This is a genomic window from Soonwooa sp. (assembly GCF_030151385.1).
Taxonomy (GTDB): Bacteria; Bacteroidota; Bacteroidia; order Flavobacteriales; family Weeksellaceae; genus Soonwooa.
In genome coordinates, this window is sequence record NZ_JASLDS010000053.1 from 1 (window position 1) to 115,343 (window position 115,343).

At 34.7% G+C, this 115,343-nt stretch carries 113 protein-coding genes and 2 tRNA genes (1 of these 115 running past the window's edge); 54 read left to right on the forward strand and 61 right to left on the reverse strand.

The genetic code is table 11. The features are described 5' to 3' along the window. Positions 1-88 precede the first annotated feature (88 nt). The 3 genes from Q1V95_RS10005 to Q1V95_RS10015 form a co-directional block, all read right to left on the reverse strand. The gene (locus Q1V95_RS10005) at positions 89-958 is read right to left on the reverse strand and encodes an NAD kinase (RefSeq protein WP_300673288.1); all 870 of its coding nucleotides are present in this window, start codon (positions 956-958) and stop codon (positions 89-91) included. Between the two features lie 3 nt (positions 959-961). Beyond that, positions 962-1,615 (reverse strand): CBS domain-containing protein, encoded by a 654-nt coding sequence (locus Q1V95_RS10010; RefSeq protein ID WP_300673290.1) that lies wholly within the window; start codon positions 1,613-1,615, stop codon positions 962-964. Between the two features lie 417 nt (positions 1,616-2,032). Further along, positions 2,033-2,566 carry an RNA methyltransferase gene (locus Q1V95_RS10015; RefSeq protein WP_300673292.1) on the reverse strand — a complete coding sequence of 178 codons (534 nt, stop codon included), beginning with the start codon at positions 2,564-2,566 and terminating at the stop codon, positions 2,033-2,035. Between the two features lie 169 nt (positions 2,567-2,735). Here Q1V95_RS10015 and mutS point away from each other — a divergent pair, with 169 nt between their 5' ends. After that, complete coding sequence (gene mutS, locus Q1V95_RS10020) at positions 2,736-5,324, forward strand: DNA mismatch repair protein MutS (RefSeq protein WP_300673294.1); 2,589 nt, start codon at positions 2,736-2,738, stop codon at positions 5,322-5,324. Between the two features lie 2 nt (positions 5,325-5,326). On the opposite strand, the gene Q1V95_RS10025 is transcribed toward mutS, so the two are convergent. Genes Q1V95_RS10025 through Q1V95_RS10050 form a run of 6 tightly spaced genes read right to left on the reverse strand, consistent with a single transcriptional unit; the run spans position 5,327 to position 9,273 of the window. Next, positions 5,327-6,061, reverse strand: coding sequence for a hypothetical protein (locus Q1V95_RS10025; protein WP_300673295.1), 735 nt, complete (start codon positions 6,059-6,061; stop codon positions 5,327-5,329). A 3-nt stretch (positions 6,062-6,064) separates the two neighbouring features. After that, the gene (locus Q1V95_RS10030; RefSeq protein WP_300673297.1) at positions 6,065-6,562 is read right to left on the reverse strand and encodes a hypothetical protein; all 498 of its coding nucleotides are present in this window, start codon (positions 6,560-6,562) and stop codon (positions 6,065-6,067) included. 4 nt (positions 6,563-6,566) lie between these two features. After that, positions 6,567-7,088 (reverse strand): hypothetical protein, encoded by a 522-nt coding sequence (locus Q1V95_RS10035; protein WP_300673300.1) that lies wholly within the window; start codon positions 7,086-7,088, stop codon positions 6,567-6,569. A gap of 15 nt (positions 7,089-7,103) precedes the next feature. Then, the gene (locus Q1V95_RS10040) at positions 7,104-8,231 is read right to left on the reverse strand and encodes a hypothetical protein (protein ID WP_300673302.1); all 1,128 of its coding nucleotides are present in this window, start codon (positions 8,229-8,231) and stop codon (positions 7,104-7,106) included. Between the two features lie 10 nt (positions 8,232-8,241). Then, positions 8,242-8,784 carry a hypothetical protein gene (locus Q1V95_RS10045; protein WP_300673304.1) on the reverse strand — a complete coding sequence of 181 codons (543 nt, stop codon included), beginning with the start codon at positions 8,782-8,784 and terminating at the stop codon, positions 8,242-8,244. Between the two features lie 21 nt (positions 8,785-8,805). Further along, positions 8,806-9,273, reverse strand: a complete 468-nt coding sequence (locus Q1V95_RS10050; protein ID WP_300673307.1) for a hypothetical protein — start codon at positions 9,271-9,273, stop codon at positions 8,806-8,808. 159 nt (positions 9,274-9,432) lie between these two features. On the opposite strand from Q1V95_RS10050, the gene Q1V95_RS10055 reads away from it, so the two are divergent. Beyond that, positions 9,433-10,062, forward strand: coding sequence for a hypothetical protein (locus Q1V95_RS10055; protein ID WP_300673309.1), 630 nt, complete (start codon positions 9,433-9,435; stop codon positions 10,060-10,062). Position 10,063: 1 nt separating this feature from the next. On the opposite strand, the gene Q1V95_RS10060 is transcribed toward Q1V95_RS10055, so the two are convergent. From Q1V95_RS10060 to Q1V95_RS10100, 9 genes are all read right to left on the reverse strand, one after another. Then, positions 10,064-10,627, reverse strand: a complete 564-nt coding sequence (locus Q1V95_RS10060; RefSeq protein ID WP_300673311.1) for a YdcF family protein — start codon at positions 10,625-10,627, stop codon at positions 10,064-10,066. After that, positions 10,624-12,576, reverse strand: coding sequence for a hypothetical protein (locus Q1V95_RS10065; protein WP_300673314.1), 1,953 nt, complete (start codon positions 12,574-12,576; stop codon positions 10,624-10,626). Before Q1V95_RS10065 ends, Q1V95_RS10060 begins: the two co-directional genes overlap by 4 nt. A 137-nt stretch (positions 12,577-12,713) precedes the next feature. Next, positions 12,714-12,971 (reverse strand): carboxypeptidase-like regulatory domain-containing protein, encoded by a 258-nt coding sequence (locus tag Q1V95_RS10070; protein WP_300673316.1) that lies wholly within the window; start codon positions 12,969-12,971, stop codon positions 12,714-12,716. 3 nt (positions 12,972-12,974) lie between these two features. Beyond that, positions 12,975-14,378, reverse strand: a complete 1,404-nt coding sequence (locus Q1V95_RS10075; RefSeq protein WP_300673319.1) for a hypothetical protein — start codon at positions 14,376-14,378, stop codon at positions 12,975-12,977. A gap of 16 nt (positions 14,379-14,394) precedes the next feature. After that, positions 14,395-14,811, reverse strand: a complete 417-nt coding sequence (locus Q1V95_RS10080; RefSeq protein WP_300673320.1) for a hypothetical protein — start codon at positions 14,809-14,811, stop codon at positions 14,395-14,397. Between the two features lie 16 nt (positions 14,812-14,827). Further along, positions 14,828-15,211, reverse strand: coding sequence for a hypothetical protein (locus Q1V95_RS10085; protein WP_300673322.1), 384 nt, complete (start codon positions 15,209-15,211; stop codon positions 14,828-14,830). Positions 15,212-15,237: 26 nt separating this feature from the next. Beyond that, a complete protein-coding gene (locus Q1V95_RS10090; protein ID WP_300673325.1) occupies positions 15,238-15,861 on the reverse strand; it encodes a hypothetical protein in 624 nt (207 codons plus the stop codon). Between the two features lie 211 nt (positions 15,862-16,072). After that, entirely contained in the window at positions 16,073-16,480 is a 408-nt protein-coding gene (locus Q1V95_RS10095) for an immunity 70 family protein (protein WP_300673327.1), read from the reverse strand. Positions 16,481-16,491: 11 nt separating this feature from the next. After that, the gene (locus tag Q1V95_RS10100) at positions 16,492-17,370 is read right to left on the reverse strand and encodes a hypothetical protein (protein WP_300673329.1); all 879 of its coding nucleotides are present in this window, start codon (positions 17,368-17,370) and stop codon (positions 16,492-16,494) included. Positions 17,371-17,418: 48 nt separating this feature from the next. On the opposite strand from Q1V95_RS10100, the gene Q1V95_RS10105 reads away from it, so the two are divergent. Then, positions 17,419-18,141: a hypothetical protein gene (locus Q1V95_RS10105; RefSeq protein ID WP_300673331.1), complete on the forward strand. Its 723-nt coding sequence runs from the start codon at positions 17,419-17,421 to the stop codon at positions 18,139-18,141. 19 nt (positions 18,142-18,160) lie between these two features. After that, entirely contained in the window at positions 18,161-18,697 is a 537-nt protein-coding gene (locus Q1V95_RS10110) for a hypothetical protein (RefSeq protein WP_300673333.1), read from the forward strand. Between the two features lie 3 nt (positions 18,698-18,700). Here the strand turns inward: Q1V95_RS10110 and Q1V95_RS10115 are convergent, their stop codons facing one another. Next, complete coding sequence (locus tag Q1V95_RS10115) at positions 18,701-19,078, reverse strand: energy transducer TonB (protein ID WP_300673335.1); 378 nt, start codon at positions 19,076-19,078, stop codon at positions 18,701-18,703. A gap of 50 nt (positions 19,079-19,128) precedes the next feature. On the opposite strand from Q1V95_RS10115, the gene Q1V95_RS10120 reads away from it, so the two are divergent. The 9 genes from Q1V95_RS10120 to Q1V95_RS10160 all read left to right on the forward strand — a co-directional run bounded on the left by Q1V95_RS10120 (position 19,129) and on the right by Q1V95_RS10160 (position 27,312). Continuing rightward, entirely contained in the window at positions 19,129-19,707 is a 579-nt protein-coding gene (locus Q1V95_RS10120; protein WP_300673337.1) for a hypothetical protein, read from the forward strand. Continuing rightward, on the forward strand, positions 19,704-20,087 hold the full coding sequence (locus tag Q1V95_RS10125) for a DUF2809 domain-containing protein (protein WP_300673338.1): 384 nt from the start codon (positions 19,704-19,706) through the stop codon (positions 20,085-20,087). The genes Q1V95_RS10120 and Q1V95_RS10125 overlap by 4 nt, the downstream gene beginning before the upstream one ends. A gap of 1 nt (position 20,088) precedes the next feature. Then, positions 20,089-21,162: a DUF6688 family protein gene (locus Q1V95_RS10130; RefSeq protein WP_300673339.1), complete on the forward strand. Its 1,074-nt coding sequence runs from the start codon at positions 20,089-20,091 to the stop codon at positions 21,160-21,162. Further along, positions 21,159-21,509: a hypothetical protein gene (locus Q1V95_RS10135; RefSeq protein ID WP_300673340.1), complete on the forward strand. Its 351-nt coding sequence runs from the start codon at positions 21,159-21,161 to the stop codon at positions 21,507-21,509. Before Q1V95_RS10130 ends, Q1V95_RS10135 begins: the two co-directional genes overlap by 4 nt. Positions 21,510-21,518: 9 nt before the next feature. Further along, complete coding sequence (locus Q1V95_RS10140) at positions 21,519-22,241, forward strand: hypothetical protein (RefSeq protein ID WP_300673342.1); 723 nt, start codon at positions 21,519-21,521, stop codon at positions 22,239-22,241. 153 nt (positions 22,242-22,394) lie between these two features. Then, positions 22,395-23,831, forward strand: a complete 1,437-nt coding sequence (locus Q1V95_RS10145; protein WP_300673343.1) for a hypothetical protein — start codon at positions 22,395-22,397, stop codon at positions 23,829-23,831. A gap of 13 nt (positions 23,832-23,844) precedes the next feature. Beyond that, positions 23,845-25,410 (forward strand): hypothetical protein, encoded by a 1,566-nt coding sequence (locus tag Q1V95_RS10150; protein WP_300673344.1) that lies wholly within the window; start codon positions 23,845-23,847, stop codon positions 25,408-25,410. Between the two features lie 122 nt (positions 25,411-25,532). Continuing rightward, positions 25,533-26,354, forward strand: coding sequence for a hypothetical protein (locus Q1V95_RS10155; protein ID WP_300673346.1), 822 nt, complete (start codon positions 25,533-25,535; stop codon positions 26,352-26,354). Between the two features lie 457 nt (positions 26,355-26,811). Continuing rightward, complete coding sequence (locus Q1V95_RS10160; RefSeq protein WP_300673347.1) at positions 26,812-27,312, forward strand: hypothetical protein; 501 nt, start codon at positions 26,812-26,814, stop codon at positions 27,310-27,312. A 51-nt stretch (positions 27,313-27,363) separates the two neighbouring features. Here the strand turns inward: Q1V95_RS10160 and Q1V95_RS10165 are convergent, their stop codons facing one another. From Q1V95_RS10165 to Q1V95_RS10175, 3 genes are all read right to left on the reverse strand, one after another. Then, the gene (locus tag Q1V95_RS10165; protein ID WP_300673349.1) at positions 27,364-28,269 is read right to left on the reverse strand and encodes a YARHG domain-containing protein; all 906 of its coding nucleotides are present in this window, start codon (positions 28,267-28,269) and stop codon (positions 27,364-27,366) included. Next, positions 28,266-28,793 carry a DUF2306 domain-containing protein gene (locus tag Q1V95_RS10170; RefSeq protein ID WP_300673351.1) on the reverse strand — a complete coding sequence of 176 codons (528 nt, stop codon included), beginning with the start codon at positions 28,791-28,793 and terminating at the stop codon, positions 28,266-28,268. The genes Q1V95_RS10165 and Q1V95_RS10170 overlap by 4 nt, the downstream gene beginning before the upstream one ends. A 118-nt stretch (positions 28,794-28,911) precedes the next feature. Beyond that, positions 28,912-30,165 carry an NAD(P)/FAD-dependent oxidoreductase gene (locus Q1V95_RS10175; protein ID WP_300673353.1) on the reverse strand — a complete coding sequence of 418 codons (1,254 nt, stop codon included), beginning with the start codon at positions 30,163-30,165 and terminating at the stop codon, positions 28,912-28,914. Between the two features lie 186 nt (positions 30,166-30,351). On the opposite strand from Q1V95_RS10175, the gene Q1V95_RS10180 reads away from it, so the two are divergent. After that, positions 30,352-30,849, forward strand: a complete 498-nt coding sequence (locus tag Q1V95_RS10180; protein ID WP_300673356.1) for an acyl-CoA thioesterase — start codon at positions 30,352-30,354, stop codon at positions 30,847-30,849. 4 nt (positions 30,850-30,853) lie between these two features. Beyond that, positions 30,854-31,909: a thiamine-phosphate kinase gene (thiL, locus tag Q1V95_RS10185; RefSeq protein ID WP_300673358.1), complete on the forward strand. Its 1,056-nt coding sequence runs from the start codon at positions 30,854-30,856 to the stop codon at positions 31,907-31,909. A 41-nt stretch (positions 31,910-31,950) separates the two neighbouring features. Here thiL and Q1V95_RS10190 read toward each other — a convergent pair whose 3' ends face one another. Continuing rightward, positions 31,951-33,060, reverse strand: coding sequence for a glycosyltransferase (locus Q1V95_RS10190; protein WP_300673360.1), 1,110 nt, complete (start codon positions 33,058-33,060; stop codon positions 31,951-31,953). Positions 33,061-33,083: 23 nt separating this feature from the next. Between Q1V95_RS10190 and Q1V95_RS16295 the strand changes: the two genes are divergently transcribed. Both Q1V95_RS16295 and Q1V95_RS10200 read left to right on the forward strand, forming a co-directional pair. After that, positions 33,084-33,251: a hypothetical protein gene (locus tag Q1V95_RS16295; RefSeq protein ID WP_366143278.1), complete on the forward strand. Its 168-nt coding sequence runs from the start codon at positions 33,084-33,086 to the stop codon at positions 33,249-33,251. Between the two features lie 357 nt (positions 33,252-33,608). Then, complete coding sequence (locus Q1V95_RS10200; protein ID WP_300673363.1) at positions 33,609-36,137, forward strand: ATP-dependent Clp protease ATP-binding subunit; 2,529 nt, start codon at positions 33,609-33,611, stop codon at positions 36,135-36,137. Positions 36,138-36,210: 73 nt separating this feature from the next. On the opposite strand, the gene Q1V95_RS10205 is transcribed toward Q1V95_RS10200, so the two are convergent. Then, on the reverse strand, positions 36,211-37,014 hold the full coding sequence (locus Q1V95_RS10205; protein ID WP_300673365.1) for a M48 family metallopeptidase: 804 nt from the start codon (positions 37,012-37,014) through the stop codon (positions 36,211-36,213). 107 nt (positions 37,015-37,121) lie between these two features. On the opposite strand from Q1V95_RS10205, the gene Q1V95_RS10210 reads away from it, so the two are divergent. Beyond that, on the forward strand, positions 37,122-37,649 hold the full coding sequence (locus Q1V95_RS10210; protein WP_300673367.1) for a DUF4251 domain-containing protein: 528 nt from the start codon (positions 37,122-37,124) through the stop codon (positions 37,647-37,649). A 92-nt stretch (positions 37,650-37,741) separates the two neighbouring features. On the opposite strand, the gene meaB is transcribed toward Q1V95_RS10210, so the two are convergent. After that, on the reverse strand, positions 37,742-38,728 hold the full coding sequence (gene meaB, locus Q1V95_RS10215; RefSeq protein ID WP_300673369.1) for a methylmalonyl Co-A mutase-associated GTPase MeaB: 987 nt from the start codon (positions 38,726-38,728) through the stop codon (positions 37,742-37,744). Between the two features lie 92 nt (positions 38,729-38,820). Here meaB and Q1V95_RS10220 point away from each other — a divergent pair, with 92 nt between their 5' ends. After that, complete coding sequence (locus tag Q1V95_RS10220; protein ID WP_300673372.1) at positions 38,821-39,114, forward strand: hypothetical protein; 294 nt, start codon at positions 38,821-38,823, stop codon at positions 39,112-39,114. 85 nt (positions 39,115-39,199) lie between these two features. Next, a complete protein-coding gene (locus Q1V95_RS10225; protein ID WP_300673376.1) occupies positions 39,200-39,601 on the forward strand; it encodes a hypothetical protein in 402 nt (133 codons plus the stop codon). 56 nt (positions 39,602-39,657) lie between these two features. On the opposite strand, the gene scpA is transcribed toward Q1V95_RS10225, so the two are convergent. The 4 genes from scpA to Q1V95_RS10245 form a co-directional block, all read right to left on the reverse strand. After that, positions 39,658-41,778 (reverse strand): methylmalonyl-CoA mutase, encoded by a 2,121-nt coding sequence (scpA, locus tag Q1V95_RS10230; RefSeq protein WP_300673378.1) that lies wholly within the window; start codon positions 41,776-41,778, stop codon positions 39,658-39,660. A gap of 85 nt (positions 41,779-41,863) precedes the next feature. Further along, positions 41,864-42,094, reverse strand: coding sequence for a DUF2007 domain-containing protein (locus Q1V95_RS10235; RefSeq protein ID WP_300673380.1), 231 nt, complete (start codon positions 42,092-42,094; stop codon positions 41,864-41,866). Positions 42,095-42,105: 11 nt separating this feature from the next. After that, a complete protein-coding gene (locus Q1V95_RS10240; protein ID WP_300673382.1) occupies positions 42,106-43,149 on the reverse strand; it encodes a sulfite exporter TauE/SafE family protein in 1,044 nt (347 codons plus the stop codon). A 91-nt stretch (positions 43,150-43,240) separates the two neighbouring features. Next, positions 43,241-44,263 (reverse strand): quinone-dependent dihydroorotate dehydrogenase, encoded by a 1,023-nt coding sequence (locus Q1V95_RS10245; protein WP_300673384.1) that lies wholly within the window; start codon positions 44,261-44,263, stop codon positions 43,241-43,243. A gap of 330 nt (positions 44,264-44,593) precedes the next feature. On the opposite strand from Q1V95_RS10245, the gene Q1V95_RS10250 reads away from it, so the two are divergent. Continuing rightward, complete coding sequence (locus tag Q1V95_RS10250) at positions 44,594-47,338, forward strand: M4 family metallopeptidase (RefSeq protein ID WP_300673387.1); 2,745 nt, start codon at positions 44,594-44,596, stop codon at positions 47,336-47,338. A 65-nt stretch (positions 47,339-47,403) separates the two neighbouring features. Here Q1V95_RS10250 and Q1V95_RS10255 read toward each other — a convergent pair whose 3' ends face one another. From Q1V95_RS10255 to Q1V95_RS10280, 6 genes are all read right to left on the reverse strand, one after another. Further along, complete coding sequence (locus tag Q1V95_RS10255; RefSeq protein ID WP_300673389.1) at positions 47,404-47,817, reverse strand: hypothetical protein; 414 nt, start codon at positions 47,815-47,817, stop codon at positions 47,404-47,406. A 10-nt stretch (positions 47,818-47,827) separates the two neighbouring features. Further along, positions 47,828-48,238, reverse strand: a complete 411-nt coding sequence (locus Q1V95_RS10260) for a hypothetical protein (RefSeq protein WP_300673391.1) — start codon at positions 48,236-48,238, stop codon at positions 47,828-47,830. A gap of 54 nt (positions 48,239-48,292) precedes the next feature. Further along, on the reverse strand, positions 48,293-48,874 hold the full coding sequence (locus Q1V95_RS10265; RefSeq protein ID WP_300673393.1) for a Crp/Fnr family transcriptional regulator: 582 nt from the start codon (positions 48,872-48,874) through the stop codon (positions 48,293-48,295). A gap of 61 nt (positions 48,875-48,935) precedes the next feature. Beyond that, complete coding sequence (locus tag Q1V95_RS10270; protein ID WP_300673394.1) at positions 48,936-49,637, reverse strand: pseudouridine synthase; 702 nt, start codon at positions 49,635-49,637, stop codon at positions 48,936-48,938. Positions 49,638-49,762: 125 nt separating this feature from the next. Next, positions 49,763-50,452 (reverse strand): VIT family protein, encoded by a 690-nt coding sequence (locus Q1V95_RS10275; RefSeq protein WP_300673396.1) that lies wholly within the window; start codon positions 50,450-50,452, stop codon positions 49,763-49,765. Positions 50,453-50,543: 91 nt separating this feature from the next. Then, positions 50,544-50,738, reverse strand: a complete 195-nt coding sequence (locus tag Q1V95_RS10280) for a DUF4177 domain-containing protein (protein ID WP_300673398.1) — start codon at positions 50,736-50,738, stop codon at positions 50,544-50,546. Positions 50,739-50,941: 203 nt separating this feature from the next. Here Q1V95_RS10280 and Q1V95_RS10285 point away from each other — a divergent pair, with 203 nt between their 5' ends. The 4 genes from Q1V95_RS10285 (at position 50,942) to Q1V95_RS10300 (ending at position 56,340) form a co-directional block, all read left to right on the forward strand. Beyond that, positions 50,942-51,964 carry a hypothetical protein gene (locus Q1V95_RS10285; protein ID WP_300673401.1) on the forward strand — a complete coding sequence of 341 codons (1,023 nt, stop codon included), beginning with the start codon at positions 50,942-50,944 and terminating at the stop codon, positions 51,962-51,964. A 297-nt stretch (positions 51,965-52,261) separates the two neighbouring features. Beyond that, positions 52,262-53,803 carry a glycine--tRNA ligase gene (locus Q1V95_RS10290; protein WP_300673403.1) on the forward strand — a complete coding sequence of 514 codons (1,542 nt, stop codon included), beginning with the start codon at positions 52,262-52,264 and terminating at the stop codon, positions 53,801-53,803. Between the two features lie 89 nt (positions 53,804-53,892). Then, positions 53,893-54,666 (forward strand): hypothetical protein, encoded by a 774-nt coding sequence (locus Q1V95_RS10295; RefSeq protein ID WP_300673406.1) that lies wholly within the window; start codon positions 53,893-53,895, stop codon positions 54,664-54,666. A 90-nt stretch (positions 54,667-54,756) separates the two neighbouring features. Continuing rightward, positions 54,757-56,340: a DUF6770 family protein gene (locus Q1V95_RS10300; RefSeq protein ID WP_300673409.1), complete on the forward strand. Its 1,584-nt coding sequence runs from the start codon at positions 54,757-54,759 to the stop codon at positions 56,338-56,340. Between the two features lie 18 nt (positions 56,341-56,358). On the opposite strand, the gene Q1V95_RS10305 is transcribed toward Q1V95_RS10300, so the two are convergent. Next, a complete protein-coding gene (locus Q1V95_RS10305; RefSeq protein WP_300673411.1) occupies positions 56,359-57,651 on the reverse strand; it encodes a M48 family metalloprotease in 1,293 nt (430 codons plus the stop codon). Between the two features lie 81 nt (positions 57,652-57,732). On the opposite strand from Q1V95_RS10305, the gene Q1V95_RS10310 reads away from it, so the two are divergent. After that, the gene (locus Q1V95_RS10310; protein WP_300673413.1) at positions 57,733-58,206 is read left to right on the forward strand and encodes a YdeI/OmpD-associated family protein; all 474 of its coding nucleotides are present in this window, start codon (positions 57,733-57,735) and stop codon (positions 58,204-58,206) included. Positions 58,207-58,251: 45 nt separating this feature from the next. Here the strand turns inward: Q1V95_RS10310 and Q1V95_RS10315 are convergent, their stop codons facing one another. From Q1V95_RS10315 to Q1V95_RS10330, 4 genes are all read right to left on the reverse strand, one after another. After that, complete coding sequence (locus Q1V95_RS10315; protein ID WP_300673415.1) at positions 58,252-58,686, reverse strand: hypothetical protein; 435 nt, start codon at positions 58,684-58,686, stop codon at positions 58,252-58,254. Between the two features lie 94 nt (positions 58,687-58,780). Next, positions 58,781-60,901 carry a prolyl oligopeptidase family serine peptidase gene (locus tag Q1V95_RS10320; RefSeq protein ID WP_300673418.1) on the reverse strand — a complete coding sequence of 707 codons (2,121 nt, stop codon included), beginning with the start codon at positions 60,899-60,901 and terminating at the stop codon, positions 58,781-58,783. Between the two features lie 96 nt (positions 60,902-60,997). Continuing rightward, positions 60,998-61,645 carry a hypothetical protein gene (locus Q1V95_RS10325; RefSeq protein WP_300673421.1) on the reverse strand — a complete coding sequence of 216 codons (648 nt, stop codon included), beginning with the start codon at positions 61,643-61,645 and terminating at the stop codon, positions 60,998-61,000. 104 nt (positions 61,646-61,749) lie between these two features. Beyond that, positions 61,750-63,960 (reverse strand): carboxypeptidase-like regulatory domain-containing protein, encoded by a 2,211-nt coding sequence (locus tag Q1V95_RS10330; RefSeq protein ID WP_300673424.1) that lies wholly within the window; start codon positions 63,958-63,960, stop codon positions 61,750-61,752. Between the two features lie 201 nt (positions 63,961-64,161). On the opposite strand from Q1V95_RS10330, the gene Q1V95_RS10335 reads away from it, so the two are divergent. Further along, complete coding sequence (locus tag Q1V95_RS10335) at positions 64,162-64,665, forward strand: superoxide dismutase family protein (RefSeq protein WP_300673427.1); 504 nt, start codon at positions 64,162-64,164, stop codon at positions 64,663-64,665. A gap of 32 nt (positions 64,666-64,697) precedes the next feature. Here Q1V95_RS10335 and Q1V95_RS10340 read toward each other — a convergent pair whose 3' ends face one another. The 5 genes from Q1V95_RS10340 to rpiB all read right to left on the reverse strand — a co-directional run bounded on the left by Q1V95_RS10340 (position 64,698) and on the right by rpiB (position 69,411). After that, positions 64,698-65,066 carry a YraN family protein gene (locus Q1V95_RS10340; protein ID WP_300673429.1) on the reverse strand — a complete coding sequence of 123 codons (369 nt, stop codon included), beginning with the start codon at positions 65,064-65,066 and terminating at the stop codon, positions 64,698-64,700. 2 nt (positions 65,067-65,068) lie between these two features. Further along, complete coding sequence (locus tag Q1V95_RS10345) at positions 65,069-66,004, reverse strand: LD-carboxypeptidase (protein WP_300673431.1); 936 nt, start codon at positions 66,002-66,004, stop codon at positions 65,069-65,071. 1 nt (position 66,005) lies between these two features. After that, positions 66,006-66,692 (reverse strand): LysE family transporter, encoded by a 687-nt coding sequence (locus tag Q1V95_RS10350; RefSeq protein WP_300673434.1) that lies wholly within the window; start codon positions 66,690-66,692, stop codon positions 66,006-66,008. Between the two features lie 85 nt (positions 66,693-66,777). Further along, a complete protein-coding gene (rnr, locus tag Q1V95_RS10355; protein WP_300673436.1) occupies positions 66,778-68,925 on the reverse strand; it encodes a ribonuclease R in 2,148 nt (715 codons plus the stop codon). Between the two features lie 54 nt (positions 68,926-68,979). After that, positions 68,980-69,411 (reverse strand): ribose 5-phosphate isomerase B, encoded by a 432-nt coding sequence (gene rpiB / locus Q1V95_RS10360; RefSeq protein ID WP_300673438.1) that lies wholly within the window; start codon positions 69,409-69,411, stop codon positions 68,980-68,982. A 634-nt stretch (positions 69,412-70,045) separates the two neighbouring features. Between rpiB and Q1V95_RS10365 the strand changes: the two genes are divergently transcribed. Continuing rightward, on the forward strand, positions 70,046-71,239 hold the full coding sequence (locus Q1V95_RS10365; RefSeq protein ID WP_300673441.1) for a phosphoglycerate kinase: 1,194 nt from the start codon (positions 70,046-70,048) through the stop codon (positions 71,237-71,239). Between the two features lie 217 nt (positions 71,240-71,456). Here Q1V95_RS10365 and Q1V95_RS10370 read toward each other — a convergent pair whose 3' ends face one another. The 6 genes from Q1V95_RS10370 to Q1V95_RS10395 form a co-directional block, all read right to left on the reverse strand. Beyond that, on the reverse strand, positions 71,457-72,281 hold the full coding sequence (locus Q1V95_RS10370) for a class I SAM-dependent methyltransferase (RefSeq protein WP_300673601.1): 825 nt from the start codon (positions 72,279-72,281) through the stop codon (positions 71,457-71,459). A 142-nt stretch (positions 72,282-72,423) separates the two neighbouring features. Next, positions 72,424-74,286, reverse strand: coding sequence for a tRNA uridine-5-carboxymethylaminomethyl(34) synthesis enzyme MnmG (mnmG, locus tag Q1V95_RS10375; protein WP_300673443.1), 1,863 nt, complete (start codon positions 74,284-74,286; stop codon positions 72,424-72,426). Between the two features lie 57 nt (positions 74,287-74,343). Further along, on the reverse strand, positions 74,344-74,763 hold the full coding sequence (gene ybeY / locus Q1V95_RS10380) for an rRNA maturation RNase YbeY (RefSeq protein ID WP_300673446.1): 420 nt from the start codon (positions 74,761-74,763) through the stop codon (positions 74,344-74,346). Positions 74,764-74,767: 4 nt separating this feature from the next. Continuing rightward, positions 74,768-76,924: a patatin-like phospholipase family protein gene (locus tag Q1V95_RS10385; protein ID WP_300673448.1), complete on the reverse strand. Its 2,157-nt coding sequence runs from the start codon at positions 76,922-76,924 to the stop codon at positions 74,768-74,770. A gap of 2 nt (positions 76,925-76,926) precedes the next feature. Then, positions 76,927-79,374, reverse strand: a complete 2,448-nt coding sequence (locus tag Q1V95_RS10390) for a bifunctional UDP-N-acetylmuramoyl-tripeptide:D-alanyl-D-alanine ligase/alanine racemase (protein WP_300673450.1) — start codon at positions 79,372-79,374, stop codon at positions 76,927-76,929. A 15-nt stretch (positions 79,375-79,389) separates the two neighbouring features. After that, the gene (locus tag Q1V95_RS10395; RefSeq protein ID WP_300673452.1) at positions 79,390-79,989 is read right to left on the reverse strand and encodes a thymidine kinase; all 600 of its coding nucleotides are present in this window, start codon (positions 79,987-79,989) and stop codon (positions 79,390-79,392) included. Positions 79,990-80,117: 128 nt separating this feature from the next. On the opposite strand from Q1V95_RS10395, the gene Q1V95_RS10400 reads away from it, so the two are divergent. Genes Q1V95_RS10400 through Q1V95_RS10435 form a run of 8 tightly spaced genes read left to right on the forward strand, consistent with a single transcriptional unit; the run spans position 80,118 to position 87,102 of the window. Next, complete coding sequence (locus Q1V95_RS10400; protein ID WP_300673455.1) at positions 80,118-81,350, forward strand: hypothetical protein; 1,233 nt, start codon at positions 80,118-80,120, stop codon at positions 81,348-81,350. Next, entirely contained in the window at positions 81,350-82,024 is a 675-nt protein-coding gene (gene rsmI, locus Q1V95_RS10405; RefSeq protein WP_300673457.1) for a 16S rRNA (cytidine(1402)-2'-O)-methyltransferase, read from the forward strand. Before Q1V95_RS10400 ends, rsmI begins: the two co-directional genes overlap by 1 nt. 51 nt (positions 82,025-82,075) lie before the next feature. Continuing rightward, positions 82,076-83,488 (forward strand): T9SS type A sorting domain-containing protein, encoded by a 1,413-nt coding sequence (locus Q1V95_RS10410; protein WP_300673459.1) that lies wholly within the window; start codon positions 82,076-82,078, stop codon positions 83,486-83,488. 13 nt (positions 83,489-83,501) lie between these two features. Beyond that, a complete protein-coding gene (gene fabG / locus Q1V95_RS10415; protein ID WP_300673462.1) occupies positions 83,502-84,245 on the forward strand; it encodes a 3-oxoacyl-[acyl-carrier-protein] reductase in 744 nt (247 codons plus the stop codon). Between the two features lie 58 nt (positions 84,246-84,303). Continuing rightward, the gene (locus Q1V95_RS10420; RefSeq protein WP_300673464.1) at positions 84,304-85,071 is read left to right on the forward strand and encodes a prolipoprotein diacylglyceryl transferase family protein; all 768 of its coding nucleotides are present in this window, start codon (positions 84,304-84,306) and stop codon (positions 85,069-85,071) included. Next, positions 85,058-85,291 (forward strand): hypothetical protein, encoded by a 234-nt coding sequence (locus tag Q1V95_RS10425; RefSeq protein WP_300673466.1) that lies wholly within the window; start codon positions 85,058-85,060, stop codon positions 85,289-85,291. Before Q1V95_RS10420 ends, Q1V95_RS10425 begins: the two co-directional genes overlap by 14 nt. Positions 85,292-85,300: 9 nt before the next feature. After that, positions 85,301-86,704, forward strand: coding sequence for a radical SAM protein (locus Q1V95_RS10430; RefSeq protein WP_300673468.1), 1,404 nt, complete (start codon positions 85,301-85,303; stop codon positions 86,702-86,704). A 50-nt stretch (positions 86,705-86,754) separates the two neighbouring features. Continuing rightward, a complete protein-coding gene (locus Q1V95_RS10435) occupies positions 86,755-87,102 on the forward strand; it encodes a nuclear transport factor 2 family protein (RefSeq protein WP_300673470.1) in 348 nt (115 codons plus the stop codon). 183 nt (positions 87,103-87,285) lie between these two features. On the opposite strand, the gene Q1V95_RS10440 is transcribed toward Q1V95_RS10435, so the two are convergent. After that, on the reverse strand, positions 87,286-87,855 hold the full coding sequence (locus Q1V95_RS10440) for a Crp/Fnr family transcriptional regulator (protein ID WP_300673472.1): 570 nt from the start codon (positions 87,853-87,855) through the stop codon (positions 87,286-87,288). Positions 87,856-88,173: 318 nt separating this feature from the next. On the opposite strand from Q1V95_RS10440, the gene Q1V95_RS10445 reads away from it, so the two are divergent. Continuing rightward, a complete protein-coding gene (locus Q1V95_RS10445) occupies positions 88,174-88,728 on the forward strand; it encodes a nucleosidase (protein ID WP_300673475.1) in 555 nt (184 codons plus the stop codon). 34 nt (positions 88,729-88,762) lie between these two features. Here the strand turns inward: Q1V95_RS10445 and surE are convergent, their stop codons facing one another. Then, positions 88,763-89,530 (reverse strand): 5'/3'-nucleotidase SurE, encoded by a 768-nt coding sequence (gene surE / locus Q1V95_RS10450; protein ID WP_300673478.1) that lies wholly within the window; start codon positions 89,528-89,530, stop codon positions 88,763-88,765. Between the two features lie 210 nt (positions 89,531-89,740). Here surE and Q1V95_RS10455 point away from each other — a divergent pair, with 210 nt between their 5' ends. From Q1V95_RS10455 to Q1V95_RS10500, 10 genes are all read left to right on the forward strand, one after another. Then, positions 89,741-91,864, forward strand: coding sequence for a carboxy terminal-processing peptidase (locus Q1V95_RS10455; protein ID WP_300673480.1), 2,124 nt, complete (start codon positions 89,741-89,743; stop codon positions 91,862-91,864). 71 nt (positions 91,865-91,935) lie between these two features. Continuing rightward, positions 91,936-92,439, forward strand: a complete 504-nt coding sequence (locus Q1V95_RS10460; protein ID WP_300673482.1) for a hypothetical protein — start codon at positions 91,936-91,938, stop codon at positions 92,437-92,439. A gap of 331 nt (positions 92,440-92,770) precedes the next feature. After that, the gene (locus tag Q1V95_RS10465; RefSeq protein ID WP_079667500.1) at positions 92,771-93,382 is read left to right on the forward strand and encodes a hypothetical protein; all 612 of its coding nucleotides are present in this window, start codon (positions 92,771-92,773) and stop codon (positions 93,380-93,382) included. 63 nt (positions 93,383-93,445) lie between these two features. Beyond that, on the forward strand, positions 93,446-93,922 hold the full coding sequence (locus Q1V95_RS10470) for a DUF488 domain-containing protein (protein WP_300673486.1): 477 nt from the start codon (positions 93,446-93,448) through the stop codon (positions 93,920-93,922). Between the two features lie 70 nt (positions 93,923-93,992). Continuing rightward, positions 93,993-94,667 carry a recombinase family protein gene (locus Q1V95_RS10475; protein ID WP_079667502.1) on the forward strand — a complete coding sequence of 225 codons (675 nt, stop codon included), beginning with the start codon at positions 93,993-93,995 and terminating at the stop codon, positions 94,665-94,667. A 430-nt stretch (positions 94,668-95,097) separates the two neighbouring features. Then, the gene (locus Q1V95_RS10480) at positions 95,098-95,904 is read left to right on the forward strand and encodes a hypothetical protein (RefSeq protein ID WP_300673493.1); all 807 of its coding nucleotides are present in this window, start codon (positions 95,098-95,100) and stop codon (positions 95,902-95,904) included. A gap of 308 nt (positions 95,905-96,212) precedes the next feature. Beyond that, positions 96,213-97,121 carry a ParB/RepB/Spo0J family partition protein gene (locus tag Q1V95_RS10485; protein ID WP_300673496.1) on the forward strand — a complete coding sequence of 303 codons (909 nt, stop codon included), beginning with the start codon at positions 96,213-96,215 and terminating at the stop codon, positions 97,119-97,121. 3 nt (positions 97,122-97,124) lie between these two features. Continuing rightward, entirely contained in the window at positions 97,125-98,480 is a 1,356-nt protein-coding gene (locus Q1V95_RS10490; protein WP_300673498.1) for a recombinase family protein, read from the forward strand. Between the two features lie 58 nt (positions 98,481-98,538). Next, positions 98,539-99,372: a MerR family transcriptional regulator gene (locus Q1V95_RS10495; protein ID WP_079667506.1), complete on the forward strand. Its 834-nt coding sequence runs from the start codon at positions 98,539-98,541 to the stop codon at positions 99,370-99,372. Positions 99,373-99,555: 183 nt separating this feature from the next. Then, the gene (locus tag Q1V95_RS10500; protein ID WP_079667507.1) at positions 99,556-101,124 is read left to right on the forward strand and encodes a recombinase family protein; all 1,569 of its coding nucleotides are present in this window, start codon (positions 99,556-99,558) and stop codon (positions 101,122-101,124) included. Here Q1V95_RS10500 and Q1V95_RS10505 read toward each other — a convergent pair. The 5 genes from Q1V95_RS10505 to Q1V95_RS10525 all read right to left on the reverse strand — a co-directional run bounded on the left by Q1V95_RS10505 (position 101,087) and on the right by Q1V95_RS10525 (position 103,916). After that, positions 101,087-101,163, reverse strand: a tRNA-Asn gene (locus Q1V95_RS10505). The two genes, Q1V95_RS10500 and Q1V95_RS10505, sit on opposite strands and share 38 nt — an antisense overlap. Before the next feature lie 193 nt (positions 101,164-101,356). After that, positions 101,357-101,430 (reverse strand) — tRNA-Asn (locus tag Q1V95_RS10510). An 84-nt stretch (positions 101,431-101,514) separates the two neighbouring features. Then, positions 101,515-102,852: an RIP metalloprotease RseP gene (gene rseP, locus Q1V95_RS10515; RefSeq protein WP_300673503.1), complete on the reverse strand. Its 1,338-nt coding sequence runs from the start codon at positions 102,850-102,852 to the stop codon at positions 101,515-101,517. Positions 102,853-102,967: 115 nt separating this feature from the next. After that, positions 102,968-103,438, reverse strand: coding sequence for a hypothetical protein (locus Q1V95_RS10520; RefSeq protein ID WP_300673504.1), 471 nt, complete (start codon positions 103,436-103,438; stop codon positions 102,968-102,970). A gap of 43 nt (positions 103,439-103,481) precedes the next feature. Next, positions 103,482-103,916, reverse strand: a complete 435-nt coding sequence (locus Q1V95_RS10525) for a DUF6646 family protein (protein ID WP_300673507.1) — start codon at positions 103,914-103,916, stop codon at positions 103,482-103,484. A 314-nt stretch (positions 103,917-104,230) separates the two neighbouring features. Here Q1V95_RS10525 and menD point away from each other — a divergent pair, with 314 nt between their 5' ends. Beyond that, positions 104,231-105,895, forward strand: a complete 1,665-nt coding sequence (gene menD / locus Q1V95_RS10530) for a 2-succinyl-5-enolpyruvyl-6-hydroxy-3-cyclohexene-1-carboxylic-acid synthase (protein WP_300673509.1) — start codon at positions 104,231-104,233, stop codon at positions 105,893-105,895. Between the two features lie 3 nt (positions 105,896-105,898). On the opposite strand, the gene Q1V95_RS10535 is transcribed toward menD, so the two are convergent. Continuing rightward, the gene (locus Q1V95_RS10535; protein ID WP_300673511.1) at positions 105,899-106,528 is read right to left on the reverse strand and encodes an aminotransferase class IV; all 630 of its coding nucleotides are present in this window, start codon (positions 106,526-106,528) and stop codon (positions 105,899-105,901) included. Then, complete coding sequence (locus Q1V95_RS10540; protein WP_300673513.1) at positions 106,512-107,489, reverse strand: aminodeoxychorismate synthase component I; 978 nt, start codon at positions 107,487-107,489, stop codon at positions 106,512-106,514. Before Q1V95_RS10540 ends, Q1V95_RS10535 begins: the two co-directional genes overlap by 17 nt. Positions 107,490-107,540: 51 nt before the next feature. Here Q1V95_RS10540 and Q1V95_RS10545 point away from each other — a divergent pair, with 51 nt between their 5' ends. The 6 genes from Q1V95_RS10545 (at position 107,541) to Q1V95_RS10570 (ending at position 113,837) form a co-directional block, all read left to right on the forward strand. Next, positions 107,541-108,254: a hypothetical protein gene (locus Q1V95_RS10545; RefSeq protein WP_300673515.1), complete on the forward strand. Its 714-nt coding sequence runs from the start codon at positions 107,541-107,543 to the stop codon at positions 108,252-108,254. A 65-nt stretch (positions 108,255-108,319) separates the two neighbouring features. After that, positions 108,320-109,048, forward strand: coding sequence for a beta-carotene 15,15'-monooxygenase (locus Q1V95_RS10550; protein ID WP_300673517.1), 729 nt, complete (start codon positions 108,320-108,322; stop codon positions 109,046-109,048). A gap of 17 nt (positions 109,049-109,065) precedes the next feature. Continuing rightward, on the forward strand, positions 109,066-110,160 hold the full coding sequence (locus tag Q1V95_RS10555; protein WP_300673519.1) for an AI-2E family transporter: 1,095 nt from the start codon (positions 109,066-109,068) through the stop codon (positions 110,158-110,160). Continuing rightward, positions 110,160-110,414 (forward strand): DUF3820 family protein, encoded by a 255-nt coding sequence (locus Q1V95_RS10560; RefSeq protein WP_300673522.1) that lies wholly within the window; start codon positions 110,160-110,162, stop codon positions 110,412-110,414. Before Q1V95_RS10555 ends, Q1V95_RS10560 begins: the two co-directional genes overlap by 1 nt. A 57-nt stretch (positions 110,415-110,471) precedes the next feature. Further along, positions 110,472-112,073 carry a tetratricopeptide repeat protein gene (locus tag Q1V95_RS10565; protein WP_300673524.1) on the forward strand — a complete coding sequence of 534 codons (1,602 nt, stop codon included), beginning with the start codon at positions 110,472-110,474 and terminating at the stop codon, positions 112,071-112,073. A gap of 132 nt (positions 112,074-112,205) precedes the next feature. Continuing rightward, positions 112,206-113,837, forward strand: a complete 1,632-nt coding sequence (locus Q1V95_RS10570; protein ID WP_300673527.1) for a T9SS type A sorting domain-containing protein — start codon at positions 112,206-112,208, stop codon at positions 113,835-113,837. 37 nt (positions 113,838-113,874) lie between these two features. Here Q1V95_RS10570 and uvrB read toward each other — a convergent pair whose 3' ends face one another. Further along, positions 113,875-115,343, reverse strand: the 3' portion of a protein-coding gene (gene uvrB / locus Q1V95_RS10575; RefSeq protein ID WP_300673529.1) for an excinuclease ABC subunit UvrB. The gene runs 523 nt beyond the window's last position; the window shows 1,469 of its 1,992 coding nt (coding positions 524-1,992); its start codon lies off the right edge, out of view; the stop codon is at positions 113,875-113,877.

Below are 115,343 nucleotides of genomic sequence, written 5' to 3' on the forward strand. Positions count from 1 at the left end.
TATCTTCTCCCTCCGCTCGGTTGGCTCCGCTGCGCTCCGCCGCCTCACTCCGGTCAAAGGATGCCGCTGCCATCCCTATTGCGAAATATTAGTTTCTTTTATCAATCCCCCAAAGCAGTTTTTGACGAATGGTTTCGTAGAAGCTAAAATTATTCGGAATAATAAGATTTAGACAAAAATCCCCCTTTTCAAGATAGATTTCGTTACCGATGTCCATATAATACAATCGCGAATCCAATGACAAAGTAAACTGCGTTGATCGGCTTTCGACATTTAATGTGATTCTCGCATCATCATTAACAATCAAAGGACGAACGTTAAGATTGTGTGGCGCAATCGGCGTGATAACAAAATTATCATTGGTCGGCGAAATAATCGGACCACCACAACTCAAAGAATAAGCTGTAGAACCTGTCGGCGTCGAGATAATCAAACCATCGCCCCAAAAGACATTAAGGAAATCATTGTTAATATAAGAGTCAATCGTGATCATGGATGTTGTTTCTTGTCGCGACAAGGTCACATCATTCAACGCGTACGGAAAATCAATAGAATTAGGTTTCGAGGTCGTTACTTTTATAGTACTTCGCTTGCTGATTGTATAATCTCCTTTTAAGATAACATCAATTTCTTTAAAGATTTCCTCTTTTTTAAAATTCGCCAAAAAACCCAATCTTCCCATATTAATCCCTACAATCGGAATTTCCAACTCTTGGATAAAAGACATCGCGCTAAGGATTGTCCCATCGCCTCCAAAACTGAAAACATAGTCCACGCCTTTAGCTTTCAGATCTTCTTTAGTTCGAAATGTGTCGTAACTACTAGAGAATTTCATGTTTTTCGCCATGTCTGCATGCAACACAATTGGGATGTGTCTCAATTCCAACTCCGAGATAAACTTGTTGAGATACAAGAAGCTATCAAAATCTTTCTTCTGAGAATATATTGCTGCAACCATAGCCTAAAACTCCAAGTATTTTTGGAAAAACCCAAAACGATCTTTTAGCAGATCTTCCTTTTGGTCGTTATAAAATTTATTAATCACTGTATAACCAAAACGCTCAAAAGTCTCATCGATAGAGCTAAGATTGTCTTGACTAATTTTTAAAGTTAATTCGATGTGATCTTCTTTAACAGCTGTTATAAAACAACCATAAAGTTTAGAATTGTTACTTTCGATAATCTTTGCAACTTCCACCATCGAATAATGTAGACTATTGGTCTGCACCGTCAATATGGCGCCAGCTTCCGAAAAGATTGGATATTTCGAAAACTCGCTAAAGATATCATCACAGCAAATATAGCCGAGAAATTTTTCGTCGTTATTAATAACTGGGACAACATTGGTATTAAAAGTATGAAACAACTTTATAGAATCCCAAATGTTACTATCTTCCGAAATCGCAAATTTCTCAAAGTGCATCGCAAGACTTCCCAAATGTCCTTCCGGACTATCTTCCAAAAAAGATTGACTTAATGCACCAAGGTAGACGCCTTTCTTTTTTATAAAAACATGTGAGTAGCCAAATTCCTTCGCCAACTCCGACGCTTCTTCAATAGAATCCGAAACACTGAAAGCTGGAAAATCTTTGGACAAATAGTCTTTTATATACATATTGCTAAGTTAAAAAAAGCATTCGAATTCTTAGAGTCTGTTTTAATATTTTGACAAAATTTTTATCGTTGTCCATAATCGTTCCTCCGTCATTTTTATTAAACAAAGCTTGTCATTCCGACGGAGGAGGAATCTCTAATAATCAAAACATTCAAGATTCTTCGCTTCGCTCTGAATGACATTGTTTTACAAATTTAGGTGATCAGGTGGACGTTCAAAAATTATTTGCATCAAACCCTGTCTCAATTTTACCAGCAAAACCCAAATTTTCACTAATTTATTATTCTCCGAATAATATTTTTGTTAAAACATTTGGTTTTTAAAAAACAAAAAGCTTACCTTTGTCGCCTTTCATTTTTACTTTTTATTAGATTTATTTCGAACTGCACTGGCAATTGCTAATGCAGTTTTTTGTTTTTATAGACCTAGCGCTTTCGCAAACTCCCACATAACGATGCCTCCGCACACGCTTACATTAAGAGAATGCTTCGTCCCAAGCTGTGGAATCTCCAGCAAAACATCACAATCCGAAACAATCTCATCACTAATACCATCTACTTCGTTTCCGAGAACTAAGGCATATTTTTTATCCTTATTTATTTCGAAATCCGTTAAAAGCACACTGTCAGTTGTCTGTTCGATACCACAAACGATAAAATCGTCTTCTTGTAATTTCTTGATCGTTGACTTTACATCTTCCTCGTATTCCCACGTTACACTTTCGGTGGCGCCTAGAGCAGCCTTGTGAATTTCGCGATGCGGCGGTTGCGGCGTAATCCCACACAAGATAATTTTTTCAATCAAAAAAGCATCTGCTGTACGAAAAGCTGCGCCAACATTGTGCATACTTCTCACATTATCCAACACGACTATCAAAGGAATTTTCTCCGTTTCCTTAAAGGTTTCGATATCGATTCTTCCTAATTCTTCAAGTTTTAATTTTCTAGCCACAATATTATTTTTAAACTTTATGAATCTGCATTTCTTGAAACGACAAATCCAAAACGCAAAGATAAAAAACTAGATTTTGACAGTCACCAGAAACAATATTTCTTTTTAATCTAAATGAAACTTTCCAAGCCTAAACGAATTTCGTATTTTTGAAATCCAATTTTTGATTATGGCAAAGGCAAAGAAAGAAACTCCGTTGATGGGTCAATATAATACGATAAAAGCTAAATATCCAGACGCTTTGTTGTTATTCCGTGTTGGCGACTTCTACGAAACTTTTGGCCAAGACGCCATCAAAACCTCCCAGATTTTAGGAATTGTTTTAACCAAACGTGCTAACGGCGATGGTCACATCGAGTTGGCAGGCTTTCCGCACCACTCTGTAGATTCTTATCTTCCAAAGTTGGTAAGAGCTGGGATGCGCGTTGCAATTTGCGACCAATTGGAAGATCCGAAAATGGTGAAAGGTATTGTGAAACGTGGTGTTACAGAATTGGTGACGCCGGGAGTTACTTTTAACGACCAAGTTTTAACATCGAAGAAAAATAACTTCCTACTTTCACTTCACAAGGAAAAAGAAAAATTCGGAATGGCTTTGGTCGATGTTTCGACTGGAGAATTTTTAGTTAGCGAGGGACCATTAGAAAAACTTTTGCACATTGTTCATACCTTTGATCCGAGCGAAATTATTTATCAAAGAACAACTGAACTTCCTAGTCAGTTAAAAAATAAAAATTCCTTTAAACTAGAAGATTGGGCATATCAATATAATTATGCTTACGAAAAACTTAACTCACATTTTAAAACAAAATCGCTTAAAGGCTTCGGGATTGAAGAGCAAAAGTTAGGTGTGACAGCCGCAGGTGCCATTTTCGCCTATTTGGTGGAAGACACACATCACGCGCTTTTGCAACACATCACCAAAATCCAAAATATTCCGCAAGACGATTATTTGATGATGGATAATTTCACTTTAAGAAATTTAGAAATCGTTTATTCATCGAATTATCAAGGTAAATCTTTACTCGATATCATTGACAAAACCAGCACGCCAATGGGCGGACGTTTACTGAGAAGACGTTTGATTTTACCATTAAAAAATATCAGCGACATCAACAGAAGACTAAGCCTGATTGAATTTTTAAATAAAGAAGATCATTTAAAATACGAAATTGAAGAACTTCTAAAAGGCATTTCCGATTTGGATAGATTGGTTGGTAAACTAGCTGCGGAGAAGATTTCACCGAAAGAATTAGGTTATCTTCGCCAATCGATTATTAATATCCAAGAGATAAAAGCTAAACTTCACAATTTCCCAGATGTATTGGCGTGGATTGATCCTTTCAATAATATGGAAGACCTCATTCGATATTTGCAAACACATCTTAACGAAGATTTGCCTGTTAACATCAATAAAGGAAATGTTATTAAATCAGGGATTTCTGAAGAGTTAGACCACTTGCGCGGTTTGCAAAATAAAGGTCGTGGCTTTTTGGACGATATGTGCGCCCGAGAAATTGAACGCACAGGAATCTCGAGTTTAAAAATAGATTTTAATAATGTTTTCGGTTATTATATTGAAGTCCGAAATACGCATAAAGACAAAGTTCCTGAGGATTGGATTAGAAAACAAACCTTGGTAAATGCCGAGCGATACATCACCGAAGAACTTAAAGAATACGAAAGTCAAATTCTCGGTGCCGAAGAAAAAATCTCGCAACTGGAACTTCAACTCTACCGAAATTCTTGCGAAGAAGTTTTGATCTACATCGACCAAATCCAAGAAAACTCGCGTCTTGTTGGCGAATTAGATTGTGCAGTTGGATTGTCAAATCTTGCCATTGAAGACAATTATACAAAGCCTATTCTTAATGATAGTTTTGCAATTGACATCAAAGAGGGACGCCATCCAATTATCGAAAAATCGCTTCCACTCGGTGAAAAATACATTCCGAATGATATTTTTTTAGATAAAGATTCGCAGCAGATTATTATGGTAACAGGTCCCAACATGGCGGGTAAATCGGCGATTCTGAGACAAACTGCCATTATCGCCTTGTTAGCACAGATTGGAAGTTTTGTTCCCGCTAAACACGCAGAAATTGGGACTTTGGACAAGATATTTACCAGAGTTGGCGCCACCGACAATATTTCGGCGGGCGAGTCAACCTTTATGGTGGAAATGAATGAAGCCGCAAATATCCTAAATAACATTTCGGAGCGAAGCCTCATTTTGCTAGACGAAATCGGTCGCGGAACTTCAACTTATGATGGCGTTTCCATCGCTTGGGCAATCGCAGAATATCTGCATCAACACGCGTCACAAGCCAAAACCTTGTTTGCAACGCACTACCACGAACTCAACGAAATGACATTGAATTTTGAGCGTATCAAAAACTTCCATGTGTCAATTCAAGAGAATAAAGGCAACATTATCTTCCTTAGAAAATTAGTGTCTGGTGGTAGCGAACATAGCTTTGGTATTCACGTGGCGAAATTGGCAGGTATGCCTTCAAAAGTGGTTAATAGAGCTGGCGAAATTCTAAAAACTTTAGAGTCTAACAGAACTTCATCTGAGAATTCTGGCGAAAAAATAAAACGTGTCACCGAAGAAAATCTGCAATTGTCATTCTTCCAATTGGATGATCCCGTTTTAGAAAATATTCGTGAAGAGCTAACGAAAATCGACATCAATACATTAACGCCAATTGAAGCTTTGATGAAGTTAAACTCCATCAAAAAAATGATTGGTGGTTAGTTTTAAAATTGAGAAATCAACTGCTGAACTACTTTTCCGTCAACTATTTTCCAAACACTTTCGTAAGAGCCTGCGCCATCGCTGTTTTGCGAATAGAAAAAGTATGTATGATTGTCTAGTTTCGAAACACCGATATATTTGGGATTTAAAGTAAACTGAAACATATTTTTGATAGCTTCTTTGGGAAACGGAATTTTGACCTTGTTATACGTTACAATCACTTTGTCCAACTCATTCATGTCAGGAAGAATATTGCCGTCGATTCCCCAAGGTCTTGCGTCATCAATTTTCGCAACATAACGATATTCATTTTTCGTTATTTTATGTTTTTTAACATCAAAATCTTTTGTGCTTACTTCTAAACTAAAATTTTCGTCGAAGAATATATAGCCATTTTTAATTTCCTTAACCGATAGATTTTTTAGTTGGTCCAAGAACTTGACTTTACTTCTGTGGATATAACCTTCCTTAACTTTGTTGTAAAAACGTTCGAAAGCTTTCTTTTGTTCTTTCGGATCGGGATAAGAAATCTGATACCAATCGGGATCTACATTTACATTTATAACATAAAACATTTGTCCTTCAACAAGTTTATCAATTACTTTTCCATTTTCAGAATTACGAACATTGGTATAATGATCGGGATCGTTGATAACTGCGGTGAATGATTTGGTTTGAGCAAAAATATTAGTGTTACAAAGTAGTAGTACGACAAGATTCAATAGGATATTTTTCATCGTTTAAAAATTTATTGTGTTTTTAAATTTCGAATATTTTCTTCCTAAAATTACGAAGAAAATAAGAATCTCTATCGCGAATAAAACTTTAATTATTAAATCTATAAAACCATCAATCGTTCGCCATTCACTAACTTCCAAAACAAGATTCCATGTTGGTTCGCCATCAATTTGACGCAGATCGACCACTTTTGCTTTGATGAAAGAATCATCAAACATCGCAGAAGAATCATCGGTTTTGGGAAATTTGGATAGGGATTTTTCGGTTACATAAACTTCAGAATAGTTAATATTTTTTGCTTTAAAATTTTCAGGCGTAATTGATTTTAAGTAAAAGATTCCGCTTTCAACTTTCAAATCTGGACAAGTACAAGCCATTCCTTTTACCTTGATTTCGCCCCATTTAAAAATGGTCAAATAATCCGAAAATACAATTAGTTGCAACAAAACAAGCAACAAACTAATGCATAGAAATTTTATATTTTGGTAGATAAAAGCCATTGTATTAAAACTCTTGAATTTCTGAATTGATAGGATCTCCACATTGATTTATCACCCAAGCATCTGTGCTAAATTGTGTATCTACAAAATTTCCTTGCTCGTCTAACCGAATAAAAAGTCGGACATTTTTAATACTGTTAATACTAAATCCAGTATCCGTTCTATAAACATGAAATAGGCTTCCAAAAGGCGCGAAATATGAGTATTGGTAATGTGTTTTGGCGAAGATTGGGCTTAAAGTATTTGGCGCCAGATTTTTGCCTTTTCCTTTTTGTCTCTGATTAAAATCCACGACCCAATTTTCAAACTTTTTTTGCAAAGTGTCTTCATCTTGTTTGCTAAATTCTTTGGGACCTGTTTTTATAAGACGCTCTAAATTGCCTTTGCAAAATTCAGCCTTATATTCGCCGCTTTTGATGTATGACGAAACATCGCTTGTACGTCCGCCCACGTCTGCGATTTCGTATTTTTTTTCACAAGAACTTAAACAGAAAATCAAAAAAAAGAGACCGATTTTTTGAGCCATATTTTTCATAAATTCCTAATAATTATATTCGACGTTTGGCTTGGCTCCATTTTTCAAATTCCCTTTCATTATTGCTGACAATTTATTAGAAACCAGCGTTACAGTAACATTTGGTTTCTTTAACTGCGTCGAGTATTCTTTTAACAAAAATGCGGCATCAGAATTTTTCTTCAACTTTTCAGCATCAAGTGCTGGAATTTCGTCCGCATCCAAATCGTCTTCGGTTAGCACCATCTTGACAATATTATTGGCATCTTTCCAAGTGAAAGCCAAAAATGACGAATAGTCCGTTGGTACAATTTCAGGCTTTCCAAATTGAGAATTTAATTTATTAAAAACATCCGCTATTTGTTTGCTCGTCAAATGACTGTCTGAAAAAACAATCGCTTCAGGCTTCTCTGTTTCAGCGTCTGAAATATATTTTAAATTATTAAATTCAGCGCCAGCAAACTTGACAGCCGCGAAATTTAATTTGTTGGAATTTTTAATAGAAACTTCTCGGTATTTAAAAATAGGAAAAGCATCCACACTTACTTCATTTTTCATCGACGCAGACTGCAATCCTGCAATTCTGCTTGCCAGCAATTCTGCTGTTTGATGGTAATTAAGCGCATCAATATTTACAGACTTATCAAAATAACTTGGCCATTTTGTTTGCAGATCCAGTTTTGAAATCTCTAAGCTTTTCAGGCTTTCGATAAGCTTTTTTTGAGAAGCTTGTAATTCTGCAACCTCTTTAGAATAAGAAGCTTTATCCATAGTTTGAAAGGACAATATGTAGCGATCCTTTTTTTCTCTTCCATTAAAATAGAATTTTATATTCAGAAGCTTATCTTTTACATCGATATCATAAATGCTATCCAACAAAACGCCATTTTCTAGCTTCACATTTGAAAGCGATTTGAGGTCCGAAATTTTAATCTTTTTACTTTCAGGAAAGTCCAATTGAAGTGCATCGCCATTTTTGGAAAGATGAATATTAGTCGCTAAAACTTCATTAGTAAAAGCATTGCTAAATGCAGAAATTTCAGAATTATCAACTTTAGAAATGCTTTTTGAACGCCAGAACGTTTCAGCTTCTTGACCTTGACAACATTGAAGCGTAAAAAACATTATGGCATAGACCAATATCTTTTTTATCATTTTTTGTTTTTTATTTGTAGTACAAATCATCACTAAAGTATTTTAGCTCTTTTTTATTGATGAACAATTTTCCACGATAGTTAAAATACCACATTGTATCTATTTTGGGTTTTACTTCCTCGATATCTCCATTCTTTCTACCCGTCTTCTCCAAAGAGTGTTCTAAGTTTGGTTTTGCGTCAATCACCAGCTGAAAGAACAAATCATTAGCTCTGCTTTTAGTTTTTGTATAAGATAAAATTTGAGAGCTATTATTACCTAAGTTATCCTTGACAATGAAGTTTTCTGATAATTGCAAAGTATCCGAAAATTGGGTTCTCTTAACCTTCCATCCATTAAAAAGACTTGTATTTAAAACTATTAAACTGTCTGATAATTTATCAACGCTGAAAACATCATACACATTTAACAATTGAACATGAGGCTCTTTAAAAACACTTTGCGTGAAATCCCAAGTGTGTTTCTTGGGTGTTTTTTTATTTTCTTTTGATGTCTTAGCACAAGAAGCGACGACCAAAAAAATTAAAAGTAAGAATAAATGTTGGTTTTTCATATTTTTTGGTTTTTCTATATCTCAGTTTTGTTTCACTTCTATTTCGGTGTATCGAAAAACAGGCGCTTTTTTCAATGTCGTTGTCATTTCTTCGTCTGCTTCCAAACTCTTGGGATAATCTGGTTTTGTATAAAATTGTCCTTTAACAATGATGAGTTGAGAACTTGGGTCAAAATATTTTGGAACAGCTAAAGAGTCGTTGGCAGGTTCGATAAAAAACATTTTCTCTTGTCCAGACGATTGCTCCTTAGATTTTGAAAGCGCTTCATAATCATTTTTCCTTATCCAATCGGCGCAAGCACAACCAAAAGGGACATTTTTCAATTCCAAAACTTCTATTTTTGAGGACAAAGTATTGCTTGCATCAGACAAGTTTTTGTGTTGTTTTTTTTCGCTTAGAATGTCTTTTTTAATCACTTCCTTTTTATGACAATTAAAAAGAAGACCAATCGAAAAAAGCGCTAAACAGAGCGTCAGGAAATTTTTCATTGCATCATCATTTCTTCAAATATACAATTAGATTGTTTTCATCTCAATATTTTCCAGTATATTTACTAAAACACAAAAACATTTTTCTTAAATTTTAAACTTTAAGAGAACGAAACACCTTTATTTTTAAAATAAAAACCGTTTCATCAACACACAAATATGAAAAAGATAAGTATTTTACTGTTTTCGTATTGCTTTTGTATATTTGGTTTTGGGCAAATAAAAAAGGAAGTCGAAATCTTACCAACGCAAAGCCTTGTGATGAAAGAGCGCGACGTGTTAATTGAAGCTTTGCATCGTTACGACGACAAAAAAGTTAAACAAAGCAAAAGCCTTATGTTTTCTAATACAGCGACGGGCACTAATCCTTGTTATTGGGTTAATTTTGCAATCGAGAATTATTATTTCAAACAATATTTGGGACTTGTCAAAAACGCTTCTTGTCAAAATGATTTGGAGCAACTTAATACTGCAAGTCAAGAGTTTAACATTGAAATCATCAATCATTTATTAGAAAAAGGCGTCGACCCAAATCTTGGCGTAGCTGGAATGCTACCATTAAATCTTGCCGTCATGCCGAGAATTGAGGGAACACCAGCCGATGATAAAGAATTTATTCTCCTAAAAGCAAAATTAAAATCTAAAAAGTATCTTCTCGAAGTCATCAAAATCTTTCTAAAACATAAAGCAGATCCGCATCGCAAGGATAGATTCGGAAGTTCGGCTTTGGATTATGCGAGGTTAATTGAAGACCAAGATATTGTCAATCTCTTAGAAAAGAAAAGCTAAGTCAGCCAAAAATCACTTCTTTGTAATAAGCCACAAATTCTCGAAAAAGTGAATATAAATCACGCAATTCGAAGTAATCAGGACTTACGCTTTCAATATTTTTAAAACCATCTTTTTTGAATAAAGCTTTTGTCCTCGTTTGATGGAAATATTGCGAAACACTGATTGCGCTTTTGTAGCCCAAACTATCCACTATTCGAATGCTATTTTTTACGGTTTTTTCGGTGTCGTCGCCATAATTGTCAACAAGAATTTTTTCTGATGGAATGTTTTGTGCAACCAAATATTTTTTCATTTCGTTGGCTTCCCAAAATCCTTCTTTCCCAAGCCCGCCACTCACCAAAATTTCGTTGACTCTTTTATCTTGATAAAGTTCCACCGATTTGTCCAATCGTGCTTTGAGACGAGGCGACGGCATACCATCTTCGTTGATTTTGTTTCCCAAAACGATTGCAACCTCAGCATTTTGCTTTTTGTCGTGTAGACCGTCATAAGTAATGTACAAACAATGCAGAACAAACCAAGCGAGAAGCAGACCGAGAACGATTTTTAAAACTTTTTTCATTCGTAGGTTTTCCAGTTTTGTTGAAAATGATTCCCCGAATCTTGTTCGAGATTTTCTATCAAATCATCGATTTTAATAATTCCATTATCACTCGAAATTAAAACATAATTTTGTGGATGTTGCAAAATATCTTTAAAATCATGTTTTCCCAAACTGCCGAATTTTAACCTAAGCCAAGTATCTTTTTTGACATTCCAAAATTGGGCAAGATCATAGTCTTTGTGCGCATAAGCATATCGGTAAACAACCGCCCAATCGTCGTTTAACATTTTAAATTCTGTTTTCTTGTCCATTCTTTCGAGCTGACAAGATTTCAAAACTTTGCGATTTTTAAGATCAACCTCAACCAAAGTATTTGCACACAAATAAACCAATTTTAGATTTTCAAAAGAAATCGCACCTTGATGAATCGGATCACCAATTGCCATTAGATTTTTAAGAACAAACTTTTTAATTGTTTTTTTGAAAAGCCAAGATCCTGTCGTCGTTTCTTCCTCGTTTAGAAAAAGCACTTGTCCGTTAATACTCAAAACATCCTTAAAAGCATGAATCGAAACTTTGCAAGGATAAAAATTAGAATCTGCTGGCTTTTGATCTTCCCAAATTTTAGTGCAATTTCTTCCACCTTTAGCAGCATTTTCGATGAGCCAAGCTTTGTTTCTATGCGCCAAGATAACATGTTCGTCAATCCAAAAAACCTTTGCCAAAGTTGGAATTTCTTCTTCACAAACAACAGATTCCCAGTTTTCAATCTTGTAAGGATTACTGCTAATTTTCACCGAAGAAGAACGGATTCTATTATTATTTTCGTCCAGTTTTACATTGCTAAAAACGGCGCAAAATAAGTTATTGGTTTTTGAATATTCAAAATAATTAATTCCTGATGGTTGGTATTCCAACTTAAGCGAATGCTCATGTGGAGGCCAACTTTCAAGATTTACAAAACTATAATCGTGACCAATATAGATTCCGTCTCCATTGGAATCTTGTCCCAAACTTATCCAATCTTTTTCGAAAACACTCATCGGAAAAGCAAAATCGGCTCTTCCTTTCATTGGCAAATATTCGAACTTAAGTTCTGATGCCGCTTTAAGCACAGAAGCCGACTGTCCAATCTCCTTTCTGTCTTGTTTTAGCAATATAAAAGGAATATTCTTTTCTGTTGCCAAAGTTTCAAAATTGGCAGCGTCATTTTTTGGTGTTAAATAAAGACAGTAACGATCGCTATCTTCTTCAATTTCGTAAAGTAGAAAGTCCAAAGCGCTCAACTCTTGTCCCAAAGCAGGCATGTAGACATCAGCACTTTCAAAATGATAATTATCGACTAAGGACTTTATATTTTGATTTTCAAAAAGTGCTCGGTATTGTGGAAGTTTATTTTTAAGATTATAAATCGTATCATCAATCGACATTTTCCAATCGATTCCGATACAATTTTCGTGGATAAATCGATCTGTTTCGTTGGCTTGCTTTAATTCTAAACTTTCAAAATCATCAGGTTTTTCAAGCTTTAAAACATCAATGTTTTCGATAATATTTTCAGCTTTGAGTTGTTGATAAAGCTCTGAATTCGCAAAAACAATGATTAGCGTTTGATCGTCAGTCTTAATGGGATAAAACTGCGAATCAATATTCTGAGTTTTTAAAATGGCATTAATCTGAACGATAAAATCAATATCAAACCATTCTTCGCCCAAAAGTCGAATTTTCTGAGCTTTAGAAAAGCAGTCAAAAACGACATCTACAACATAATAAGCATCATCATCAGTCCAAGCTTCCTGCAAGATTTCTGCATCTTGAGGCTCGAAAGTGGATTTGCTGATGGTCGCCAAATCTTCCAACAACAGAAGATAATTTTCACTGACTTCAAAATCCTCGCAATCGATCCAAGCATAATTGACGCCGACTTCCTGAAGTCCATATTTTTGAAGAATTTCTAGACTATTCATAAACCTGAATTTAGTTTAAAATAATATCTATCTCAAATCTTCGTGCAGAATTTTTGCATTCTCAGGATTGATGATAACCACAAGAAACTCTTGATTGCTATCCTCGATTTTCTGTTGTTTCGCTTTATCAAGTCCACCTAATCGACCATCATTGGGGGCGCTTCCATGACAAATATTTCCGATAACAAGAACGCATTGTATGTTTCCGCTGGTAAATGAAAGTTTCCATTTTTATCAGTTTTGGTTTCCCCAACAATGCAATTTTCAATCGGTTTTCCGTTGTAATCCAGAACTCTTCCTGTTATATCAGGACGCCTAAGTCTCTGGATGCAAGAACTCGACATTAAAATCAGTAGGAATAAACCTAAATAAATATTTGTATGTTTTAGTTTCATATTCTATTGTTGTGGAGAAATCATAAAATCAACATTGTAGACAAGCTTATCGAGTAATGGCAAAACATCAGTTGTGTAGATTTTGCCGTCGTCGGTTGTTAGTTCTACTTTCCAATCTTTTACTAAGTCATTTTTTTGAACGAAATATTTTTGTAATCGATATATTTCACGGCTTGTATCATTTGAAAGTTTTGTCGGATTATACATTCCTGAAAAAATAGCTTTTTTACTTTCGAAATTATTGGAAAACTGAACCTGAAAATAGGCTTGCTCGACATCATTAGCTTGAAAATCTTCGTTGATTACAAAAGTATCTAGGTAGTCTAAAAGTTTTTGGGTGTTTACAACTATTGACGTAGAAGTAATATCGTAAAGATAATCGCGTAGTGGAATTCTTCTACACGTAGCGCCACAGCTTCCAAGATGTACCTTTGTTTTGGTAAACCATCTCTTCCTTTTAATTAGGATATCGTTTTTAAGACGATAATATTTTTTATTAGGAAAGGTTTTGATAATGTTTTGAGTATTCTCATCTTTTGTGGAAATTTCCCAAAGCATTTTATAACCTTTATTTTTTACGGGATAATAGGTGTAATCTACAGTTTTTTCGAGCTTTTCATTGTTTTGGTTATAGTAAAGTTCTTGCATTATCCCACCATTTTCATAAGCCTTTTTTAAATATAATTTATCCTTTAATTTATAATAAATGAGTACTGAGTCACCTTTGGATATACGTCTTTGCAGGGAATCACCTACTTTGGTTTCTAGCAAATGATAGCTTTTTCCACTCGTGTATGTGTAAGTCGAATCGTAGGTTGAATTATTTGGCGTCTCTTGTTTAAAACTCACATTTGTTTTATTAAAATACAATCTTGTAAAATTCTGATAGTTTCGTTCTTCATCATATCCCCAAAGACTGTCTTTAGGATTTAGTACTCGTTTTTGAGACGAAATAAGTTGTTTCTTATTCGTTTTTTTATTGGTTTTAAAATGCTCAAACCATTCGATTTCTGGATTCTTAGGATAAGGAAAACGCAGTGTTCTCTCCACTATTATCGAATCTTGAGATTCGGTTTTTATTCGATATTCAGTAATTTTTGAATCTCTAAACCCAAAATTGTACGAACCGACATCGGTTTTAATTTCTTTTATTCTGTTCTGGTCATCAAACCAATAATTGACATCTGTTTCGGTGCTATGAATTAAAAGATTTTTTGATTGCTTGTCGTAAGAGATATTTTTTACGAATTCTGTATTATTCGTAAGTTTTAGATTTTTGATATGGTACTTTTGGTAAGCTTCGATATTGCCTGATAAAATGGCAACCCAATCTGCGTCTTGCAATTTCTTTTGCGCAAAACTTTGATTAACAATGAGAAAGCTAAAAAGTATTAAAAATCTTTTCATTAATATTTTTTAAATCTTACTTATCAAAACTATTAATTTTATCGACAATTTTGCGCCAAAGTCCACTGCTTTCTCCGTTGGTTATTGTTAACGTTTTCTTGTCAGTTTCGATAATCAGAGAAGTATCGGTTCCGTCAACTGGTTGGCGACTTTCCCCGTTTTTAATTATGTTAAGTTCATCAAGCTGAGCATCACTTACTAAATCCTGAAGCTTGTATTGTGTGTTAAGTTTTTTCGACGACGAATTCTCAGTAGAATCCACAGCTATGCTCGTGTCACTAAAAATCGAATCTTTAGTAATTTTCACGCTTCGAGAATATCCCCGATCGCCACCATAAGTGCTTACCGAAATCGATTTGATGTTGGTTTTTTGCGCAGTTGGTGTACAGCTTAACAAACCAATTAACAGCAATAAAAAAGAAGTTATTTTCATAATCGACATTTAGTATTTATTTTATTTTTTGGTATTTATCACTGCAACCCTCGTCGCAAATTATTTGATAATCAGCAGTTACTGGCGAAAGGTTCATCTCTTTTTTACCATTGAAAAATACACGAAAGTAATTCACTTTTTTATCAAGCGAGATTTCCAATTTTTCGCCATTCAGTTTATAAAAACCTGAATGGCCTTTGTTATCCGTAATTTTATTTGAGGGAAAAAATTCTAGAATGTTGCCGTTTTTTACTTTGTTCGTAAACATTTTTGCGCCATTACTTCCTGATGTAGAAACATGTTGCCATTTTCCAACAATCGTAACATCATCCTTTATCTGAGCATTAATAAACAAAATACCAAGAAAAGCGAAAAGCATTAAAAATGATTTCGAGTTCATAAATTGTGTTTTTGTGTTTAATAAAGTTAAGAATTTTCTTGAATCCTAATATTAATATCAAGAGCATCAATATTTTCTTTTAAGAAATCGACGGATCTCGGATATGCATCATAATAGGTTATGCTATCAACATTTTTGTTGCCATGGTAAATAGACACGATACATTTTGATTGACCACCTCCTCCTATCCTAGAGTGATAGATTTTAATCACAGAAATACTTTGCGCTGGGATAATTATTTTTTTGAAATTCTTGACCAAGATTAAACCTTTTTGAGAAATCAAATAAAGCGGAATATGTGCAAATAGACGATAAGAAAAGTTAGTAAACTGCTGATACAAAAGCAAGTAATCGTCGTCCAGATCTTCCAATTCTTTTATAAAAAGGTTAAAACGATTATAAATCAACAATGAAACGCTGCCCAAAGGCACAATCAAAATAAACTCCAAATAAAAAATTGTCGGCGAGACATAGGAAATAAAGCTTTCTGAAACATTTTTATCACGGTATGCGTCATAAAACAAATAAAGAAAAAATCCAATGATGCTAGCATTAACAAAGGCCAAAAATAAAATTGAGATTAACCTAAGTTTTTTGAGATTTTTAATTTCTTTTGTTCTAAATTCTTCTGAAGTAATGTATGTTTTCATTATTTTATTTAAGATCATCATTAATTATTTGTCCAGTGTCACATTCGCCATATCCCAAGTCGTACAAAGTACTATAAGTCCAATATTTGTTTGGTATGTGACTATCCCTGCAAAGCCGAACTTTAAAGTTTATAAGCCTGAATAAACTGTTCTGTACTCATAATATATCTTGGTTTTTTAGGTCTTAATTTTTCGCGTTGTGATTCAAATTTTAGCTAATCATCAAATCACTATTCGACTCGATGGCGTCATTTAGAGCTTTATTAAAAACGTCAAAAAGATTTTGTCCATCGCTTGTCCAAAAGTAATTGGAAAGATCTGTGATATGACTGGCAATATTATCGCCCCAAGGTGGACGTTTCGTTAAATCTTCAATGTCCCAAATCACCGTTGAAGGCGCAAAATTTTTAAATTCCTCCTGAATCGTTTTCAATTCATTTTTTGCATTTTCTAGTTGTTCAGGATTCAACTTTTTGTAATACAAATCATGCATAATTGTCGGAAAACGACTTCCCCATTTTTGGTTTTCTAGATGATAAGCAATATTCGAAAAGAAACAATGCAGAAAACTTCCCGAACCAATTTCGTAGAAAGATGTATTTGTTCTAAGACCAGCCATAACAGTTGTGTTTAAGATTTTAAATAGTTTTTTATTTCGTCAAAATCATTCGAGGAACTAATTATCGAAATAATCAAAGGACGATGACCTTTTTTGTATAGCAAAGCCTGAGTTTTTGTGCCGTTAATATTGCTCCATGTATCGATATTTAGGACTTCATTATTTTCAATCGGAATTGACACATAACGACTTTTAAGATATTGTGTTTTAATTTTCAATTCTTGAAAACTTTCGTTAAGCTCGTTAGAATACCAATTCCAATCGTCCATTGCTATGAAATATTCTTCTGCTTCTTTAGAGTTTTGGTCTTTAAAAGTTTTGTATTCTGGTTCGAAAATAACGAGTCTTGTATCCTTAACATCTTCCAAGTATTTTAGGTTTTTGGGCGCTTCTGTGTAAGAAATCAATTCGTGGTCGTAAGAAATACCTATTCCTTTAATAATCTTCCAACTGCGATCAATTTTCCCCGACTCGTCAAAAAACTCAGTTCTCGATTTATTCTCTAGAATGAAAGTATCAAAAGCTTTGTAAGAATAATAAGCTTTTGTATTAAGAAGTTCGGCAACATCCGAATCGCAGCGTGCACAACTTCTCATACTGCCATCTTTCAAATACAAAATACTGCCGCCATTTGCTTGAAAATAATAATCGACAAGCGACTTTTGGTCAACTTCCCCATTATTAGATTTTACAGAATCTTTTATTTGACCAGTATTTGATATTACTTCGTTTGTTTTTTTATCAGCTGAATTTTTCTTTTTGCAAGCTGTTATCGAGAACAGCATTAGAACAAAAATCCACTGGAGACCTTTATTTGTCATTTGTATGTTACTTCGTTTTAAAAAAGAAAAATACTGAATTTTTATTTCGTAAAGATTATTTTTAATCATAATTCTAAAATTTGTAATTTCCTTTTCTACAAAACACCAATATTTTTGATGATGAAAAAACTTTGGATTCTTTTCTTCTTGTATATAATTCCAATTTCGGTTTTTGGTCAAAAGAACTTAGAGTCATCACTGATTTCGAGTCTTTTGAATTACGAAAAGAATAAACAAAACCTTGATAATAGCGAGCAAGAGTTAACAAAGGCGCGAAAACTTTTCACCTCAGATTTTGAAAAAGCCATCACAAGTGGAGCAATAGAAAATTATAATAATTTCAAACAAAATGTTGATACCTTAAACTACGAATTTGCCACCTATATTTCTGAAAATAAAGACATTAAGCTTTATCGTCTAAGTGACTCATCCATGTATAATTGGAGCTATTTGGTAAAAAATAACAAGATCATTTTAAAAGAAAACGAATACCATCAATACTTCACGGAAGTCCACAATCTTTCGCCGGCGGAGTTTTTAATCATTAAGCAAATGGACGAATTCGTGTTTTCTTGCAATTATGCTTCTGTATATCAATTGACTTCTGGAAAATATATTTTGAAATCGGCTTTTAACAAAAAGAAAAAATTGAGCATTTGTAATTTTACACATGTCGAAACGCCTACCGACCACGAAGAAATTCCGACAAGAAAGATTCAATTTGATGCTTCCAAAAAGAAGATTTTCTTTGACGATCCCAACAATAAAAAAACCTCAGCAGTTTATAAAAATGGAAATTTCAATATTGCCGATTATGATGAAAGAACGCTTTTTGATTGATTATATTTAAATTTAAAAAATGAAAAAAACACTGTATATCTCAACAATACTTTTAGGCTTGCAATTATCTAATGCTCAATCAACTAAACCAACAATTGGTGAAAAAATCGAAGGTCATTTCAGCACTAAAAATAACACGGAAAATCTTTTTGTAAAACTAAGTAAAAAAGGACACGGCAATCCAGTTGAAGATGGCGTTCCAGACGAATATACTTTGCTATCCAATTCGAAAACTATTAAAGCTTTAAAAATAGGTTGTTGCGAAGTGATTTTAATAAATGAAGGCGACCTGAATGGCGATGGATTGGATGAAATCTCTGTTGTACAAGCACCAATGAATGGCTGTACTTACACTTTCAGTACTTTCACAAATGTTAATGGTGTTTGGAAGAAACTTTTCGAGCCATTTATGTTTTCAAATGAATGCGAGCCACTCAGCAATAAAGATTTGCTCAACAAAGTCTTTGTCGAAAAAGGAGTCATCTACAGCATGCAAACTGACCCAAATGATGAAAACATGAAACTGAAAAAAGTAGAAATGAAAGTTTTAAAGTAGAACCTAGCTGACCTCCAACTTAAACGGAAATTTGAAAAAACTATTAACTGTAGCGCCATTTAACGTTGCAGGCTTCCATTTACCGCCAACTTTTTTAACAGCTTTTATCACAGCCTCATTGAATTTTTCACTCGGACCAGTTGCCGTAATATTGGTGATATCACCGTCTTGGTCAACCATAAATCGAACCACCGAAGAATAAATCCCTGTGGGAAGTTTTACCTCGACCAAATTTGCAGCTTTGGTTTGAAAAGCTCTTGTGCCGCCAGGATAATCTGCTTGTTCTTCCACAACTTTTTGTGGTGGCGCAGCCTCATTAATAACTTGCGCAAAAACTGGCAAAGTCATTACTAACATTAAAAACAAAAGGTATTTTTTCATAAATTGTTTTTGTAAATATAGTATTTTAGAGAAAATTTAAAAACACATTAATGAACATCCTCGAAAATAAAAGCTTTCTCGGAAAATATGCCAGTGTCGTAACCTACGTACTTTTAGCGTTTCAGTACCTTATGATTGTGCTTTTCCCAAGCTCATTTTCGGATAAAGCCGAAGCAAGCTACATCTATCTTTGGTTTTATGATGTGTTTCTTTTCATGCCAACTGCCATTATTTTGTTTTTTCCATTAAAAGCTAGAAGAATAATCATGTCCTTAGTACTGATTGGGGGATTTATTGTTTTTTGGACTGCTTTTAGATTTAACACGGTTTTTATTAACACATTTGTGTCATTACTTTTCGCTAACAAAATGCTATTTTTTAGTATTGATGACGACCAGCGCGGAAAAATTCTAAAATGGAAAACGATTCGACTTTTTCTTGCGTTTGCCATTCTGCCATTTTTTTTCGTTTTTGAAAGTATCCTAGAAAGTACAGGTCTTGTACAACACGAAAAAATCGAAGATGCTATGGTCGCATCCATGGCTGGAAAACTCTTTATGTTTACGAGCTATTATCTCTGTCTTGCCTACCTTGAGTATCGCCGAATAAAAAAAGAAAACAAACTATGAAATTAAAATTCAATTTTAAAAACCTCATCATTGCGATTATTATTTTCGTTATTGAAGTACTTATTGCAACAACTTTTAAAGATATTTTCTTTGTTAGAGCATATCTCGGAGACGTTCTGGTGGTAATGTTGATGTACTACTTTGTTAAAGCATTTGTAGAAGTTAACAACACCAAATTAATAATAGCGCTTTTGATATTTTCTTGTATCGTCGAATTTTTGCAATACTTTCATTTTGCTGAAGTTTTAGGTTTCAAAGACAATAAAATTATGATGATTGTCCTCGGCAACTCTTTTAGTTGGATTGATATTTTGTGCTATTTGGCAGGCGGATTAATTCTGTATTTAATTGAAGTTTTAGTAAAATCAAAAAACAATTAATGTGGTAGCGATTTTATTTGTAATTATTTTAGCGATTGTAATTATTCTGACAACAAAAAGCCTAAAGGAAAAACGAATTTCGGTTTGGGAAGTCATTTTCTTTGTTGGTTACTTTGTGACGTTTCTAGCTTTTATTGTTGGGCTGATGATACATTCCGCAGATTATACGACTGCGATTGATCCAATAGATTCTTGTTACATCCCATTTGGTGGCACACATTTTTTTAGTTTGCTTTTTTACTTTGTCATTTATAATATTTCGGCATTTCTTATTTGGAAAAAGGGACGAAATCTTCCGCCATTGACTTTGGTGCTAAGTTTAATAATATTAATAATTGGTGTTGTGATTAGCTTTGTTGTGCTATTACAAATCGGATCTCACAACACGGAAAGTCTAGGTGATTTCAAAGGAAACGATGGAAGCTTTTTTTTCATTTGGGCGCCTTTATTCAATATGTTTATTGGGATTTATTTATGGATTAAAATTCTAAATGAAGAAAAAAACATCTCGCAAAACCGAACTTACAAAAATAAATTCCTCAATAACTGCAATCGGTTTTTATCTCAAAAATATGATATCACAATTTGGGCGTGGATTTTTCTACTTCCTGTATTTATAGTACTTACATTAATTTTGATGCTGTTTGGGCAAGACTATAACTCGCTAATTAAAGTTTTTACAGACACCACAACTTGGACATTTTCGCAACAATCGCATCCTCCAATATTGGATCACACAGGACATTATCTGTGTACTGTTGCGGCAAAAGGTAATCCGAATTTGGTAAAACCTTTGTACATCGGAAAGCGACATTCTCGTCCAATTATTGTCAATCGACAATTACAAATTGCCAATGCGTTCGAAGAAATGCTGCAAGACTTTTCGCCAAAAATTCATCAATTTGTTCGTGGCAATTATGACAAATACGGTTATAATCTTTCCCAAAAAATCAACTCCGAGTTTGGGTCAAATCTCACTTACATTTTGATGAAACCTTTGGAAGTTTTATTTCTGATTTCTTTATATCTTTTACAAACAAATCCCGAACACAAAATATCCAAGCAATACAGATGAAGCCTTTACTAAAATCTTTCTTGAAACGATTACTACTGATTGTGATTCCACTTGTTGCATTGTATTTTTATGCGCAAATGGCTTTTAAGCATAATATGGAGCGCGAGCATCCTACCGATGTTGGTCTCGGTATTGCATTTCTGGCAACAGGACTTTTGCTGGTGTTGTTGCTAATTTTCCTATTTGATATTTTTAAAAAACTAAAAGTCAAAAACTACAATATTGTAAAAATTGATGCCTTTTTTCTATTGTTCCTAAGTGCACCAATCGCCTATCTCATTTGTCAAATCACAAGTCGCGATTGCTTTTGCACAGCAGTAATTAACATTGGAGACTCAATATTTTAAAATTTTAAAATGATGAAAAAACTAGTCTTACTTTTTGCTTTGTGTTTACTGACCCAAACTATTTTTGGGCAAGAAAAAAAATCCGTTCTTTTAACAAAAGCTTTGCAGCAACTCAATCTAAAGGAATCTCAAATTAACCTAGATTTATTTGCAGAAAAAGTGATTCCCAATAATAACTCGCAAAGCATTCTTCTCATTCCAAAATACACAACCAACGAAGATGACTATATGGTCATGGATGCTTATGTGTTGATTGTCGACAATACTTCGGGAAAAATTCTTTACAAAAACTTCGAATCTGGTGCTTGGGTTTCGGATGCTATGATTTTATCAAGTTTAACAATTGATACAGGACTTTACATTCTTGCAGACCAAAAAAGGGCTTTTGGCGTCCGCGCAAATACACACAATATGAGTGGTCCCAATCCTTTTTCAACAGAAGAACTAAGCTTGTATCTTATTGAAAATAATAAACTTAACAAAATATTAAATAGTTTTGAAGTCTACAGTAGTAACGGTGAGTGGGACATGAAATGCGCTGGCGAGTCGACCACAGAAAACTCGGTCATCACTGTTGATAACCAAACCAAAAGCAATGGTCTCTATAATCTTAAACTAAAAACAGATGTCGAAAAGCTTATCAGAAAACCTGTAAAAGGCAATTGCCAATCAAAAACCACCAAAAGCCAAAAGAATTCTGTTTTAAAATTTAATGGAAAAGAATATAAGTGATAACGTAAGCACAAATAGCAAGTCATGAATCTCAAAGTATTTTTATTATTTTTTTGTTTAAGCTCAACTTTTGTTTGGGCGCAAAAAGTATTTAGCAATACAGGGATTACTGATATTTGCTTTAATGGAAGCATAGTCCAATTTTACCAAAAGGTGGGAAATAACCAGTACCACGATGTTGATTTTAAATTGGAGTTGGCTACTGATGACAAAGAAGAGTTTTCGCAAACTTTAGAAATCGATAAGGATATTAGGCCGTTAAATATTGCGGATAGAGAAATACACTTGATTAATAAAGATAACATTGTTAGTCTGCCGTTGCCACAGATAATGGAGAAATTAAAACAATCAACTTTTACTACGATTAGCCATCAACATCGTTCTACTTACTTTTTGATGCATCCCAATTTTTTTGAGGCAGTAGATTATGATCTTAATGACACAGACTTGGCAGATTATAAGACAAAGATCTATGGAGATTTTAGAAAAGTATATCCAGAAAATAGCAGTTATTACATTGTTGACCTTGGGAGTAACAAGTATGTTATCATTTTGGATCGTGCGCAAAAAATCATTTATTATGCTAAAGATGGTCTAAAAATGATTGGTGATTGGGATGAAGAATACCAGACTGTTAACAAAAATCCTATCAACTTCAACAATCTTTTGGATGTTAGTAATCCAGACAAATTTTGGTTGGTAACAAACAAGCATTTATTTGTGAAACCTGAAGGCAAAGGAAAGTACGTACTGAAGGATGTTTTTGGTGACAAGGTTTTGCCTACTAAGTTTGATACAATCTATAAGTATCAATATTTCATTGTTGGAAGGAATGGCAATGATTATAAAATCTACAACACCTATTTCAAAGAACTTCCGATAAAGAATGTGCGACAAGTATTTCCTGATCGTAATGGCTTAGAAGTCATCCAAGCGAATGAGCTAAATGTTTATGATATTAATGGCAACATTTTGAAAGAGTATTACAAGCAGCCTGTGAATGAGTATTGCGGTCTCACAACCTATTCCGAAAGTATTACAATCAAAAAGGATGACTCGCTGTACAAAGGTGAATATTATTTGCAAGCGTACAGACATGACGCCGGTTATCCCTATTACCATCAAGACTTTGTTATTACTAATATTCCCAAGGATGCCTGTCTAATTTTTGCTACGAATTCAGATTCTGTAGAACGAAACAATAGAGCAGGTCCCAAAAGTTGGATTAGCGAATCGGGAATGGTATATGTATGTAAAAATGCTTTGTGCGGCATGTATCAAATTCCTATTGTTACAGCGCAACCAGAAAAAATGGATTCCATTGGCAAAAATATTAGACAGGATGTTGTGTTGCCTCCATCAGAAATTGGGTTGTTCGAGAAGCTTCCTATTAAATACAAGAAAATCTATACCCTCAAAGGCAGAATTTATTTCGAGTCACAAAATGGATTTGGGATTTATGGCATTGTGAATAATCAAGAATTTGCGGAGCTAAAGCAAAAAGGTACTAACTATTTTCGTGTTAAAAACAAAAATGGCAAGTATGGTTGGCTTAGTCTCCGAGATAATAAAGTTTTGTGGGATACTTAAACATTGTTGAATTATGAAATCCAAACTATTACTTTTATTGTTTTTTTGTTTAAGCTCAAGCTTTGTTTGGGCGCAAAAAGTCTTTAGCAATACCGGAATTACTGATATTAGTTTTGATGGGAGCAATATTGATTTCTACCAAAAAATAGATAAAAATAAATACTATAGCGTTGATTTTAAAATCGAGAAAACGACCGACGATCGAGATTTTTCGCAAGAAATCGAAGTAGATAAAGACAAAATATTGTCACTAAAAGAGATTACGGATAACGACGAAATGCTCTTTAACAAAGATAACATTGTCAGTATGCCGCTTTCTCAATTAAAAGAAAAACTTAAAAAAACCAGTTTTAGTGCAATTGTCGACACAGATCGTCAAACTTATTTTTTGATGCATCCCAGTTTTTTTTGTGAAGCTACCTATGATTTGGAAAGAGAAGATTTAAAAGCTTATAAAACGAAAATTTATGGTGATCTCAAAAAAGCCTCCACCGAAAATTCTGGATATTGCCTAATTGATCTTGGCGATAACAAATTTGTCATCATTCTGGATCGTGCAGAGAAGCTTATCTATAATTCTAAAAATGGCTTAAAAATGATTGGTGACAAAAAGAAAGTTTATACAACAGTCAACAAAAATCCAATTAATTTCGACAAGCTTTTGGAAGTCACAAACCCTGAAAAATTTTGGATGCAAACACGAGACATCTATTTTGAAAAACCTGAAGGCAAAAACCAATATGCCTTAAAAAATGCCTTTGGAGAAAATGTTTTACCAGCAAAATTTGATACCATCTATCAATATGACTATTTCCTAGTTGGTAGGACAGGAACGGATTACAAGATTTACAACACTTATCTAAAAGAGCTCCCAATTAAAAATGTAAAATCTGTCTATCCCTACAAAAATGGCTTGCAGGTTATCCAAAACAATGAACTTAAAGTTTATGATATAGACGGCAATATCTTAAATGAATATTTCAAAACACCATCAAGTTCTTATTGCGGCACCATAAGCTTTTCCGAAGATATTAGCATCAGTAAAGATAATTCGTTGTACGATGGCGCTTATTATCTTCATGTCGTCCGTGATGTGGGAAGAGAGATCAACTACAAAAAGGATTTTATCATCACCAATATTCCCAAAGATGCCAACCTAAAATTTGCCGCTAATATTGATGTTTGGAACCGTAGCGATATTGCAGCACCACGCAGTTGGGTTGCTGAGTCGGGCTTGGTTCTTGTTCAAAAAAATGGTCTTACGGGATTGTATCAAATTCCCGATATTTCAATTAAAATTGATGATAAAGCATCTTCAAATAGCAATTCTAACAACGTTCAACCTCCATCAAAAATTGAATTGATTGAAAAACTACCGATCAAGTACAAAAACATTTACTCACTTAAAGACAGAATTTATTTTGAATCACAAAATGGCATTGGAATTTATGATCTTATGGAAAACAAGGAGTTTGCAGAACTCAAGTCCGAAGGTCCCAACTATTATCGTATCAAAGATAAAAGTGGTAAATATGGCTGGCTAAGTTACGCAGATAGTGAAATTGCATGGGATAATTAATTAGTAAAAGAATGAGATACTCAAAACTACTTTCAAGTTTGGCTTTTGTACTAATTTCACTCTTGGCTTGTTCACAAAAAAATGCTGATAAGGAAGCGCTTGTATTATCAAAATATCAAACAATGAAATTAAAAGATATCCCTTTTTCGGATAAAAATTTCTGTGCACTTATTTTAAAAAATAATCCTACCTATACTTCAGATACAGAAGTCAAAAATATTGATGAAATTACTATCGATGATGCAAAACTTAATTCTACAGAGGATTTAAAATATTTTTTTAATCTCAAAAACTTAAATCTCAGCAATTGTAATATTTCCGTTATCAATTTGGCAGAAAACCCGATTTTGGAAAACTTAAACCTATCCAATAACAAACTAAACGCCATCGACTTATCCCACAATCCAAATTTGGAAAGCCTAGACCTTAGTTACAACCAACTGCAAAATATTAATCTTTCTCACAATCCAAAACTTCTGCAAATCATTTTAAATAACAATAAAATCGACGAACTTAATCTTAGTCAACAAAAGCAATTAATTGGCGTTAATTTGTCATTTAATAACCTCAAATATTTAGATGTAAAAAATAACCTCCAACTCAAAAGCCTTTTTGCACAAAGCAATCAAATCGATTCTATAGAAACAGATTTTCTCAATAATCTAAAGGATCTAAACCTATCCGATAACAGACTCAACAAAATTGATTTATCAAAAAATACAGCTTTGGAGTCTATTGCACTTATCAACAATATGATCTCGGATATTAAACTTCCGATTGCAAACTTTACTTCAATTTTTTTATCTAATAACAAAATTGTCGATTTAGAACTTCCTCCTACTTTAAAGTTTGAAAGTCTTTGGTTGTACGAAAATCCGTTAAGCGAAAAAACGATCAAAGTACTTAGCGAGAAAAAGGGTGTAGAATTGGGCAATAAAAAATAATATATGAAAAAACTTTATTTATATCTCTTAGCCAATTTTTTTGTGCTTGTGGTCTTGAGCTTTCTTTTGGATTACCTATTTCTAAGTTTGCTCATGCAAAACACGGACGACTCCGAAGGGAAATTTGTGCAATTTCTGGCTTTATTACTCAGCATTTTGTCTATGCAAGCCAGCATACTTTTAAGTCTTTCGAGTATAACGATTTTCTTAAATTTGATTCCAGCTGTTCGTAAAAATTGGCTGTTATCTTTCATCAGTTTTTGCGGAATTTCCATAGGTTATTTAGTCTATCTATTTGTGGATAATTTCGCCAATGATGTAGCTGATTTAGGAGACTTTGTTAAAATAATAAAACCGTACTTAATCATACTTACAATGCAATTTGTTTTGACGTTCATAAGTTTTATCCTATTTAGAAAACGATTAAAAAAATTAGAATCCTTAAATTAAAACACCAATGATAACTGACTTTTTTTTGAATTTCACAGAACTCTTTTTGGGTTTAAAACCTTTAGTCATCAATTCCTATCAAAATGATGACGAATTTGAAGTAACACTTCTCATCGTTGGTGCTTTCGTCTTTTTATTATTGCTTATTCTATGTGTTGTAATTGGGCTTTTGTTTATTGCGATTGTAATTGGTTTGGTGAGTGCTGGGATCATTTCGACTTCTGTCTTGGTAGGATTTCAGCAACGTTCTGCCAGCAAAGGTTTCAAAACATTTTTTACAATCTCGTCGATTCTTGGCTGTAGCATTGTCTCTATTATTATCTTCGTTTTTCTAAACTCTCTATTTAATTGGGGGAATCAACAAGCTTCAATTTTCGCAGGAAGCCTTTGCGGAATTGCTTTTGGGTGGTTTATTGGATTTTTGATGTACAAAGCTTCTCTCAAAATAATCTTATTTCTTCAACGAAAATACAAGCTTATCACCACCAAAAAAGAACTTGATACATAAAACAAAAACTCCCAGATTTTGGGAGTTTTTAATATTAATTACGTTTGAAAATTATCTACCAAAAGTATCGTAATTATCTTCAGCATATTTGATCATTCTACTCAAAAGTGCCACATTATCCTTTTCTAAAGGCGACAAGTCGTTATCTACGTTATTAGAAATCGGCACATACCATTCCTGATTATCAAAAAATTGTCGATAAGTTTGTTTTTTAAACGAATAACCATGACGTGCAAACACCGCATTTTTGATAATTTCCATGTCAAGCTTTTTCATGTTTTTAAGGTCTTTTTCGGTTAGCTTTTGCTTGGAGGCATTAACATTAAAAATCGCATCCGAGGCATAACGTTGCTTTTCTGTGTCATAAGACTGTTTTGTGCCATCCTCATCTGTATAGGATACCTTTGCTTTTTTGGTCGTTGTCCAATCCACAATGTCAGAGCGGTCTCTGTCTAGCATCAAGTTAGGACTATAGACAAATTCTTTTTTCTGCAAACGGATTATTTTTTCTGGGAATTTTACAGCTTGTGGATTAAAAACTTTCCATCTTCCCACGAGGCTATCTTTCCTCAAATCAACAGAAAAACGACCATCGGTTTTATCATCGCCAGGTTCATCCAGAACAAATTTTTGCGCATTCTCATTATAGATACCGCGGAAAGGTCTTTGATTACCATTCACGACACTATAACCATAGACACTATCTTTTGTAATTCGGTTGATCTTAACCGATATTTTTTTGACTAAATAATTATCTTCATAGTCGACAGCATTGGGATTGTATATCGTTTCCAAATCGCCAGAGTAGACACCATACAATTCCTTATGAAATTCGGGTTCTATTGCCACAACAGCAGAATCTTTCTTGGCTTCGTCTTTTTTAACTTCGCCATCTTTTTTGCAAGAACTTAGCCCAAAGGAAAGTACAGCCAAGCCAATGATTAAATTCGTTTTCATAGTTTTATCTTTTTTCTTTTCTGTATTAAATATTCTACTAACAAAATATTAGGAATCCACCCTAGCCAAGCAATGATTTGGTAAACGTCCATTGGATTGGGATGGAATAAATATACTAAAATTACTTTCCACAATCGTAATGTTACTGCCGAAAAACATAAGGCATAACTTCGCCACATCCAATGTTGGTGTGCTTGCATATTCCGGTTTCTTACTTCTTGATAAGCTTTGTAAGTTGTATAAAACCAAAGTATTCCCAAAATAACAAACGAAATTTTGGACGCAATACCACCATTTGCAAAAAATCCCATGTAGATTCCTGACGTTGACGAAAATATTAAGGTTAAAATCACATAGATTCTGCCCGAAAAACGATGCAGTGTTTTTAAACTTTTATTAAAAAATAAAGCCACAAATCCCGCAATCAACACAAAAATACTGGTGTATACATGCGTATGGAAAATCGTTAAATATTCTGGTCGCGCCTCAACTTCGGTTTGTTTGATTGCTAAAAAATTAGCCATCGAATTGTAAGGAATATATAATAATGTTATCCGCAACATTAACACAAAAAAATAGATAAAACCTAGCAAAATTGCGGTCTTAAAAATCTTGTGCTGAATGTTTTGCTTAATTAACATATTATCTCATATTAAGTTCTTGCGCGATAAGCCAAGCTTCGCTCCAACAAGCTTGGAAGTTAAATCCGCCTGTTATCGCATCGATATTGAGTACTTCGCCAGCCAAAAATAAATTCGGGACCACTTTACTTTCCATGGTTTTGAAATTAATTTCTTTGAGGTCAACGCCACCAGCGGTTACAAACTCATCTTTGAAAGTACTTTTGCCATCTACTTGCAATTTCATTTCGCAAAGATTGCCAGCCAAAATTTGCATTTCTTTTTTGCTGATATTCGAAATCTGTTTTTCAGAATCTATTTTTGAATACGCTAAAAGGCTGTTCCAAAAGCGATTGGTTACATTATAGATTTTACTTTGTCCAATTGTCTTTTTCGGATTACTTTCTTTAAAATTAATAAAATCTTCCTCTGCTTCTTGTATCGATTTGGAAATAAAATTAACCAAAATCTCAAACTTATAATTTTCGCCAGCCAACAATCTTGCGCCCCAAGCTGACAATTTGAGAACTGCAGGACCGCTAAGTCCCCAATGTGTTATTAACAAAGGACCGCTTTCTTCTAGCTTTAATTTTGGGATGCTTACTTCTGCCCATTCGAAGCTGGTACCTGGATGCTCAGCTAGCAAAGGATTTTTGATGTTAAATGTAAATAAGGATGGTACCAAACTCACAATTTTGTGACCTAGACTTTCGACCAACTTTAGCGATTTTGGTGCGCTTCCTGTTGTGAAAACAACATAATCTGCATTGAAATTCCCTGATTTTGTTTCGATTAAAAACTGGTCTTCGGTTTTAGAAATTTGGCTTACGGTTGCTTGGGTAATGACCTCAACATTTTTGTTTTGGGTTTCGGTTTGTAACGCATTGATGATGCTTTGCGATTGGTTGCTATCAGGAAAAATGCGATTGTCATTTTCGATTTTTAAAGATACACCTCGACTTTCGAACCACTCCATTGTATCCCCTGGCTGGAATTTGCTGAAAACACTGCGCAATTCTTTTTCGCCGCGTGGATAGAACTTCACCAAATCTTGTGGGTCAAAACATGCGTGCGTCACATTGCAACGCCCTCCTCCAGAAATTTTTACTTTTTGGAGAACGTCTTTGTTTTGTTCTAGAATTTTGATTTGATATTTATTTTCGTCCAGATTGGCAGCGCAGAAAAAGCCTGCAGCGCCGCCTCCGATGATTACAACTTGCTTCATCAACCTTATGCTATAGATTTTAGTTTCAAAAGTACGATTTTTATAAACCATCTTTATTGACTAATTTTGAATCTTTGAATTTTTGCAATAGGGATGGAAGCGGCATCCTTTTTCCGGAGTGAGGTGGCGGAGCGTAGCGGAGCCAACCGAGCGGAGGGAAAAGATACAGCGAACAGCCCGACTCGAGCAGCTGCCAAAAGCTTTGGCGAGGGAATTGCCCAAAATAATAGACAAAACATGGAAAAATATTTTTATAAATTCGATGTGAGATGGAGCGACATCGATGCGAACCGCCACCTTGCCAATTCGTCGTACATGGCGTATTGTGCGCAAGCGAGAATGGCTTTTATGAACAAGGAAAAAATGGGATTGGCACAGCTTAATCGTTGGGGAATTGGTCCTGTGATTTTGCACGAAAGATTTTCGTTTTTTAAAGAAATCTATGCCGATCAAGTGGTATATGTTAGCGTAGAAATTGCTGGAAACTCCGAGGACGCGTCCATCTATCAGTTTGTGCATAACTTCTATTTGCCAGATGGTACCCATTGTGCTGTTGCCGAAGCGACGGGCGTTTGGATTGATATGATGTTGAGAAAAACGACAACGCCGCCAGATGATATTATTTTGGCTTTGGATAAATATAAAACGCCTGAAACAAAGGTCATGACGAGAGAAGACATCAAAGCTTTGCCTTTCCGACCTACGAATATCGATCCCGAAATTTTTAGCATTTAAGATTATGTTTGAAGATAAATCTCAAGAATTGACGCCCATCTCCAAACTTGGAGAATTTGGTTTGATAAAGCATCTTACGGAGCATTTTCCGCTGGAGAATTCGACTTCGGAATTGGGTGTTGGCGACGATGCTGCCATCATAAATCCTGATGGTAAAAAAGTGGTTGTTACAACAGATGTCTTGGCAGAAGGTGTGCATTTCAACTTGGGTTATGTTCCACTAAAACATTTGGGTTATAAAGCGGTTGTGGTTAACCTTAGCGACATTGCTGCGATGAATGCTGTGCCAACACAGATTTTGGTTTCGTTGGCAGTTTCCAATCGTTTTCCTGTGGAAGCTTTGGAGGAGTTGTATGCCGGAATTCAGTTGGCCTGCAAGCATTATAAAGTGGACTTAGTTGGCGGAGACACAACGAGTTCCAACGCTGGATTGGTGATGAGCATCACAGCAATTGGTCTCGAAAATGACGACGAAATTGTTAAAAGAAGCGGTGCAAAACCAAATGATCTTTTGGTGGTTTCTGGTGATTTGGGAGGCGCTTATTTGGGACTTCAGATTTTGGAAAGAGAGCATTCGGTTTTCTTGTCAAACCCAAATATGCAGCCAGAAATGGAAGGTTACGACTACATCCTCGAACGTCAATTAAAACCTGAAGCAAGAACGGATGTAAAAAATACTTTAAAGGAATTAGGCATCAAACCTACGTCTATGATTGACATTTCGGATGGTTTGGCGTCAGAAGTTCTGCATCTTTCGGACCAGTCCAAAGTTGGTTTCCGCGTTTATGAAGAGAAAATCCCATTGGATAATTTAACGATGAGCACTGCAGAGGAATTGAATCTAAATCCTGCAATGGCAGCGCTTAACGGTGGTGAAGATTACGAATTGCTGTTCACGATTGCGCCAGAAGATTTTGATAAAATTGTTGGACATCCAGATTTTAGCATCATCGGTCACGCAACTGAATTGAATGATGGCAATCACCTTATCGCAAGAGGTTCTAACCAAATGATTCCACTTACAGCGCAAGGCTGGGACGCTTTCCTTAATAAAGAATAATTTTCTTCACGAAAATTTGAAATATAAAAAACAAAAAGACCTCAATTGAGGTCTTTTTTATGTTTTTCGATGGCGCTTTTTACGACGTCAATTATTTTTAATTCTTCATTTTCCCAACAAAGTTCTTCAGCAGCTTTATCAAGATTGTCTTTGTAAAAAGCTTTTCCGTTGTTGAGGACAATATTAATTTTTTCAGCAAGATGTTTTGGGTCATGTGAGGTAATGGTCTCCCCGACTCCAAATCCTGTTGCAATCCTTTTCAGCTCAGGGAAATCCGAAACAACAACAGGCACTTTTGCTTGGACATAATCCGAAATTTTATTTGGTAAGGAGTAATAATAACTTAAGCCTTTATTTTCTTCAATACTTAGTCCTACATCAGCCGTAGGTGTTATTTTTCGTAAATCGGCGGGATAAAGTTTGCCAAGAAATTCCACTTTATCAAGGACTTTATGTTCTTCCGCAATTGCGCGAAACTCAGCTTCCATTGGTCCGCCACCAGCAATTTTTAAAACAGCATTATCGACATATTGCATCGCCATAATGGCTTTATCAATTCCTCTAGAATAGTTAAGCCATCCTTGGTACAAAATAATCTTTTTCTGCTCAGAATCAAACTGTTGCACATCTTGTTTTCTCGGAAGATTCCTAACGACAATTGGTCGCTTGATGTGATATTCTTTTACAAACCAGTCTGCATAAGAATCACTTGCTGTAATCATATTTTCCAGCTTGTGAAAATAATTTTTCTCGACCCATTTCCAAAATTTTTGTGAAGCCTTACCTTGTACAGATGGCATCTCGCTAAACATTTCGTGGCTGTCGAAAACCAAAGGAATATTTAATTTTTTGGAAAGTTTAAAATTTGGAATAATCGTTTCTAAATCATTGGAGTATAAAACGGAATTTTTGTCAGTTCTTTTCTTTAATTCTTTATAAAGTTTGAACATAAATTCCGGATAAGCCAACTTCAAGGTTTTGGATTTCAACGAAATGCGTGTCACAGGATAGTTACGTTGCATCGCTGGCGCGCCTCCCCAATCATTGCCGATTAACTCAACATCGTAACCGTGATCAATAAGTGTTTGACAAGTTTTTTCGACGCGTTGGTCGGTATAGAGATTACTGAAAACACTTACTATAATTCGCATTAATTTGATTTTTTAAAAAATATATGATAGACTTGGACCAAAGCCAAAATCCCATTTGGTATAATAACTGGCCAAAGCAATCCGTTATAAATACCATAAATGACGAAACAAACGCAGCCAAAAAAATTAATGATTCTAATGGTTCTGACTTTGCTCGTCAAGAAACTCCCAATTATGAATACAGAAGCTAGATAGCCAACATATTCTACCCAATTATGGTTCATGATTTTTAGTTTTCACAAACTTACTGAATTTTAAAAATTCTAGAAAAAATAATTTGATTGTCCGCTTAATTACCCAAATTAAGAAACAATGTCATTCAGAGCGAAGCGAAGAATCTCAAACACTTGATTCTCAGAGATTCCTCCTACGTCGGAATGACAAGCTTTGTTTAAAAAAATAACTTAGGCACAATTAGGATAATCATAAAAAATAATGTCAGAAAGTCCATTTTTTTAGAATGGTAACAAATTTGCAAATCAAAAAGTGTAAAATTCAATATTTTTTGTTGTAATTTTATTATAACCTTATTAACACGGAGATAAAAAATGGATTATAAATTTTCAGATGGTTTGAATCGCGTGTTCAAACAAAGTAAAAACGAAGCAAGGCGTCTCCAAAGCGAGTTTCTAAACACCGAGCATTTTTTGTTAGGTATTATTAAAACAGAAAACTCTGCTAAAGAAATCCTTGAGGGTCTTAATGCAGACCTAACGCAAATCCGAAGAAAAATCGAAACGCTGAGCACAGCTAATAGTAATCCGTTTGTGAGCAATATGGGAAGTATGTCGCTGACCAAAATGGCTGACCAATCGGTAAAACGTTCTGAGCTAGAGTGTAGACAATACCAATCTTCTGAGATTAATACAGTGCATTTGTTATTGGGTATTCTTTATAAACAAGAAGATCCAACTTCACATATTTTGCAGGCTTATGATATCGACTATGAGCGTGTCCAAACTGAATATCAAAAGATGTTGAAAAACACCGATCAGTTGCCACAAAATAGTGCTTATGACGATGATGAAGAGCGAGAAGATTTTTCTCAAATGAAAAAGCCAACTGGTAATCTTGGTACTGGTAAAAGCAAAACGCCGACTTTGGATAATTTCGGACGAGATTTGACGTCTTTAGCAAAAGATGGAAAGCTGGACCCAGTAATTGGTAGAGAAAAAGAAATCGAAAGAGTATCACAAATTCTTTCTCGCAGAAAGAAAAACAACCCACTTCTAATTGGTGAGCCTGGTGTTGGTAAGTCTGCTATTGCAGAAGGTCTAGCGCTTAGAATTCATCAGAAAAAAGTATCGCGTGTCCTTTATGGCAAACGTGTTATCACTTTGGATTTGGCAAGTTTGGTTGCGGGAACTAAATATCGTGGGCAGTTCGAAGAACGTATGAAAGCGATTATGACAGAGTTGGAGAAAAACCGTGACGTCATCCTTTTCATCGACGAGTTGCATACTATTGTTGGTGCAGGTAGTTCTACAGGAAGTTTGGATGCTTCTAACATGTTCAAACCAGCATTGGCACGTGGCGAAATCCAAGTAATTGGTGCAACGACTTTGGACGAATATAGACAGTATATCGAAAAAGATGGTGCTTTAGAAAGACGTTTCCAAAAAGTTATGGTAGAGCCAACTTCTATCGAGGAAACAATCCAGATTTTGCATCAGATTAAAGATAAATACGAAGAACATCACAATGTACATTACAGCGACGAAGCGATTAATGCTTGTGTTAATTTGACGGCGCGTTACATCACAGACCGTTTTTTACCAGACAAAGCGATTGATGCGATGGATGAAGCAGGTTCTCGTGTTTATATTAAAAACATGAAAGTTCCGACTGAGATTATCGATTTCGAAACTAAAATTGAGGAAGTTAAAGAGCACAAGCAACAGGCTGTTAAAAAGCAAGATTATCTTGAAGCTCGTAAACTTAAAGATGAAGAAGAACGTCTTCAAATCGAACTTAACCTTGCTCAGGAAAACTGGGACAAAGATGTTAAAGAGAAAAAAGAAGAGGTTACCGAAGAAAATGTTGCCGAAGTTGTATCGATGATGAGTGGCGTTCCTGTTACTAAAGTTGGTAAAAACGAATTGGACAAACTTTCTGCGATGGATGACAAACTTAACGGTAAAGTTATCGGTCAAGAAGAAGCTGTTAAAAAAGTGGTTAAAGCCATCCAACGTAACAGAGCTGGACTAAAAGATCCTAACAGACCAATCGGAACCTTTATTTTCTTAGGAACAACTGGTGTTGGTAAAACCGAATTAGCCAAAGTTATGGCACGCGAACTATTCGACTCTGACGATGCTTTGATCAGAATCGATATGAGTGAATATATGGAAAAATTCGCGGTGTCTAGATTGGTTGGTGCGCCTCCAGGATATGTTGGTTACGAAGAAGGTGGACAGTTGACAGAAGCTGTTAGACGTAAGCCTTATTCTGTAATTCTTTTGGATGAAATCGAAAAAGCGCATCCTGATGTATTCAATATTTTATTACAAATCTTGGATGAAGGTCACGTAACAGATAGTTTAGGTAGAAAAATTGACTTCCGTAACACGATTATCATTTTGACATCTAACATTGGTACTAGAGACCTTAAAGACTTTGGTGACGGTGTAGGATTTGGTACTTCGGCGAAGAAAACGACCAGCGATGCTCGTGCTCGAGGAACAATCGAAAATGCTTTGAAGAAAGCTTTTGCACCAGAATTCTTGAACCGTATTGATGACATTATTATCTTTAACTCTCTTGAGAAAGATGACATTAAGAAAATCATCGATCTTGAACTTAACAAATTGTATTCTAGAATCGAAAAGTTAGGTTACAAAGTTCAATTAACTGACGAAGCGCGTGACTTTATCGCAGAGAAAGGTTGGGACAAAGATTTTGGAGCACGTCCATTGAAACGTGCTATCCAAAAGTACATCGAAGATTTGCTAGCAGAAATGTTGGTTAACAAGCAGATGAAAGAAGGTCAATTGGTGACTCTTAGACTTAACGATGCTAAAGATGCATTGGAAAATGAAACACCAAAAAAAGAGCGTAAAAAAGAAAGCGCAGAATAATATTATTCTTATAAATAAAAACGGGCATCCAAATTTGGATGCCCGTTTTCTATTGTTTATAATTTCGTTTTAATTACTTACCGCCTGCTGCTTTGTAATACTCTAAAGCTTGAGGCATTTCTGCATTAATGTCTGCAATTCTACTTTGTGGATTCGGGTGAGTTGACAAGAACTGAGGAACAGAACCACCAGTAGATGCTGCTTCCATTCTTTGCCAGAAAGTTGGTGCTGTTCTTGGATCGTAGCCAGCCATCGCCATTAACATTAGTCCCATTTTATCAGCTTCTAACTCTTGTTTTCTACCATAAGCCAATAATCCTACTTGTGCTCCTACAGGATAAACTTGTTGAAAAATGCTTGCCCATTGTGCATTGTTGATAGAACTTCCCAAAATAGAACCTCCATATTGCGCGATCATCGCTTGAGAAATACGCTCGTTACCGTGTCCTGCTAAGGCATGAGAAATCTCGTGACCCAAAACAACTGCTAGCCCAGCATCATCTTTAGTAACGGGAAGGATTCCAGAATATACAGCTACTTTTCCTCCTGGCATACACCAAGCATTAAGTTGTGGATCTTGTAATAGATTGAACTCCCAATTATAATTTGCTAAATCCGATTGTCTACCAATACTGGTATAATACTTTTCAGCTGCTTGTTTAATACGATTTCCGACAGTTTTTACACGATTAGCATCCGCAGTCCCAGTAATCACTTTTGCCGACAATAAAGTCGTTTTGTATTCTTGAGCTGCCATTGTAGCAATCTCAGAATTATTTGCAAACTGTAACGACGATCTACCAGTTACGGGATTCGTTACGCAGGCAATTAATGACATCGAAATTGCCCCTATTCCTAATATTTTTGTTACTTTCATAGTTTAGGATTTTATAAATATTCTCCAATTAACAACTTTTATTCCAATTATCTAAATTCGAATCTCAATTAGCATTAATTTTGCTTTATCTTCAACAAAATTTAATTATGAAAAAGTTTAGTTTAATCATATTTTGCCTCGGTTTGTTATCATTAAGTTCTTGTGCTACACAAAACTATATGGAACCTACGGCAGTTAATACAGTAGTTGGCAAATCAGAATTTTCGTTCCATGCAAAATCTGCATTGCCAACCAACATAGACGTCATTAATGTGATGAACTCTATGCCTGGAGGAAGTTCTTCAAGAATAACAAACTTGGATAGCGGTTATGGATTTGATCTAAAATCGGACAAATTAGAAGTAACACTACCCTATTTTGGAAGATTGTACAATGCTAGCTATGGCGACATCAACAAAAACTCTTTTCGATTTGAGTCAAAAGATTTCCGAGTGTCAAAAACGCAAAACAAAAAGGGTAATTGGGTTGTAACGATTAATATCAATGACCAATCGAATATGCCTACTTTTATTTTGGAAGTATACAAAAACGGAAGTGCATTTTTATCGATTAGTGCTAATGACAGACAACCAATTAGTTACGATGGATACATCTCTAATTTACTCACGAAATAGAATTCAAATCAAACTGCTTGAAGTAAAATTCGTCAATTCGAGTGATTTTGAAAAAAGTCAATTTTGAAAATTGTATCGAGAATAGAATTTTATTAAGACTTCAACAATTTATTAACAAACTCACGTGCTTCAGAACTTGGATTAGCCAACAATTCTGAAGCATTTTTTTTATGTTCATTAAAAGCTTCATCCAATTGTTGATCCTTTTTAGTTTGTTCTAAAATATAAGCCTGAACCCAATATTGAAAACGTTTTTCACCCTGTAATTTTCGAACTTCTTCAAAACGGCCACTTGATTTTTTCAAAGAAATAAAATCATCAATTTTTTCGTAAACATTTTCTAAACCTTGATGATTAAGCGCCGAACCAAGCAAAATAGGAACTTTCCAATCTTTCTCTTTTGGTGGCATAAATTGAAGTGCGCGCGTCAATTCCAGCTTTGTATTTTTGGCTTGCTGAAGATTTTCTTCCGACACTTTATTAATGAAAATAAGGTCTACCATTTCCATAATGCCACGCTTGATGCCTTGCAACTCGTCGCCACCACCAATAATTTTTAGAAACAAAAAAACATCGGAAATATCGGCAACCAAAACTTCACTCTGCCCTACGCCAACGGTTTCTATCAGGATATAATCATAACCAGCAGCTTCACAAATTAACATCGTTTCAAAAGTTGCATTGGCAACACCACCCAAAAATCCAGAACTTGGACTTGGACGGATAAAAGCATTCGGATCTTTAGCAAGGTCTTCCATTCTGGTTTTATCACCGAGAATACTTCCTTTGTTAATCGCCGAACTTGGATCAATTGCAAGCACCGCAACTTTCTTTCCGTTCTTGATGGCGAGTTGTCCGAAGCTTTCTATAAAAGTAGACTTGCCAGCTCCCGGAACGCCTGTAATCCCAACTCGAATTGATTTTCCTGTGAAGGGCATAATCGCTTTAAGAAGTTTTTCGGCTTTTTCGCGATGTTCCAACTTTTTACTCTCAACCAAAGTGATCGCCTTAGCAATCAACCTCTTATCACCAGACTGTATACCTTCAACTAAAGTTTCTAAGGATATTTCAACGCTCATCTTGAGAATTTGGAATGTTTATAAATTGTTTTTAAATCGGAGTCGTTTCAGTTTTAATTTATAAATTTGAAATAACTCAAAGATCAAAAATAATGAAAAAATACCTATATACCGCTGTTTTTGCTTTGACTTTGGTTTATTCTTGTACCTCAAGAAATACTGCAAATAGCGAAGGAAGTTCTTACGGCATTACCAAAGAACAAATGACAACAGCGAAAACATTGTATGACGCAAGATGTGGGAAATGCCACGATTTGCCAGCAACAACGGATCATACTGCTAGCGAATGGAGACCGATTATGGAAAGAATGGCTCCTAAAGCGAAACTAAGCGCAGAAGAAGGAACTTGGTTATTGGCTTATGTAAGTGCCAACGCAAAAAACTAAACCCAATCACATTTTTATATTAAACAAGGCGCGCTTTTCATAAATGAAAAGCGCGTTTTTTATTATATTTGAAAAAACGCTTCTTATGAAAAAAATTCTTTTTGGCTTTGTCATTTTAAGTATTGTCGCTTGTAAAAAAGAAAACTCAACGACAATTAGCGCGACCAAACAAGATGTCAAATCTTGTAAATCATCCGATTTTGAAAAGAAAATTTTAGAACTTGATGAAATAAAAACACAAGCAAAATATCTCGATTCTTTGACACAAGGTAAAGGAAGAATTGCCTTTATGGTGGATAGTACAAAGGCTGATAACAATTGGGACTACTCTATTTCTGTTGGATATAATGGACCAGAAAGATTCGAAACCTATCATATTTTTGAAGCATCAAGCAACTTATGTGATTCGTTAAAAATAATTGATGCGGTTAGTGGCGAAACGATACCAGTAAAGAAATGGCAAGCCGAAAAAACTTTAGATAAATAAAAAAAATCTTCAGGGATTCCTGAAGATTTTCTTTTCAATATATTTAATAAACGTGATTATTTAACCAACATTTTTTCTAAAATTTCTACGGCACATTTTGGAAGATTGGTACCAGGACCAAAAATGTGGTCAGCGCCATTAGCATACAAAAATTCGTAATCTTGTTGTGGAATAACACCGCCAACAACCACTGTAATATCTTCTGCACCGAGTTTCTTCAATTCTTCAACAACTTGTGGCACAAGGGTTTTGTGTCCCGCAGCTAAAGAAGAAACACCTAAAATATGAATGTCATTTTCGATGGCTTGTTTTGCAACCTCTTCTGGCGTTTGGAACAATGGCGCAACATCCACGTCAAATCCCATATCCGCAAAAGCTGTCGCAACAACTTTGGCGCCACGGTCGTGTCCGTCCTGCCCCATTTTTGCCACCATAATTCTTGGACGACGTCCTTCTTCCTCTTCGAATTTTTCGGTTAATTTTACCGCTTTATCGAAGTATTCATTTTTACCTGCATTCATAGCATATACACCAGAAATAGTTTTGATATTGGCTTTATAACGACCAAAGCTTTCTTCCATCGCATCCGACATTTCGCCCAAAGTAACACGACGACGCGCTGCTTCGATACACAAAGCTAAAAGATTACCTTCCGTTGTTTTTGCAGATTGACGAATTTGATTCAAGATATCTTCAACAGCTGCATTATCACGCGTTGCTTTGATGTTGTTAAGTCTTTCGATTTGCTTTTGACGAACCACAGAATTATCAATATCCAGAATTTCAATATCTTCTTGTTTTAACAGAGATTTAAACGAGTTAACACCAATGATAAACTCTTCCCCACTGTCAATTTTAGCTTGTTTAATTGCCGCAGCTTCCTCGATTCTCATCTTTGGAATACCTGCTTCAATCGCTTTTGTCATCCCGCCTTCTTTCTCAACCTCATCGATGTACTTCATCGCTTCTTCAATCATCTGTTGCGTCAAAGCTTCCACCAAATCTGAGCCACCCATTGGGTCAACAACATTGCAAATACCGCTTTCTTGTTGCAGAATAATCTGTGTATTTCTCGCAATTTTCGCCGAATAATCTGTTGGTAACGCAATCGCTTCATCCAAAGCATTCGTGTGCAAAGACTGCGTTCCGCCTAAAGCCGATGACAAAGCTTCAATAGCAGTTCTTGTAATATTGTTAAATGGCTCCTGCTCTGTCAAACTCCATCCAGAAGTCTGCGAGTGCGTTCTTAGAGCCAAAGATTTTTGATTTTGAGGATTGAACTGTGTTAAAAGATTTGCCCAAATATAACGCGCTGCACGCATTTTGGCGATTTCCATAAAGTGATTCATCCCAATTGCCCAGAAAAATGACAAACGTGGCGCAAAATCATCGACATTCATCCCAGCTTTTATTCCCGTTCTAACATATTCTAGACCATCAGCAAGCGTATAAGCCATTTCTAAAACTGGCGTTGCACCAGCTTCCTGCATGTGATAACCAGAAATTGAAATCGAATTAAACTTAGGAATATTTTTAGAAGTGTATTCAAAAATATCAGCGATAATCTTCATGGACGGCGTTGGTGGATATATGTAAGTATTACGCACCATAAATTCCTTAAGAATATCATTTTGAATCGTACCAGAAAGCAAATCTTGAGAAACGCCTTGCTCTTCCGCCGCAACAATATAGAATGATAAAATCGGCAAAACCGCACCATTCATCGTCATCGAAACGGATATCTGATCCAATGGAATCTCGTTGAACAAAATCTTCATATCCTCCACCGAGTCGATTGCAACGCCAGCTTTACCAACATCACCAACCACTCTTGGATGGTCAGAATCATAACCTCTATGCGTCGCCAAATCAAATGCTACCGACAATCCCTTTTGCCCAGCCGCCAAGTTTCTTCTATAAAAAGCATTCGATTCTTCCGCTGTTGAAAACCCTGCATATTGACGAATGGTCCAAGGTTTCTGAACATACATTGTCGAATAAGGTCCACGCAAATAAGGTGCAATCCCTGCAGAATATGATTTTTCTGTTAAGTATTGAGAATCAGAAGCGGTGTACGAAGACTTTAATTGAAGTCCATCTTTTTCGAAATAATAGATTTCTGGCTCGGTATATTGAATATTAAAATCAGGCTTTGTCGCCTTTATGGCTTGTCGCATAATGGGATTTTTATCTCTGTAAATTTACAACTTTTAAGGGACTTTATCTTAGAATAAAGCCTCAATATAGAATTTTGAACTAAAATTATTCGTTGTCATCATGCTTATAAAAATCTTCCAAAAGTTGTTTTGCAGCGTCTAGATTTTCTTCAGCAACCTTCATCTGAACACCGCCAGAAGTCAAGTTGAAAAGATTATAAGTATTTGCCAACACATTTCCGAACACAAAACATTCGACGTCATTGGCTTCCAAAAAAGCCTTTATCATTTGGGCTTCAGGTTCTGTATTAAAAACTTTTAGCGTTACAAGTTCCATTTATTTATAATTTATTCAGGTTCATCAAATTCAAATTTAGTCAATTTAGAATCTTTGTAACAATAAAACTCATAGCTTTTGTCACCGATTTTAAAAACCTTTTCGATATTGATTTTATCGTATCTAGAAGCTAATTCATTGTATTTTTGAAGCAAGCTGTCTGGCAATTCTGAATAAGAAATAGGACGTTCAATTTCCAAACCGTCGTCCAATGCATATTCCATCACGAAATTGCTTTGTCGCCAATTGATTTTGGTTTCCATATTTTCGCCTTTATCAATGGTTGAAAAATCAATTTTATCTTGTTTAATAATTTTTCCAGAAGTATTAACAAAGAGAAAAATACCCGAAATTACCATTGCGCCGTAACCAACTTTTCTAAAAATAAATTCGCTTAAATAAGGTAAAATAAACTTAACAGTGTATGATGACAAAATCGCGGCAACAGCAATCGTTAAACCAAACCACAAGGCAGGTTTTGAGTACAAACCAAGAATGATGTAAATGATAAGTTTTATTAAATGAAGAAAAATTTCGTTGGCAGCTCGTGTCGCAACAATTTCTTCTTTTTTGAGTCCATATCTTAAATAAAACCGGTTAAAAAGCAATCCAATAGCACCAGTAATCCCAGACACAAAACCAGCAAAGAAGCCCACAATCGCCAAAATATAATTGGGATAAGGCTTTTCTTCTTTTTCAATTTGTTTCTTTTTTAAAAACAATTGCGGAATATTCGCCATCAAAAACAGCGCAACAACCAATTGCAAATAGATAGGATTGACATACTTTATCAACCAAGCGCCCAACAAAACGGCAGGAATCGAAAATGGCACAAACCAGAAAAAAATCTTCCAACTAATATGTTTTCGAAACACAGCAATTCTTGACGCCGAACTTGCAAAAGTCCCAACCGTTAAAGAAAATGGCACAACCGAAGTCGGTAACATCAAATTAAGAATCGGAATAAGGATAAGACTGGCACCACCGCCACAAATAGCACTTATCCAAAATGCTAAAATTGTCCCTAAGAACAATAATACGAGATTAAATCCCATTGATAGTTTTTCTAGACATTCTGCAAAACAACATCCAACTTTCTCTTAAAAAACGATAAATATTCTTACTCGAAATGTTAATTTTTTGAGTTTATCTAGGCAAACGGCTCGCTCTTTTCAGAAGCTCTGCATTAATATCGTTAATTAATTGCGGTCCTTCGTAGATAAATCCAGTATACAACTGTATCAAACTAGCACCAGCATCCAGCTTTTCGATGGCTTCTTTAGCAGAATGAATACCACCTACACCGATAATTGGAAATGTTTTTCCGCTCTTCTCAGAAAGAAAACGAATAACTTCGGTAGAACGCTTGGTAAGTGGCTTACCAGAAAGGCCTCCCGTTTCATTTTTAGATTCAGATTTTAGACCATCACGAGACAATGTTGTGTTGGTTGCGATAACGCCCGCAATTTTGGTATCTTTTACAATATCAATAATATCCAAGAGTTGCTCGTCGGTCAAATCTGGTGCAATTTTTAGCAGAATAGGTTTGGACGTCGGCTTTTCAAGATTCATTTTTTGTAAAGTCGAAAGAAGCTTAGTCAAAGGTTCTTTATCTTGCAAAGCACGAAGATTAGGTGTGTTAGGTGAACTAACATTAACTACAAAATAATCAACATAAGGAAATAAAGCTTCGAAGCAGATTTTGTAATCGTTAACCGCTTCCTCGTTAGGCGTTACTTTATTTTTACCAATATTGCCGCCGATTAAGACATTCTTATTTTTCTTAAGTCGTTTTACAGCATCTTCGACACCACCATTGTTAAAGCCCATTCGGTTGATAATTGCAGAATCTTCCTTTAGTCGGAACAATCTTTTTTTATCATTTCCAGCTTGTCCTTTTGGAGTTAAAGTTCCGATTTCGATAAAGCCAAAACCAAGATCAGAAAGTTCGTTAAAAAGCTTGGCATCCTTGTCAAATCCAGCAGCAAGACCTACAGGGTTTTTGAATTTTAGTCCGAAAACTTCACGTTCTAGGCGCTTGTCAACTATAGGTTTCGGTAAAAACAATTTGCTAAGAAATCCAAAATTTTTGAGCATCGAAAATGTAAAGTGATGAACTTCTTCTGGATCAAATTTGAAAAGGATGGGTCTGATAATGCTTTTGTACATCGGAGAAAAGTTTTACAAATTTAGTTAAAACCGAATTGATATACGATGATATTTAAGAAAAACTAAAAAGCTTTTTCAAAATTATCCCGAAATCTTTATAATCGCTTTTCAAGATGTGCTTTGCTAAATTAGAAAAAGATACTAAAGCAAACGTATTTCTAAAAGAAGCCGTTTATAACGAAAAACATTATCAAAACACTAAATTGCTAAATATTAAAATTTTAAATAAAAAATCTTTAAACCTCACCACAAATAGTATTTTTTTTTCAAAATAAATTAAATATTATAATTTTTTTCTATATTGCATCACCTAAATAATTTTTAATTAATATGAAAAAAAGCCTACTAATTCTTGGAAGCTTAACAATATTTGCAACAAATATGCTTTCTGCACAAGAATATGTAAAATCAAAAACAGTTAACGAAAAAGGAAATGTTAACTTGATTACCTTTACTGAAGGATCAAGTTTATCAAGAGCAAACACAGAGAATACTTTAAAAAATGTATTAAACCTGTCAGACAATTCTAGTCTAAAAAAGATCAATGAGTCAAAATTCAATTCTGGTTTTACAACCGAAAAATTTGCACATTATATTGATGGCGTTCGTGTAGAAGGAAGCACCTATAATGTTAATTACAAAAACGATAAGTTAATTAGCATGAGTGGGGAAGTCTTTAACGCAGACAACATCTATTCTAAACCACAAATCTCCGAAAGCGCAGCACTTTCTACAGCACTTAAATATGTGAACGCAGAAAAATACATGTGGGAAAATGCAGCTTATACTGCAAAAACGGGCTATGCAAAACCAAAAGGAGAATTGGTATTCTTACCTGTTGAAGCTGCCGGAAACTCTTACAAACTAAAACTAGCATTCAAATTCGATATCTATGCTGCACAGCCAATAAGCAGAGGCTATGTATACATTGATGCTGCTTCTGGAAAGTTTATTTCTTACAATGCGATTATGAAGCATGCGCAGAAGAAAGACTTTATTGCAACAAACAGAGCTGAAAAAACAGCATCGAAAATTGAAATTCCAGAAAGCTTTGAAGCGGCTACTTTTGAGCTAGGCAATGCAGATACACGTTATAGTGGAACACGTCAGATTGACACAAAATTAGTCAATGGGAAGTATATTTTAGCATCAGAAAGTAGAAAAGTATTTACCAAAAACCTCAACAGATCTGGTGATCTTGATTTGGTAACGGAGTTTACGGACGATGATAACAATTGGACTAAGGCAGAGTTTGATAATGCTAATTATGATAATGCGGCTTTGGATGCACATTGGGGTGTTTCAAACACTTACGATTATTTTAAAGATACTTTTAGCAGAAATAGTTTTGACAATGCTGGTGCAGAAATTACAAGTTACGTTCACTTCTTAAAAAAGCTTGAAAATGCAGCTTGGACAGGTAATGAAATGGTTTATGGCGATGGAGATACCGCTTTCAAACCTCTAACGGCTTTTGATGTTACAGCGCATGAGCTAGGACACGCTGTTTGTCAATATACGGCAAATCTTACCTACGAAAGAGAGTCTGGTGCAATTAATGAAGGACTTTCTGATATTTGGGGTGCTATTATCGAGCACAAGTATGCTCCTGAAAAACAAGCCTTTTTAATAGGAGAGGATATCACAAAAATAACTCCCGGCTATATGAGATCGCTAAGCGATCCAAAATCTGCAAATGTTGCAATTAGACAGCCAGACACCTACAAGGGTCAATATTGGCAAGCGGCATCTGTAACTGATGGCTGTAAAACACCTGATCAAGATGTCAATGATAATTGCGGTGTCCATACCAATAGTGGTATTCTTAACCACTGGTTCTACATCTTAGTTTCTGGTAAAACAGGAACAAACGACAAAGGAAATAGCTACAGTGTAACTGGCATCGGTTGGGAAAAAGCAGCAAACCTTGTTTATAGATTAGAAACAGCTTTCTTGACAGAATTCTCCAACTACAAAAATACTAGAGATTATGCCATGCAAGCTGCTAAAGAGTTGTTTGGGGAAAACGCTCCAGAAGTTATTGCAGTCCAAGATGCTTTCTATGCTGTCGGCGTGGGAACACGACATTTAACAACACCTGATACGCAAGCACCAACAGCACCAACTAACTTGGTTGCGAGTAATGTTAATGCCACAACGGCTGATGCTAAGTGGGGCGCTTCGACAGATAATGAAAATGTTGAAGGTTATATTGTATATGCTAATGGTAAAGAAATCGCAAGAACACAAGAACTTGGTACTACTTTATATGGCTTAACTGTAAATACTGATTATGATCTTACTGTTAAAGCTTTTGATGATGCTAATAATCTTTCACCAGCCAGTAATGTTGCCAAAATAAAAACACTTCCTTCTTTACAGTATTGTGTTGCCGCAGCAAAAAATGCTAAAGAAGAAAATATCGGACGTGTGAAACTAAACACTATTGACAACTCTAGTACAGCACAAGTAGGCTACGAGGATTTCAGTAACATTTCAACAGACCTAAAGCCAGGACAAACTTATGATTTAATTATTTATCCACAATTCCCGTTAGGAACTGACTCTAACGAAACTTATGGTGCTTATATCGATTGGAACAACAATGGTGTCTTTACTGATTCGGGAGAAGCAATTGGAGGCTCTGGATTACCAAGCTGGGATAATCCTTTCAAAATTACATTTACGGTACCATCTAATGCTGTACAAGATCAAAAATTAAGACTTAGAATTGTACTAAGATATGCAGGATTCGGAACAAGTTCTTGTGGTACTTTTGATTATGGTCAGGTAGAAGATTACTCAGTAAGAGTTGTTTCTAACTTAGCAACTAATGAAGCTAATGTTTCAAAAACGACAATCTATCCAAATCCTACAAAAGATGTTATCAACATCCAAGCAGAAAAGACTGCAAATTACGAGCAATTCGAAATTGTAAATGCTGCTGGACAAAGTGTTAAAACTGGAAAACTTTCTGGTTCTAATATCGATGTTAAAGCTTTGCCTGTTGGACAATACATTTTAAAATTGTCTGGCAAAGAAGCTTCTTCTGTACACAAGTTTATTAAAAATTAATAGGCAGAAACATAAATAGTGAAAATGAAAGGAAATGCGGGCAATTTGTCCGCATTTTTTTATTTTTAAAATTGAATTTCTACACCGAAATTGCTTGTCTTTGGCGCAAAAATATTGACTTGCTGATACGTAAAACTTGGCTTCAACTGTATGCTCTTTCCTTTGTGATGATTTGCGATAATATAAAACGGCACCGAACCAATCATCGACATTCCTCCCCATATCAAAAACGAATAACCAAAACTTTCACCAGTGGTAAAAAGTGAATTTGCACTCCCAGAACCATCATCTGTCAACAGAAATACACCACCCAAAGCACTTGCAGCGGCTCCACCAATCAACAGTATTTTTGCTGTCTTTTTATTTGCTAAATAGCGTTCAAAATGATAATTGGAAGTTGTGGTACTGTCAACTTTTCTAACTTGGGTTTTTCCAAATCCACAAATTAAAACCGAAATAATAAAGAATAAATTTTTCATTTCTCTGTTTTTAAAATTGAATTAAAACTCCCACTTGTGCAAAGTTTTCTTGAACTAAAATAGGTTTCTCAAAAGAAATACTAGGACTAAGCTTAAAGGATTTTTTAGCATTATTGGAAGAAATAATATAAAATGGGATAGAGGTAATGGCAGCTAAAGTTCCTCCCATAATCATATGGATTCCAATTATTTGCGATTCCGAAAAAAATAATCCTGAAGGATGTCCCGAAACCAACAAAAATTTCCCTACAGTCGCTAATCCAGCCCCAGAAAGCGCAATAATATTGGCCACTTTCTTTTTTCTTATCGATTTTGTTAGATAGATATTAGAGATTTGTGAAAGCGAATCTTGTTTCACCTCTTGCGCTTGAAAATTAGTGTTACATAAAAACAGTAAAAGGTATAAAATAAAAGTTTTCATAATCAATTTTTATTCGAAATAAGTCAATTATTCCGCCTAAAAAAATGATTGAAATCAAGAATTAGATTTTTTCTTACATCGCGAAAATGTTTCGGGTGTAATTTGTAGATAGGTCGCAATAACCTTATCCGTAAGCCTTTGTGATAATTCTGATTGTTCTTTTAAGAAAATATCAACTTTCTCCTGTGGCGAATATGAAGTTAAAAATTCGATTCTTTTGATTTGAAAATTTTGGAATCTTTCTAAAATCTGTAAATAAACTTTCTCAAATTTTGAGTTTTCGGAAATCAGCTTTTGAAAGTTTTCATTGGAAATTCTCAACAAACTTCCATGTTCCAAAGCTTGAATAAAAGCTGGCGAAGCCACTTTTTCTTGAAAACTAATTAAAATTGTGCAAAACTCGCCTTCAGAAACGATGAGTCTTGTAAACTCTGAAGCGTTCGCGTTAAGGTGAAATGTCCGCAAAACACCTTTGGTTACGAAATACAAATAATGGCAAACCTCATCAGAATTAAGCAAAAACTCATTCTTCTTGAAACTCTGAATTTCAAAATGTGAATATATTTCATGAAGTTCTTCTTGGGAAAAACTAGAAATCTCTTGGAGTTTTGTCTTTAATAATTCAAATTCGGACATATATGTTCTTATAAAACTAATTTAGAATTTTTTCTTATTAGAAATTCCAAGTTTTCGTGTTCTAGATATAATCTTTCAAATCAAAACTCAAAATTTTAGCGATTTCGAAAAATTCAGGATTGACATTGAGACTTGCATTAATTGAAATATTTTCCTTCGTTATCGGATGAATAAAGTTGATTTGATGCGAATGCAAAGGCATCGCCGTGATATTAAATGTTTGCAACCACAATTTATTTTGTTTGTTGCAACCATGTTTTCGGCAACCCAAAATAGGGTGCAAAATATGTTTGAAATGCTTTCTCAATTGATGGAATCTTCCAGTCTCGGGAAGCGCTTCCACCAAAGAATAACGCGAAGTTTGGTGTTTTCTAAAAGGCAAATCAATTTCGGAAGTTTGCAAACGTCGGTAATGCGTGATCGCATTTTGGACAACTTCATTTTCATTCGCCAAGTCGTAATCGATGGTTTCCTCTTCTTTAGTCCAACCGCGAAGAATAGCAATATATTTCTTCTCAACGTCGCGACTCATAAATTGGTCACTGATAAGCTTCAGGCTTTCTTTATCCAACGCAAATAGCAAGACGCCAGAAGTTTTTCGGTCTAATCGGTGTACAAGATGTACTTTTTGACCGATTTGTTTTGTTAGTTTTTCTACAGCATATTCGTCCACAGGTCCAGCATAATAGGATTTGTGCACCAACAATCCACTAGGTTTATTGATTGCAATAAAATACGCATCGCGATAAAGAATTTCTAACATTGTGCAAAAATAAAGATTTGCAGAGAAAAACAATTACCAAAATATATTTAGAAGCTAAAGCTTTTCTTGCGCTTTACAACATTAGAAATCTAAGTCTCAATATTCTTAAATTCTTTATTAAAAATCTAAACATTGGTTCCAAAAAAGTGTCCTACCAAAGCAGTTGTTCCCATAGCGATGGTTCCCCAAAAACCTATACGAAGCACGCTTGTCCAAATATTTGAGCCTCCTGTTTTTGCAGCAATTGCACCTAAAACCATTAGGAAGAAAATGGCCAACGCATACTGCCAATAGACCATTGTGACAACTGGCGCAACCAATGCGACAATCATTGGAATAATGGCACCACCGAAAAAGGAAAAAAATGAAGCTAAAGCCGCTTGAAAAGGTTTTGCTGCAGAAATTTCGTTGATGCCCAATTCGTCTTTAGCGTGAGCTTCTAAGGCGTCGTGGGCAGACAATTCTTTAGCAACTTGCAAAGCCGTTTCTTTGGAAACGCCTCTTTTCTCGTAAATGTGCGCCAACTCATGAAGTTCAAATTCAGGGTTTTCCTCAAGTTCTTTTCTTTCTCGCTCAATGTCAGCTTTTTCGGTGTCGGCTTGCGAACTAACGGAGACATATTCTCCTGCAGCCATCGACATGGCACCAGCCATCATCCCAGCAAGTGCTGCCAACACGATAGAATCTCGCGATGCTTCGGCAGCGGCAACACCAATGACAATACTTGTTGTAGAAAGTAATCCATCATTAGCACCAAGCACAGCTGCACGCAACCATCCAATTCTGGTCACATAATGTTCTTCCATCTTTTTCATAAGCGAGGAATTTATTATAAAATTAAAGACATTCTAACTTTCCAAAAAGCATGAAATTATCTCCAAATTTTTCGAAATTAATTAGAGCTTCTTAAAGTTCTCTTTTGAAAGTGTACATACTAGAGATTGAGCTTCCCATACCAACAAACTCTTTAACAACAACCAATTCCCAGCCATCTCGACCTAGTCTATTAAGAATTTCGTCGATTTCTTCTGTTGGGACTTCGGTTGTCCAAATACTTCTTGATTTGATTTCTACGGTTTTGTATTCGAAAGTTTTTCTCATCGTTTTATTTTGATTTAGATGTGTTGTTTTTAACTCCTATTAATTACAAAAGTAAAGCTTTATAAGCTTAGAATCAGTCTAAAAATATTATCGAAATTCTTTTCACAGTACTTCGGAAACCTCATTGGCAGGAGTAAACGAGCAATAAAATATCAACTTCTAAAGTCTTGAAAAAAAATTATCTTTGAGAAAACACATTGTTTATGCTGAGATTTTTATGCTTTTGTCTTTTAGGTAGCTTGTTGGTGAGTTGCTCCAAGGAAATCAAAACCAAACAAATCAACGATTTTCTACTCGGAAAAAAAATTGATACAACACAATATAAAAGCTTGGACAACTTGGTTGCTGAAAGGAAGATTTCCAAAATGCATATCGTTGATTTTCCATTACATAATCCAATGATTGATGACCAGCAAAAGCTTGTTTACATCCAAGTTGCCTCCAACAACGAAGATGAATACAAGTTTCTAAAGTTGGACTTTGCAGGAAATATAAAAGATAGTCTGAGCATTGTGAAAAACAATGATTTGACAAACTATTACATCATTGGCGACGAGTTTTATAATACTTGGTTTTGGGATGGTGACAAAACGAACAAAAAAATTGAAGTTTTGTCAATTGCGAAAAATGATGTTTCCTCGTTCCAAAAGTTGGCGGAACAATTAAACTCAGAAAAACTTTTCTATACGATTGACACGAAATTTGGGAATGAAGTATCCGAAAAAGCAAAATCCGATACTATAGATTCATCAGGACCTCCGACTACAGCTGGATATACCGAAACTCAAAATCGGTTGATTTATGTAAAAGATAATAAAATCTACGCCGTTGATTTGTTAGGTATTGATGATAAAATCGAAGATATTTTCAGGAAAGGCGATAATTTTGGCAATACGAAAAGTCCTTTGAGAGAAATGGAAGGCAAGTCGGCAGACAACTACATTACTTTGGACGATTTTTATGCGAAAACCTTGACAACCTATCCAGGAGGAGGCTTTAGTATAAGCGTGAGTGGAAACTCTGCCCACAGTGATTATTATAAAGGTTCCGCATTTTTAAGCTTAAAAAATTACAATCTTAAAATTAAGCAAAACGGTGATCGCGATAAGGTTTATGCAAAATCAGTATCGCAGATGTACGATTTTATCACCGATCAGAAACTTAGTTTTATACTGGTAACGAGTTTTGACATTGGTAAAAAAGATTGTTATCTAATTAAAAAGTAACAAAATTTTCTAAAAGCCTTTCAGGGTTTGAAACCCTGAAAGGCTTTTTTTGTCTGATTAAAAAAATATTGTGTTTTAGGAATTTTACCTCATTTTTTGTTGGACAACTTTTTCAATTGCGACCAATCGCGGCCGTGATAGAAGCGGCATCCTTTTGCCGGAAAGCGTTGGGGAAAGAAGCGGCTTTGGCAAAAGATATAGCGGATAGCGCGAATTGTCCGCCCAAATAATTTTGCATCGCGACCGTTGACTAGGACAAAAGAAAAGCCTATTTTTGCATAATAACTCATTGGAACTATGGCAAAACAGGAAGACGTTTTTAAGAAAGTCGTGTCACACGCAAAAGAATATGGTTTTATTTTCCCTTCTAGCGAGGTGTACGACGGGCTTTCGGCAATATACGATTATGGACAAAATGGTGCTGAACTAAAGAATAACATCAAGCAATATTGGTGGAAAGCGATGGTGCAGTTGAACGAAAATATCGTGGGTATTGACTCTGCGATTTTTATGCATCCTACAATTTGGAAGGCGTCGGGACACGTTGATGCTTTTAATGATCCGTTAATCGATAATAAAGATTCTAAAAAACGTTTCCGTGCTGATGTTTTGGTAGAAGATTGGGCTGCAAAGCTTGAGGATAAAGCACAAAAAGAAATCGAAAAGGCGGCGAAAAGATTCGGTGATGCTTTTAATAAAGCGGAGTTTGAATCGACTAATCCACGCGTTTTGGAATATCGTGCTAAGCAAGATGCTGCGCTGAAAAGATTGGCAAGATCGTTAGAAGCAAATGATTTGGGCGATGTGAAAGCATTGATCGAAGAATTGGAAATTGCTGATCCTGATACGGGCTCTAAAAACTGGACTGAAGTGAGACAATTTAACTTGATGTTCGGGACAAAATTGGGTGCTTCTGCAGATTCGGCAATGGACTTGTACCTGCGTCCAGAAACGGCGCAAGGGATTTTCGTAAACTATCTAAACGTACAAAAAACGTCGAGACATAAATTGCCTTTTGGGATTGCGCAAATCGGAAAAGCTTTTAGAAATGAAATTGTTGCGAGACAATTTATTTTCAGAATGCGTGAGTTCGAGCAAATGGAAATGCAATTCTTTGTTCCGCCAGGAACGGAATTGGAGTTCTACGAGCAATGGAAAACAAAACGTCTTAACTGGCATTTGGCTTTAGGTTTGGGACAAGAAAATTATAAATTCCACGACCACGAAAAGTTGGCTCATTATGCGAATGCAGCAGCGGATATTGAGTTTAAATTCCCATTTGGGTTTAAAGAATTGGAAGGAATCCACTCGAGAACGGATTTTGACCTTACGGCGCACGAAAAATATTCGGGTAAGAAATTACAATATTTCGATCCAGAAAGAAACGAAAGTTATGTGCCTTATGTTGTTGAAACTTCGGTTGGTCTTGACAGATTGTTCTTGGCAATCTTCTCACATTGTTTAAAAGATGAAGTTTTGGAAGATGGATCAGAAAGAACAGTTCTATCACTTCCACCAGCTTTGGCACCTGTAAAAGCAGCGATTCTTCCATTGATGAAGAAAGATGGTTTGGGCGAGTATGCAGAGAAAATCTTCAATGATTTGAAATACGATTTCAACTTAATCTATGAAGAAAAAGATAGTATTGGTAAGCGTTACAGAAGAAATGATGCTTTGGGTACGCCTTTCTGTATCACGATTGACCACGATTCTTTAATTAACAACACGGTGACTTTACGTGATCGCGATACAATGCAACAAGAGCGTGTTCCAGTTTCTGAACTGAGAAGAATTATCGACGAGAAAGTAAACTTTAGAACGCTTTTGAGTAAGATTTAAGTTTTAAAATTTAGAAAAAATATAAAATAGGCTTCTTTTTTGGAAGTCTATTTTTTTATTTTAAAACAATATCTTTGTCAAAAAAAGTAATGAAAAAAATAATTAGCGCTTTAGTAGTTTCTGGTTTAATATTATCATGTTCTAGCAGCAATGACGATAATCCGGGAAATGAAAATATAATCCCAATTCTGCCCACAAAAATTGTCACAGATAATGGTTTAACAGAGAATTTCACTTATAAAAATAACAACGAAATTTCTGAAAACAACTATCTTACAGGGAAGAAAGTATACACTTACGACGGTCAAACAATCTCTAAAGTTAGCGTATATGAAGGAGATAAATTGACACAAACTCTAGAATACAAATACGCTAATAGTCGAGTATCTACGATAACTACAACAATGGCTGACAATAGCAAAATTATATATTTGCTAGATTGGGAAAACGACTCGCATTTAAAATACACTAAGGTTAATGTCGCAACTTCGGAATCTACCACTGGAGATTATTACTATACGAATGGTAACCTATCAAAAACGACTAATGTTGTTAAAGATGGCGATGTGACCTCAACTTACGAAAACAATTACGAATTCGATGGGAAGCAAAACCCTTACTATAACGTAAAAGGTTTCTATCAAATCAATGTTCTAACGCCTGATTTTGGGAAAAATAACATCACAAAATCGACAAAGAAAATAACCTATACAAGCAGCGCAGGGACAACTTCTACGACTGAGACAACGACTTCGACCTATACTTTCAGTTCGAAGAATGTACCAGACCAACAAACAACAAAAGGTCTTAGTGCTAATGGACAAGCCATATCAAGCGTTCGCAATTATTTTTATAACAAATAGAACGTCATTTCGATGTAAAACAAAATTTAATAAAAACCTTTCTTCGGAGAGGTTTTTTGTTATTTTAGCCAATTAATTTTTAAAACAACAATGAAGAAAATCTATCCATTCATTTTATTAGGATTTGCGAACTTGTTTCAGGCGCAGTCGCAGGATTTAGAAAAACTTGCAACAGGCGAAAATGTGCAATTCAACGCTATTTACGATAAAAAAGGAGAACAGGTTGAAGGCTATTTTACCTTGTATGATCAAGGAAAAACGGATAACGATCAAAAAAAGAAATTCGAATATATCTTTCTAGATAAAAACCTAAATGTGGTTGTTAACAAGGAATTTGTTGCAGACAAAACAGTTGCTTCCTATGTTGCCTACACCAATGTGCGCGGCAAGTTAACTCTGTCACCGCGATTGGTTTACAATTATTTGGCGATAAGTGGTGGTGCAAAAGCTTTTGTCCCACCAAGTGACAAAGAAGTTGATTTGACAACCAACGAAATGAAGGATCGTAACGAGAAATGTTACGAGCAAGGAAAGCTTATTGATTGTCCATTTGATAAAACGTTAAAAGAATCTCGAAATGAGGTTAAAGAAGAACGCAAGAAAAACGGTTTTGTGGAGCGCTCTCAGGTTTGGGAAACCAAATACGATACTTATTTGGTGATGAAATATGATGACTACGACTCTTATACCAAAAATGACAAATTGAGTCTTTATACACCCGATGCCAAAGAAATTTGGAGTTTCGACTATAACAAAGGAGGAACCAAGAAGTTTGACGAAAGTCTTAGGATTTTATCTTTAGATGAAGACAAAATTATTTCCATCCTCAGAAGAACCGAAAATAAGACTTCAACATTTTCTTTGGTAATCTTGGACATCAAAACGGGAAACATCCTTAAAAAGCAAGAATTAGAGCCTCTATTGGAAAGTCTACCTAACAAGTTGTCTAAGGAATCTACGTTAAAATATCTTTCGTTGATGTACACGCAAACAGGCGATCTTTCTAACAGCAAAAATTTCGATGACAAATTCATTATGGTTGGTAGAGCCTATGAAGCCTCAGAAGTTAACTATTACAACCTCAACGGTAACGGTTATGTCAGAATGATTGTTGATAAAAAAAGCTTGGATGTATCTTTCAAAATGTTCGATTATGTTAATGATTTGATCAAATATATCCCAGCTGTTAAAGATGGCGGAAAGCTAGAATCAAGTTATTATCTTGCGCCGCGTGCTATCTACCTGATGAAGGATGGAGGTGTTGGGATTTTGACGGAAATGTACAAAGACGAAGGTGCTTACAGCGCCAATAAAAACAAAGATTTCTATTATATCTACACCGACGAAAACTTCAAACTAATTGGTGCTAAAATGATTCCTAAAGAGGTTTCTAAATTCTCATCAACCGATTATCTTTTTGCCCAAAACATCAAAGGTGGCGACGATGTGGTTTTCTTTTACAAAGATCTTGTCAAAAATGCTGATAAGAAAAAAGTAGTCAATCTGTACATCAATACTTTGATCAAAAACCAGTTTAAGCAAGAAGTTATCCCAATCGGAACTGAGGAAAATACAATTGTACCTTACGTGGCTAAGGAAGGTTACATTTTGCTAAATGAGTATAACAAAAAAGAAAAATACAACCAAGTAAGATTAGAAAAACTAAACTACTAAAACATAAAAAAGCGGGAATTAATTCCCGCTTTTTTCATAATACTGTCCAATATTTTTAATGTCATCAAGACCAAGATTCCACATAAAGGATAAAAATTGTTGATAACTTTGGTTCTGTTTATTAGGTTCAATTTTGTCAAGATAACGGTTGAGCGTATAACTTTTTCGAGCATCATAGATTTTGTTAAACAAAAGTCCCAGATAATATTTCGCTGCTTTATCCTCTGGCTCATCTTGTAGAATTGCCAAACAATTGTAAATCGCTTGACCATATTTTTCGGTTTCGATAAAGTTAGGTATAACGCGCGCTTTCGCAAGTTTTGCCAAAGCTTCAAATTGCGGCGATGCAGGTGCATCAAAATCAGAAATTCCCAACTCGGAATGGTTTTTCTTCAAAAGATTAATTCTGAATTCCAAATCGGGATGCGACTTTAAGGAATCCTGCGAAATTTTCTCTTTGTAAAGTTTGTAGTTGTATTTGGAAAAATCCTCCATTTTTAACCAATCTTCTTTAAAAGCTTGAGTAGGAATATTAAAAACTTTTCTGTAAACATCAGCTTTTACACTATCTTCTTTTTGGTCATCATAATCTTTAAGATTTTGCAAAGCTCTAGAAAAATTGGTTGGCGGAAGTCCAGCAGAAAGGTAATAACGATAACCTAAAGAGTCCGCTGAAATTTCATTTTTACGACGTTGCTTGCTGTTAGAATACAACATATTTTTGTAAAGTTCAAAAGCTTTAGAATTACTATTGCCAGCACGTTTCATATCGCTAACTTCCAGTTTTTTGTCTTTATCATTTTCCAATCGAGCAAGCAAGTTTTTCAGAGTATGATCCAAAGTTTGGTGCGCCAATTCGTGGCTTATAATCGCATCGAACTGATATTCATTTTTAATAAAAGCGAAAAGTCCCATATTAACAATGAGCGTTTTGTCACCGAGATTATAAGCATTAGGCTCGTTGTCCTTTGCAATCAAAATACTGAAATCTGTTGGAATATCCTTGTTAGCAGCTGCAAGATTATCGACACGTGCTTTAACAAAACTTAGAAAACTCGCATCAAAAGAATACATTCTATCTTTGACCTCTTCGGTCATATTTTTCTGAAATCCCGTAAAAAATTTCACCAATTCGCGCGATTCTTGTCCGCTGTATTTCTTTTTCAGAGCTTTGTTAAACTGATCACTTTTTGCTTGATAAGTTGTTAAAAAAGCTTTTCTTTGAGCGTAATCTGCTGTATCTATTTTAAAATTTTGGGCAGAGAAAAATTTTAGTAAAAGTAAAAAAACAATAATGTAAAGTTTCTTCATTCGATGTTTTAATTTTTACAAATATAATGTCAAATGATACAAATTTGAAAATATTATCTTCGTATTAATTTCAATCCAATTATGTCAAACAAAATCATTCACTTTTCGGCAGAAATTCAGCAACATCAAGATATGAATGCTGCTTATGTTCCTTTTCCTTACGACGTTTTCGAACTTTTCGAAACTAAAGGGCAAGTCAAAATAAAGGTCTTATTTGATGATAAAGTAGAATATCGCGGAAGCCTTGCTAATATGGGTTTTGGACATTGTGTTGGATTGACACAGGCTATTAGAAAGCAACTCGGCAAAACTTTTGGCGATGCTGTGGATGTCAAACTTTGGAAAGACGAGGAAGAAAGAGTAGTGGTCGTTCCGGATGATGTTAAAATTCTGTTCGAGGAAAACCCAAAAGCCAAAGAACTTTACGAAAAAATGGCCTACACACATCGCAAAGAATATATGCGCTGGATTGAAGAAGCAAAAAAAGAGGAAACGCGTGAACGCCGAAAAATAAAGATGATCGAGATGATTTTGGACGGAAAAAAAGGGATTTGAAATAGTTTTCAAATCCCTTTTTTATTTAATCTTAGTTTGAATACGTTATTTAACTTTCACCAAAGGAATAACCGTATTCCCTTGAGAAATGATCAATGAATCGCCTTTCGTAACGGCAGATACACCATTTCTTTCGTAATGCTCGCCTGTTGCAGATTTTGATTTTAGATCCAACTGAAACTTGTTATTATTAGCTTCAATCATAATCGTTTTTCCACTTTTATCAGTTGTAAAGGTCGCTTTGGCGCGTGTACCATCCAGTCCTTTGTAAGGAACTGACACTTCTTGGGTTTGGTTTCCGTTAACATTTTGTTCGGATGATGATGTCGTTACACTATCAACTTTTCCGTTGTTGTCAACAACTGTTGTTTGCGATGATGACGATTCTGAAATAACATCTTTGTTTCCGCCTTCACTTTTTTTGCAAGAAACAGTTACTAAACTTAGCAAAACACCTGCTATTAAAAGATTTGTTTTCATAGGATTTGGTTAATTTTTAAAGATAATTGATGAATGCAAATAACTATCCAAAAATAAAATTCCTTGAAAAAATATCGAGGAATTTTGTTCAAAATTATTTTTTTAATGATTTGAAACCCATTTCAAAAAGTGCAAATGACAGCAAATCACCATTTTCACCAATCACTTGGTCTGTTGAGCGACCTGCGCCATGACCTGCATTTTTCTCAATTCTCAGCAAAATTGGATTTTTACAAGATTGCTTTTCTTGCAATTCTGCCCCAAATTTGAAAGAATGTGCTGGTACAACTCTGTCATCATGATCACTTGTGATAATCATAGTAGAAGGGTAGCACACACCTTTTTTAACATTGTGTACTGGCGAATAAGATTTTAGATATTCAAACATTTCTTTAGAATCCTCTGCGGTACCATAATCGTAAGACCAACCAGCACCAGCCGTGAATTTGTTATAACGCAACATATCCAAAACACCAACACCTGGGAAAGCCACTTTTGCAAGATCTGGACGCATTGTCATCGTCGCACCAACTAACAATCCGCCATTAGAACGACCAGAAATAGCCATATAATCCTTCGAAGTATATTTTTTGGACTGAAGGTATTCTCCAGCTGCGATAAAGTCTTCAAATACGTTTTTCTTTTGTTGCTTGGTTCCTGCATCATGCCATTTTTTACCATACTCGCCACCACCACGGATGTTAGGTACTGCATAGATACCACCATTCTCCATCCAGATGGCATTAACCACAGAAAATGCTGGTTGCAAACTTGTGTTGAATCCACCATAAGAATAAAGGATTGTAGGATTCTTACCATTCATTTTCAAACCTTTTTTGTAGTTGATCATCATTGGGATTTTGGTACCATCTTTTGAAGTATAGAATACTTGTTCTGACACAAAATTCTCTGATTGGAAATCCACAATTGGACGTTGCGTTTGACGAGAAGTTCCTGAAGCGATATCATAACGATAAACACTAGTAGGTGTTACATAATTTGTAAATGTAAAATAAACATATTGATCATTAGCTTTTCCGCCAAATCCCCCAATATTACCTTTTCCTGGAAGTTCGATATTTCTAATTAATTTTCCTGTTTTATCAAATTGTTTTACTTGATCAATGGCATCAATCATATAAGTCGCAAAAAAGTAACCTCCACCCGCAGATACGCCCAATACATTTTCGGTTTCTGAGATAATATTGGTCCATTTATCAGGTGTTGGATTTGCCATATTTGCTTTTACCAAACGACCATTTGGTGCATCTTTATCTGTGTAGATAAACAGATTTTCGCCGTCGTTATCCACAACATCGGCATTGATGTCAAAACCTTTCACAACTTGTACGAAATCGCCACCTTTTTGTAGATCTTTAACATACAACTCGTTGCCATTGGTAGCATTAGCAGCCGAAATAATAAGATATCTCTCATCTTCTGTTAGGCTAGCACCTAGATATCTTCTTGGCATCTGATCACCACCAAAAATTAGTTTGTCTTCCGATTGTTTTGTTCCCAGTTTGTGGAAATAGACTTTATGCTTATCGGTCATCCCAGAAAGTACAGTTCCTTCTTTTGGTTTGTCATAACTAGAGTAGTAGAAGCCTTCATCACCTTGCCAAGCAATACCACTGAATTTAACATCAACCAATGTATCGTCAATTTGCTTTTTAGTTTCAGTATCGATAATGATAATTTTGTTCCAATCGCTTCCACCTTCCGAAATAGAATAGGCTGCTAAATTTCCTTTTTTGTTAAATGAAATTCTTGACATTGACGTCGTTCCTTTCTCCGAAAATTTATTTGGATCCAAAAATACTTCCGCAGTTCTTAATCTTCTACTATTTCGATATAGTACCGATTGCGCTTGCAAACCATCATTTTTATAGAAATAAGTGTAACCGCCTTCTTTAAAAGGAGCGGATATTTTTTCGTAATTCCAGATATGCTTTAATTGATCTTTAATCTCCTGTCTGAAAGGAATTTTTGAAAGGTAATCTTGCGAAAAAGTCACTTCTTCGTCAACCCATTTTTTGGTTGCTGGAGAATCATTTTCGAGATCGCGGTAAGGATCGGCAACTTGGCTTCCAAAATAGTTATCAACTTGGTTTCCTTTTTCTGCTTTTGGATAGGCTCCTACTTTCATTTTTTGTGCATAACTATTGGTAAAAAACAATAGACTGATACTTAATACAGTATATTTTAATTTCATATCATATTTATTTCTATCAAAAATACATAAAGTTTCAAAACAAAAAAATCTTTCAGTATAACCGAAAGATTTAGTTTAAAGAAAATTTAATTGATATTACTTATTCGATTGGCTCAAAAAATACTCTGCTTCACTTTTTCCCCAATTAGGATCTAGTGGCGTTTTTATTTTGTATGTTCCAAACTGTGCCACTGCTTGTTTGAAAAGCTCGATACCTTTTGTCTTGCTACCACCAAATTGTTCTGGCGTAAAGTAAGTATCTTCAGCTTCCAAAACCGAAATTCTCGGGTTATTTGGATCTAGTTGTTTTGCCTTAGCCAAATCCTGTTGCGCTTCTTGTCCATAAGTCATATAACGAGTCATCGGATCTACCATCATCTTAAGACTAGCCGACATTTTTTTAAGAATATAGATTTCTGCATTATTTGGGCTAAGTTCGTCTGCTTTTGCAATATATTTATCTGCTTCCGCTGCAATAGCATCCAAATCTGATACTTTGTTAGAACGCATCAACAATCTACCTTTTTGGATATTAGAAAATGCTGCATAATAATAGGGTAGCCATTGCGTATTTTCTTTGGTGCCGATTCTAAGGAAATCATTTGCCAAAGCTGTAAAATCATCAACATTCATAGTCGTTTCTACTTTCGAAACTTTGTCTGCCATTGCTTTCTCGTAAGCAGATTGTGCAAAAGATTTCGTCCCGATAAAGATAAAAGCTGCGATTAAGATTAAGTTTTTCATAATATAAATATTTGTGGTTTCAATTTGTTGGTTCAAAGTTAATTGCAAAAAGTCTACCTTTTAAAAAATATTCTACCGAAAGGTATTTTTGCTTTACTGAATCGTTATAGGTTATTATTAATCGCTTCATTGGTTTTGTCAACACCAAAACTGAAAAATGCCCCAATAAATACGAATGTGTTATAAGCTGGCAAAACAGGGCTACGACGCATTCCGTCCTGAGAATAATTGTAGCCATAGACGTTTTTAGTTCCAAGAATATTATTAATTCCCAACACAAAAACCATATTGGATTTGTTATCCTTTAGTCCAACTGTTGGTACATAATTCACACTGAAATTAAGCGCACTATAATCTTTAAGATAACCTTCGTGTCTTATGCTACTGCTAGAATCGGGTGTCAAATCATAATAAGGTCTACCAGATGCGTAAGTGTAAGAAAGATTAAATCCAGTCTTCCAATTCATAATAAACTTTTTAGCGACAGCAGAAAGTGTATTTTTCGCTGCGAAAGTCGGTGTTAAAGTTGTTGGGAAATTCATAAAATTACGTTCGGTATCCAAATAAGAATAGGTTAACCAATAATCGATTCCTTTAATGGATTTCTTATCTCTCCAAAACAATTCGATTCCTTTTGCATAGCCATTTCCGGAGTTGTCTGTCGCCACTTGGAAAGTAGAGGAACCTTGTGTCTTGATAAGATGTGTATAATCTTTGTAGAAAGCTTCTAGTCTCAAACTACGACCTTCGGTATTGTGTTGAAGTTGGAAAACATAATGGTCAGCTCTTTGGAAACCAAGTGGCGCGTTAGAGTTGATATATTTGCTTTCTGGATTTTGATAATAAATACCGTAAGCAAAAGAAGATACCCAAGACTCTGACAATTTATAAGCCATTGAAGCTCTTGGGGCGAAGTTCCATTTGTCAAGATAGCTCGAATTTTCTGCTCTTGCACCAATGCTCACCGAAAAATTTCGGTTAACAGCTAAATTGGTTTCTGCAAAGCCAGCAGAAATCAAATCGGTGTAATGTTTTTTATAAACATCATATTGAGAATCTTCGATCGCATTGTTAAACTCAATACCTGTTCTTAACAAACTTATTTTACTTATTTTACGTTCTACAACAGCTTTTGCATTAACATAATTTCCTTTGGTATTGGTCACAAAACTATACATAGAGTTATCATTTTGCAAAGCATGGATATCTAAATCATTTTGATTAAAACTGTAAGAGGTGCTTAAGTTTAACTTATATTTCCCAAACTTTTCTTTGTAGGAAAGTGTTTGGAAAGTATAATTAGATTTCAAATCAACCTGCGTTTTATCAATTGATGGTTCTAGGCTTTCATTAAGAACGCCAAGACCTCCCGTTTGGAAATTTCCATAATATTTGATAAAACCACCTTTTTTAGTTTTAATTCTGAAATTAGCATCAGCACCAAAGCCATGAGGTTTCGTAGTAAAGTCAGTATTCAAATCCAAAACATCGAAAACCAAACTCAGATTGCTGTAGTTGGCAGAAACACCCCAAGACGCATTTTTTTCCTTGTTAAGTCTTTGATAATTGGCACCAGCAAACAATGGTGACAACGAAAAATCATAAGAAGTTGTATCTGGCAAATCCACACTTTCTAACAACAAAACGGAAGATAATGCTTGTCCATATTGCGCTGAATAACCCCCACTAGAAAAAACATTTCCTTTGAATAAAGAAGTATTGAAACGGTCTCTACCAGCCAATCCTGGTGTCGATTGCGAAAAATAATTATTCACCAAAGTACCGTCAATAAAAATTTTGGTTTCACCAGCTGTACCGCCACGTACAAAAAGCCCTTCAGATTCGCCGACTTTTTGCACCCCTGGAAGATAGCCCAAAGTCGAAGTAACCTGACCATCTGCACCCGCAGTTGTATAGATATCAAGTGGTGTCAGCAGAGCAGTAGCACGCTTTTTATCACTCGCTTCGATGCTTCCTGCCGAAATAACAACAGCATCAATTTCGTTTAAACTTTCTTTAAGAACAGCATTAACAACAAGATCTGTTGACTGGATATTGATTTTCTGTTCGGCATCTTCGTACTTAGGATTTGTGAAAAGGATTATTTTTTCACCGTGCTCATCGGTTTGGAATTTAAAATTACCTTCGGCATCGGTTGTTGCACCATCGTAAGAATCTTTTAGGCTGACATTAACATCTTTAACAGGTTTGTTTTTGTACAAAACCTTTCCTGAAATATTAACTTGAGCAAACGAAAACGCCGCAACGCTCGTACAAGCTAAAATCATTGTTCTTAATGCAAAATTGGAAGTCATAGTCTGTTTATTTTTTCTGGGTCAAAAGTAAATAGGAAGAGTTTAACTTAAAATTAATTTTTTCTGAACGGTAAAAAAAGCAAACCGAATGGTAATTTATCTTAATTTTGTTAGAGCATTAACAGCATTTTCTGAAATAGTGAATGCTTAAAATTTTGTAAATTCAAGGTTAATTTTACAAACAATATAAATTTTAATATTATGAAAAATATATTCCTACTTGGCATTTTCGGTGCTGCTTTGGTAGTAACTTCTTGTTCTACAAAGAAACATTATACTATCTATCCAAAAAGTGGTACAAAAACCCAAGGTTATGTTGATTTTGTGCAAAAAGGAAAAGATGTGACGATGACACTTAACGCCTATAATTTGACACCAGGAGAACACGCAATCCATCTTCACGAAAAAGCGGATTGCTCTGCTACAGACGGAATGTCGACTGGTGGACACTGGAATCCAGCTGGTGCACAACACGGAAAATGGGAAACTGAGCATTTCCATATGGGTGACATCGGTAACCTAAAAGCCGACCAAAATGGTACCGCGCAATTGGTTTTCTCAACTGATAAATGGTGTATTGGATGTAGCGACGCCAGCAAAAATATTATCGGTAAAGCGATTATTATCCATGCTGACAAAGACGATTTCCATACGCAACCTACAGGTAACGCTGGTGGAAGAGTGGCATGTGTTGAGATAAAATAACAAACTAAAAGCTCCGAAAATTTTCGGAGCTTTTATATTTCGTGGCTTTGGAAAGCGTTTTCGATATGTTGTATTTCTAAAGTATCTTCTTTCGATTTTAAAACAGAAATGATATCGAATCGGACTTCCAATTCTTCATTTAATTTCTGACAATAAGCATCAGCCGCCATAATGAGAAGTTTCATTTTCTTTTTATTAACAGCCTCTTCGGGATTGATGAAATGATTGTCGCTTCTCGCTTTAACTTCAACAATTACCAAGACATTATTTTGTTTGGCTATAATGTCAACTTCGGCTTTTTGAAATCGAAAATTACGTTCCAGAACTTGATAATTTTTAGCTTCTAGAAACGCGCAAGCGGCATCTTCTGCCCGTTTTCCGAAATCATAATGCTCTGACATTTTTAAGATTTAAAAATAACCTCAGATTTTTTGCCAATATTTAATTCAACCTCGGCGCCTAGAATAATTGGTCGATTGTCGAAAATATGTCCATTCGGAAAATCGTACAAAACAGGGAAATCATAATCTTTAAGACGATGTTCGATAAGATGATAAGCAAAAGGGTCAAAAGACTCCTCAAAAGCTTTGTTTTCGGTCTCGCTGCCCATATTGGTCATTCCACCAACAATTAGTCCGCTAATGACTTTAAAAACGCCAGCCAATTCGAGGCTCATCAACATTCTGTCTAAAGCATAAAAATTTTCGCCAATATCTTCAATAAACAAGATTTTATCTTTAAAATCGAAAGAATATTTGGTTCCTAAAAGCGCATAAATTAGGGCTAAATTTCCGCCAACAATTTGAGCTTCGGCATTTCCTTTTTTGTTAAACGAATTTGATTTAAAAGTATAATCCAGTTTTTCACCTTTCAGAATATCAAAAATCAAATCATAACTTTCTTCGCTACAACCAAAAGAAGATGTCTTAATAGTTTGTCCATGGATGCTTGCAAAACCTTTCTTTAGAAGAAAACTTTGCACAGCCGTGTTATCCGAATAACCGATATACCATTTTGGATTTTTCTTAAAGTCATTCAATTTGATATGTTCCAAAAGATGTTGACAGCCATAACCGCCTCGTGTTGCCCAAATAGCTTTAATTTCGGAATCGTTAAGCGCCCAATTAATATCTTCTATTCTTTGCGCCTCGTTGCCAGCATAACTGTAACCATCTTGAAATTTTTCTAAAGCATTTTTCCCTAAAACAGGTTGATAGCCTTTAGAAACAATCAAATCCAACGTGGTCTGCAACTGGGATTCTTCAACAGAACCAGCTGGCGAAATAATCGCAATTTTATCATCTTTTTGAAGACTTTCAGGAAAAATAATGTTACTCATTTTATTTTGAACGTTTGTATTTAACTTCAGTTTTTTCGGCTTCTTCTAGCTTTTTATCAAACTGATTAAACTTCTTGAAACTTTGTAAAAATATAAAGAAACTAAAAAGTATCAGAATAACGCCAACACCTTTCCTAATAGCGTTTGCGACCTTTTGTGTCAACTTATCATGGAATTGTTTTGCTAAGAAAATTTTAGCCAAATCAATTGCCAAATATGTCCCAATAACAATCCCAATATATAGGATAAAATTGTTGGTATCCGGATATTGATTGCGAACAGAAACAACTGTCACCAACCAAAATAAGATAACGCCAACATTTAACAAATTAAGTAAAAAGCCGTTGGCAAAGGTTTTAAAATAATTTCTACCAATCATTTTCTCTTCACCTTTGATGTGCATTTTGGTTTTGGAAACCAGCATAATACAGCCATATACAAATATGAGGAGCGCCGAAATCCGGTAAAAGGAGGGATGCTTATCGATAAGTTGGACCAAATCGGCACTCGCATAATATGCAGCAACGATGCAAAGCAAATCCGCCGTTATTACGCCAAAATCCAATGCCAAAGCATGTTTGGGACCTCGCGAAAAACTGGTTTCTATTAGGAGAAAAAAGATCGGTCCTATAAAGACCAAACTTAGCATTATCCCAAGGACGATTGCATATAAAATAAGTTCTAACATAGCTTATAGTATCTTGCAAAGAAAAAGAATTTTTAATAAACCCAAACTTAATTTATAGCTTATCAAAAATTCTTTATATAAAAATTTAATCAATAATCTTGAAATCCAGCTGCTTAGCAACCAAATTAGCTTTTACAACTTTTATCTTCACTTGGTCACCCAATTGATAAGTTTTGCCACTTTTGCTACCAACGATAGCATAATTTTTGGCGTCAAAGCTATAAGAATCATCCGTTAAATCTCTTAATTTAATCATACCTTCGGCACCATTTTCAGGGATTTCTACCCAGAAGCCAAAGTCCGAAACACCAGAAATAACACCTGTGAAGAATTCACCAACGTGTTTTTCCATAAATTTAACTTGCATGTATTTGATCGATTCTCTTTCTGCCTCGGCAGCCAGACGCTCCATCGCGCTACAATGTTTCGCTTTCTCTTCCAATTCCGCAGCATCAACAGGTTTTCCACCATCTAGATAATGTTGTAACAATCGGTGTGCAATAACATCCGGATAACGACGGATTGGCGACGTAAAATGCGAATAATACTCGAATCCTAATCCGTAATGTCCAAGACTTTCGGTGGTATATTTAGCTTTGCTCATGCTTCGCATTGCCAAAGTTTCGATCATATTTTCTTCGGCTTTACCTTTAACATCTTTCAAAAGTTTGTTCATACTTTCGGTTGTTGTTTTGGTATTTGCCAAGTTCATTTTGTAACCAAAATTACCAACAAAATCGCGTAAAGCATTTAATTTGGTAGGATCTGGATCTTCGTGAACACGATATATAAAAGTATTGTTAGATGGCTCACTTCTTTTATTTAAAGACACAAATTCGGACACTTTTTTATTTGCCAAAAGCATAAATTCCTCAATCAAATGGTTGGCATCTTTACTTATTTTGAAATAAACACCAATCGGATTGCCGTCTGCATCTAGGTTAAATCGTACTTCACTTCTGTCAAAAGTAATCGCACCGTCAGCAATTCTTTCTTCACGAAGAATCTTTGCCAGATCATCAAGTTTATTGATTTCTTCTTGATAATCGCCTTCTTTGGTTTCGATACGTTCTTGCGCTTCTTCGTAAGTAAATCTTCTGTCAGAATGCGTTACTGTACGACCAAACCATTGTTTTTTAACTTTTGCTTGATCATCCAATTCGAAAACCGCAGAGAATGTATATTTGTTTTCATTAGGTCGAAGAGAACATACGCCGTTACTCAAAACCTCTGGTAACATCGGCACCACGCGGTCAACCAAATATACAGAAGTCGCTCTAGAATAAGCCTCGTCATCCAGTAAAGTCCCAGGACGAACATAATACGAAACGTCCGCAATATGAACACCAATTTGCCAATTTCCGTTATCTAATTTTTGAATGGAAAGCGCATCATCAAAATCTTTTGCATCTTTTGGATCGATGGTAAAAGTACAGATATCGCGCATATCCCAACGTCTTGCAATTTCGTCAGCTTGGATAGTGGTGTCAAGTTCGTTGGCTTCTTTTTCTACTTCTGGTGGGAAGTTATAAGGCAAACCATATTCTGCCAAAATCGCATGGATTTCGGTTTCATGTTCACCAGGTTTTCCAAGAATTTCGATGATTTCTCCTTCTGGATTTTTGCTTCCTGGCTCCCATTTTGTCATTTTAACAATCACTTTATCACCATCTTGTGCATCATGGAATTTTCCCTTTGGTACAAAAATATCGGTGTTAATGATTTTCTTATTGTCAAATACAACAAAACCAAACTCCTTGTGTGCAATATATTGGAACGTCCCAACAAAGGTATCTTTGGCACGTTCGATAACATTAAGCACCGAACCTTCCAGTTTTCTACCTTTAAAATGGTACGTGACAATCATTACCTTGTCACCTTGCAAGGCATCTTTAACATTTTTTTGATGGATAAAAATATCATCTTCGATACCTTCAACTTTAACATAAGCGTTACCACTTTGGTTAAAATCGATGATACCTGTCAAAGCACCTTCAATCTTTAGGTTAAGGATATATTTTCCTTTTTCACTTTCAATAATTTTTTCATTTGCAAGAAGACGATGCAAGGCTTGTATCACCAATTCTCGTTGTCTTGGATTTTTGTAATCGATACCATTAGCAATCTGCTTATAATTATAGATTTTGTTGGTATTCTGATTCATAAAACGAAGAATAATACGTCCTAATTCTAGGAGTTTAAGCTCGTTTTTTTGACTTTTATTTCTTTTCATAGGTTTAAAAATTAATAAACCTTAATATTTTAAGAAATACTAAGGTTTTTACAGTTAAGAACAGGCAATCTTGTTAACTCTGTTCTGATGTCTTCCGCCTTCGAAATCGGTTGTCAGAAACTTTTCTGCGATTTCCAAAGCCAGTTCTTTTGCGATAAATCTAGCAGGTAAAGCTATCATATTCGCATCGTTATGTTGTCTAGAAAGTGCTGCTATCTCTGGCATCCAAGCTAGTGCACAACGGATTTTTTGATGTTTGTTGGCTGTAATCTGTACACCTTGACCACTACCACAAATCAAAATTCCTAGGACGTTATCACCATTCTCAACCGAAGAAGCCGCAGGATGCACAAAGTCTGGATAATCTACAGAATCCAAAGAATGTGTCCCGAAATCCTGAATTTCGTATTTATCTTTCAATTGTTCTTTAAGATATTCTTTATACTCAAAACCTGCATGGTCAGCGGCGATAGCTATTTTTTTCATAATTTACTTTATATAATATTAGATAGATTTCCTACAAATTTAATATTATTCTTGTGATTGAGAATCTTTGTACAGCGAGAATCCACAAATAAAATTCCAAGAATTAATACTTTGTTAATATCTCCCACCAAAACCTGTGGAAAACTACCGAAACAATTGTGGAAAACTAAGTCGAATTTGTGTTTTTTAGTTTCAGACAAAATTCTTATTGCAATTTTAATTCCGAAAAACAATTCCCAAACTAAAAAAACTTTTGGCGAGCTAATCCTAAGATTTTCCCCAGCTGTTTTATCCAAATATATTCGATTTCAATAATTACTAGCATTTGTGGAAAACTATGTTAAAGAATTGAAAATCAAACTTAATAAATGTTAATAGAATATGAATTGAGTTTAAATTAAATGTTATCAAAAAACTTGATTTTAGTTTTCCACAAAACTCACAACTACAATATACAGTAACAATATTTCTTTCTTTTAAAAATTAAAAAAATGTTAGATAATGATTGTTGTAGCGATGTGGAATCTTTTGTGTGAAAAGTTCGTTTTTTGCTAAAGAGAAATCTTACATTTGTAATCGTTGAAACTAGTATTTCAAATATCAAACCAATCTGAAATAAATTTAATAAATACGAATGAAAACAATTAAGGATTTCAATTTTTCTGGAAAAAAAGCTTTGGTGCGTGTCGATTTTAATGTACCACAGGATGACAATCTTAATGTAACAGACAACACGAGAATTGTTGCAGTAAAACCAACTGTAGAAAAGATTCTTGCTGACGGCGGTTCTGTTATCTTGATGACGCATCTTGGTCGTCCAAAAGGTGAAGTTAATGATAAATTTTCGCTTAAGCATATTGTTTCGGAAGTTTCTAAAGTTTTAGGAAAAGAAGTTAAATTTGTGGATGAGTCTATTGGTGAAAAAGCGGAACAAGCTGCTGCAGCTTTACAAGCTGGCGAAATTCTTTTGCTTGAGAATCTTAGATTCCATGAAGAAGAGGAGAAAGGCGATGAAGCTTTTGCTGAAAAACTTTCAAAACTTGGTGATGCTTATGTTAATGATGCCTTTGGTACAGCACACAGAGCACACGCTTCAACTGCAGTAATTGCTAAGTTTTTTCCTTCAACTAGATTTTTCGGTTTGTTGATGGCTAAAGAATTAGAAGCGATTGATAAAGTTCTTAAATCTGGACAAAAACCTGTAACTGCGATTCTTGGAGGCTCAAAAGTTTCTACAAAGATTACAATTATTGAAAATATTTTACCAGCGATTGATAATTTAATTATTGGTGGTGGTATGGCATTTACTTTCATTAAAGCTTTAGGTGGAAAGATTGGAAACTCTTTGGTGGAAGATGATAAATTACAATTGGCTTTAGAAATTCTTGAGAAAGCAAAACAGCATAAAGTTGAAGTTTATTTGCCAAGTGATGTTATTATTGCAGACCAATTTAGCAATGATGCAAATACAGAGGAAGTTAATGTTTTCGAAATTCCTGAGGGTTGGATGGGATTGGATGCTGGTCATCAATCTAGAAATAAAATTAATGATGTTATCCTAAATTCTAAAACGATTCTTTGGAATGGACCAATTGGTGTTTTCGAAATGTCGAAGTTCGCTGGAGGAACTGTTGCTCTAGGTGATAGTATTGAAGAAGCGACCAAGTTAGGAGCATTTTCTTTAGTTGGTGGCGGAGACAGTGTTGCTTTTGTGAAGCAATTCGGTTATGCTGATAAGGTTAGTTATGTTTCGACAGGTGGTGGTGCAATGTTAGAAAGTTTGGAGGGATTAGAACTTCCTGGAGTTGCTGCTATTAATAAAGATTAATTTTATAAAATCATAAAAAAGTAAAACCGACAATTTTTGTCGGTTTTTTTATGTCTTAGATTTTACTAAGGACTTGGAATTTTTTTTCAAGCGATTCTCAGGAGGTTTTCTTAGTTTCAAAATTTTTGTTGGATTTTCTAAAAATTGGAAGTTTTCCACAAAAAAGTCACAAAATGCTCAAAAATCGGCTTTCAGAAATAGCTTAAAAATCGATTTTCTAAACTTTTCCGATAATATATATCAAACTCGAATATTCGCCCGAAAATGATGCTTTTATGTTAGAAATCGCTCCGCGATAACTTGCTTTTAGCCAAAAAAGGCTCGATTTTTTATATTTTTCACTCAACATAGAAATATAAAACGAGTCGAGTAGGAGAGGCTTAACTTTTTCTACTTTCCAAGAATTATTATTCATTAGCTTCAACATTCCGTTTCTTGAAAAATGAAAAACGTGTCGAGGTACATCATAGGCTGCCCAAAATTCTTTATAAAAAATCGCATCGTGCGAAGTTGGATTTGGAACTGCAATAATTAGTTTTCCGTCGGCTTTTAATTTTTTGTAAAATATAGAAAGCATCTCTTCTTGATTTTCCACGTGCTCGAAAACGTGCCAAAGTGTAATCGCATCTAATGAGTGATCTTCAATGTCATCTAGATTCGATACTAAAGTAGTCTTGCTTGTTTTTTGTTTTGCAGCATTTCTTGCATCGTCATTTGGTTCGAATCCAAAAGTTGTAAAATCATTTTCTATACATTTTACAAATTCTCCAGCACCACAACCATAGTCTAAAACTTTTTGATTTTGACCAGAATTGAGACTTTTTGAAAGTATATTTTTCTTGTAAGAAAGATTGAAACCTTGTAAAAATTTGTATAATTTTTCCTTTGCACTTCCGCTATCTTGATGGTGCGAAATGTAATCTTCGCTTTCATAATATTTTGAAAGATTCGATGGAATAGGGGAGGTTTTCCAAACACCTTTGGTTTCGGTTTCTTTTAATTCAAAAATTTCTTGGCTTAGAAAATGATCTTTTATCTTCATTAAAGTAAGATGAATCGTTTTTTTTATTTTATTTAAGTATTGTGGAATTGAAGTTATCCACAATTCCACAATCTTGTATTTCTTTGTTATTTTTGGCTTAAATAAATGTTTCACGTGAAACATTTAACAAGTTATCCACAATTTATCTCCCTAGATATACTAATAATACATTAATATCTGCTGGCGATACACCGCTGATTCTTCCCGCTTGGGCAATTGTTTTAGGCATGACTTTACTTAACTTTTGCTTCGCTTCGGATGATAAACTTGATATTTTTGTAAAGTCAAAGTCTTCAGGAATCTTGATATTTTCTAATCTATTTAGTTTAGAAACGTTTTCTTTTTCCTTTTCGATGTAACCTTTATACTTAATATTAATCTCAGCTTGTTCTCTTACTTCGTTGTTAAATTGGCTTGCAAATTCTTTAATGGCTGGGATTTCTTCCAGTTTTTCAAGCGTCATATTTGGTCTTGTAAGAATCTGTGCAGTTCTGTAAGCTTGGTCGACAGGACTAGATTCTATACTTTGTAAGATTGGATTTATGATACCAGGTTTTAAAGAAGTTTCTCGTAAAAAGTCTTCAAGTTGTTGACTTTTAGCTATTTTATCTTTAACGCGATCTAGCCTTTCTTGTGTTGCTAAACCAAGATTATATGACTTTTCAGTTAATCTAATGTCGGCATTATCTTGTCTTAAAAGTAGTCTGTATTCTGCTCTAGAAGTGAACATTCTGTATGGTTCTTCTGTGCCTTTTGTGATTAAATCATCGATTAGAACACCGATGTAAGCTTCATCTCTACTTAAAGTAAATTCTGGTTTATCTTGAACTTTTAATGCTGCATTAATTCCAGCAATTAAGCCTTGTCCTGCCGCTTCTTCGTAACCTGTTGTACCATTTATTTGTCCTGCAAAATAAAGGTTTTGAATCAACTTAGTTTCTAAGGTATGATAAAGTTGAGTAGGAGGGAAGTAATCATATTCGATTGCATAACCAGGACGGAAAACTTTTACATTTTCGAAACCTGGAATTAATTTCATAGCTTTAATTTGTACATCTTCTGGAAGTGAAGAACTGAATCCATTAACATAGATTTCGACGGTGTTCCAACCTTCTGGTTCTACGAAAAGTTGATGTCTTGTTCGCTCAGCAAATCGATTGATTTTATCCTCTATACTTGGACAATATCGGGGTCCTAAACTTTGAATAGTTCCATTAAACATTGGGCTTCTATCAAATCCAGAACGTAAAACGTCATGTACTGCTTCGTTGGTATAGACGATGTAGCAGCTTCTTTGTTCTTTAAGTTTTGGTGTGTCTAGATAAGAAAATTTTTGTGGATTTTCGTCTCCAGACTGTTCTTCCATTTTAGAATAATCCAAACTACGACCATCAACACGCGGTGGTGTACCTGTTTTCATTCTACCAGATTCGAAGCCTAAAGAAACTAATTGTTCCGTTATTCCGTAAGCTCTAGGTTCTCCCATTCGGCCACCGCCAAGTTGTTTATCTCCTACGTGGATTAATCCATTTAAGAATGTTCCATTCGTTAATACGACAGATTTTCCTCGGATTTCTATACCTAGTGAAGTGATAACACCAACGACTTTGTTATCCTCGATTATAAGGTTTTTAACCATATCTTGGAAGAAGTCTAAGTTGTCTGTGTTTTCTAAAGCAATACGCCATTCTTGTGCGAACAACATACGGTCGTTTTGTGTTCTAGGAGACCACATTGCAGGACCTTTAGATAGGTTTAGCATTTTAAATTGAATAGCAGACTTATCAGAAATAACACCAGAATAGCCACCCATAGCGTCAATTTCTCTTACGATTTGTCCTTTTGCAATTCCTCCCATTGCTGGATTACAGCTCATTTGTCCAATGGTTTGCATATTCATGGTTACCATTAATGTTTTTGAGCCTAGATTGGCAGCAGCGGCAGCGGCTTCGCAGCCTGCGTGTCCTGCACCAACGACGATAACGTCATATATGTCTGAAATCATTTTTAGTTCAGTTTAATAATAAAAAAAACAAAATGTTTCACGTGAAACATTTTTAAATTAAATATACTTTTCGGCAAATAATGCTAAGTAGAAATCTTCTTTGGAGCGCATTTCTTTTTGCTCCTCATCAGATTTATCTTTGTAACCAACAAGGTGGAGTAGGCCATGAGCGAGAACTCTTCGTAACTCTTCATCTGTTGATTTTTGCATTAGATTAGCATTGTCATTTACACGCTGCAAAGATACGAAAATGTCAGCGTTTATTGTTTTACCCTTAACCTTATCAAAAGTAATGATGTCGGTATAGTAATCGTGTTGTAGAAAATCTTGATTTATTTTTAATAAATAATCATCATCGCACAAGATATAATTAACCTTGCCAAGCTTTTTTTCTTCACCTATAATAAGCTCTTGTAACCAATCGGCATAGCTCGGTTGAATGTTGTTTTCTACGTCTTCAAAGAAAAATTGTATCATAATTTTAAAACCAGTGTCCTAATATCACACTGAAAATTCCTTTTTGTTTGTTAAGTGATTGGCTGAAATTAATTTTAATCTGTCCAAAAGGTGATTTGTAACCAACCGTGATACCTACTGAACTGTAATTAATTTTTGCGGTTTCTTCTAAATCGAAACTATCAAACATGTTTGCAAAACTAAAATTCCCAATGATGTAGTAGTTTTTATTAAATCGAAATTGCAAATCATTTGAAACATACAATTGATTATTATCATTAAGTTGTCCAAATTGATAGCCTGACATCGATTTGATATTACCTAAATTTTGTTCAAAAATCCCACCTAAACGGTATTGGTAGAAGTGGGGGATAACGTCTCCAAAACTTAAACCTCCAAACAAATTCAGACGATAAGTAAACTTCTTCGAAATTCGGAAACTCATACGAATGTCAGCTTTTGCTTGTACAGGTTTCTTTTCGAGCTCAGATGAGAAAACATCCAAAACTTTAACTTCAGTATTTAGATAAAAACCTCTTGTTGGGAAATCCTTATCATCTTGTGTATCACTTTTTATAAATGCGTAAAGATTGAGATATCTGTCCGAATTGTAATTTTGTCCAGCTGCATCTTCAGAGTCAAAATAATCAAAGCTAATACCGCCACCAAGTGCATATTTGTCCTTCCAAATCGATTGTAGATAAGCTTCATTTCGGAACCACTTCCAATCCTCAATAATGTTTTTACTTTTATTTAATAATTCATAACTCATTCCCGATGCATAAAGCCCAAAGCCTGGAATGTAGCCGTTGTCAATAAAGTAATTAAAATAATATCTAGGTTTATCTCCTACAACCAAATCAAGAGACAAATCTGTGTTTTTAAATAACAATCGTTTTGCCGAATAATTAAGCAACAAACCTGTTTTAAAAATTTCATCGTAGTGAAGACCGAACTTTATAAAGTTACGGGTGTTGTCTTCTGTAACTTGTACTTTTAAATAATTGGTTTCAGCGTTTTGAACAATATCATAATTGATAATTTTGTAGTTGTTGGTGGCGTAAAGTTTATCAATCATTTTGTTGATGCTACCATAGGTCTGCATCGACGGCGTTCGAAGTCCTAGTTTCCCTAAAACGTAGTTTTTACCATAGATTTTGCTATTTTCAAGTACAAGGCTGTCTATTTTGTAAACATTGCTGTAAATGGGGTTAATTGGGACTCTAAGACGTTCGTAGTCGCGCTTTGGAAGTTTGTTAAGAACCACTTCAAAAGTTTTTGCCGCAACATAGCCACTATCGAGAATACTTTTCTTATTGTCATAGCTCGTCGCCGTCATTCCCGATAAATCAGGTTTTATGTTGATGTCGGTATATTTATACTGTCTCTTTGTATCTCGTTGGATTCCAAAATCGATAATTTGGTTAAGGATAGAAAGCATACTTTTAAGGTCTTGTTGCTTTGCTAGACCTTGGTTAAGATCCACACCGATGACAATATCCATACCTCGATCTTTCAAAGGTTTTGAGGGATAATTGACCGTCATCGCACCATCAACATAAAGGCTGTCGCCAATCTTTACTGGCTCTAACAAAGATGGAAATGCAGAACTCGCCATAATAGATTGTACCAAATCACCTTTATCAAAGATTTGCATATTACCACTTTCTAAGTTGGTTGCGACACATAAGAACGGAATGGGCAACTTGGAGAAGTCTGTCACATTAGAAACGTTTTTAAGAAGCTCTTTCAGCATATAAACATTTCGTTGTCCTGTCGAAATAGAAGACGGAAAATTGGCTTTGCCATTTTCTAACGGAATGTTCAAAAGGTATTTGTCAACTGATTTATTAAAAAAAGTAGCATCTTTTCTTGAGGTTGGATCGGTAATTAATGAATAAAAGTCTGTATCCATCACCACTTTTTCGATGTCTTTTCCTGTATATCCAGCAGCGTAAAGTCCACCAATAATGGCGCCCATACTGGTTCCAGATACATAATCGATTTTAATTCCCAAAGAATCGATGATTTTGAGAACACCAACATGCGAAAAGCCTTTGGCACCACCGCCACTAAGTGAAAGACCAATTCTAGCATTTTTTGGAATGACTAGCGGCTCCTTAACTTGTGATTGAAACAAATTAAAACAAACAAACGCTAATAATATCCAAAAATTCTTCATTATTAATCTTTTATATATACTCTTTTTACCCGAGGCGATATCGAAGTCAAAACCTCATAAGGAATCGTGTTGCAGTAGTCTGCGAAATCCATTAAGCTTGGTTTTTCTGCAAAAATGATGACATCTTCACCTTCTTTTGCCGAAATATCTGTCACATCAACCATCAACATATCCATACAAATTGTGCCAGCAATAGGAACCAATTGATTTTGGACATTGACTTTGCCAATGCCTCTTCCAATTAACCTTGGGATACCATCCGCGTAACCAACAGGTACAGTAGCTATTTTTGATTCATGATCAGCTTTAAAACGTCTTCCGTAACCAACTGTTTCTCCAATGTCTATATCGGAAATTTGCGAAATAACCGTTTTGAAACTCACCGCACTTTGCAATTTTTTTTGAATTTCTTCGTTGTACGCAATTCCCATCATACCAATACCAATTCTGACCATATCGTATTGACTATCAGTATAATTAAGAATTCCTGATGAATTAAGAATATGGCGAATTGGTTGATAACCTAGTAAATTTACTAAATTATCAGAAAGTCTTTTGAATGTTTCTAGCTGAAATTCAACGTATTGTTTTTCTTCGGGCATATCCGCAGTAGCGAGATGGCTAAAAACACTTTGTATTTTGACATTGTTTTCTTTAACAAAATCGACCAACTGAGGAATTTCATTTTCTTTGAAACCCAATCGATGCATACCTGTTTCCAGCTTGATATGGATTGGATATTTCTCTGTAATACCAAGCTTTTTCAACTCTTGACAGAATAGTTCCAAAACGCGGAAACTGTAGATTTCTGGCTCTAGATTGTACTCAATAACAGTTCTATAGCTGTGTTGCTCCGGATTCATCACAATAATCGGAGTCGTGATGCCTTTTTTTCTTAAATCGGCGCCTTCGTCAGCAACAGCAACGCCCAGATAATCAATATGATGATGTTGAAGAAATTCTGAAATTTCAAAACTTCCTAATCCATAAGCATTAGCTTTAACCATTGCCATCATTTTGGTTTCTGGTTTCAAAAGCGATTTATGAACATTGATGTTATGAAGAAGAGCATTAAGATTAATCTCTAATCGTGTTTCGTGTTTTCTTAATTCTAAAATTTCTTTGATGCGTTCGACTTCAAATTTCCGAGCACCTTTTAATAGAATTAATTGATTTTCAATATCTTCAAAGACTTTACTTTCTATGAAACTTTCGGTTGAATCAAAACAATAAGCTTTTGCTTTTAATGATTTAACAAAATTTGTAATTTGATTGCCTATCAAGAAAACTTGCTCAAAATTTTGCTCGTTCACCAAGTCCATAACTTCTTTGTAGAAACTAGGATTGTGAGAATCTGAATCTACAAAATCAGTTAAAACCAAAGACTTTTTCGCTTTGTTATATTCCTGAACAAACTGAAAAGCTATTTTAAGTGAATCTAAATCTAGATTGTACGAATCATTGATAATCAGATTATTACGAATACCTTCGATACTTTCCAAACGCATTTCAATCGCTTGTAGTGCATTTATTTTTTCTAAAATTTTTGAGTTTGAGAAACCAAGCTCTTTTAAAACTGCAATTAAAGCTAAAGCATTGCACAAAGTCGCTTCATCACGCGTACTTGCTTCAAAATCGATTTCATCATCAAAAACTTTAACCTTTACAAATTCTTGACGGTTTTTATAATCATTAAGAATATGGATATCGTTATTTGATTTAAAACCAAAACTAATTAATTTTTTACTTGAATAAAGATTATTTATTTTATTAACAACCAAATCTTTATCACCGTTGTAAATTATCGTTTTCGAATGTTTGAAAAGCTTTATTTTCTCGTCGATAAGATTTACTTCATCGTCGAAATTTGCAGAATGTGCAGAACCTATATAAGTCAAAACACCAATGTTGGGATGGAAGATTTCTTCCTGCAATTCCATTTCATTGGGTTTAGAAATTCCAACTTCGAAAATTCCGAGTTCAGAACTAGCATTTATTTGTAGTAAAGAGAGTGGAAGTCCAATTTGAGAATTAAAACTTTTTGGACTTTTTACGGTTTGGTATTCATTCCAAAGACTTTGATAAAGCCATTCTTTAAGAATAGTTTTACCATTACTTCCCGTAATTCCGATACTTTTTATGTAAGAATTTTCGAAATGATATTTAGCAAGTTGCCTCAAGAATTGCAAGCTATTCTTTACAATAATCCACGTAATATTAGGATTGTCAGATGTTTTTTTCTCACTGATAATAACATCGATGCCTTTTTCGATTGCCGTTTCGATATAATTCTCACCAGAATTTTTGCTCGAATTGATGGCGATAAAGGCTGTGTTTTTTGTAGAATAGATACTTCGACTGTCAAAAGCAATATTTTTGACAACCAATTTTGGATTACCAATCAATTCAGAATTGGTAAAAAATGCAAGTTCTTGAGTTGTATATTTCATTTTTTTGTGGAATCATTATTTTGACTCCTGATTATTTTTTGACAGAACTTCGTCAATGAAAACCCGTCTGCTAACCGCTTCGTAGCTTTCAGTTTCACCAAGTTCAACAATGTCTTTACCATGAGAAATCCTCATCGAATAGTTCGCAAGGTTTCCGGTTCTTTTGCAAATAGCGTGCACTTTTGTAACATATTCCGCAGTTGCCATAAGATTTGGCATTGGACCAAAAGGTCGTCCAAGGAAATCCATATCGAGACCTGCAATGACCACTCTGGTGCCAGTATTTGCCAATTGGTTTGCAACTTCGACGATGCCTTCGTCAAAAAATTGCGCTTCGTCGATGCCCACAACATCACAATGCGAGCCTAGAAGCAGAATCTCGTTAGAAGAATCCACTGCTGTACTCGGAATTTTGTTGTGATTATGCGATACAACATCTTCATCCGAATATCGTGTATCGATTTTCGGTTTAAAAATTTCCACTGTTTGTCCGGCCATTTCGGCGCGTCGTAATCTGCGAATCAACTCTTCTGTTTTGCCAGAAAACATCGATCCACAAATAACTTCCATCCAACCACTCTGTTTAGAATGATTTATTGTATTTTCTAAAAACATTCTTTAATTTAGCAATTCATATAAGCCAAAATTTTCAAGGATTCTTTACTTCAATTTTTGAAGTTTCGAAAGCTGAGATTTGACTTATAAATAAGTTTCAAAATTACGAAAAAGATAATTAGATTGTTATGAATGGGCTGCAAGAAATCCAAGACGAGTTGTTTCTTGATATTCAAAATATTATTGAAGAATTAAACGAAATTTCTTCGATTGATGACCTTCTTCAAAAGGAAAATTTGATCAAAGAACTGTCAGAGAAAGCAACTTTTTTAAAATTAAGTGAAGCATTTGGACTAAACCATATTTTGCAAAAATCTCAAATTGTTCCAGCAATTGTACATGAGGAAATTGTAAAGCCGGAGGAAGTTTCTCAAGAAGAAATTGTCTCTGAGCCAAGTTTTGTTGAAAATGCAACTGATGAAGAGGAGGAAGAAAAAGATGATGATTTGGATTTAATCGACAATCAAATTTTAGCAGAAGCACATCAAGAAGAACTTGTCGAAGTTGAAGATAATGAACTTCATGAGGATATTGATGAAGAATTTGAAACGCAGGATGACCATCTCGACTTATCGGATAACGAAATGTTCAAAGAAGATGATGTTGAAGAGTTGCCCGAAGTTGTTGACGAAAAGCTAGAAGAACCAGCAGAGTTTCTAAATAAGGAAAGTCAATTTTCTTTTGCGATGAGTCATGGCAACGAAAGTCCAACAGAAGAACCTAAAGTTGAGGAGCCAAGTTTGGTTTCTGAAATTTCGGTTTCTGAAGATAAAATCGAAGATAGTTCGACGGAAAGTATTTCTCACATAACTGACACAGTTACAGAGGAAAAATTGGAAGAGCCTGAAGTTATTCATAACGTGGTTTCTGAAGAAAAATCTGAGGAGAAACCTGTTGAAAAAATCGTTGAGGAATCTCAAGAATCTAAATTTAATGATAGAGATTCTGATACTTCCGAAGATGCTCAAAATGCTAAAAAAATCAAATTATCAAATATTAAAGGCATTAGCAAGACATTGTTTGATGATGATCCTTTAGAGCGAATTCACACTACAGAATCTGCTTCTGAGGATAAAAATATTGGTAGTCTTGGCAGAAATAATATGCCGACAGATTATATGGAAGCGCCAAAACCAAAACCAGAATTCCGTTTGGATTTGAATGATAAAATCGCGTTTACCCAACATTTATTCAAAAATAGTCAAGTTGAACTTAACCAAGTGATTCATAAACTGAACGAATTCGACAATTTGGATGCTGCCAAAGAATTTTTAAGTGATCTATATTATCACAAAAATTGGGAAAAAGCAGATAGTTATGCGCAACGTCTTTGGACTTTGGTAGAAAATAGATTTGTGTAATGTCGGGCATTTTATACTTTGTTCCGACGCCAGTTGGGAATTTGGAAGACATGACTTTTCGAGCGATTAAAGTTCTAAAAGAAGTCGATTATATTTTATGTGAAGATACCAGAACTTCTGGTGTTTTGCTAAAGCATTATGAAATAGCTAAACCGTTGAAATCCTATCACTTGCATAACGAGCATCAAGCTACGGAAAAGGTGATTCAGGATTTACAAAATGGTCAAAATATTGCCATTATCACAGATGCAGGAACGCCTGGGATTTCGGATCCTGGATATTTGTTGGCAAAAGCTGGCGCAGATAACGATATCGAAATGATTTGTTTGCCTGGAGCAACGGCCTTTGTTCCGGCTTTGGTTGTTTCGGGATTGCCGAATCACGATTTTTATTTTGCTGGTTTTTTACCCCAGAAAAAAGGTCGTCAAACCAAATTAAAGCAACTTGCCGAGGAGAAAAAAACCATTATTCTTTACGAAAGTCCGCATAAGATTAACACAACTTTGGAACAGATAAAGGAGTTCTTCGGCGAAGAAACCAAAGTGAGTCTTAGTCGTGAGATTTCCAAAAAGTTTGAAGAGACTAAACGCGGAACAATCAACGAGTTAATTGAATTCTCCAAAAGCAAAACTTTAAAAGGTGAGATTGTGTTGATTGTTAATAATATTTTTTGAGTTAATTTTTTCGCAACAAAAGATGTTTATATTTGTCTATAAATTTACAAAATGAAAAAAAAAATTTTTATTCTTTTTTCTGGACTTTCTTTTTTTATTTTAAATAGTCAAAGTCTAGATATTCATTTTAATCCATTTATAGCGAGTGAAAATATTGAGCCCATTTGGGTTGGGAGTATAAAACAACAAAATGATGGTAAAATCTTGGTTGGTGGCTATTATGGGGGTACATTTTGTATAGCAAGACTAAATTCTAATGGTACTAAAGATAGTACTTTTGTTACACCGATATATGGAGGAGGAATTTCAGATATAGCCATTCAATCTGATGGAAAAATTCTTGTAGTAGGCAGTTTTTGGATGTCAGGAAATACGGGGCAAAATATATGCAGATTGAATACTGATGGAACTGTAGATACTTCGTTTAATACTGGAAGAGGCACAGATATCTCAATAAAAAAAGTTCTTATACAACCAGATGGTAAAATTATTATTTGTGGGGGATTTTTGAATTATGATAATAAAGAGCACCATAAAATAGCCCGATTAAATTCTGACGGATCTTTGGACGAAAGCTTTAATGCAAATGGATTTATATCTTCAGAGTCTATTGTCAATGATATACTGCTGTTGGAAAACGGTCAAATTCTTGCTGCGGCAACTATTTTTGGAGGCGATGCATCAAACGGGGTTGTTAGGATAAATACAGACGGCACAAAAGATTATTCTTTCAAAACGGATATTCTTAATATGAATCCTGGAATGGTAGTAAATAGCATTGCTTTGCAAAACGATGGAAAAATCTTAATGGCAGGGATATTTAGATTCAATAGTGAAGATTTTAATCAGCCAAATAAGTATCTTGCTCGTTTAGAAAGAAATGGAGAACTTGATTCTTCTTTCCTTATTTTAGACAGAGATAGAGTCGAACATGAGACAGGATCTTTTTTGAAAAAAGTATTAGTAAAACAAGATGGAAGCATTTTTATTGCTGGAGAAATTAGCTTCATTGATGGACACTCTAGACACTATTTAGCAAAATTGGAAGATAATGGAAAAGTGGATCTTAATTTTGAAACAGGAGCTGGTTCGGATGATGTTATTAATACAATTGAATTGCAAAAAGATAGTAAAATTTTAGTAGGGGGCGAGTTTTTAACATATAATAATATACAAAGAAGAGGAATTGCTCGAATTTTTGATGATAAAATACTTTCTGTAAATAATAGTATATTACCGAAATACAATGTTTTTCCGAATCCTGCAACTGACTTTATTAATGTTGACGGTGAAACGGAAATTAAAATAATACGATTAGTTAATATGGACGGAAAAGTTATTTTTCAAAAAAAAATATCTAGTAAAAATTATACATTAAACACTTCCGATTTACCAACAGGAGCATATATGATGCAAATTATTAGTAATGTGGGAGTTGCTAATCAAAAATTTATTAAACAATAATTAATTAAGATTTATGAAACTATTAGAAGGAAAAGTTGCCTTAATTACAGGTGCAACAAGAGGAATCGGAAAAGGAATTGCCGAAGTTTTTGCAGCGCAAGGCGCAAAAGTGGCTTTCACTTATGCAGGATCTGTTGATAAGGCAAAAGCTTTGGAAGAGGAACTTTCTAAAATTACTACTGTTAAATCTTACCAATCTGACGCATCCAATTTTGACGCCGCACAAAAGTTGGTAGACGATGTTATGGCAGAATTTGGACAAATTGATATCTTGATTAATAACGCTGGAATTACTAAAGATAATTTGATGTTGAGAATGTCGAAAGACGATTGGGATACGATTATCAAAGTAAATTTGGATTCTGTATTTAACCTTACAAAAGCGGTGATTAAGCCAATGATGAAAGCTAAATCTGGTTCGATTATCAATATGTCTTCTGTGGTTGGTGTTAAAGGAAATGCTGGACAGGCAAACTACGCAGCTTCTAAAGCAGGGGTTATCGGATTCTCAAAATCTGTGGCTTTGGAGTTAGGTTCTCGTAATATCCGTTGCAACGTGATTGCACCAGGTTTCATCGAAACTGAAATGACTGCTGTTTTGGATGAAAATACGGTTAAAGGTTGGAGAGATGCAATTCCGTTGAAGCGTGGTGGACAGCCGGAAGATGTGGCTAATGCTTGCGTATTTTTAGGAAGCGATATGTCAGGTTATATCACGGGACAAGTGATTAACGTAGATGGCGGAATGTTGACTTAGTCAAGATTTTTTTAAATATTTAGCAGCTTTCGGGCTGCTTTTTTTATATCTTCATTTTATGATAGATTTTCCTGTTACGCTTCATCTTTTCGGAAAAGATATTTTGCTGCATCCCATTACAGAATCTCTTGGGATTTTTGTTGCGATGCGCTATTATACTTGGTTAAAACGAAAAGACACCGAAAAATTTAGTAGTGTCAATTCGCTTTTGATTGTCATTGCAGCAACTTTTGGCGCCTTAGTTGGCTCGCATGTTATTGGCTCTTTAGAAAGACCTTTGGACTTAATGAAAGCACCAAAGACCTTGGCTTACATTTGGTTAAATAATACAATTGTTGGTGGTTTGGCTGGCGGATTAATCGGCGTCGAGTTAATGAAAAAAATTATTGGTAAAAAAGAGAGTACAGGCGATAGAATGGTCTATCCATTGATTGTTGCAATGTTTATTGGCAGAATTGGCTGCTTCTTTACAGGTATTTATGAGGAAACTTACGGACTTCCGACAGATACGATTTTCGGAATGCATTTAGGGGACAAATATTTACGTCATCCAGTTGCGTTGTACGAAATGTTTTTTCTGTTGGTTTTATTTATTTTCATTAAATATTTGCAGCGAAATTATACTTATAAATCAGGATTTCTATTTCAGGTTTTTATGTTAAGTTATTTTTCTTTTCGCTTTCTGTTAGACTTCATAAAACCGAGATACAATGTATTTTTAAATTTAAGCACAATTCAAATTGTGTGTTTATTGGTGATCATTTACTATATTTATTTAATCAAAAAACAGAAACCAATTAAAAAATTAAGCTATGATATTTCTTGAAGGTGGTAATTTTGGTGGCGATTTAGCCATATTCGGCATTATTTTTCTTATCTCGGGTGTAGTTACATTTTGTGTTTCAATATTATATGCTCTTATTTTAGCAATGATTGCAGCTTCCAATAGAGACAAAAAATACGAATTTAAGTATCCGCTTTATGGAATTCTTCTAGGACTTTTAATTTTTACCGCAGGAGGATTTATTTGTGGTTTCCAATTATAAAACAAAGTTATGCCAGTAAGAAATTATACTTATTACGATTATACGATAAGCCTTTGTCCAGAATGTTTGAAGCGCGTTGGCGCCAAAATTATCATTGAAGACGATTTGGTTTTTATGACAAAACGTTGTCCTGACCATGGATTTTTTAAAACTAAAATCGCCACCGATGTTGAGTATTATAAAAACATCAGAAATTATAACAAAGCCTCCGAAATGCCTTTGCATTTTGGGACAGATGTTGCGTATGGTTGTCCTTACGATTGCGGATTGTGCGTAGATCATGAGCAACATAGCTGCTTGTCAATTGTAGAAGTTACAGATCGATGTAATCTCACTTGTCCGACTTGTTACGCAATGTCTTCGCCGCATTACGGAAGTCACCGAAGTTTGGAAGAAATCGAAGCGATGTTCGACACGATTGTAAGAAACGAAGGCGAGCCCGATGTTGTACAAATTAGTGGTGGAGAACCAACCATTCATCCAGAGTTTTTTAAAATCATGGATATTGCCAAGTCGAAACCGATAAAACATTTAATGTTAAATACCAACGGAATCCGAATTGCCAACGATGCTGGTTTTGCGGAAAAATTGGCAACTTACGCACCTGAGTTTGAGATTTATCTTCAATTTGATTCTTTTAAACCAGAAGTTTTGGAAGATTTCAGAGGAAAAGATTTGACGGATGTTCGCATGAAAGCTTTAACAAAATTGAATGAATTAAATCTTTCAACAACCCTTGTAGTTGTTTTGCAACAAGGTAAAAATATTGATGAAATTGGAAAAATCATTGATTTTGCTTTAAAACAAAAATGCGTCCGAGGAATTACCTTCCAACCTGTAGAAATTGCGGGACGAAATCGTGAAGATTCGGCAGGCGAAAAAATTACATTAACAGAAGTTCGACAAGAAATTTTAAATCAGTTTCCAGCTTTAAATGCTGATGATATTATTCCCGTTCCGTGTAATCCAGATGCTTTGGCAATGGGATATATTTTAAAATTAAATGATGAAATTATTCCTTTAACTCGCTACATCAATCCAGCTGATTTACTGAATAATGAGTCTAAAAATACCATTGTTTACGAACAAGATGAAGGTTTGAAAATGCAACTCATCGATATTTTCAGTACTGGAATTTCGGTGGATAAAGTTCAGCCAAAAGTTAATCAATTATTATGTTGTCTCCCCGAAGTTGTTGCACCAGATTTGGGTTATGACAATTTGTTTAGAATTATAATCATGAATTTTATGGATGCTCACGATTTTGATGTTCGTGCGGTTAAAAAATCGTGTGTCCATATCGTGGATAAAGATTTAAAAATGATTCCTTTCGAAACCATGAATCTCTTTTACCGAGATGACAAGAAAAAATATTTGGAGGAATTAAGAAACGATACGAGGGTTTTGTTTTAAAAAGAAAAACCTTTTAACAAACAATTTAGTTAGCATAGCAGAAAGATAAAATGGATATTCAAGAATTTGCAAAGGAGTGGATTAATGTATGGAACTCCCATAATTTGGAGAAAATCTTAGAACATTATTCCGATGATATTGAAATCACGACACCAATGATAAAAATGGCAACTGGCAATGACAGTGGAACTTTAAAAGGGAAACAAAATGTTGGTGAATATTGGAAAAAAGCCTTACAGAAAATTCCAGATTTAAAATTTGAGCTCTATGATGTTACAAAAGGAGTGAATTGTGTAGCTCTGTATTACAAATCAATCTTAGATAAAAATGCCATCGAATGGATGTTTTTTAATAAAGAAAATAAAATCTGCAAAATGATTGCGTGCTATACTGAATAAATGCGAAGAAAAATAGTATATAATACTGTATTCGGTTAATGTTTTTCAGTATAAATTAACTTTGTGGTCAAAAAAGGCTTTGAAAATTTTCAAAAGCCTTTTTACATCATTTGTGTGTGTTTTTAAAACCGTTTTGTTGTGGCAAATGTATTATTAATTCTGATGCGAGTAAATGAACCTGGGTTAACTAATTCGCTTTCGGATTCTGCTTAAAGCTTGTGGTGTAACGCCAATATATGAAGCAATATATTTGAGTGGAACTTTCTGCAACAGATTTTTATCTTTTTCTAATAAATAAAGATAGCGCTGTTCTGCAGTTTCTGTCAAAAAAGAAATTTCGCGTTCTGCTTTTCTAAGATAAAGTCCCTCTGCTGCAATTCGTCCAAGGTAATTCCCAATACTTGCATGCTGGTGAAAATATTTAAAACTTTCGTATGAAGAGCGCCAAAGACTAACATCTGTTAATGCTTCAATATTGTATGGACTTGGTTTTCTTGTTAAAAAGGACTCGTAAGCACTAAAATAATTATGTTCAAATACAAAATTTAAGGTAATTTCTTTGTCGTCTTTTTCGATATAGTAACGCGCAATGCCTTTTGTAATCACGGAAAGATAGTCTTCAACATCACCTTGTTTAATGATAAGATCGCCTTTTTTATAATCTACTTTTTCAAGTCTTGGCTCATATATTTCCCAATCATCATCACTCATTTTGATGCCGGCTAACTCAAGATATTCGCGGTATGTAATCATGTTATTGATTGTTTAATAATAATTAAATTTTGTTCAGTAGATTACCTAACAATTTGTAAGCCATAAACTTTTGTTAAAATAGGGGACTTTTGAAGTTAATAAATCATATTTGGGCATTATTGTAATATTTTCTGTTGATTTTTGTATTGTTTTTAATTTTGTTTCTGAAAAAACGGTCTTGTTGTTAATATAAAACTTTTCGTCATAAATGATTTATTTTATTTTTGCATTAATTTCTAAAGCTATTATTGAAATTTCGAATGATGATTAAATCCTTAGCTTTGCTCATATTTTATTAAAATGATTAAAATTAATAATATGACTTTTCAGAGTCCACTTTTTGTTTTTGCCTTAGAAAGCGAAGCTGGTGGACATTTTGGAAAAGATAACAAAGTCTTTGTTGGTGTCGGGAAAGTCAATGCAACTTACTATTTGACCAAAGCGATTGCGAAATATCAACCAGACATTATCATTAACCTTGGTACAGCTGGAAGTACAGTTTTTGACAGAGGAAGCGTTGTTTGTTGTATGCAGTTTATCCAACGTGATATGGAAGTTTCAGCTTTGGGATTTTCAAAATTTGAAACACCTTTTGAAAATTCGGCGATTATTTTGGATAATGGAATTGCATTGTCAGAGCTTCCAATCGGAATTTGTGGAACTGGTGATCAATTCGAAATGGAACATAACAATCACGAATATAATGTGATAGAAATGGAAGCTTATGCTTTGGCAAAAGTTGCAAAATTGGAGAATATTCCTTTTTTAGCTTTAAAATATATTTCTGATGGCGCAGATGGCAATGCTGTTGATGACTGGAATCTTGAAGTCAAAAAAGCATCCGAAGCTTTGAGTAAGGCTTTAGGTAGATAAAAAAACGGTCAAATTATTTTGACCGTTTTCTATTTTAAAACTTCATTATCGAATCTAGCTCTTTAAGATATTCGTGAGCAGTTAAATCAAATTTGACAGGAACAATTGATATGTAGCCATCAGCTAAAGCCGTTTCGTCAGCGTCTTCAGAATGATCCATATTGTTAAAATATCCAGATAACCAATAGTATTTTTTTCCATGTGGGTTAACGCGCTCATCAAAACTTTCTTCCCATTTTGCATGAGCTTGTTTGCAGACTTTTACACCTTTTATCTCGTCTTTAGGAAGTTTAGGAATATTGACATTTAAAACAACTCCCTTTGGAAGCGGATTGTCAAGAACTTTTTTAACAATAGCTTGAATATATTCTTTGGCTTGCGTAAAATCTGCATCCCAAGAAAAATCCAACAACGAAAATCCAATGGCTTGTAAACCCTCTACACCAGCTTCTACAGCAGCTGACATCGTCCCCGAATAGATAACGTTAATGGAAGAATTAGCACCATGATTAATCCCTGAAACCACGATGTCTGGTTTCCTAGTTAGAATCTTATCCAAAGCGAATTTTACACAATCAACAGGTGTTCCGCTTAATGCATAATCTGTTTGAGGACCATCAAGATTGATTTCTTCGTAGGTCAGGGTTTGGTTAATGGTAATGGCATGACCTTTTCCGCTTTGAGGCGAATTGGGAGCAACGACAATAACTTCACCAATTTCGTTCATAAAGTTTACCAAATTTCTAATGCCAGGCGCAGTTATGCCATCGTCATTAGTCACTAATATCAAGGGTTTTTTCATAATTGTAAAAATAAATAATAGTTGGGCATCTTGACAAAATAAAGCCCATTTTTAAAGAATTATACAAAATTAGATAAAATATAGCAGTCGAATAAAAATAAGGTATTAAATTTGATGTGACTTGGACTTATGATTTCGAATAAAATTTGCAATCATTTGTAACATTTAGTAAAAGCTAATTACCAATATTTTATCATTTAAGTAATCTCTATGTTTAAAAATTTTAAATGGAACAGAATCTTCATGTTTGCGCCTCTTATGACGCTGATGTTTTGTTTCAACGCGCCACAAAATGATGACGAAAAAATGCAAACCATTATGGTGAGTGTCAAAAACACTTTATCCTATTTGCATTACTCTCCAAAACCAATTAACGATGCTTATTCCGCAGAAGTTTATAATAAGTTTTTTGAGTCTGCTGACCCAGATAAAAGAATCTTTTTGCAATCTGATATGGATGAGTTTTCCAAACACAAAACAAAACTTGACGATTATCTTAATAATGGTGATTTGACGTTTTATAAATTAACTACTGATAGGCTGTATCAACGTTTGGATGATATTGATAAGATGACACAGGATATTCTTAGCAAACCTGTTAATCTTAACGAAGACGATTCTATGATTCTTGAGCCAAAACTTAAAACCAATCCTGCTAATGCTGCTGAGCAAAAAAAGGAGTGGAATCGTTTTGTTAAATATTATATTTTAAGAGAAATCGAAACGCTTAATAACAAGGAAGAATCTCAAAAGAAGAGAAAAGATTCTTTAGTAACTAACAAGCTAAAAGATACTGTTAAATTAGAAATTTTGACAGCAGATCAAAAGCGTATCAAAGCACAAGACGAGGCTAAAGACCAAATTACTGACATGTTCCGTCGTTACAAAAAGAGAAAGAAAAACGATTGGTTTACAGTTTATATGAACGCTTATACCGAAGTATTTGATCCACATACTAATTATTTTTCACCAAAAGATAAAGAAGATTTTGACACAAGTTTTACTGGAAAAATCATTGGTATTGGTGCTTTAATTCAGGAAAAGAAAGGAAATCTTTATTTGGGAGATTTAACGATTGGCGCACCAGCTTGGAAGTCCAAACAACTTGCAAAAGGTGATAAAATCCTTAAAGTTAGATCCAAACCAAAAGAGGATCCAGTTAATGTTGTTGGGATGTTAACAGAAGAAGCTGTGCGATTAATTCGTGGCGAAAAAGGTACACCAGTGACTTTAACTGTTGAGAAAACGGATGGTACCATAAAGGATGTTACTTTAATTCGTGAAGAAGTTGCGATAGAAGATACTTATGCAAGAAGTTCGATTATTAATTCGCCAGGAGGGAAGAAGTATGGCTATATCTATCTTCCAGGATTCTATGCGGATTTTGAAGATTCTAAAGGTAGAAATGCATCAGACGATGTTAAGGCCGAACTTCTAAAACTTAAAGCTCAAAAAGTTGAAGGAATTGTTCTTGACCTTAGAAATAATGGGGGAGGATCGCTAACAGAAGTTGTCGATCTTATGGGATTATTTGTTAACGCAGGTCCTGTGGTACAGGTTAAAGATGGAAACGGAAAAATAAATGTTCTAAGTAACAAAACGAGTTCTCCAGTGTGGACAGGTCCTTTGGTATTAATGCAAAACGAATTGTCTGCTTCTGCTTCTGAGATTTTGGCTGGTGCAATGCAAGATTATGGTAGAGCAGCAATTGTTGGATCACCACAATCTTTTGGAAAAGGAACAGTGCAAACTTTTGTATCATTAAATAGATTCTTAAATTCTAATGAGGATTATGGCGATCTTAAATTAACGATTCAGAAATACTATAGAATTACAGGAGAATCTACACAACGTAAAGGTGTTGAATCGGATGTTAAAATGGAGGATTTGTACACTTATGCAGAAATCGGTGAACGTTATGATCAGTTTGCTTTGCCTTGGGACAAAATAGCACCAGCAAAGTTTACTAAATTGAGAGATATTCATGCTGCTGCAATCCAACAATCGATTAATGCTAAGATTAAAGATAATATCAATTATCAAAAATTAATCGAATCTGCTAAATGGAGAGAAGCACTTTCTAAAGAGGAAAAAATAACGCTAAATGAGCAAAAATATTTGGCGCTTATGAAGGAGAGAAAAGCGCAGATTGAGAAGTTCAAGATTTTGGATAAATATGATAATGGCCTCAAAATAACATTACATGCAGATGAAGCTGCTCGTGAGAAAAAAGATGAGGCTTTTGCTAAGAAATCTGAAAACTGGATCAAAAACCTTCAAAAAGATTTCTATCTTAAAGAAACTTTAGACGCCTTAGAACAATCATCTAAATAATGATAAAAGCGCTCAGTAATGGGCGCTTTCGTTTTTATAATAATTCTCTATTTTTGAGTAAAATAAAAATTATGAATATTAAAAGTATTTTGTTTTTTGCGATCCTTGGTTTTGGTGTTTTGTCCTGTAAAAAAGAAGCGAATTTAGAGCCAAAAGTAGAAAAACAGGAATTGGCTACATCGCCAGCTAAAGATGTAAAAATTGGTGTTATTTCGGTGCCAGATGACAAAATCGGAATTGGCTGCCAGACAACTTATTTTCGTAAGGCGAAAGAGCTTAATGATTTGATTTTTATGCAAGCTGGCGCACCAGATGAAAAAGGCTGGATTAACTTTTTAAATATTGATGGAAAGCAAATTGAATTTTACACAACAGATGCAAGTTCAGAAGAAAATGGTGAAAATATGTTCACTATTAAATTAGAAAATGATGATTACCAAGTGATAATCGATGCTACTATAGGCGAAGTTAGTATTGACAGTGACACGGCGCAAGCGCATGGTGTAATTAAAGTTATCAATAAAAAAACAAAGGCAACAGGCTCAGCAGAATTTGAGGGTGGAACAGGTTGTTAAATTGTTTCGTTGTAAAAAAATATAACAAGGAACTTCATTATTGAAGTTCCTTTTTTATTAACAAAAAAAACACCTACTAATTAAAGTAAGTGTTTCATAAAGAAGCTCCCCATACTTTCAAATTATCGAACCAATTAATAGAAGATACAAAGAAAATCTACGAATTAAAGGGCTTTATAGCAGTTTCAAGTTTGAGCCAAATTCTGACGGCTTCGTAGAAGAACTTAGTATGCTCCTAAGATTAGTATCCAATAATAGACTTGAACCATAGAAATCAAGACTTACCAAAAAAGGTAAGAAAGTAGAGAATGTGTAACAAAAATTTATTGTTATGGATAACGAAAAAAGTTTACAAAACTTAACATTTGCAGAGCCTTTTGATAACATACGTCATTTGCTACAAACCAACTACGTAACACACGAGGATTTATCAAAATTAAATCAACGAGAAAAGCAGTTATTGGTTTTTGAGGTTAGCCAAAGATTAGATGAATTGGCTCGTGTTGATAGACAACAGTACATTAATGAAGCAAAAAAGTATGAGAATGTGCTTGAAGAGAAAAGCAGAAACAGAAATTGGGATGCCAATCACATCCGAATTAAAAACTATGTTGAAGAACATTTAAAATCATACGATCGCTTGCCATCTATTACTGAAATGGCTTCCGAAATTGGACTTTCTCGGCAAACAATTTCAAAACATTTAGCAGAGTTTGAAATGGGGGATTATATGAAAGAAGAAATGCAAATGTTTAATTTAATGTTTAGTGATTTAATGGCTACTCTCTACAATACTGCCAAAGATGGAGATGTAAGTGCTATTAAACTTTATGCAGAGATTTTGGAAAAGAGAAATGTGGGTAGTAATACAGTCAATATCAAAAACCAACAAATCAATGTAATGCTGAAAGAACTTTTTGCAAAAAATTTGAGTAATTCCTAACTGAAAACTTGCCTTAAAAAGCTGTTAATCATATATTTACACAACGATATTAAAATTAAAATAATGATTAACAGAAAGTTATATACACTTGGATATGGGAATTTGTCCTTGAAGAATTTCATTGAAAATTTACAGAAAAATGAAATCCAAGTATTAATTGACATCAGAACAAATCCAAAATCAAGATGGATGCCGGAATACAATCGAGCAAGCTTATCAGCGTCATTGCAAGAAACAGGAATTAAATATGGCTTTCAGGGAGACTCATTAGGGGGGAAACCAAAGGATACGAATCTTTACACAAATGGTAAGTTGGATTATTTAAAAATCCGAAAAACTTTAAAATATCAGCAAGGTTTGGAATACCTCGAGAAAGGGATAGAGTTAGGACTTAGAATTGCCATTCTTTGTGCAGAGCAGGATTTTAGGGTGTGTCATCGTTATACTCTCATAGGAGAAGACTTGCACCAAAGAGGTTATGAAATTCTGCATCTTGACCCAAAAGGTGAACCTCAACCCCATCAAACAGAGCTTTTTTAAAGCTTTTTTTATTTTTCATAAAATTTAAGTCTTTTAAACATTCCTCTAAAAAAATTAAATTTCAAAGCCGATGCAAAAATTCGTGGCATATTACAGAGTCAGCACACAAAAACAGGGAAATTCGGGTCTTGGATTAGAAGCACAGCGAACCGATGTAAGTAAATTCATAACGAAAGGCGGAGAACTGATTGCGGAGTTTCAGGATGTAGAGAGTGGAAAGAAAAACGACCGTCCAAACCTCATCAAAGCAATTGAGGAATGCAAAAAACAGGGAGCGACTCTACTCATTGCCAAACTCGACCGATTGAGCCGGAATGCTTCATTTATTTTTACGCTTAAAGATGCCAAAGTGGATTTTGTTTGTTGCGATATGCCCAACGCAAATACGATTACAATCGGAATTATGGCAGTTCTTGCACAGGACGAGAGAGAACGTATCAGCCACCGAACGAAATCGGCATTAGCAGAATTGAAAGCGAAAGGAATAAAATTGGGTACTCCCGAAAATATGACCATCGAAGCGAGAGCGAAAGGATTGGAAGCACGAAAACAAAATGCACTCCAAAACGAGAACAACCGAAAAGCAACGGCTCTTATAATTTCGATGAAAGAAATTGGAAGAAGTTTTGCCCAAATTACAAGAGAGTTAAACGACTTAGGATTTAAAACAAGGACAGGAAAGGTATTTCAACAAAATCAGGTTCAAATTCTTTACAACAGGTATCAACACAACAATTCTATCTAATCCTCAATAATCATTTAACGGCTCAATTTTCAATATTTAACCACTTTTTGGTCTTTCTTATACAATATCTTATCGGAGATATTTCAGTCAAATTTTGAAGTTAAAACAACGAGATTATTTTTATCAATTAATTGGAAACTATTATATTTACACGGAAATTTTTAAAATATTGAAAATAAAAAATTAAGACAATTTTATAACATATAATCAGCGTTAGCTATTATTTGAGTATCTCAAAATCGCCAATTTAGAAACACTCTACAAATAATAAGTGAACGCTCACGTTAAGGCGTGGGCTATTCTTATTTGGAGTGTGGGCGTTTGGCGATGCCTGAGAACTGATAAGCTCTTAGTCCCACGCTGTTTTTATTAAACAAAACCAAAGTTTAATTATGCTTTTTGGGACGAAAGCAAAAAATCGTTTCAAATTATGTATAAGAATTTTAAATTTTTGCTTGGTATAGCATTAGGACTATTCTCCATTATCTCCCTGCTTTCTAGTTCTTTCGTGAGTTTTGTTTTAATTCTCAGTTCCGCTTTATTGGTTTTTCCTCCTACTTGGGAGATGATAAAACCAAAAGCAGGATTTCGGAAAAATCGGGTTTTGAGAATTTTGTTAGCAGGACTTATGTATGTGGTTGGTGCTACCAATTTTGTATCCAATAAAATTGATAAAAATAAATCGGAAAAAGCTACAATAGCGGAAAGCAGTAACCAAAATGCTCCGCAAACCTCAACCGAAACTGCTGCAAGTGGAGGAACTGTAAAATATGATGAGAATGGTAATAAAGCTTCGTCTGCAAATTCCGAAAGTACCTCATCTTACAAAGGATTGAAGAGTGTTAATCCTGCCGATATTTATCTGAATTTTCAGGACAAAGGATTTACCATTGATAAGCAAATTTCTACGGACGGCTCGTTTTTCTATTGTACGAAAGAATATGGTGGAATTAAGTATGATGTTACCATTTATGCGGAAGATAATGTGAACGAGGTTACTGAGATAAAACTCAACGCCTACCGAAATCAGGCAAATCTCAACTCGGTTGAGGATATGAAACCGTTTTTGAAATACGCCGTTTCAATCCCGTATGACGGAGCAGACGTGGAGAAAGTTCAGAATTACATTGACAAAAATTACAATAAAAACAAAGCAAGTATTACAGTCTCAGGAGTGAAGTTCACTATTTACTGTCCGTCTAAATTTGTGAGGTTGGTAACAGTGGAGAATGAGTAATCTATAATTTTACAATTACGGCAGAAAATATAAAAAAAACTAGCACATTCATTTGTATCAAATTAAAAATGAAAAACTTACGAATATTGATATGTCATTTGTAGAAAAAATATAAATTTGCAATAGTATTCTCGCTTTAAGAAATCGCCAATTTCAAATTAACTACAATAACAGGAATACGGAAAAATTCTCACACGAGATAATGTGAGGATTTTCCGTATTGTTATTAGGCGTTTGGCGATGCCTTTAAAGCATACGGTTAAGTCCTCATAACAAATAGAAAATTAAAACTTAAATTTTTGAATTTCATGAGCGACAATGACAAAAACAGTCTATTAGACACACTTAAACCCTATCCATTTCAGTTTGAGGAATTGCCTGTTGATTTAATAGAAACCGACTCAAAACAACCGAGAAAGGTTTTTGAACTTAGAGGAGGCGGAGACCTAAGTCGTCTTCTAAAATCCATTCAGCATTATGGAATTGAAGACCCGATAAAAGTGAGTAAAATTGAAGATGGACGTTATATCATTATGGACGGGCACAGAAGATATAGTTGTGCTAGAGAACTAAAATTTGAAAAAGTGCCGTGCCGTATATATCCAAAAATGAATGATGGAGAATTTGAGGCTCGCAGATACGAAATGCAAAACAACCGTAAAGATTGGCGACCTATTGAAAGAGCAAATTCATTGCATAAAATAAGGTCTGAATACAAAAATGCCAATGAAAAGGAGATTGCTGATTTAGTAGGAATTACACAGGCTAACCTATTTCACTACACGGAATTGAGAGATACACGGCTTGAATACATATCTCTAATGGAAAGGCATAAACTAAAAGAATATCAGCAGGTCGGATTTACACGGCTGATACCTAAATTACGGAGGGTAAAACAATATCAGGTGGATGACATTATACAAATTCTGTTTCAAAAAATTAATGACAACCTGCTATATAGGGTGTCAGACTTCACAACTCTTTCCAAAGTTTTTTCGACAGCATCGCTGAATGAGGAAGAAATTTTCAAATTCCTTTCAGAGCCTCAGATTTCAACAGTAGAATTATCTGAAATGACACAGTTGTCGGGGATTTCAACCCAAATCAGAACCCTCATAAAGGATTTAGGAACAAAGAAAAATTTGGGTATTAATTTGACCGAAAAAGAACAAGTCGTATTTGAAGACTTGTATAAATTAATGCAAACATTTATGTAGCAGATGTTTGGTACTTTTGAAAAAACACATAAAAAAGCAATAGCATATTATCGGCATTCTGCCGAAGATAAGCAGGAGAACTCTGTGGCTATCCAACGACAACACACAGAAAAATTTGCACGTGAAAATGATATTGAGATTATCCACGAGGAGACAGACGAGGGAAAGAGCGGACTTCTTGCCACTCGTCCCGGATTTGAAAATCTGTTTGCAAATTGGGTAGAAAATCCCGAAGCCCCACAATTCGATTATGTGTTGGTTTATGATGTTTCACGTTGGGGGCGTTTCCAAAATCAAGACGAGGCGGCACACTATACTTATCGTTGCAGTATGCAAGGTAAGGAAGTTGTCTATGTTTCGAGGGGATTTTCTGACAAAACCAATCCTCTCTATTCAAGTTTGGAGACTTCACTTCACAGATATATGGCAGGAGAATATAGTCGTCAATTAAGTGCTAAGGTATTCTACGGCTGTGTAAAAGTTTCCGAGCAGGGATATTCTGCAGGTGGAACGGCAGTCTATGGAATGGCAAGACAATTATTGGATGTGAATAAAAATCCCATTCGTATTCTCAATTTAGGAGAACACAAGCAAATTGCGAACGAAAGAGTTACTTTTACACCGAAAAATGACGAAACGACAGAAACAGTAAGAGAAATTTTTCATTTGTTCGTAAACAAAAAATATTTAATTCCTGATATTGTCTCTTATCTCAACCGTAAGGAAATACTGTCTGCTAGCGGGAAGCGTTGGGGCTGGTCGAAAATTATAAAAATTCTGACAGATGAAACCTATATCGGAACTCGGATTTATAACAAAACCTGGGGACGATTAAAAGAAAAATCTCACGCAAACCCTCGTTCAGAATGGGTAATTGTACCTAATGCGTTCGAGGGAATTATTGATGAGGATTTATTTAAAAATGCACAAGAACGTTTGTATTGGATTTTACCGAGTAACTGGAGAAAAGGAATAAGAGCAAAAAATCGAGCAAGAAAATTTTTTCTCAACAATATACGTCAATGGTTGTTAAGCAAGGGAATGACACCTTTTGAGGCGGAAAAAATCATTATGGAACTCCCCATTATTTTTGCGGTTAAACTCGAAAATAAACACCTCATTCAATGGTGCTTTCTAATATCCGAAAAAACACGGAATTTTGATGAAGTTTTGTCGATAAGCGTTACTACTGACCATAAACAAATAATTGATGAATTTTTTCTGATTCCGACAGAAAGTTTTGCCGTTACCGATTATCTGATTTTGAATAAAAATAGTTCTACATACTATAATTGTAAAATTGATAAAGACAAGATTGAGGAAATAATGAATCATCTTGTTAGCCAAATTAAAAAATAATTACTTACATCGGTGTAATTTTCATATCTTTACAAAAAAATTACATCAACGTAAGTTTATGGAAAAAGAAAAATTTTTACCGCTCGAAACCTTAGGAGGAATATATCAGATAGCCAAGGAAAAAGAGTTCTACTCCGCTTTCAGTCAGTATATTCACTCGAAAGAGAATGACTATTTGTGGGCATATTTTAACGATAAGAAATATAGAATATCGGATAATCTCATATCCTATCGCATTGCGAACCATTGGGAGAAAGAAAGTATTTTGGATGTTAAGCAAAGCGACGGAGGATGGAGAAAATATAGCCTTATGGATGTTATTTGGCTTATTATAATTAAAGAACTTCGTCATTTCGGATTAGGGCTCGAAGAAATAAGAAAAGTAAAAAAAACACTTACTGCGAGTTATGAGCAATGCGAATACGGCGAACTCGAATTTTACACAGCGTTGGCTTATATAAACAAAACACCTGTTTCAATACTTGTTTTTTCGGATTTTAGAGCAGAAGTAGCAACAGTTTATGAAGTAATTGGAAGTTCGGATACATACGGAATTTTAAATCATATCAAAATCGACCTCAACCAAATTTTACAAAATATTTTCCCTGAGAAAAATTTTAAGCCCATATATCAAAATTTTATTGAAATCTCTGATGAACAAAAAATGATATGGGAGAAAATTAAAGAAAAAGAAGTGGAGGAAATTACGGTTTCAGTAAAAAATGGTGTCCCTGTAAGTATGATTTATACTGTGAGCGAGCCTACGAATAGTAACGTAGGGCAACTCAAAAACAAAAATGCTTTCCAAAGTATTACACATACTCAGCATAAAGGAAAAACCATCGCAGTTAAACGTACAGTATCAAAAAAATTTAAAAGTGATGAAGAATAATATCATACATTCACAGTCCACACCGAAAGCCCTATCAGTAGCACTGAACGGCTTCACTACGATAATAAGCTATGCTTTCCATCGAAAAGTGCCGTCAGAAAATCAACCAAGGAAGTCTGAAATTTGGAGAACAAGAAACTCAGTTATTAAGAATGCTATGTTATAAACTTGCCCAAATAGAATATGAAAACTTCAAAAAACTACAAGGAAAGAAACGTAGTCATCTACACAAGGGTATCGACAGATGAACAAAAAGAGAATGGGTTCAGTCTGCAAGACCAATACGCAAAGCTTGTTAAGCATTGTGAAAGAGGTAATTTTAATATTCTTGCACATTATCAGGATGACCATTCTGCCAAAAATTTTAATCGTCCAAGTTTCAATGCTTTCTTGGAAGACGTAAAGTCTAAGAAAATAAAGCCCGACATGTTTCTTTGTGTCCGTCCTGACAGATTTTCGAGAAATCTTGAAAATACTTTGTCAATGCTAACCAAGTTCAGAAAATTTGGAATTGAATTTAGAACACTTGAAAATCATACAGATTTGGATAGCCCCGAAAGTTTACTACCATTCATAGTGAATAATTTATTACCTCAAATAGATAATGAAAGAAAAGGTCTAAATACGAAGCAATGTATGCGTCAGGCAATGAGGGAGGGAAGAACAATGGGACGACCTCCTGTCGGCTATATGAATGACAAAATAAATAAAACCATTGTTCTGCATCCGACCAATGCTCCACTAATAAAAAAAGGTTTTGAACTGTTGTCAGGCGGAGTGTATTCCATAGAAGAGGTTAGGCAAATGTTGATTAAAGACGGTTTAAGAAACTGCTGTAAACAAAACTTCTTATATACTGTCAAAAATCCGTATTACTACGGACTTATTAAAATTCCTGCTTGGAAAGATGAGCCGGAAATGGAGGTAATCGGCTTACACGAGCCATTGATTAGTAGAGAAGTATTCGATGAAGTTCAGGATATAATTTCGGGTAGAAAGAAAAATACGCCAAGCAAACTAACACGAAAAGACGAACTTCCTCTGAGGGGGCATTTGAGTTGTCAAAGATGTGGTGGAAAATTAACAGGTAGTCGCTCTACAAGTAGGAATGGTTCAAGAATTTTTTACTACCATTGTCAGAAAGGTTGTAAGGAACGTTTCAGAGCCGATGCTTCTAATGAGTCATTTGAGGAATTTCTCGGTTCTTTTGTGATTTCTGAGCAGGTTCTTGGTTTATATATTGAGATTCTCAAAGATGTTTTCGGACAAGGAGAAGTCGAAAGAAATCGACAACTCAAAATTATTGACGATAACATTGAAAAAGTAAAAAGTCGGCTGTATAATTTAGAGAACAACTTTTTGGATGAAAAAATTGATGTTCAGGATTATCAGGGAATGAAGAGGAGATTACAGAGTGAAATTGAAGAATTGGGAGACAGAAAGGAGGAATTTACTATCGAAAAAACTGATTTGGAAAAATATTTTGAATATGGCTCTGCGTTCTTGTATGATATGAAAAAGTATTATCGGGAAGCACCGTTAGAAATTAAACAAAAAATTGTTGGTTCGATATTTCCTGAAAATTTAGTTTTCTCCGAAAATAAATATCGAACCACCCAAATTAATAAGTTACTTAAAATTTTAACCTTAAATATCAACGGATTAGGAGAAATAAAAAAAGGACAAGAAGATAAAAATATCAACTTGTCCAATATGGCTCCTCCTGCTGGGCTCGAACCAGCGACCCTCTGATTAACAGTCAGATGCTCTAACCAACTGAGCTAAGGAGGAATGTTTCCTTTTTAAGTGCTGCAAATATAGAAATTAATTTGTTTCAAATCAAGCATATCACGCTCTAATAAAGAAAAAAATGATTTTTTTTAACCGAAATAGACTTATCTATTTGATTCTGAATAAATAAAATTTTACAATTTATTGGTATTAACCCAAAACAAAAAAGACTTACATTACTGTAAGTCTTTTGCTCCTCCTGCTGGGCTCGAACCAGCGACCCTCTGATTAACAGTCAGATGCTCTAACCAACTGAGCTAAGGAGGAATGTCCTTCATTTAAAGTGGTGCAAATATATAACGATTTTATATTCGCACCAAATTTATTTTGAACTTTTTTTGAAAATTTTAATTAAAACTTCCCAGTAATCCACTTAACTATGTCACTTCCAAAGATTAACACCATTAATCCAAGTAAGAAAATAACACCAATCATTTGTGCATTTTCAAGAACTTTTTGCGGAACTGGTTTTCCTGTAATCATTTCCCAAAGCGTAAACATAACGTGACCACCATCCAAACCAGGAATCGGAATAAGGTTAAGGAATGCTAACCAAACAGAGAACATCGCTGTAAAGCTCCAGAAAAACTCCCAATTGATGGTTTTTGGCATTTGCTTGATGATACCAATTGGTCCAGAAACTTTTTTGTAACCCTCAGTTTTGCTGTTGAAGATAATCTTAAACTGCTTAATTTGCATTACCAAAACGTCAATGGTTCTTTCAAAACCTCTAGGGATAGCCTCTAGGAAAGTATAATTTTTAACAACCTCAGTTTTATCTAGACTTTTCTGTGCAATAGCTGGGTTAGGAAAAATACCTAGTTTTCCATCTTTACCAAGTGTTGTATTTAGTACTACTATTTGATTATTTCTTTCAACTTTTATAGAGATTTCTTTACCCGGATTTTCGGATATGTTTTTGGTTACCAAATCGTAGTAAGGCGTTGGCTGTCCATTAACTTCGATAATTTTATCACCAGTTTTTAATCCCATTTTATCAGCTGGATAGTTGGCAACGATACTATCTACAACCGCTGGAAAACGATTGCTGAAATATAATTTTGCCTCATTGGCTTTTAGGACTTCTGCAACACCATCTTCATTGACTGGAAAAGTCACTTCTTTACCATCACGCAAAACAGTTACATTATTTGCAAAAAGCATATTCATAATGGATGATTGCATGCGTTCTGCTGGTTTTCCGTCAATCTTAAGGATTTTATCTCCCGTTTTAAGACCCATTTTTGCGCCTTCGGAAGTTACCGCAATACCAGCATCAAATTTTGAATTGTCATAGTATTTTTCACCGTTAAAATAAGAAAGGCAAGAATAGATTAACCAAGCCAAAAAGAAGTTAACTGTAACACCTCCTAGCATGATGATAAGACGTTGCCATGCTGGTTTGCTACGGAATTCCCAAGGTTCTGCTGGTTTTTTTAATTGTTCGGTATCCATACTTTCGTCAACCATACCAGCGATTTTTACATAACCACCAAAAGGTAACCAACCGATACCATATTCAGTTTCACCGATCTTCTTTTTAGCAATAGAAAACCAGGGGTCAAAGAACAAATAAAATTTTTCAACTTTAGTTTTGAAAAGTTTGGCTGGGATAAAGTGCCCAAGCTCATGCAAGATTACAAGAATTGAAATACTCAGTATAAATTGAAATAACTGTTGTAGTGCCATTTATTTTGTTTAAAATTAAATTACGCAAAGGTAAGCAATTGGTATTAGATTTTTTACAAAGAAAAAACCCTATCCGAAGATAAGGTCTTTTTTAACTATTTTTATAAATAATTTCTTATTTCAAAATGTACTTGAAGCCTATAGTAAAGCGTCCAGCTTGAAAATTAGATTCATCAGAAAGATTCCAATAAGGCTTCCAGTCAAAGCTCATTGCTAATGGAGCCGACGGGATTTTGAATTCTAATCCCAATTGTGGTCTAATTCCGAAAGCAGAACCACCTCCATGATTTGCGAATGCAACTTGTGGTCCAACACCAATGTACCAACCTAAGCCGCTAGCGCCTCTAAATTTTTGGTTATAGGTATAGTCTGCACCTAATACTGTTACACCACTACCAAATAATACTTGTACATTACCAGCATTTCTTCCATCGAAAGAGTGCTTATATTGAGGACCTACTAAAGTACCCCCATCTCCAAGATCGATAGCAATTCCTAACGCATCTCTATATGACTGCGCATGCGCAAATTGACTTCCAAGTGCTACTGCACCTACTAAAGCGATTGATTTAACTAAGTTTTTCATTATAGTAAATTTTTTGTTGTTTGTGTATATTGTGATTATTTGTTTACAAATTAACAACGACACCTAAGCCGCCACGATTTCCTAATTCTACGAAACCACCAATTTTGTCTGTGAAGAAGTATCTAACGCCAACGTGCGCTCCAAAATCAAAAGTGTCTCCTAATACTCCTAGAGTCACTCCTGGATAAATATCCAATTTGCTATCTAGATTTAATAAATCATGCAAGTGATAGTTGAATCGACCATGAATTGAAAAATCAGATTTGTGGTCGTTTTTCCCAAAATACAGACCTAGACCTGCTCCCACCGAAATGGCATCTGCAATACCATAATCATAACTACCTTTAAGACCTAAGCCTTCGCTTCCATAAAAATTAAGACCTGCTTGTACTTTTTGATCGCCTTGTCCATTCCAAGCTTGCGCCGAAGCTGTTGTCATCATAAAGCAACCTAAAGCTGCTAACATCAATTTCTTCATATTTATTCTTCTAACTATCAGCTTATCAAAAATAAGACCAATATTTTATGACAAGCATAATTATTTAGTAAAAAATAAGATGCTAAGTTGTTAAAATCCTCACAATTAGCATATTTCATCATTAAATAACAATCAATCTTTAGATTTTTTTGATGAATTAAAACGTAAATCTTGCTTTTTGTTGCGGAATTTTAATATAAAATAAGTTTTTTAGTAATACTTGTACTGAAAATAATAAGCAATTTAGAATTTTATTTCGTGCTTCAAATGCCACCTTTTTTAATTAATTTTGTCCTTTAGTTAAGATAAAAAGCATGAAACAATATTCTTCAATACGCAGTGTACAGATTCTCGGACATGTGTTAGAACATTATGGTATCGACAGGATTGTTGTATCTCCAGGTTCGCGCAATGCACCTTTGGCAATACACTTTTCTGAGTTAGACTCTATGCAATGTTATAGTATTGTGGATGAGCGTGCTGCAGCATTTGTTGGAATGGGAATGGCAAAAGTGCTTAAAAAACCAGTTGCATTAACGTGTACAAGTGGTTCGGCAGCAACCAATTATTACCCTGCAATTGTTGAAGCTTTTTATCAAAATGTTCCTTTGTTGATTTTGACAGCCGATAGACCAACGGATTTTGTCGATATTTTTGATGGACAAACAATTCGTCAAAACCATCTTTATCAGCAGCATTCCTATGGTGATTTTCAATTAAAGGAAGATAAAGAGGAGAATTCTTACGACTTTAATCTAGAAACAGTAAAAAAAGCAGTAGAGCTTTGCATCGAAAAAAGTGGTCCTGTACACATCAATATACCATTGAGTGAGCCACTTTATAACTTGGTTACAGAACTTCCAATTTTACCTAAAGTTGAATCAACGATTCAGAAAAAGAAATTTGACTTACTTCCCAATCTTGTTGCCGAGTGGAATACTTCTAAACGAATTTTAATTTTGGTTGGAAGTCAAGATCCGAATCCTGAATTGCAAATGCAGCTATCACAATTGGTGAAAAATCATAGTGCAGTTATTCTGACAGAAGTAACGTCTAACCTTGATAATGAAAAATTCTTTTCACATATCGATCGCTATATTTTTAATTTTGGTGAAGAGGATTTTAAAAACTATGCTCCGGATTTATTAATTACAGTTGGGCAAAATGTGGTTTCGAAAAAGGTTAAAAATTTCCTGCGCAAAGCCAAACCAAAACACCATTGGCATGTTGACGAAAACTGGCAACCAGATACTTACTTCGTTTTAGATAGAAATATTGAAGCAAAGCCTGAAGTATTTTTCGCTAAGTTGTTAAATAATATCACATTAGAGCCATCATCATATTACAATCTTTGGGATGTTTTGAGAGACAAAATGGATGCACGTCACGATGCTACACTTCCCAAAATAGGCTTTTCGGATTTCTATTTGTTTAAAATGCTTTCGGAGGTTATTCCTGCTGATTACAAGATTCATTTTTCTAATAGCTCAGCAATTCGTTACGCACAATTATTTGACTTTAATAAATACGATTGCTATTGTAATCGTGGGACAAGTGGCATCGATGGTTGTACATCAACGGCAATGGGATTTGCAATGATGACAGACACGCCGACAATCCTTGTTACTGGTGATATTAGCTTTTTCTACGATATCAACGGGCTTTGGAATCAATATATTCCGCCATATACTAGAATTGTAATTTTTAATAATGGTGAGGGTAATATTTTCAGAATTATTCCTGGACCGAGTGATACCAATGCTGTGGATGAGTTAATTGCGACACAACATCACAGAAGTGCCGAACTTTTGGCAAAACATTTTGGTTTCGATTATATAAAAGCGGAGGACGAATTGAGTCTCGATCGTGTGATTGATAATTTCTTTAAGCCAGGTCAAAAACCCAAAATACTTGAAGTCATGACGCAAAGTTCACAAAACGAAGACAAACTAAAAGATTATTTTGAAAATCTGAAGTAAAGCTTACAAATCGTCGAGGTCCACAATTCTTTTGGGAAGATTAATAATTTTTGAAATAGGATAAATAAAGTTTTCATCAAAATCATTCATCGCGTTAATGATTTGAAAATGAGAAAACTCCTGAATATTTTCAAGAGAGATTGTTGCGGTTTTTATTTGATTTTGATTAAGGAGATATTGTCTTTGGACACCATTTAACAAATAAGTTTCTGGCGTGTACCAAGTTTTATCTTTTAAGAAAAGTAAATTACTAAAACTCGTATCAGTCACATTTCCGTTTTGGACAATGATAATTTCTTGCGCATTAGATTTTTGTTTTAAAATATCAATTTCTCTTCGGTTAAGATACTTGAATCTATAATCGAGATTGTCGTCGGTAACTAATTCAAAATCTTCAATTTCTGAAATCGCATAAGGTAACATCTGTGTTTTGAAATTGTTTTCCAAATCATAAACCAATCGGAATTTGTACAAGCCGTCTTCATCGTGATTTAGAATTTTATAAATGTCCAAAACATCGATTCGACATTCTTTTTGGAAATGCAAAAAAGTCTCATTCATTCGCTTTTGATGCCAATCGGCGAGAAAGATTTTTTGGTCTTTCACTTTGATACTTTCAATAAATTGGAGCATAGATTTTATTTTTCATTTCTTCGTATTCGTCAAGTAATTGACTTTGATGTGTGATGCCGCCACCGCTTTTGAAAACATAATTTTCGCCTTGCTTTTCGATAAAGCGAATCATCACGCAAGAATCCAAATCTTTGCCGTCAAAATATCCACAAATGCCAGAATAAAAACCGCGATCATATTGTTCGGCTTCCAAAATAATTTCCAAAGTTTTCTTTTTGGGCGCACCAAGAATAGAACCAGCTGGCAAAAGAAGATTAAGGATTGTTCCTATTTTGTTTTGAAATTTTGGTTTCAAAGTTCCCGAAATTTCCGAGCTCATCGCAAATAGATTTTTCTGTTGGGTTTGGATAAAATCAATGCGCTGAAATTCGTCCACTTTAACATCATTAGCAACAATGCTGAGGTCATTTCTAAGCAAATCAACAACAGTATAATGTTCGGCTTTCTCTTTGATGTTGGCTTTTAGAAGTTCTTTTGCGTTTGGGATATTGGCGTCAATGGTGCCTTTCATTGGATGTGTCGAAATTTTGTTATTTCTAATTTCAATAAAAGTTTCGGGAGAGAAAAAAACAATTTTTTCGGGAATGCAAGCTTTATATTTCGCTTTAGAATGTGCAAAAATTTCTTCCAAAGAATAATTAATGTCGATGGGTGTTTGCCTTGTATAATTAACCAAATAAGAATTTCCTTTTCGAAGATTTTCTTGAACTAAATTAAATCCTTTTTTATAAGTTTCTAAATTTTCAATCTTAAAGTTAAGCTTAAAATTAGAATTGTTAAATTGTAAGTTATCAATGTTTTGGTAATTTGGAAAATCAATTTTAATATTTGTTTTTTCTAATTCATCTTCCGTTAAAAGAATCATTTTGTTTTTCAGAAAATCAATAAAAAAAACAAAGGGCATCTGTGACAAAGAAAGTTTGTCAATCGCAGCAAAATCAAAATCAATTTCTTGTAACATTCTTTTATTAGGCTTTGAAGCTTTATTTTTGCAGCTCAAATATAAATCAATATGCAGAATACTCCCAACAATTCTGAAATCAATATTGTTCTCTCGCGTGCATTTACCTTGTGGGCGAGCACGACAAAGTTTCAGTTTGCTTTTAGTATATTTTATTTTTCAATACTTTTTGTGTTAGCATCTTTTGCTTTTACTTATTTTGGAATTAATGAAAAAGTGGATGCTTTTGCTCCTTTGTTAGAAAGTGATCAAAATGCTTTTATGGAAAAAATGAAAGAATTGGCTTTGACACCAGAATACACCAATTTTTTAATTGCCATTATCGCCATCAAAGCCATTGTGTTTCCGCTTAATATCGGAATGCAAAACGTCTTTGCTGTAAAAGAAAATGGGCAAGAACCAACTTTGAGCGACTTACTGGTAGGTTACCAAGGTGTTAGCTTTTTCAAATATTTTGCGTTTGGTATTTTTTGGAATTCTGTATTTTTCTTGCTTCCAACGCCCTTTGTAATTATTTGGATTTTGGTGTGCTTTTTTGTAAGCCCATTGATGTTTTTTCTGAATCAAAATAGTTTTAAATCCATTGCGATAACATTTACGGTTCTTAGGACTAAATTTTTGTTGGTTTTGGTGTGTACTATTGTCGCAATATTCTTTTCATATTCGGGACTTTTGATGTTCGGATTTGGGATATTATTGACATTTCCGTTTTGGAATGCCATCATCTATGCCTGTTTTCGACATGTTTTTGTAATTAAACATTAAAATTTTTATTTAATTAATCTAAATAATTAGAAAAAATTGTAATTTGGAACAACAAAATATAAAATATGGAAACATTCAACGAATTTGATTCACAAGGAAAAGTTCCGGCAAGGAACACGGGCGACATTATTTCTCATGCTTTTGAGACGTACAAAGGGGTAATTCTTTACGCAATTGTTACAATGGTATTATATTTTATAATATCTTTTGTAGTACAGGCAATTTCTGGTTTTAACTCGCAAGCAGTTTATCAGGAGATTATTTCATCTGGCGGGCAAATCGATTATTTTGCGATACCAGGTATTAGAACTTATTATGGTTTTTCTGCTTTATTTGGATTATTACTATCGCCTTTATTTTTAGGTTTAATCTATATTTCGCATAAAGTAAACACAAAACAGCAGGTTGCGTTTGGAGATTTATTTTATGCATACAAAGAGAATCTTGTTAATATCTTAATTTATAGTTTAATAACTGGGATTATTAGTTCAATAGGTTTTTCACTTTGTGTAATTCCTGGTTTATTAGTAATGCCTTTATTTTTTATTGGTTATCCAATTTTGTTATTTGAAAAAGCAAGTGCTATGGATGCGCTTTCTAAGTCATTTAACATTGCAAAAGATAACTACGGAACATTTTTAGGGGTTGCAATTTTGGCATTCCTTATTAGTATCGCTGGTATTATATTGTGTGGTATTGGTCTTTTGGTAACTTTGCCATTTTATCTAACAGCGGCTTATTCATTGTATGTTGCATTTGTTGGTCTACCAAAACAAATTACCTATAATCCTTAAAATTTAAAATAATTAAAGTGCCTAATTCTGAAAAACAAATTAGTGGCAACATCATAAAACAAATAGCTCTCATAATACTAATTGTAACATTAGTTGGACTTATTTGTTATAATCTTGCTCTTTTTATTCCATCATTATTAGGCGCTTTAACTTTATACATTATTTCGAGAAAGTATCTTCTTTATCTTCTCGAACAAAAACACTGGAAGCCTGCTATTGCAGCTACAGTCATTATTCTTGCAACTTTGGTTGTTCTTATCCTACCTGTCTATTGGATTGTTGATATGCTGATTGCCAAGCTTGGAAATGCCCAAGCCTATATGGGAAAATTTAACGAGTTTATTGATAAAATCCATACTTATGTCTACTCTCAAATCCATGTCGATCTTCTTAGTAAGGAAAATCTTGACAAGCTAAAAGCAGCCGCTGGAAGATTTTCGACTTCAGCACTTAGTACGACATTTAACACTTTTACGATTATTTTTTCGATGTACTTCATCTTGTACTTTATGTTGGTAAGTCCAAGGAAATTCGAAAAACTTCTTACCAATGCAGCGCCTTTCAAAAAAGCAAACATTAATCTATTAGGCGAAAAAATCCGAAAAATGGTGATTGCCAATGCTATCGGGATTCCTGTAGTTGCTTTAGGACAAGGTTTGGTTGGCTTGGTCGGTTATTTCATATTTGGAGCGCCAAGTCCTGTGTTATTATTTGCACTAACATTTGTGTCGAGCATGATTCCTATTGTTGGAGCAGCAATTGTTTATGTCCCTGTATGTATTTTTATGATTGCTGAAGGTCAAACTGGTCCAGGATTAGGACTTGCGGTATATTGTTTGGTCGTTGTTGGACTAACTGACAATTTATTACGATTTACACTCCTTAAAAAATTAGAAAATATCCATCCTCTTAACACCGTTTTCGGAATTATTGCGGGGATGAATATCTTTGGATTTTTAGGTTTGATTTTTGGTCCTATTCTAGTGTCGGTTACGGTTTTGTTGATTCAGGTGTATCGCGACGAATTCTCAGACGACAATGATGATGGTCCAAAAGATATTGTGATGCCTAACAATGGTGAACTCGAACAAAAAATAGATATAATCATATAATGACGCCAGAAATTCTGCAAGAGCTTTGCAAAGTAAAAATGCCTTATGGTAAATACAAAGACCAATGGATTATTGACCTTCCAATCTCTTATTTGGAATGGTTTAACCGCAAAGGTTTTCCTCAGAATAAATTAGGTTCGCAACTGGCAACAATATATGAAGTTAAATTAAATGGTCTAGATCATATTTTTGCTGCTATTCGTGAGCACAAAAAGCCTGAAGCACCTACTAAACCTCGGGTTTACAAATTGTAGTTTTCTTTCCTAAAATCTTTTTTAGCATTAAAATCTTTGTTTTTGTATTTTTAGAAGATGGAAGCTTATCCTTATTCTAAAGTTAAACGACTTGGGTTTTGTATTATTTTATTTTTTCTATTGGCTAATTTTAGTTTAGCTCAAAATAGAAAGGATGAAATCAATACGCTGATTACTAAAGCGCAACAATATAAATTCAAAGATTGGACAAAAGCGGAAAGTCTTCTAAGTGAAGCACAGAAACAAGCAAAGACACAAGAAGAACTTGGCGATTTTTATATAGAAGCTTCTAAAATATATTCTGAAACCAACCGTTTTGACATCGCACTGGATTATTCTAGGAAAGCTTACAATATTTTTTATAAAACATCACCACAGAAAATTGCTGAGATTGATGATATGTTCGCTTTTGTGTACACGCAACTTAACGACACGCCAAAGGCGATAGAGTATTACAAAAAACTATTAGCAGAGCACATTAAGAATGCAAATACTTACGAGGAAATAAAAACCTACAACAATCTTGGTAATGCTTTTTTCGTGCTAAAAAAGCTAGACTCTTCTAATTATTATTTTTCTAAAGCTTTAACAAGGCTTGATGCTTTTAACAAACCAGAACTCAAAGTTTATGTTCTTGCGAATTTGGGAAAAGTAGCCTCTTTTCAGGGAGAGAAGAAAAAGGCTCTCGATTATTTGGAACAAGCAGAAGCTATTCTTAATACTGATAAAATTGAAAATCCAAAGGCTTTTTCTTTAGTATATTTCTACTTGATTAATTATTACAATAGTGTTGGTCTACATGATAAAGCGCTTGGTTATGTTAAAAAAATGGATCAATATACCAATAAGGCCAATCCTAATTTCGTGTATCGCGATTTGTTATGGGCAACTTATAACACCTATTTGGATCAAAAAGATTATAAAAATGCTGCCTATAGTTTTAAAACTTATGATTCTATTCGGGAACAATTAAATATTGAGGAAAAAGCGGTAAGTGTGGAACGAACAAAGCTAAAACACGATTACGAATCTCAAAAAAAGATTGATGAATTAATTCAAGATAAAAGGCAAAGTTACTACATCGCTGGTGCAATCTTTCTCTTGTTGTGTATTGTGATTTCGGTTTTGGCTGTTATTAATTATAGAAATAAAGTATCTAAGCTAGAGCTCGAAAAACTTCTACAAGTTGCTAGAACCAACAAATTAGAAATTGAAAACCACATGAAAGAAAAGCAACTCGTCTATAAATCGATTGAACAATCCAAAATCGAGGAGATTTTCAAATCTATAATGGAGCAAATCGATCATCTTAAATTAAAAGTTCAGAATCAAAAAATAGTAGACGAAATTTCTCATATTATTTTGGAAATCAAGACCAATATGAAAACCAATTCTTGGGAAGAGTTTGAACATCATTTTGTGAACATTCATGAATCTTTCTATAAAAACCTTGAAGCAAAACATCCAGATTTAACAACCTATGATCGACGACTTGCTGCCATGATTTTGTTAAAGTTAAGTACCAAAGAAATTTCGAATCTTCTAAATGTAACTCCAAAAACCATTGAGAATTCTAGAACCAGACTTCGAAAAAAATTAAATCTTACCAATACACAATCAGATATTTATCAATATCTTAATTCTTTTACAAATTATTGATAATCAATATAAAACAAATTGACGTTGTAGTAAGTGTGTGTTGTAAAATGGCTAGTGTGTGCTAAGTGTGTGGTGCTTTTTTAGGTCAAAATTATTTTAATCAATTGCTTTGTACCAACAAATCAAAATATTATGAAAAAAATAATTTTATCACTTAGCCTTATCATTGGAAGTTGTATTAGTGCACAATGGACAAATGATACCAATGAAAATACGCTGCTTGTTGCAAACAATAATGGCGCATCTTTTTCAGTAGCAACAGCAGATGGTCATATTTACCTTGGTTATTGGAAAAAAGTTGCAGCACCAACTAACTACGAACTTCGAATTCAGTATTTGGATAAGAATGGCAACAAACTTTGGGGTGAAGAAGGAAAGTTGATTAGCAACCAAATTCCGATGTCTACGTACACAATGGTAGAGCAAACAGTCTTGGACAAGGACGGAAATCTTTTTATTGGTGTAACAGGAACAACGGGTGGTTATCCCGCATTTGCATATAAAGTAACACCAAATGGAGACTTACCTTGGGGAACTAATGGTATTGCTTTAGGCGAAGGCTATGTACCAACCATTTTGCCACTGAAATCTGGCGATATTATAATCAGTTATTGGCCAACAAGTAAAGTGCAAGCGCGCTTACAAAAATTTACAAGTGCAGGTGTCCCAATTTGGTCTGAGCCAACAATAATCTATGCTGATGATACAACTAAAAAAACGGTTCCCGCAGATCTTTTCGAGCTAAGCAATGGCAACGTAGAAATTGTTTTTAATAAAGTGTTGACTGGCGCTTATACCAATCTTTTTGCGCAAACTTACGATCCAGATGGAAAACCTGTTTGGAACGCACCAGTTTTGTTATCACCAAATAGTTCTACTTGGAGCAAGAAAAATAGTACATTTTTTGAAAATGATAAAGTCTATTATGCCTTTACTAGCGGGCAAGGAGGACGTACAGATTCTTACTTAATAAAGATAAATCCTGATGGTTCTCTGCCTTGGGGCGTTGGTGGTGTTGACTTTAGTACCAACAATGCCAATTTCGAAAAAGATGTTCAGATTGCCTCAAAAGCAGGAACGGATCATATTTGGGGAATTTCGACTTTTAGTACTGCAGGATCTCAAAATTATTATGGTGAGTATGTACAAAAATTTGACAAAGAAACTGGTGCTCGATTATTTTCTGATAATGCTAAAGAAGTTTTTCCTTTATCACTAAATGATGCCAAAGCCCATGTTGGTACATTATTTTTGGATGACGATAAGCCTGTGTTTGCCTACAACAATATTAAAGAATTTAATGTGCAACTTTTCACAACACATTTGACAAGATTAAATAGTAAAGGTGAATTTGACTGGAAAGAAAAGTCCATCGATTTGATTACCAGAGAGTCCTTTACATCGCATAATAATTTGTTGAAAATGCCGGACAATCAAATAGTTTTTAAATACAATGAAACTCGAGATGGTGGCATCAATTCCGTCTATGCACAAAATGCCATGATGCCAGAGTCTTATTTAGCAACGAACGAAATTAATAATTCTAACTTGAGTGTGTATCCGAATCCAGCTTCTTCGATACTCAATTTTTCGAAAAATCTTGAAAATGCAAGTGTTAAGATTTACAATTTCTCTGGTCAATTGCTACGATCCGAAACCATCAAAGGCAGCAAGATTTCTGTAGAGAATTTACCAAAGTCAAACTACATCATTGAAATAAATAATAAAGGCAAAGTCTTCAGTACGAAGTTTATAAAGAATTAAAATACGAAAAGAAAAAAGTTCCAAAATGGAGCTTTTTTTATGCTTTCAAGGCTGCGATTTCGTCACGCAATTTGGCTGCTGCAATAAAGTCTAATTTCTTAGCAGCATCTTCCATTTCTTTTTGTTTTTGCTCAATTAATTTCTGAATATCTTCATTCGCATAAGTGGCTTTGACTTCTGCAACTTCTTGTAATATAGATTTTTGAGTGTATTTGTCGTCAGGGAAATCTTTGCTTCGACCAACAAGATTTTCACTAATTTTTTTGTTTAGAGCAGTTGGTACAAGACCATTTATTTCGTTGTAACGGATTTGTTTTTCGCGTCGATAGAAAGTTTCATCAATTGTAGCTTGCATCGATTTTGTCATTTTGTCGGCATACATGATGGCTTTACCATTAATATTTCTTGCAGCACGACCAACAGTTTGTATCATCGATCGACGGCTTCTCAACATGCCTTCTTTATCAGCGTCAAGAATAGCAACCAACGATACTTCTGGTAAATCCAAACCTTCTCTTAGTAGGTTAACACCAATCAAAACGTCGAAAAGTCCCAAACGCAAATCTTGCATAATCTGGATACGTTCAAGTGTTTCTACATCAGAGTGGATGTAACGTGTTCTTATTCCGAACTTTGTGAAATATTTGGTAAGTTCTTCTGCCATTTTTTTTGTTAAAGTTGTTACCAAAGTTCGTTCGTCAACTTCTGACCTTTTCTGGATTTCTTCAATTAAGTCATCAATCTGATTGAGACTAGGTCTTACTTCAATTATAGGATCCAAAAGTCCAGTAGGACGGATGATTTGCTCAATATATTCGCCACCCGTTTTTTCCAATTCGTAATCTGCAGGAGTTGCTGACACATAAATAACCTGATTTTGCATATGTTCAAACTCAGGAAATTTTAAAGGCCGGTTATCCATTGCGGCTGGCAGGCGGAATCCGAATTCCACTAAAGATTCTTTACGACTTCGGTCACCGCCGTACATCGCGTGAACTTGAGGAATTGTTACGTGACTCTCATCAATAACCATCAAAAAGTCTTTTGGAAAATAGTCTAAAAGACAGAAAGGTCGAGATCCTGGCGTTCTGCCATCCATATATCGAGAGTAGTTTTCGATACCTGAGCAGTAACCTAGTTCTTTTATCATTTCTAAATCCAGTTCTGTACGCTCTTGCAAACGTTTTGCTTCCAAAGGTTTTTCAACAGAATTAAAAAAGTCAACTTGCTTTACCAAATCATCCTGTATCTCTCGAATGGCACCTTGCATGGTTTCTGGCGAAGTAACAAACAGGTTAGCAGGATAGATATTAATTTGGTCAAAATTCGCTTCTACATTTCCACTTACAGGGTCAAAACTTTGGATTTTTTCAATTTCGTCTCCGAAAAACTGAATCCTAACGGCATTGTCCGCATAGGCAGGAAAAATGTCAACAACATCACCTTTAACACGGAAAGTTCCTCTTTGGAAATCATTTAATGCACGAGAATACAATGCATTCACCA

Excerpts from the sequence above, each read along its gene's own strand:
- Q1V95_RS10005 (WP_300673288.1), bottom strand. The coding sequence starts at position 958 with ATGGTTGCAGCAATATATTCTCAGAAGAAAGATTTTGATAGCTTCTTG.
- Q1V95_RS10010 (WP_300673290.1), bottom strand. The coding sequence starts at position 1,615 with ATGTATATAAAAGACTATTTGTCCAAAGATTTTCCAGCTTTCAGTGTT.
- mutS (WP_300673294.1), top strand. The coding sequence starts at position 2,736 with ATGGCAAAGGCAAAGAAAGAAACTCCGTTGATGGGTCAATATAATACG.
- Q1V95_RS10025 (WP_300673295.1), bottom strand. The coding sequence starts at position 6,061 with ATGAAAAATATCCTATTGAATCTTGTCGTACTACTACTTTGTAACACT.
- Q1V95_RS10030 (WP_300673297.1), bottom strand. The coding sequence starts at position 6,562 with ATGGCTTTTATCTACCAAAATATAAAATTTCTATGCATTAGTTTGTTG.
- Q1V95_RS10035 (WP_300673300.1), bottom strand. The coding sequence starts at position 7,088 with ATGGCTCAAAAAATCGGTCTCTTTTTTTTGATTTTCTGTTTAAGTTCT.
- Q1V95_RS10040 (WP_300673302.1), bottom strand. The coding sequence starts at position 8,231 with ATGATAAAAAAGATATTGGTCTATGCCATAATGTTTTTTACGCTTCAA.
- Q1V95_RS10045 (WP_300673304.1), bottom strand. The coding sequence starts at position 8,784 with ATGAAAAACCAACATTTATTCTTACTTTTAATTTTTTTGGTCGTCGCT.
- Q1V95_RS10050 (WP_300673307.1), bottom strand. The coding sequence starts at position 9,273 with ATGAAAAATTTCCTGACGCTCTGTTTAGCGCTTTTTTCGATTGGTCTT.
- Q1V95_RS10055 (WP_300673309.1), top strand. The coding sequence starts at position 9,433 with ATGAAAAAGATAAGTATTTTACTGTTTTCGTATTGCTTTTGTATATTT.
- Q1V95_RS10060 (WP_300673311.1), bottom strand. The coding sequence starts at position 10,627 with ATGAAAAAAGTTTTAAAAATCGTTCTCGGTCTGCTTCTCGCTTGGTTT.
- Q1V95_RS10065 (WP_300673314.1), bottom strand. The coding sequence starts at position 12,576 with ATGAATAGTCTAGAAATTCTTCAAAAATATGGACTTCAGGAAGTCGGC.
- Q1V95_RS10070 (WP_300673316.1), bottom strand. The coding sequence starts at position 12,971 with ATGAAACTAAAACATACAAATATTTATTTAGGTTTATTCCTACTGATT.
- Q1V95_RS10075 (WP_300673319.1), bottom strand. The coding sequence starts at position 14,378 with ATGAAAAGATTTTTAATACTTTTTAGCTTTCTCATTGTTAATCAAAGT.
- Q1V95_RS10080 (WP_300673320.1), bottom strand. The coding sequence starts at position 14,811 with ATGAAAATAACTTCTTTTTTATTGCTGTTAATTGGTTTGTTAAGCTGT.
- Q1V95_RS10085 (WP_300673322.1), bottom strand. The coding sequence starts at position 15,211 with ATGAACTCGAAATCATTTTTAATGCTTTTCGCTTTTCTTGGTATTTTG.
- Q1V95_RS10090 (WP_300673325.1), bottom strand. The coding sequence starts at position 15,861 with ATGAAAACATACATTACTTCAGAAGAATTTAGAACAAAAGAAATTAAA.
- Q1V95_RS10095 (WP_300673327.1), bottom strand. The coding sequence starts at position 16,480 with ATGGCTGGTCTTAGAACAAATACATCTTTCTACGAAATTGGTTCGGGA.
- Q1V95_RS10100 (WP_300673329.1), bottom strand. The coding sequence starts at position 17,370 with ATGATTAAAAATAATCTTTACGAAATAAAAATTCAGTATTTTTCTTTT.
- Q1V95_RS10105 (WP_300673331.1), top strand. The coding sequence starts at position 17,419 with ATGATGAAAAAACTTTGGATTCTTTTCTTCTTGTATATAATTCCAATT.
- Q1V95_RS10110 (WP_300673333.1), top strand. The coding sequence starts at position 18,161 with ATGAAAAAAACACTGTATATCTCAACAATACTTTTAGGCTTGCAATTA.
- Q1V95_RS10115 (WP_300673335.1), bottom strand. The coding sequence starts at position 19,078 with ATGAAAAAATACCTTTTGTTTTTAATGTTAGTAATGACTTTGCCAGTT.
- Q1V95_RS10120 (WP_300673337.1), top strand. The coding sequence starts at position 19,129 with ATGAACATCCTCGAAAATAAAAGCTTTCTCGGAAAATATGCCAGTGTC.
- Q1V95_RS10125 (WP_300673338.1), top strand. The coding sequence starts at position 19,704 with ATGAAATTAAAATTCAATTTTAAAAACCTCATCATTGCGATTATTATT.
- Q1V95_RS10135 (WP_300673340.1), top strand. The coding sequence starts at position 21,159 with ATGAAGCCTTTACTAAAATCTTTCTTGAAACGATTACTACTGATTGTG.
- Q1V95_RS10140 (WP_300673342.1), top strand. The coding sequence starts at position 21,519 with ATGATGAAAAAACTAGTCTTACTTTTTGCTTTGTGTTTACTGACCCAA.
- Q1V95_RS10150 (WP_300673344.1), top strand. The coding sequence starts at position 23,845 with ATGAAATCCAAACTATTACTTTTATTGTTTTTTTGTTTAAGCTCAAGC.
- Q1V95_RS10155 (WP_300673346.1), top strand. The coding sequence starts at position 25,533 with ATGAAATTAAAAGATATCCCTTTTTCGGATAAAAATTTCTGTGCACTT.
- Q1V95_RS10160 (WP_300673347.1), top strand. The coding sequence starts at position 26,812 with ATGATAACTGACTTTTTTTTGAATTTCACAGAACTCTTTTTGGGTTTA.
- Q1V95_RS10165 (WP_300673349.1), bottom strand. The coding sequence starts at position 28,269 with ATGAAAACGAATTTAATCATTGGCTTGGCTGTACTTTCCTTTGGGCTA.
- Q1V95_RS10170 (WP_300673351.1), bottom strand. The coding sequence starts at position 28,793 with ATGGCTAATTTTTTAGCAATCAAACAAACCGAAGTTGAGGCGCGACCA.
- Q1V95_RS10175 (WP_300673353.1), bottom strand. The coding sequence starts at position 30,165 with ATGGTTTATAAAAATCGTACTTTTGAAACTAAAATCTATAGCATAAGG.
- Q1V95_RS10180 (WP_300673356.1), top strand. The coding sequence starts at position 30,352 with ATGGAAAAATATTTTTATAAATTCGATGTGAGATGGAGCGACATCGAT.
- thiL (WP_300673358.1), top strand. The coding sequence starts at position 30,854 with ATGTTTGAAGATAAATCTCAAGAATTGACGCCCATCTCCAAACTTGGA.
- Q1V95_RS10190 (WP_300673360.1), bottom strand. The coding sequence starts at position 33,060 with ATGCGAATTATAGTAAGTGTTTTCAGTAATCTCTATACCGACCAACGC.
- Q1V95_RS16295 (WP_366143278.1), top strand. The coding sequence starts at position 33,084 with ATGATAGACTTGGACCAAAGCCAAAATCCCATTTGGTATAATAACTGG.
- Q1V95_RS10200 (WP_300673363.1), top strand. The coding sequence starts at position 33,609 with ATGGATTATAAATTTTCAGATGGTTTGAATCGCGTGTTCAAACAAAGT.
- Q1V95_RS10205 (WP_300673365.1), bottom strand. The coding sequence starts at position 37,014 with ATGAAAGTAACAAAAATATTAGGAATAGGGGCAATTTCGATGTCATTA.
- Q1V95_RS10210 (WP_300673367.1), top strand. The coding sequence starts at position 37,122 with ATGAAAAAGTTTAGTTTAATCATATTTTGCCTCGGTTTGTTATCATTA.
- meaB (WP_300673369.1), bottom strand. The coding sequence starts at position 38,728 with ATGAGCGTTGAAATATCCTTAGAAACTTTAGTTGAAGGTATACAGTCT.
- Q1V95_RS10220 (WP_300673372.1), top strand. The coding sequence starts at position 38,821 with ATGAAAAAATACCTATATACCGCTGTTTTTGCTTTGACTTTGGTTTAT.
- Q1V95_RS10225 (WP_300673376.1), top strand. The coding sequence starts at position 39,200 with ATGAAAAAAATTCTTTTTGGCTTTGTCATTTTAAGTATTGTCGCTTGT.
- scpA (WP_300673378.1), bottom strand. The coding sequence starts at position 41,778 with ATGCGACAAGCCATAAAGGCGACAAAGCCTGATTTTAATATTCAATAT.
- Q1V95_RS10235 (WP_300673380.1), bottom strand. The coding sequence starts at position 42,094 with ATGGAACTTGTAACGCTAAAAGTTTTTAATACAGAACCTGAAGCCCAA.
- Q1V95_RS10240 (WP_300673382.1), bottom strand. The coding sequence starts at position 43,149 with ATGGGATTTAATCTCGTATTATTGTTCTTAGGGACAATTTTAGCATTT.
- Q1V95_RS10245 (WP_300673384.1), bottom strand. The coding sequence starts at position 44,263 with ATGTACAAAAGCATTATCAGACCCATCCTTTTCAAATTTGATCCAGAA.
- Q1V95_RS10250 (WP_300673387.1), top strand. The coding sequence starts at position 44,594 with ATGAAAAAAAGCCTACTAATTCTTGGAAGCTTAACAATATTTGCAACA.
- Q1V95_RS10255 (WP_300673389.1), bottom strand. The coding sequence starts at position 47,817 with ATGAAAAATTTATTCTTTATTATTTCGGTTTTAATTTGTGGATTTGGA.
- Q1V95_RS10260 (WP_300673391.1), bottom strand. The coding sequence starts at position 48,238 with ATGAAAACTTTTATTTTATACCTTTTACTGTTTTTATGTAACACTAAT.
- Q1V95_RS10265 (WP_300673393.1), bottom strand. The coding sequence starts at position 48,874 with ATGTCCGAATTTGAATTATTAAAGACAAAACTCCAAGAGATTTCTAGT.
- Q1V95_RS10270 (WP_300673394.1), bottom strand. The coding sequence starts at position 49,637 with ATGTTAGAAATTCTTTATCGCGATGCGTATTTTATTGCAATCAATAAA.
- Q1V95_RS10275 (WP_300673396.1), bottom strand. The coding sequence starts at position 50,452 with ATGAAAAAGATGGAAGAACATTATGTGACCAGAATTGGATGGTTGCGT.
- Q1V95_RS10280 (WP_300673398.1), bottom strand. The coding sequence starts at position 50,738 with ATGAGAAAAACTTTCGAATACAAAACCGTAGAAATCAAATCAAGAAGT.
- Q1V95_RS10285 (WP_300673401.1), top strand. The coding sequence starts at position 50,942 with ATGCTGAGATTTTTATGCTTTTGTCTTTTAGGTAGCTTGTTGGTGAGT.
- Q1V95_RS10290 (WP_300673403.1), top strand. The coding sequence starts at position 52,262 with ATGGCAAAACAGGAAGACGTTTTTAAGAAAGTCGTGTCACACGCAAAA.
- Q1V95_RS10295 (WP_300673406.1), top strand. The coding sequence starts at position 53,893 with ATGAAAAAAATAATTAGCGCTTTAGTAGTTTCTGGTTTAATATTATCA.
- Q1V95_RS10300 (WP_300673409.1), top strand. The coding sequence starts at position 54,757 with ATGAAGAAAATCTATCCATTCATTTTATTAGGATTTGCGAACTTGTTT.
- Q1V95_RS10305 (WP_300673411.1), bottom strand. The coding sequence starts at position 57,651 with ATGAAGAAACTTTACATTATTGTTTTTTTACTTTTACTAAAATTTTTC.
- Q1V95_RS10310 (WP_300673413.1), top strand. The coding sequence starts at position 57,733 with ATGTCAAACAAAATCATTCACTTTTCGGCAGAAATTCAGCAACATCAA.
- Q1V95_RS10315 (WP_300673415.1), bottom strand. The coding sequence starts at position 58,686 with ATGAAAACAAATCTTTTAATAGCAGGTGTTTTGCTAAGTTTAGTAACT.
- Q1V95_RS10320 (WP_300673418.1), bottom strand. The coding sequence starts at position 60,901 with ATGAAATTAAAATATACTGTATTAAGTATCAGTCTATTGTTTTTTACC.
- Q1V95_RS10325 (WP_300673421.1), bottom strand. The coding sequence starts at position 61,645 with ATGAAAAACTTAATCTTAATCGCAGCTTTTATCTTTATCGGGACGAAA.
- Q1V95_RS10330 (WP_300673424.1), bottom strand. The coding sequence starts at position 63,960 with ATGACTTCCAATTTTGCATTAAGAACAATGATTTTAGCTTGTACGAGC.
- Q1V95_RS10335 (WP_300673427.1), top strand. The coding sequence starts at position 64,162 with ATGAAAAATATATTCCTACTTGGCATTTTCGGTGCTGCTTTGGTAGTA.
- Q1V95_RS10340 (WP_300673429.1), bottom strand. The coding sequence starts at position 65,066 with ATGTCAGAGCATTATGATTTCGGAAAACGGGCAGAAGATGCCGCTTGC.
- Q1V95_RS10345 (WP_300673431.1), bottom strand. The coding sequence starts at position 66,004 with ATGAGTAACATTATTTTTCCTGAAAGTCTTCAAAAAGATGATAAAATT.
- Q1V95_RS10350 (WP_300673434.1), bottom strand. The coding sequence starts at position 66,692 with ATGTTAGAACTTATTTTATATGCAATCGTCCTTGGGATAATGCTAAGT.
- rnr (WP_300673436.1), bottom strand. The coding sequence starts at position 68,925 with ATGAAAAGAAATAAAAGTCAAAAAAACGAGCTTAAACTCCTAGAATTA.
- rpiB (WP_300673438.1), bottom strand. The coding sequence starts at position 69,411 with ATGAAAAAAATAGCTATCGCCGCTGACCATGCAGGTTTTGAGTATAAA.
- Q1V95_RS10365 (WP_300673441.1), top strand. The coding sequence starts at position 70,046 with ATGAAAACAATTAAGGATTTCAATTTTTCTGGAAAAAAAGCTTTGGTG.
- Q1V95_RS10370 (WP_300673601.1), bottom strand. The coding sequence starts at position 72,281 with ATGAAGATAAAAGATCATTTTCTAAGCCAAGAAATTTTTGAATTAAAA.
- mnmG (WP_300673443.1), bottom strand. The coding sequence starts at position 74,286 with ATGATTTCAGACATATATGACGTTATCGTCGTTGGTGCAGGACACGCA.
- ybeY (WP_300673446.1), bottom strand. The coding sequence starts at position 74,763 with ATGATACAATTTTTCTTTGAAGACGTAGAAAACAACATTCAACCGAGC.
- Q1V95_RS10385 (WP_300673448.1), bottom strand. The coding sequence starts at position 76,924 with ATGAAGAATTTTTGGATATTATTAGCGTTTGTTTGTTTTAATTTGTTT.
- Q1V95_RS10390 (WP_300673450.1), bottom strand. The coding sequence starts at position 79,374 with ATGAAATATACAACTCAAGAACTTGCATTTTTTACCAATTCTGAATTG.
- Q1V95_RS10395 (WP_300673452.1), bottom strand. The coding sequence starts at position 79,989 with ATGTTTTTAGAAAATACAATAAATCATTCTAAACAGAGTGGTTGGATG.
- Q1V95_RS10400 (WP_300673455.1), top strand. The coding sequence starts at position 80,118 with ATGAATGGGCTGCAAGAAATCCAAGACGAGTTGTTTCTTGATATTCAA.
- rsmI (WP_300673457.1), top strand. The coding sequence starts at position 81,350 with ATGTCGGGCATTTTATACTTTGTTCCGACGCCAGTTGGGAATTTGGAA.
- Q1V95_RS10410 (WP_300673459.1), top strand. The coding sequence starts at position 82,076 with ATGAAAAAAAAAATTTTTATTCTTTTTTCTGGACTTTCTTTTTTTATT.
- fabG (WP_300673462.1), top strand. The coding sequence starts at position 83,502 with ATGAAACTATTAGAAGGAAAAGTTGCCTTAATTACAGGTGCAACAAGA.
- Q1V95_RS10420 (WP_300673464.1), top strand. The coding sequence starts at position 84,304 with ATGATAGATTTTCCTGTTACGCTTCATCTTTTCGGAAAAGATATTTTG.
- Q1V95_RS10425 (WP_300673466.1), top strand. The coding sequence starts at position 85,058 with ATGATATTTCTTGAAGGTGGTAATTTTGGTGGCGATTTAGCCATATTC.
- Q1V95_RS10430 (WP_300673468.1), top strand. The coding sequence starts at position 85,301 with ATGCCAGTAAGAAATTATACTTATTACGATTATACGATAAGCCTTTGT.
- Q1V95_RS10435 (WP_300673470.1), top strand. The coding sequence starts at position 86,755 with ATGGATATTCAAGAATTTGCAAAGGAGTGGATTAATGTATGGAACTCC.
- Q1V95_RS10440 (WP_300673472.1), bottom strand. The coding sequence starts at position 87,855 with ATGATTACATACCGCGAATATCTTGAGTTAGCCGGCATCAAAATGAGT.
- Q1V95_RS10445 (WP_300673475.1), top strand. The coding sequence starts at position 88,174 with ATGACTTTTCAGAGTCCACTTTTTGTTTTTGCCTTAGAAAGCGAAGCT.
- surE (WP_300673478.1), bottom strand. The coding sequence starts at position 89,530 with ATGAAAAAACCCTTGATATTAGTGACTAATGACGATGGCATAACTGCG.
- Q1V95_RS10455 (WP_300673480.1), top strand. The coding sequence starts at position 89,741 with ATGTTTAAAAATTTTAAATGGAACAGAATCTTCATGTTTGCGCCTCTT.
- Q1V95_RS10460 (WP_300673482.1), top strand. The coding sequence starts at position 91,936 with ATGAATATTAAAAGTATTTTGTTTTTTGCGATCCTTGGTTTTGGTGTT.
- Q1V95_RS10465 (WP_079667500.1), top strand. The coding sequence starts at position 92,771 with ATGGATAACGAAAAAAGTTTACAAAACTTAACATTTGCAGAGCCTTTT.
- Q1V95_RS10470 (WP_300673486.1), top strand. The coding sequence starts at position 93,446 with ATGATTAACAGAAAGTTATATACACTTGGATATGGGAATTTGTCCTTG.
- Q1V95_RS10475 (WP_079667502.1), top strand. The coding sequence starts at position 93,993 with ATGCAAAAATTCGTGGCATATTACAGAGTCAGCACACAAAAACAGGGA.
- Q1V95_RS10480 (WP_300673493.1), top strand. The coding sequence starts at position 95,098 with ATGTATAAGAATTTTAAATTTTTGCTTGGTATAGCATTAGGACTATTC.
- Q1V95_RS10485 (WP_300673496.1), top strand. The coding sequence starts at position 96,213 with ATGAGCGACAATGACAAAAACAGTCTATTAGACACACTTAAACCCTAT.
- Q1V95_RS10490 (WP_300673498.1), top strand. The coding sequence starts at position 97,125 with ATGTTTGGTACTTTTGAAAAAACACATAAAAAAGCAATAGCATATTAT.
- Q1V95_RS10495 (WP_079667506.1), top strand. The coding sequence starts at position 98,539 with ATGGAAAAAGAAAAATTTTTACCGCTCGAAACCTTAGGAGGAATATAT.
- Q1V95_RS10500 (WP_079667507.1), top strand. The coding sequence starts at position 99,556 with ATGAAAACTTCAAAAAACTACAAGGAAAGAAACGTAGTCATCTACACA.
- rseP (WP_300673503.1), bottom strand. The coding sequence starts at position 102,852 with ATGGCACTACAACAGTTATTTCAATTTATACTGAGTATTTCAATTCTT.
- Q1V95_RS10520 (WP_300673504.1), bottom strand. The coding sequence starts at position 103,438 with ATGAAAAACTTAGTTAAATCAATCGCTTTAGTAGGTGCAGTAGCACTT.
- Q1V95_RS10525 (WP_300673507.1), bottom strand. The coding sequence starts at position 103,916 with ATGAAGAAATTGATGTTAGCAGCTTTAGGTTGCTTTATGATGACAACA.
- menD (WP_300673509.1), top strand. The coding sequence starts at position 104,231 with ATGAAACAATATTCTTCAATACGCAGTGTACAGATTCTCGGACATGTG.
- Q1V95_RS10535 (WP_300673511.1), bottom strand. The coding sequence starts at position 106,528 with ATGCTCCAATTTATTGAAAGTATCAAAGTGAAAGACCAAAAAATCTTT.
- Q1V95_RS10540 (WP_300673513.1), bottom strand. The coding sequence starts at position 107,489 with ATGTTACAAGAAATTGATTTTGATTTTGCTGCGATTGACAAACTTTCT.
- Q1V95_RS10545 (WP_300673515.1), top strand. The coding sequence starts at position 107,541 with ATGCAGAATACTCCCAACAATTCTGAAATCAATATTGTTCTCTCGCGT.
- Q1V95_RS10550 (WP_300673517.1), top strand. The coding sequence starts at position 108,320 with ATGGAAACATTCAACGAATTTGATTCACAAGGAAAAGTTCCGGCAAGG.
- Q1V95_RS10560 (WP_300673522.1), top strand. The coding sequence starts at position 110,160 with ATGACGCCAGAAATTCTGCAAGAGCTTTGCAAAGTAAAAATGCCTTAT.
- Q1V95_RS10565 (WP_300673524.1), top strand. The coding sequence starts at position 110,472 with ATGGAAGCTTATCCTTATTCTAAAGTTAAACGACTTGGGTTTTGTATT.
- Q1V95_RS10570 (WP_300673527.1), top strand. The coding sequence starts at position 112,206 with ATGAAAAAAATAATTTTATCACTTAGCCTTATCATTGGAAGTTGTATT.